This window comes from Sinosporangium siamense, from assembly GCF_016863435.1.
GTDB classification, from domain to species: domain Bacteria; phylum Actinomycetota; class Actinomycetes; order Streptosporangiales; family Streptosporangiaceae; genus Sinosporangium; species Sinosporangium siamense.
Genome location: NZ_BOOW01000040.1, coordinates 1 through 115,343 on the forward strand (window position 1 = coordinate 1; position 115,343 = coordinate 115,343).

Annotated in this window: 40 protein-coding genes (1 of these 40 running past the window's edge); 23 read left to right on the forward strand and 17 right to left on the reverse strand. The window is 73.0% G+C overall.

The features are described from left to right. Positions 1–65 precede the first annotated feature (65 nt). The gene (locus Ssi02_RS29905) at positions 66–986 is read right to left on the reverse strand and encodes a TAXI family TRAP transporter solute-binding subunit (protein ID WP_204030950.1); all 921 of its coding nucleotides are present in this window, start codon (positions 984–986) and stop codon (positions 66–68) included. Between the two features lie 137 nt (positions 987–1,123). Between Ssi02_RS29905 and Ssi02_RS29910 the strand changes: the two genes are divergently transcribed. Next, positions 1,124–2,140: a DUF4037 domain-containing protein gene (locus tag Ssi02_RS29910; RefSeq protein WP_239130032.1), complete on the forward strand. Its 1,017-nt coding sequence runs from the start codon at positions 1,124–1,126 to the stop codon at positions 2,138–2,140. Positions 2,141–2,474: 334 nt separating this feature from the next. Here Ssi02_RS29910 and Ssi02_RS29915 read toward each other — a convergent pair whose 3' ends face one another. Then, entirely contained in the window at positions 2,475–3,506 is a 1,032-nt protein-coding gene (locus Ssi02_RS29915) for a tyrosine-type recombinase/integrase (protein WP_204030952.1), read from the reverse strand. Between the two features lie 305 nt (positions 3,507–3,811). Then, positions 3,812–4,747, reverse strand: coding sequence for an AraC family transcriptional regulator (locus tag Ssi02_RS29920; protein ID WP_204030953.1), 936 nt, complete (start codon positions 4,745–4,747; stop codon positions 3,812–3,814). A gap of 81 nt (positions 4,748–4,828) precedes the next feature. On the opposite strand from Ssi02_RS29920, the gene Ssi02_RS29925 reads away from it, so the two are divergent. Continuing rightward, positions 4,829–5,620 (forward strand): SDR family oxidoreductase, encoded by a 792-nt coding sequence (locus tag Ssi02_RS29925; RefSeq protein WP_204030954.1) that lies wholly within the window; start codon positions 4,829–4,831, stop codon positions 5,618–5,620. 613 nt (positions 5,621–6,233) lie between these two features. On the opposite strand, the gene Ssi02_RS29930 is transcribed toward Ssi02_RS29925, so the two are convergent. The 4 genes from Ssi02_RS29930 to Ssi02_RS29945 form a co-directional block, all read right to left on the reverse strand. Then, entirely contained in the window at positions 6,234–7,307 is a 1,074-nt protein-coding gene (locus tag Ssi02_RS29930) for a DNA alkylation repair protein (protein ID WP_204030955.1), read from the reverse strand. A 214-nt stretch (positions 7,308–7,521) separates the two neighbouring features. Beyond that, complete coding sequence (locus Ssi02_RS29935) at positions 7,522–8,463, reverse strand: sugar kinase (RefSeq protein ID WP_204030956.1); 942 nt, start codon at positions 8,461–8,463, stop codon at positions 7,522–7,524. A gap of 84 nt (positions 8,464–8,547) precedes the next feature. Continuing rightward, entirely contained in the window at positions 8,548–8,775 is a 228-nt protein-coding gene (locus Ssi02_RS29940) for a hypothetical protein (protein ID WP_204030957.1), read from the reverse strand. 64 nt (positions 8,776–8,839) lie between these two features. Continuing rightward, positions 8,840–9,631: an IclR family transcriptional regulator gene (locus tag Ssi02_RS29945; protein WP_204030958.1), complete on the reverse strand. Its 792-nt coding sequence runs from the start codon at positions 9,629–9,631 to the stop codon at positions 8,840–8,842. 395 nt (positions 9,632–10,026) lie between these two features. On the opposite strand from Ssi02_RS29945, the gene Ssi02_RS29950 reads away from it, so the two are divergent. From Ssi02_RS29950 to Ssi02_RS29975, 6 genes are read left to right on the forward strand one after another with little or no spacing between them, the layout of a single operon-like run. Continuing rightward, a complete protein-coding gene (locus tag Ssi02_RS29950; protein ID WP_204030959.1) occupies positions 10,027–11,553 on the forward strand; it encodes an ABC transporter substrate-binding protein in 1,527 nt (508 codons plus the stop codon). After that, positions 11,546–12,433 (forward strand): ABC transporter ATP-binding protein, encoded by an 888-nt coding sequence (locus Ssi02_RS29955; RefSeq protein WP_204030960.1) that lies wholly within the window; start codon positions 11,546–11,548, stop codon positions 12,431–12,433. Before Ssi02_RS29950 ends, Ssi02_RS29955 begins: the two co-directional genes overlap by 8 nt. Then, on the forward strand, positions 12,430–13,476 hold the full coding sequence (locus tag Ssi02_RS29960; protein WP_204030961.1) for an oligopeptide/dipeptide ABC transporter ATP-binding protein: 1,047 nt from the start codon (positions 12,430–12,432) through the stop codon (positions 13,474–13,476). The genes Ssi02_RS29955 and Ssi02_RS29960 overlap by 4 nt, the downstream gene beginning before the upstream one ends. Before the next feature lie 8 nt (positions 13,477–13,484). After that, positions 13,485–14,432, forward strand: coding sequence for an ABC transporter permease (locus Ssi02_RS29965; RefSeq protein WP_204030962.1), 948 nt, complete (start codon positions 13,485–13,487; stop codon positions 14,430–14,432). Between the two features lie 14 nt (positions 14,433–14,446). Continuing rightward, positions 14,447–15,325: an ABC transporter permease gene (locus Ssi02_RS29970; RefSeq protein WP_204030963.1), complete on the forward strand. Its 879-nt coding sequence runs from the start codon at positions 14,447–14,449 to the stop codon at positions 15,323–15,325. A 37-nt stretch (positions 15,326–15,362) separates the two neighbouring features. Beyond that, positions 15,363–16,715, forward strand: a complete 1,353-nt coding sequence (locus Ssi02_RS29975) for a serine hydrolase domain-containing protein (protein ID WP_204030964.1) — start codon at positions 15,363–15,365, stop codon at positions 16,713–16,715. 9 nt (positions 16,716–16,724) lie between these two features. Here Ssi02_RS29975 and Ssi02_RS29980 read toward each other — a convergent pair whose 3' ends face one another. Then, on the reverse strand, positions 16,725–17,813 hold the full coding sequence (locus Ssi02_RS29980) for an NAD(P)H-dependent flavin oxidoreductase (RefSeq protein ID WP_204030965.1): 1,089 nt from the start codon (positions 17,811–17,813) through the stop codon (positions 16,725–16,727). Between the two features lie 195 nt (positions 17,814–18,008). On the opposite strand from Ssi02_RS29980, the gene Ssi02_RS29985 reads away from it, so the two are divergent. From Ssi02_RS29985 to Ssi02_RS29995, 3 genes are all read left to right on the forward strand, one after another. Next, positions 18,009–18,485, forward strand: a complete 477-nt coding sequence (locus Ssi02_RS29985) for an SDR family oxidoreductase (RefSeq protein ID WP_204030966.1) — start codon at positions 18,009–18,011, stop codon at positions 18,483–18,485. Positions 18,486–18,738: 253 nt separating this feature from the next. After that, positions 18,739–20,277 (forward strand): ABC transporter substrate-binding protein, encoded by a 1,539-nt coding sequence (locus tag Ssi02_RS29990; protein ID WP_204030967.1) that lies wholly within the window; start codon positions 18,739–18,741, stop codon positions 20,275–20,277. A gap of 65 nt (positions 20,278–20,342) precedes the next feature. Beyond that, positions 20,343–21,665, forward strand: a complete 1,323-nt coding sequence (locus Ssi02_RS29995; RefSeq protein WP_204030968.1) for an amidohydrolase family protein — start codon at positions 20,343–20,345, stop codon at positions 21,663–21,665. A 104-nt stretch (positions 21,666–21,769) separates the two neighbouring features. Here Ssi02_RS29995 and Ssi02_RS30000 read toward each other — a convergent pair whose 3' ends face one another. The 5 genes from Ssi02_RS30000 to Ssi02_RS30020 all read right to left on the reverse strand — a co-directional run bounded on the left by Ssi02_RS30000 (position 21,770) and on the right by Ssi02_RS30020 (position 27,579). Further along, entirely contained in the window at positions 21,770–22,594 is an 825-nt protein-coding gene (locus tag Ssi02_RS30000; RefSeq protein ID WP_204030969.1) for an SDR family oxidoreductase, read from the reverse strand. Positions 22,595–22,755: 161 nt separating this feature from the next. Beyond that, entirely contained in the window at positions 22,756–23,163 is a 408-nt protein-coding gene (locus Ssi02_RS30005; RefSeq protein WP_204030970.1) for a RidA family protein, read from the reverse strand. 10 nt (positions 23,164–23,173) lie between these two features. Continuing rightward, on the reverse strand, positions 23,174–24,430 hold the full coding sequence (locus tag Ssi02_RS30010) for a sugar kinase (RefSeq protein WP_204030971.1): 1,257 nt from the start codon (positions 24,428–24,430) through the stop codon (positions 23,174–23,176). Between the two features lie 281 nt (positions 24,431–24,711). Beyond that, the gene (locus Ssi02_RS30015; RefSeq protein WP_204030972.1) at positions 24,712–26,313 is read right to left on the reverse strand and encodes an N-acyl-D-amino-acid deacylase family protein; all 1,602 of its coding nucleotides are present in this window, start codon (positions 26,311–26,313) and stop codon (positions 24,712–24,714) included. Next, positions 26,314–27,579 (reverse strand): type III PLP-dependent enzyme domain-containing protein, encoded by a 1,266-nt coding sequence (locus Ssi02_RS30020; RefSeq protein WP_204030973.1) that lies wholly within the window; start codon positions 27,577–27,579, stop codon positions 26,314–26,316. 145 nt (positions 27,580–27,724) lie between these two features. Between Ssi02_RS30020 and Ssi02_RS30025 the strand changes: the two genes are divergently transcribed. Then, positions 27,725–28,483, forward strand: a complete 759-nt coding sequence (locus tag Ssi02_RS30025; RefSeq protein WP_204030974.1) for an IclR family transcriptional regulator — start codon at positions 27,725–27,727, stop codon at positions 28,481–28,483. A 1,136-nt stretch (positions 28,484–29,619) separates the two neighbouring features. On the opposite strand, the gene Ssi02_RS30030 is transcribed toward Ssi02_RS30025, so the two are convergent. Beyond that, the gene (locus Ssi02_RS30030; RefSeq protein ID WP_204030975.1) at positions 29,620–30,381 is read right to left on the reverse strand and encodes an alpha/beta fold hydrolase; all 762 of its coding nucleotides are present in this window, start codon (positions 30,379–30,381) and stop codon (positions 29,620–29,622) included. Between the two features lie 181 nt (positions 30,382–30,562). Between Ssi02_RS30030 and Ssi02_RS30035 the strand changes: the two genes are divergently transcribed. Beyond that, entirely contained in the window at positions 30,563–34,780 is a 4,218-nt protein-coding gene (locus Ssi02_RS30035; RefSeq protein ID WP_204030976.1) for a WD40 repeat domain-containing protein, read from the forward strand. Positions 34,781–34,801: 21 nt separating this feature from the next. Here Ssi02_RS30035 and Ssi02_RS30040 read toward each other — a convergent pair whose 3' ends face one another. After that, positions 34,802–35,377, reverse strand: a complete 576-nt coding sequence (locus tag Ssi02_RS30040) for a helix-turn-helix domain-containing protein (RefSeq protein WP_239130034.1) — start codon at positions 35,375–35,377, stop codon at positions 34,802–34,804. Between the two features lie 68 nt (positions 35,378–35,445). Here Ssi02_RS30040 and Ssi02_RS30045 point away from each other — a divergent pair, with 68 nt between their 5' ends. The 8 genes from Ssi02_RS30045 (at position 35,446) to Ssi02_RS30190 (ending at position 94,930) form a co-directional block, all read left to right on the forward strand. Further along, positions 35,446–36,162, forward strand: coding sequence for an AzlC family ABC transporter permease (locus Ssi02_RS30045; protein WP_239130037.1), 717 nt, complete (start codon positions 35,446–35,448; stop codon positions 36,160–36,162). Then, positions 36,162–36,470, forward strand: coding sequence for an AzlD domain-containing protein (locus Ssi02_RS30050; protein WP_204030977.1), 309 nt, complete (start codon positions 36,162–36,164; stop codon positions 36,468–36,470). The genes Ssi02_RS30045 and Ssi02_RS30050 overlap by 1 nt, the downstream gene beginning before the upstream one ends. Before the next feature lie 120 nt (positions 36,471–36,590). Next, entirely contained in the window at positions 36,591–37,628 is a 1,038-nt protein-coding gene (locus tag Ssi02_RS30055; protein WP_204030978.1) for a GDP-mannose 4,6-dehydratase, read from the forward strand. A 200-nt stretch (positions 37,629–37,828) separates the two neighbouring features. Continuing rightward, a complete protein-coding gene (locus Ssi02_RS38965; protein WP_239130042.1) occupies positions 37,829–67,072 on the forward strand; it encodes a type I polyketide synthase in 29,244 nt (9,747 codons plus the stop codon). A 3-nt stretch (positions 67,073–67,075) separates the two neighbouring features. Continuing rightward, complete coding sequence (locus Ssi02_RS30140) at positions 67,076–76,657, forward strand: type I polyketide synthase (protein ID WP_204030979.1); 9,582 nt, start codon at positions 67,076–67,078, stop codon at positions 76,655–76,657. 16 nt (positions 76,658–76,673) lie between these two features. Next, positions 76,674–93,092 carry a type I polyketide synthase gene (locus tag Ssi02_RS38970; protein WP_239130055.1) on the forward strand — a complete coding sequence of 5,473 codons (16,419 nt, stop codon included), beginning with the start codon at positions 76,674–76,676 and terminating at the stop codon, positions 93,090–93,092. A 162-nt stretch (positions 93,093–93,254) separates the two neighbouring features. After that, positions 93,255–94,163: an ABC transporter ATP-binding protein gene (locus Ssi02_RS30185; protein ID WP_204030980.1), complete on the forward strand. Its 909-nt coding sequence runs from the start codon at positions 93,255–93,257 to the stop codon at positions 94,161–94,163. Then, positions 94,160–94,930, forward strand: a complete 771-nt coding sequence (locus tag Ssi02_RS30190) for an ABC transporter permease (protein WP_239130058.1) — start codon at positions 94,160–94,162, stop codon at positions 94,928–94,930. The genes Ssi02_RS30185 and Ssi02_RS30190 overlap by 4 nt, the downstream gene beginning before the upstream one ends. Positions 94,931–95,013: 83 nt before the next feature. Here the strand turns inward: Ssi02_RS30190 and Ssi02_RS30195 are convergent, their stop codons facing one another. Then, positions 95,014–95,661: a response regulator gene (locus tag Ssi02_RS30195; protein WP_204030981.1), complete on the reverse strand. Its 648-nt coding sequence runs from the start codon at positions 95,659–95,661 to the stop codon at positions 95,014–95,016. 5 nt (positions 95,662–95,666) lie between these two features. Then, complete coding sequence (locus Ssi02_RS30200; protein ID WP_204030982.1) at positions 95,667–97,058, reverse strand: sensor histidine kinase; 1,392 nt, start codon at positions 97,056–97,058, stop codon at positions 95,667–95,669. 527 nt (positions 97,059–97,585) lie between these two features. Here Ssi02_RS30200 and Ssi02_RS38975 point away from each other — a divergent pair. Both Ssi02_RS38975 and Ssi02_RS38980 read left to right on the forward strand, forming a co-directional pair. After that, positions 97,586–113,854: a type I polyketide synthase gene (locus tag Ssi02_RS38975; protein ID WP_239130064.1), complete on the forward strand. Its 16,269-nt coding sequence runs from the start codon at positions 97,586–97,588 to the stop codon at positions 113,852–113,854. Positions 113,855–113,909: 55 nt separating this feature from the next. Continuing rightward, on the forward strand, positions 113,910–115,343 hold part of the coding region annotated (locus tag Ssi02_RS38980) for an SDR family NAD(P)-dependent oxidoreductase (protein ID WP_307825829.1) (this coding region is incomplete at its 3' end). 9,882 nt of the annotated region lie beyond the right edge of the window; 1,434 of 11,316 annotated nt are visible.

Genomic DNA, 115,343 nt, shown 5'->3' on the forward strand with positions numbered 1-115,343 from the left:
CGCCGGGCCTGCCGTTGGCCGCCGGGACGACACACCGGCCTGGCGGTGCGCTCGCCGCGTCGGCGTCAGCCGTACGCCGAGCGGTAATACTGCGCGGCGCCCTCGTGGAGGGGCACGGCGCCCGTGCCGATGGCGTAGCGCACGTCGAGGGTGCCCCCCGGGGCGTGCGGCGCCTCCAGGCGGTCGCGGCTGTCGAACAGGACCTCGGTGATCGCGCGGGCCACCCGCCCGGGAAGCCGCGGCGGGCAGACGAGGTAGCTCGGCGTGCCGACGGTGGGCACGGGAGCACGAGTGCCGTATTCCCCCGCGGGCACGGTCGCGTGCTCGTAGACCGGCCCGTGCACCCGGCGCAGAGCCGGCACCAGCGTGCCGAGCGGCACCAGCCGGATCGGGGCCCGGGCGGCATAGTCCGCCAGCGCCGGGGTGGAGACGCCCCCCGACCAGAAGAACGCCTCGATCCTCTCCTTGTCGAGCGCGTCGATCGACTCCGCGAGGTCCAGCCATCGCAAATGGGCGGGGCCTGGCAGCCCGGCCGCGCTGAGCACACGCGCGGCGGAGACCGCGGTGCCCGACCCCTTGGCGCCGATGGAGACCGCCTTCCCAGTGAGCTGCGCGGGCGCGGTGAGGGACGAGTAGGCGGGCACGACGAGATGCACATAGTTGAGGTAGACACGGGCGAGTGCGGTCACGGGGCGCCCCGCCTCGACGGCGTCGGCGGCGCTGTCGGCGAGCGCGAACCCGAGGTCGGCCCGCCCGTCGGCGAGCATGGAGAGGTTGACGACGCTGCCCGCCGTCGGCAGCACGCGTACGGCGAAGCCGCTGCGGCGTAGCTCCGCGGCGAAACGGGAGCCGAACTGGGCGTAAGGGCCGCCCGCCGGCCCCGTGGCGACGCGCAACTCGCTGATGTCGCCGGTGGCGCCGGCCGAGCAGCCGGGCAGGAGAGCCGCGGGGAGCAGCAGAAAGCCTCGGCGGCACAGGTGCGGCATCCGCCCACGGTAGCCCCGGTGGACCGCCCTCGCCACAGGCGTTTCACGCCGTGGCACGTGTGGTCGCGGGCCGGCCGGAAAACAGGGTGAATCTTGGCGATGCGCTAAGGCACAGTGGCGGAATGATGTCCGATTTCATGCCGGGGATTGAGCTGTCGCGTGCCTTCTACGGGGAGGTAGTGCGACCTTTGCTGACGGGGACGCGGCACAGCGCGGCGTTGATCGGGCCGGGCTCCGAGGTGTTGTCGTTCGACACGTCGCGGTCGATGGACCACGACTGGGGGCCGAGAGTGCTGGTCTTCACCGAACCGGAACGGGTGGGGGAGGCGAGGGCGGCGGTTGCGGCGGGGGTGCCCGAGCGCTTCCACGGATTCCCGACCCTGATCGGGGAGCGGCACGGCGTGGTGGTGTCCGACCCGGAGACGTGGACGACGGACCGGCTGGGCTTCGACCCGCGTAGCGGGATGGGGGTGCTCGACTGGCTGGCGACGCCGTGGCAGGCGCTCGCGGAGATCACCGGCGGCGAAGTCTTCCACGACGGCCTCGGCGCCCTGGAGGAGGTACGGCGGGCCGTGGCGTGGTATCCGGAGCCCGTCTGGCGTTATGTGCTGGCCTGCCAGTGGCGGCGCATCGCCGTCGAGGAGAGTTTCCCCGGGCGGTGCGCCGAGGTGGGGGACGATCTGGGCGCCACCGTGGAGACGGCGCGGCTGGTGCGCGAGATGGCGCGGCTGGCCATGCTGATGCGGCGCCGCTACCCGCCCTACGCCAAGTGGCTGGGCAGCGCCCTGGCCCGGCTGCCCGGCTCGGCGGAGCTCGGCGACGCGCTGGCGGCGGCACTCGCGGCCAGGGACTGGCCATCGCGGGAGCGGCACATGTCGCGGGCCTACGAGCTGCTGGCGCTGCTGCACAACCGGCTCTCGCTGACCGGGCCTCTGGATGCGGAGGTGCGGCCCTTCCACGACCGGCCGTTCAAGGTGATAGGCGCCGACCGGTTCGCCGCGGCCCTGGCGGAGGGCATCGGGGAGACCGAGGTGGCGGCGCTGCCGAGGGTGGGATCGGTGGACCAGTTCGCCGAGGGAGAGGTGATCATGAATCCCGGGATGGCGCGAACGGTGGCCCGCGCCGTACTCCGGCTGGATTCCAGGGGCGGGTGAGCACCTGCCCGCGGTGGTCCGGTTGGACCTTCGGGGTGGGTGAGGACCTGCCCACAGCGCTCCGGCTGGACCCCCGGGGCGGGTGACCATTTGCCCGCGGCCATGGACGAGGCCGCCCGCCGGATCGCCGCCGGCGGTCCGGCCCTCGTTGCGGTCCCGGTCGTCGACGACGACGTGCCGCCGGGTGTGCTCCGCGAGCAGGCGCCCTGAACGGCAGCGGCTCGGCGCCGCCCCGGTCTTGTGCTCTTTCCGAGCGGCGGAGCTCAGGTGGTGTCGCGGCGCCGCCCTGTTTTGGCGCCGTCCCGGTCTCATGCTCTTTTTGAACGGCGGAGGCTCAGGTGGTGTCGTGGCGCCGCTCCTTGAGCAGCGGGTGGGTGCGCATCGCCACCTCCAGCTCGCCCGGCAACTCATCGCGATAACGCCCCAAAGTGGCGAGGTCGCTGTGGCCCAGCACCCGGCGCACCGCGTCCATGTCGACGGCGTCGGCCAGCAGATGCGTGGCCGTGGTGTGGCGCAGGCCGTGCGGGGTCACCGAGCGGCGGTGCGTCGGGTCGACGTGGCGCTGCACCCGGTCGATCACCGCCTGCACGTCGCCCCGGGCCAGCCGCCTGCCCCGCCACGACAACAACAGCGCCTTGTCGGCCGAGGCGGGACGCCCCGTGGTGAGATAGACGTCGAGCGCCCGCGCCACGTCGGCGGGCAGCGGCACGTCACGGGTGCGGCCGCCCTTGCCGAAGATGCGCCAGTAACGCACCCCGTCGTTGACGTAGAAGTCCTCGACGTTGGCTCTGACCAGCTCCGACACCCGGGGGCCCATCGTCGACAGCAGCATCACGATCAGCGCGTCGCGGGCCTCCGTGCGCTGATCGCGCCGCTTGGCCGGCCGGGCCTCCGCCTCGGGCGTGTCACTCAGCTCCTTGGCGGCGCCGATGAGCCCGCGCGCCTGCTCCTTGGTCAGCGCCCGCCGCTCGGCGCGCAGCCCGCCGCGCTCCTTCGACATGACGGTCGACACCGTCATCGGGTTGATCTGCACCCAGCCGGCCAGCGTCGCGTGCTTGAACAACGCCGAGATCGACCGGCGGAACCGCGCCTGCGACGACGCGCTCTGCCCACCCGGCCCCGGCGAGGCCCGCCGCCCGTCGGGCAGCCGCGCGAAGGCCAGCAGCAGCGCGTCGACATCCTCACCCGTCAGGTCGTCGAGCACGCGGTCCTCACCCGCGAGCCGCACCAGGGTCGCGCAGTCACGGGCGTAGAGCTCGGCGGTCGCGGGCGACAACGCACCCGTCGACGTCTTGGCCCGCACCAGCTCCACATAGCGGTCGGCGGCCTGGGCGACGGTGAGACGGTTGAGATCGGCGGGCCGCATGGTGGTGTGGAGGATCCTTCCGCTCGTCGTCGATGCACGGTGCGACGACCGTACCGCCCCCCACCGACAATCCATCCCACCGGTCGCCGCCTCGGCGGGCGACCGGCCGCCGCCTGCACCTTCCCCGGCCTCGCCCACCTAGGGATATCGAGCCAGGCTTGGGCGGAAGCGTGGCGGTCAGGTCGCCAGGCCGGTCCCCGGGCGGGCAACCGGCCATCGCCGCACCTCGCCCTCACAGGGGAGGGGCCGCCGCTCTACCTTCCCCGACCTCGCCCAGAGCCGGGCTTTGGCGGGAGCGTGGGTGCTCAGGTCGCCAGGCCGGCGCGGACGCTGCCGGGGCTCACGCCCCGCACGCGCTTGAAGGCCGCGCTGAAGCCGAACGCGTCCGCATAACCCACCCGCCGGGCCGCGGCGGCCACCGTCATGCCCGACTTCGAGAGCAGGTCGGCGGCCAGTGTCATCCGCCACTCCGTGATGTAGGCCAGCGGCGGCCGGCCCGCCATCGCGGTGAAGCGGCGGGCGAACGCCGCGCGTGACATGCCGACCGCGCCCGCCAGAGCGCCGACCGTCCACGGCCGGGCGGGGTCTTCGTGTATGAGCCGCAGCGCCTTGCCCACCGCGGGGTCGGCGAGCGCGCTGTACCACCCCGGGGTGACGGTGCCCGGCAGCGCGAACCACACCCGCACCGCCTGCACCAGCAGCAACTCCAGCAGCCGGTCCAGCACGACCTGCACCCCGGGCTCCTCGCCGGCGATCTCCTGCTGGAGCAGCTCCAACGTCCGCGCGATGCGTGGATCGCCCGCCGGGACCACCGCGACAGGGGGCAGAGCCGACAGCAGCCACTCACAGACTTTGGTGTTGAGGGGGAACGAGCCCACGATGAGGAGCGACTCCCCGTCGGCTCTGCCGTACGTCCGGGGTGCCATCGGCTCCAACAGCATCGGATCGCCGGACGGCCCCTCACATGTCCCGTCCGGGTGCACACGCACCTGGGGCGGGGTCGTGGGGGAGTCGGCGACCATGTACGGCGAAGGCCCCTTGGCCAGAGCCACATCGCCGGGCGTGAGCCGCACCGGCGCATCCCGCTCGGGCTTCGCCCACGCCTCGCCCCGCATCATCACAGCCATGGCGAGCGGTGGCGGCTGCGCGTATTCCAACGCCCAGGGCGGCGAGATGATCGACTGACAGAACATCGCACCTCGTGCCTGCACCCCACCGAGGAGGTCGGCCAATACATCCATGCCCGGAGTGTAGACGATCGCCTATGTTATTCAGCGGATCGCCTATGGGAAGGTCTCACCATCTGCTGCTGAGATGGACCCATGACCGAATCACCGATCCTCGTGCTCGGCGCCACCGGCAAGACCGGCCGCCGCGTCGTCACCCGCCTCCGCGACCTCGGCCTGCCCGTGAAGGCGGCCTCCCGCTCCGGCGAAACCCGCTTCGACTGGGACGACCCCACCACCTGGGACGCCGCCCTCGACGGAGTGTCGAAGCTCTACCTCGTGCCGCCGCCCTTGAGCGCCGACCCCACCCAGGAGATCACCGCGCTGCTGCAGAAGTTCTCCGGGCACGTCGTGGTCCTGTCGGCCCGCGGCGCCGGTTTCCACCCCGCCGAGGACGTGGTGCGGAAACTGGCCGCCGAGTGGACCGTCCTGCGCCCGACGTGGTTCTTCCAGAACTTCAACGAGGACCTCTTCGCCCCCGCCGTCGAAGCCGGCGAACTCGCGCTGCCCGCCGGCGACGGGAGCGAACCGTTCATCGACGCCGACGACATCGCCGACGTCGCGGTCGCCGCCCTCACCCAGGACGGACACGCCGGGCAGACCTACGACCTCTCCGGCCCCGAATCCCTCACCTGGGCCGAAGCCGCCGCCCACATCGAGCGCGCCCTGGGCCGCCCCTTCGCCTACCGCGCCTGCCCTCCCGAGGAGTTCCACGCTTCCCTCACAGCGGCAGGCGTGCCGGAGGACCTCACCGAACTCCTGGTCCAGTCGATGCTGGAGATCGCCGGCGGGGAGAGTGCCTACCTGAGCGACGGCGTCCAGCGCGCCCTCGGCCGCCCCCCTCGCTCCTTCACCGACTTCGTCACCGCCACCTGGCCCTCGGCCTAACCGGGACACTCCCACCACACCCGGTCGTGCCAACCGCGCCTCCCGAAGCCCATGACCGCCGTACGGCGAAGCACGAGGCGACCGAAACCCCCGGCCCGGGTCGTGAACCCATCTGGCCGGAAGCGCTTCCGTCGCATGGCGAAGCAAGGGACCCTAACCCCTACCCCCCGGGTCCGGCCCGGGGTCTCGGCCTCGCCGGGCGCTTCGGCCCGGATTCCCCGCGTTGGGCTGGCGGCGGGTCCCGCGTCTCACCCGGGATCGGTCGCTCGCTCCAGGTTGTCAGCCGCGCGGTCACCCTGAGGTGTATGGCATGCCCGTTACCTCTCCTCGCGGGCTCTGCCGTACGGCGAGGCATGGGGACCGAACACCCGGCCGACCGGGTCCGGCCTGGGTCTTGGCCCCGCCGGGCGGTTTGGCCCGGATTGCCCGCGTGGGGGTGTGGCCGACGGCGGGTCCCGGGTCTCACCTGGGATCCTCCGCTCGCTCCAGGTTGTCAGCCGCCCGGTCGCGCTGAGATGTATGGCACCGCCCGCTACCTCTCCTCGCAGGTTCTGCCGTACTTCACAGGTTCGAAGCCCTCGGCGGCGGTGGGGGAGGCTGGGCCCTTGCCTTCTCACTCTTGGGGTGGTGTGAGGGTGAAGGACTCCGTGGCGCGGACGGTGCCGTTGACGATGACCTCCAGGGTGCGGGTGCCGGGGGGTTCGTTGCGGGTGGTGACGGGCTTGAAGGAGTGGGACTTGGCCACGACGAAGGTTTGGCCGGGGGTGTTCGCCAGGCGTTCGCCGAGGTAGAAGACCCGGCGGGAGCCTTCCCTGTGCACGGCGTAACGCAGCACCAGCGGGCCTGGCGCCTCTGCTTCCACCGTGACGGTGAAGCGTAGGTGATCGCCCACGGCCACCTGGGGATCGACGGTGAGTTCCTTGACGGAGCCGCTGCCGGGCATGGCGCCCAGCAGGGTGAGTGCGCCGGGGTGGCCTGTGCGCAGGAGGCCTCGGGCGGCGTGGCGGACGACCTTCTCGACGTGTGAGCCGCCGGACTCCTGCCAGCGGGCGAGGATGCCGACGGCCACGTTGGGGTGGTCTTTGGCCAGGTCGTTGACGTGGTTGGCGACCGAGCGGCGGACATAGTCGCTCGGATCGTCGCGCAGCCGGTCGAGGATGGGCAGTGTGGGGCCGGGCTCCATCAGCCACCGCACGCGTGAGCCCCAGGGGAGACGTGGGCGTGAACCCTCGGAGGCGAGGCGGCGCAGGTGCTCGTCGGGTGACTCGGCCCAGCCGCGCATGACGGCGAGCGCCTCCTCGCGGTGCCGGTCGAGGTAGGGCCGCACCGCGAACTCACCCGTCGAGTGCGGGGTCAGCACACCCAAGGTCTCCATCGCCTCGTCGAGATGGCCGAGCCCGTGCGCGGCCACGAACTCGGTCGCGGGCCAGCCGCTCCACAGGTCGAGCGCGACGTGGCGGGTCGCCTCGCGCAGCACCGCGGCGGCCTGCGGGAACGGCAGAGCCAACCTCTCGTGCAACGCGGCGGAGACGTGCCGGACCCGATCCTTCAGCTCCAGACCGTCGAGCCCGCCGGTCGCCGCCCGCACAAAGGTGTCCCGCGCGAACGGCGCCCACGCCGCCGCCACACCGTCGGCGAGCGTCGCCACGGACCCGTGGTTGATCATTTCCTTCAGAGGTGTGGCCACGCGCCGTAGCCTCTCAAACGCCACCGACATTTCCGGGGGACCTTGGGCGATGGGACGTCACCGCTATCCGGGGCCGCCTCCTCGCCGGGGGGCGGAGGAGGCGAGGCACCCACGTCTGGAGGGGTGGCCAAGGCGAGGGCTTGCGTTCTGGTTCGCGGTACGGGGGAGCGACTTTGCCGTAGCCACGATCCGGGGACCGTGCTCAACGGGTGGTTCAGCGGACAACGTCGCCGCGCCGTTCGAAGGCGTGGAGTTCCGCGCGGGTGGGCAGTCCCTCCCAGTCGCCCGAGACGGTGACGGCGAAGGCCCCGGCTCTGGTGGCGGTCGACAGTCCGGCGCGCGCGTCGGCGCCGTGCACGAGGTCGCTCAGATAGCCCGCCGCGAAAGCGTCGCCGGCGCCGACGGGATCGACCACCGTCACGGTCTCGGCGTCCCGCCGGTAGAGTTCGCCGTCGACGACGGACACGCTCCCTGCGGCCCCGAGTTTCACCATGACCTGGCGGGGACCGAGTGACGACAACACGCGTGCGCAGTCGGCCGGGGTGTCGGCGTTGACGAGGAGCTGTGCCTCATCGTGGGTGGCGAACAGCACGTCGGCCTGTTTGACGAGCGGGCCGAGGGCCGCCTTGGCGGTGCGCGGGTCCCACAGTGCGCTGCGGTAGTTCAGGTCGAGTGAGACGACGACGCGGTTGGCGCGGGCGATCTCGACTGCCGCCGTCACCGCCGCGGCGGGGTCGGCGCCGAGTGCGGGGGTGATGCCGGTGACGTGCAGCACCTTCGCCTCGCGGATCAGGGTCTCGTCGACGTCGCCTGGGCACAGGCGTGAACCGGCGCTGGCGGACCGGAGGTAGGTGACGCGCACCTGGCCGGCGGCTCCGACGGTCTTGAACATCAAGCCGGTGGGCGCGGTGTCGCGCACGCATGAGACGGCGACACCCTCGGCGCGTAGTTCACGCAGGATGAGGTCGCCGATCTCGTCGTCGCCGACGCGGCCGATCCAGTGTGTGCGCAGGCCAAGCCTTGCGGCGCCGATGGCGAGGTTGGTCTCGGCGCCTCCGAAGCCAAGACGCAGCAGCGGCCTGCGCAGCAGGGGACCTGGCTCGGTCGGTGTGAGCAGCCCCATCGCCTCGCCGAGGGTCACGAGATCGATTGTCATCGGGACGCCCGTCCCGCCGCAGCGTATTCGAGCACCCGCACGGTCTCTCCGGTACGGGACACCGGCAGGGGCGGTGTCACCCACCTAGCCGGCGTCGGCCGGGTCGGTATCGCACACCGGGTTGGCGTCGGCCAGGTTGGTGAGGCATGCCGGGTCGGTGTCGCACACGAAGCCGGTGTCGCACACGAAGCCGGTGTCGCACACGAAGCCGGCGTCGCACACGAAGCCGGCGTCGCACACGAAGCAGGCTTCGGCCAGGTCGGTGTCACACAACAACAGGTCGGGGTCGCACACCAAGTCGGCGCCTGCCAAGCCGACGCCGGCCGGGTAGGCGCCGGTCTGTCCGGCGTGTGGTTGAGGGGGTGGATCCGTACAGTCACCGTTTTGCTCCGAGGCGACGTGAGATGTCGTTGGCGGCCGCGATGACGAGGGGCCCGAACTCGGCGACCTTCTCCGGGGTCACCCGTTCCACGGGCCCGGAGACGCTGATCCCGCTGGAACTCGCCCCCGACACATCGAAGATCGGCGCAGCCACGCAGCGGATGCCTTCCTCGTTCTCGATGTCGTCGATGGAGTAGCCCCGCTGCCGGATCGCGGCGAGTTCCGCGCGCAGCCCTTCGGCCGTGGTGATCGTCTGCCGTGTCCGGGCCGGCAGGCCGTGCAAGACGACCATCTGCACGGTATCGGCCGGTGCGTGGGCCAGCATCGCCTTGCCCAGGCTCGTGCTGTGGGCCGGCTGCTGGTTGCCGATCCGGGAGAACATGCGGATGGGATGGGGGCTGTCGACCTTGTCCACGTAAACGATGCTGGGGAAGTCGGCGATCGCGAGGTGGACGGTCTCGCTGGTCTGCGTGGCGAGCCTCTGCAGGACGTCGCGCATCGTGCGGTGCAGGTCGACACCCGCGAGGTAGACCTGGCCGAGGTGCGCGTTGCGCCATCCCAGACGGTAATGCCCGGAGGGGAGCTGTTCGACGAAGCGCATCTCGACGAGCGGCTGGAGTAACCGCAGCAAGGTGCTCTTGTTCATCGACAGCTTCGCGGACAACTCCACGAGGGAGAAGCCGACCCCGTCGGTGTCGAGGCCGAGTTGCAGCAGGATGGACAGGGCCCGGCGCAGGGACGCCGAGTTGTTGCGGGGACCTTGGGCCCGGCTCGGATCCCGGGTCATCGCGGGGGCTCCCCTCGCCTCGGCGGACGGCCACCGCGGGCGCCGGCGCGGCGCCCATGGCGAAGCACGAAATCACCTTGGGCGATCACATCGCCGAATGATCGTGGATCTTCATATTCAACGCGGGCTTCGACATCGGACCGGGGCGATACTCGACGGGCGGTTGGACTGCACGCGACCACGGGTCGCCACCCTCTCTTCACAGCTTGATCACCAGGCATTTTGCTACCGCACTTCTTGACGTGACTATGCCCTACGTATAACGATGATGCAATGCAAGTCAATGATTTGCAATGCAACACAATTCAGCGTCTCTACAGTCCCCCTCTTTGGTCATCCGACGTCATCGAAGCGCGGCCGGAGGAACGCTGAATCGACCTTGAGAGAAGGTTCAGATGAAGAAGCATCATGGCCGCGCGTTAGCGCTACGCGCTGCTGTGGTGGCTTGCACGACAGCGGTGGCCGCGGCGGGGTGCTCCCAGCCCCAAAGCAGCACCGCTGACGCCGGAGTCACTGTGGCGGAAACGACGGCACCCACCACCCTCGACCCTCAGGGCTCGGCCTACTTCGCAGACAGGTTCGCCTGGCAGTTGGCCTATGAGTGCCTGCTCAGCACCACCGCCGACGGCAAGGTGGAACCCGCGCTCGCTTCAGGGTATGAGCGGTCGGCGGACGGCCTGACCTACACGTTCAACCTCAAGCCCAACGTGAAGTTCCACAACGGCGAGGCATTGACAGCCGACGACGTCGTCTATACCTTCACCCGTCTAAAGGACAGTCCCGACGGCATCGACGAGGCGATGTTCCCGACGCTCGTGGAAACCACGGCTAAGGGTCCCAGTGTCGTGGAGTTCCAGCTCAAAAGCCCGGACGCCGGCTTTATCAACAACATGGCAAACCCCCTTGTGTGGGGCTGCGCCGTGATGAACAAAAAGGCGGCCACGTCCAGCAATCCGGCAATCGCCATGGTCGGCACAGGACCGTGGAAACAGGATTCCTACCGCGCCAACAGCGAACTCAAGCTCGCGCGGAACGGCGATTACTGGGGAACCAAGACCAAATCCGAACGCCTCAATATCCTTTACGTTCCCAACATCTCAACGCAGGTGAGCAACCTGCAGGCGGAGAAAGTCGATCTGATCTTCCCCGACGTGGCCGGATCGAAGGCGCTGTCGGGCTCGGACAAGGTCACGGTCGACAAGGCCGCGACCGACTCCACGATCTTCATGCAGATCAACAACCTCCAGAAGCCGTTCGACAACCAGAAGGTCCGGCAGGCTCTGGCCCTGGCGATCGACCGGGACAGCCTCGCCCAGCAGGCCTACAGCGGCGCGGCCCGGGCCAGCGTCTACATCCCGCCGGGCACCGCCTGGGCCCCCGCCCCGGCCGACCTGCCCAACTCAACGCAGGACATCGCAAAGGCCAAACAACTTCTCAGCGAGGCCGGATATCCCGACGGCTTCAGCACGTCGCTGATGTATCTCAGCGGCTACGACGGCGGCACCAACGACCTGGTGGCCGCCATTCAGGACCAGCTTGCCAAGGTCGGCATCAAGGTCGAACTGGAGCCGCTTGAGGTCGGCGCCTGGGGCGAGAAGCTCACCACCGCCAAATATGCCCTGAGCTGGAACGCGCAGTCGTACTACTCCAATCCCTTCCAATACGTGCAGCCGGCCGAAGGCCGCCAAGGGCCCGTTCCCGGCTCCCTGCAGAAGCTGCTCGACGCGTCGCTGAAGGCCGAATCCCAGGAGGCCTACCAGCAAGCCCTCATCGCGATCGAAAAGGAGGAGGCGGAGCTGGTCTACCCCACCATCACTCTGCTCGCGACGGACATGTTCGTCGCCTATGAAAAAGGACTGAGCGGGGTGAAAGTACCACCGAGCCAGAGCCGTACCTTCCTCAGCCAGGTCGGCCATGGCTGACGCACTACCTGTGGACCGTCCCCAGGCGGGGGCGGTCCACGCCGTCCCCGACCCGGGCGCCCCCTTGCTCGTCGTCGACGGACTCTCGGTCCACTACGGCTCCCCGGACACCTCCGCGCCCGCGGTCGAAGACGTGTCGTTCACGATCTCGCGCGGCGACCGGGTGGGGCTCGTCGGCGAGTCCGGATCGGGAAAGTCGACCCTCGCATCGGCGATCCTGCGCATCCTCCCGCCCGCCGCGACCGTCAAATGCGGCCGCATCGAACTCGACGGCGAGAACCTGCTCGCCCTCAAACCCGCGGCGCTGCGCGCCATCCGCAGCACCCGCATCGCCCGCGTCCCCCAGGATCCCCTGGGCAGCCTCAACCCCGTCTTCACCGTCGGCCGCCAGCTCTCCGACGTCATCGCCGCACACCACAAGGTCACCCGCCACGAGCGCACGACCCTCGTCGAGCAGGCGCTGCGTCAGGTGGGCATCGGCGACGCCCCCGTCAAGCGGCGCAGCTACCCGCACGAGCTCTCCGGCGGCATGCGCCAGCGCGTGATGATCGCCATGGCCCTGCTCAACCACCCCGACCTGCTCATCGCCGACGAACCCACGACGGCACTCGACGTGACCGTGCAGGCCCAGGTCATCGAGCTGCTGCGAGAGCGCGTCGCCAAATCCGCGATGACCCTGCTGGTCATCTCGCACGAGCTCGGCGTGATCTCCGAGCTCTGCACCAAGGTCATGGTCATGTACGGCGGACGCATCGTCGAGCAGGGACCCGCGGCCGAGGTGCTGACCAGGCCCACCCACCCCTACACCCGGTCACTCCTCGACGCCGCGCGCGGAAAGGTGTCCTCCTACACCCCAGACCCCGCCGAGGTGGTGACATGACCGACGACAAGACACCCGTGCCCCCGCCGGCCGGCGAACCCGGCCTCGTCCTCGACGTCCGGGACGCCGTGAAGCACTACGCCGTCCGCCGCACGACGCTGCGGGGGCCTCGCCGTACCGTCCACGCGGTTGACGGCGTCAGCGTCCGGCTCGGCTCCGGGCGCACCCTGGGCATCGTGGGCGAGTCGGGCTGCGGCAAGTCGACGCTCGGGCGGCTGATCACCGGTCTGGAGAAGCCGACCAGCGGCACCATCACGGTGGGCGCCGAAGGGATTCCCATCGCCGCCGCGCACGGCACTGGAACGGTCCAGGCGGTGTTCCAGGATCCGGCGAGCGCGCTGGACCCCCGGATGACCGTGCGCGAGAGCATCGGCGAGGCGCTGGGCAGGGCCGGCAAGGACGAACGCGAGAGGCGCACCGGTGAGGCGCTCGCCGCCGTCGGGCTCACACCCGAATTCGGCGCGCGATACCCCCACCAACTGTCGGGCGGCCAGCAGCAGCGTGTGTGCATCGCCCGCGCCATCGTCGACAGGCCCGACCTGATCCTGCTCGACGAGGCGGTGAGCTCGCTCGACGCGTCGCTCCAGGCACAGGTCCTCGACCTGCTCCAGCGGCTGCAACGGGACACCGGCACGGCTTACGTCTTCATCTCGCACGACCTGCGCGCCGTGCGCCAGGTCAGCCATTCGGTGGCCGTGATGTATCTCGGCCAGGTCGTCGAGCAGGCACCGGCCGAGGAGTTCGACCGAGGCCTGCTGCATCCCTACTCGGTCGCGCTGCGCTCGACCGAGCCCCGGATCCTCGACGAGGGAACCGACCACGTCGAGCGCATCGTGCTCACGGGCGAACCGCCGAGCGCGGTCGCCCCGCCCGCCGGGTGCCGTTTCGCTCCGCGTTGCCCCATCGTCGATGACCACTGCCGGAGTGTCGCGCCCGTCCTCACCGAGGCGACGTCCGGCCACCTTGTGCGCTGCCACAAGCCGGGCGAACTCACGCTGTCCGGCGTCGTGCGCGTCGATCCGGGCACTCCGGCGGAAGTCTAGGAGAGGCTGTGCTCCTTTATCTGTCAAGGAAGCTGGCGGGAGCCCTCGCGGTCCTGCTCCTTCTCTCGGCGCTGATCTTCTTCGCGGGGCGCGGGCTGGTGCCCGGCAACCTGGCCACCGTACTCGCCGGCCCCAAGGCGTCCCCCGAGACGATCAAGGCCATCGAGCGCGACCTCGGCCTGGACCAGCCGATCTACCAGCAGTATCTCGACTGGTTGTCCGGGGTGCTCCGCGGCGACCTCGGCACCTCGCCGTTCTCAGGTCAGCCCAACCTCGACGTGATCGCCCAGCAGGTGCCTGTCTCCCTCGAACTCAGCCTGATGGGGCTGTTCTTCGCCGTGCTGATCGGCATCCCGATCGGCGTCATCGCCGCCAACCGCGCGGGAAGCGGCACCGACTGGGGCATCCGGCTTCCGCTGCTGATCGTGTTCGCCTTCCCGGCCTTCGTGTCGGGGTCGGCGGCGCTGTATCTGGCGACGCACTACCTGACGAACCTCTACTCGCCGAGCTACATCCCGTTCTCCGACAGCGCCATGGCCAACCTGCAGACGATGCTGCTGCCCGCTCTCGCGGTGGGCATCCCGACCGCGCCGCTGGTGAGCCAGATGACGAGATCCTCGATGATCGAGGTGCTGTCGCAGCCGTACATCGCCACGGCACGCACCAACGGCATCGCCGAGTGGCGCATCACCTATCTGTACGCGCTGCGTGCCGCGCTGCCGCCGGTGCTCACGCTGATCGGTTTCATCTTCGGCCTGCTCGTCGGCGGCCTGTTCATCGTGGAGCAGATCTTCAGCCTGCCGGGTCTTGGCCGCGGTGTGCTGAGCTCCATCTCGAACCGGGACTTCTCCCAGGTCACCGCTCAGGCGATCGTGATGGCGGGGGCGTTCATCCTCGGAAACCTGCTCGTCGACCTGGCGCTGCCGTTCGTCGACCGACGCATCCTCCGCAAGTAGCCCCAGGAGTCAATGTGTCCACCGTTACCCGCAGGCGGCGCCCCTCCCGCGACGTCCGCCCTCGCCGCCGGCCTGTGCAAGGGGTGGTCGCCAAGATCGCGATCTTCCTCATCCTGTTCTACGCCGTGCTCGCGGTCCTCGGCCCGCACATCACGCCCTTCCCGCCCGACCAGGTCGGAGTGGGGCCGCGCCTGTCGCCGCCGTCGGCCGACCACTGGTTCGGCACGGACGCGCTCGGGCGGGACCAGCTCTCCCGCGTCGTCGCGGCGGCACAACCCGCGTTGTTGTCGGCGGTGTACGCGGTGACGTTCGCCCTCGTGATCGGCACCGTCATCGGGATCGCCGCGGGCTTCCTCGGCGGCCTGTGGGACGGCACCCTGTCCCGCGTCGTCGACCTGCTCTTCGCGATCCCCGAGTATCTCCTGGCCATCCTCGTCATCACCGTCATGGGCAGCGGCCTCGTCAACGCCTCCCTGGCGATCGGGCTTGTCTGCATTCCCCGGTTCGCGCGCATCGCGAGGGCGTCCACCATCGCGATCATGGAGCGCAACTACATCGACGCCGCCCGGCTGTGCGGACGCGGGCGGATCTGGATCATGCGCCGCCACATTCTCCCCAACATCGCCTCACCGCTCGTCATCATGACCGCGATCAACCTGTCGACCGCCGAGGGCGCCTACGCGGCGCTGAGCTTCCTCGGCTTCGGCGTGCGGCCGCCCGCCGCCGACTACGGCAGCATGATCTCCTCCTCCCAGCAATATCTGCTGACCGATCCGTGGCTGGTGGTGTTCCCCTCCATCGCGTTCGTCGTGCTCGTGCTCGCCTTCAACCTGCTCGGCGACGTGATGCGCGACCGGCTGGACCCCCGCAGCCGCACCTCCGCCGGCGCGTAAGCCGCCCCCTCAACCGACACCCAGGAGACCCACCGTCGTGTCCGACCACGCCACCACCCTGAACACCCACATCGCCCCCATACTGAAGCGGCGGGGCGTGCCCGGGATCGCCGTCGCCGTCACGCACCGCGGAGAGACGACGTTCCTGGAGTTCGGCGTCACCAACCTCGAACACCCCCTGCCGGTGGACCGCGACACGATCTTCCAGGTCGGCTCGATCTCCAAGACGATGCTCGGCCTGGTCGTCGGGCGGCTCGTGGAGCAGGGGCGGGTGGCCCTGGACGCCCCGGTCGCTCCGTACTTCCCCGGCGGCACCGGCATCGACGAGCGGATCACGCTCCGCCACGTCATCACCCACACCTCCGGCATCGACGCGCAGAACATGATCGCGGACGCGCCGCGCCTCCTCAGCGATCACGCCGACGACTCCGTTCAGGCGTCCCTGCGGCATTTCGTACGGCGGAGCCTGCTGTTCGCCCCCGGCACCGACTACTCCTACAGCGGCCCCGGCATCATGGTCGCCGCGGCGGTGGTGGAGAAGGTGACCGGGCGGCACTACGCGGACGTGCTTCAGGACGAGGTGCTCGACCCGGCAGGGATGACGAACACCTTCACCACGGCGGACCAGGTCATCACCCGGCGGGTCGCCGCCCCGCACGGCCGCGACGGGAACGGGCGCCCGGTGCTGCTGACCGACCGGGGATGGCAGCGCCACTGGCAGCTGCCCGGCTGGGACGTGCCCGGCGGGGGAGTGCTCAGCACGGTGCGCGACCTGATGAAATATGCCGCCTATGTGCGGTCGCCCGCCGCTCCGCCGGGGCTGTTCGACGTGCACGCGTCCCGTGGTCCGATCGGGCGCGACATCGGGCTGGCCTGGTGGCTCGAAGACGTCGCGGGCAGGCCGGCGATGCTGCACGACGGCCTGACGATCGGATATGCCACCCGGCTTGTCCTGATCCCCTCGGAGGACCTCGCCTTCGCCGTGCTCACGAACTCCCTGGAGGGCGGCCCCGCGGTCAAGGAGATCGAGCGTGTCATCGCCAAAACCCTGCTCGGCGATGTGCCCGGCCGCGCCACAGGACCGGTCGGCGACGAGTTGAGCGCGGCGCTGCTCGGGACCTACGACTGCGGCTTCTACGGCACCGTGACCATCGCCCCCGGCGCCCGGGCGGGCGAACTGCGCATGATCGCCAACCCCGCGCCGGTCGGCTCCGACCAGTTCGTCATCGAGCTCTTCTCCGCGGAACGCCTCGTGCGCTGCGGCGAGGACTCGTTGATCATGCTGGAGCCGGACGGCGAGGAGAGCTCACGCGTGCCCTTCGTCAGAGAGGCCGACGGGACGGTCTCCGCGCTGCGGGTCGGAGAGCGGATCGCCGGTCGCGTCGGCTGAGCCGTAAACTCATCGGCCGAGCCGGGGGGCGAGGATCGCGGTGGTCTCCTCCAGCAGGGCGTCCACATAGCTCTTGGCGTCGCAAGGCCTGGTCAGGGCCGCGGACTGGCCCGACCACAGGTTGACGTGGTCGGGCAGGCCGCGGTCGGTCGAGGCGCGGCGGATGGGAAGCATCAGGGCGTTCTGCACAGGGTAGGGCGGGACCTGGTCCTCGAACGCGGCCATTTCCCGCACGAACCTGTTGGGGATGGCGCGGGCGAGACGGCCGGAGAACAGGCGGGTGAGGACGGTGACGCGGGCGTCGGGGCCCCGCAGGGCCGCCTTGTGCACCTCGCTCGCGCCAGACTCGGCCGTGGCCAGGAAACCGGTGCCGATCTGCACACCGTCGGCCCCCAGGGTGAGGGCGGCGGCCACACCTCTGCCGTCGGCGATGCCGCCCGCGGCGATGACGGGGACGGACACGGCGTCCGCCACCTGCGGCACGAGCGAGAAGGTGCCGACCAGCGACTCGCCGGCGGGGCGGAGGAACGAGCCGCGGTGGCCGCCCGCGTCGCTGCCCGAGGCCACGACCGCGGAGAGGCCCGCCTCCTGGAGAGCGACGGCCTCGTCGACCGTCGTGGCGGTGCCGATCGTCACGATGCCGAGCCTCCTCGCCCGCTCCAGGACGTCGCGGGGCGGGACGCCCATGATGAAACTGACGGCGGGTGGAGCGGCGTCCAGCAGGGCCTCGATCTGCGCGCGGAAGTCCTGACCGTAAGGGCCGCCGAGGGCGGGGGCGTCGAGGCCGAGCTCCTCAAGGCAGGGGCGGAGCCGATCGACGTCGGCCTTCCTGGCGCGCAGGTCGCGCTCACCCGGCTGGGGCACCCACAGGTTGACCGCGAAGGCACGCGAGGTGGCCGCCTTGAGATCGGCGACCAGCCCGGTGATCGCGTCGGGTCCCAGATGATATGCGCCGAACGAGCCGAGGCCCCCGGCGTCGGCCACCGCCGCGGCCAGGGCCACCGACGAATAGCCACCGCCGAAGGGGCCCTGCACGATCGGATGGTCGAGCCCCAGCAGGGCCTCAAGACGCCCGCCGGACCAAGGGAAAGCGCTCACAGCACCACCTTTCTTATCGGCATTCCTCAAGCATGAGGTCCCCGCCTTGAGAACGGGGGAAGAAACGCGGAATATCGCCGCCCGTGTCGTTCACGCGATGTTGCGGTACGCCGCCCCGGGGAAACGCGTTGACCCGAACCTTGCTTGAGGTTGCACGATGTGATGCCAAGTGACGTGAACGAACAGGGGAGAGCCATGAGTGAGCGACGCAAAATCCTCGTGATCGGGGCCAGTGGCAATGTGAGCCGGCACGTGGTCGACGGGCTCGTGGCGGCCGGGGCCGAGGTGCGTGCGCTGACCAGGTCGACCTCGGCCGCCGCGTTCGAGCCGCCTGCCGGGGTGGAGGTCGTGCACGGGGATTTGCGCGAGCCCGAGACGCTGCGTCCGGCGTTGGATGGAGTGCAGGCCGTCTTCCTGCTCTGGCCGTATACGACGGCCGAGGGGGCGCAGGCCGCGGTGGACGTGATCGCCGCCCCGGGGCGGCATATCGTCTATCTGTCCGCGATGGCCGTGAGCGAGGATCGATCCCCCCCAGGAGAGCGGCCTGTGGGGGCAGGTGGAGCACGCCATCCCCGGGCATCCCGCCCGCACCTTCGAGGAATGGGCATGCGACCACGCCGGCGATTTCTCCCCCGGTACGGCGGAAGTCGGGGCGGCGAGGCCCTGACCTGAGAGGCGTCCCCCTCAGCCTGGCAAGAGCCCCCGAGAGGCCGGGGAACCGTTGACAACTGGCATAGCCAATCATAGGTTTCCCTTGTCGCAATCGATTGTGATCAGGCCTGTACCAGCGGCGATTCCCCTCCACCCCGTGTCGTCGGGGCGGGGGTCGCCTATGGCGCAGTCGTACGGTGAGGTCCGCGTCGCTCCCCTGCCAGGAGAATCGCCGCGGCCTCGCCGCCCCCCGGTACGGACGATTGAGGCATACATGAGGCGTAACCTTCTCCGGCCCATGACCGCGCTCTGCCTTGCGGTGAGCCTGACGGCAGCCTGCGGCGGCGCCCGCAACGACACCGGGACCGGCCCGGTGAGCGGCGGCAAGACCACGACGGACGGCCCCTCCGGGACCCTGAGGATCGGCAGCAGTCAGAAACTCGACGACTGGGAGCCCTTGACCAAGGCGAACGAGACCTACCTTTCCCTGGTGTACGAGGGGCTGATCTCCCTCGCCGCCGACGGGGTCACGCTTCAGCCCAGGCTGGCGACGGAGTGGAGCCAGGACGCGTCGAAAGTCGAGTTCACCCTGCGGGAGGGCGTGGTCTTCCACGACGGCACGCCGTTCGACGCCGACGCCGTGGTGACGAACCTTGAGCGGGTGCGGGACACGCCGAGCCAGTGGCAGGCGGTGATGAGCGCGGCGGAGAAGATCACCGCGGTGGACAAGACCCGCATCCGCATCGACCTCAAGAGGCCGTCGCCCGACTTCCTGCCGAACATCGCCAGGCGCGGAGCCTTGATGGTGTCGCCGAAGGCGCTGAAGGAGGGGACGTGGAAGACGCAGCCGAGCGGCACCGGAGCGTGGACCTTCCAGGCCAAGGAGTCGGTGCCCGGCTTCAAGACGGTCGTCACGTATTTCGATAAGTACTACGCCCCGCAAGAGGTCGGCCCGCGCCGGATCGAGATGTCGTTCATCGCCGAGGCCGACTCGGTCTACAACTCCCTCCGGGCCGGCCAGCTCGACATCGGGTGGACCACCGCCACGCTGGCCAAGCGGGCGGAGACCGAGGGCTTCAAAACGAGCAGCTACCCCTCGGTGATGTGGCACCTGCTGATGATGGACACACGTGGAACGTTCCAGAACCGGAAGCTCCGCCAGGCCATCTGCCACGCGCTCAACCCTCAGGACTTCATCGACACCCTGCTGGGCGGCGTCAGCGACATCCACACCCAGCGCCTCCGGGACGGGCAGACGGGCTACAACCCCGAGGTGAAGGGCTATCCGCACGACCTGGCCAAGGCCAAGGCGCTCATGGCCGAAATCGGCAACCCGAAGGTCGAGTTCGCCTTCCCCGCCTACGACTCCCAGCGCCAGGTGGCCGACCTTTTCCGCAGCCAGATGGCGGCCATCGGCGTCGACGTCAAAGTCGAGATCATGCCGTTCGCCACCTTCTTCAGCGTCTTCCGCAACGGCAAATATCCCGCCGCCATCTTGTCGGACTCCCCGGACACCGGCCCGCACGACTATTACCGCTATCGCTACGTCAAGGGCGGCGTCAGCAACCCCTACAACGTCACCCACCCCTCGCTCGACGCGATCGTCGAGCGGGCGCTCGCGGCGTCCGGCCCCGAGGCCGAAAACGCCGAGTGGCAGAAGTTCATCAAAGAGGTCGACGACCAGGCTCTCGACTGCGGCTTCTTCGACTTCACCGGCTTTTGGGCCTACAACCCGAAGAAGGTCGACAACATCGTCAACATCGTGGGGAACGTCGCGACCTTCCGCTACAAGGAGGCCCGCGTGACCGGCTGAGCGGATAGCGGCTCAGCGAATCCCGGCTTTCGCCGTACGAAATCATTCTGCTGTGGAGGGACGCATTGTCCGACCGACGCATTCTTATAAAGAACGGCTTTATCATCAGCCTCGACCCCGGGATCGGCGACCTGCCGCGCGGGGACGTGCTGATTCACGGTGACCGCATCGAACGTGTCGCGCCGCTGATCGAGGACGACGGGGCCGAGGTGGTCGACGCCGAGGGCACGATCGTCATCCCAGGCCTGATCGACACACATCTGCACATGTGGCAGCAGCCGATGCGCGGCCTCGGCGCCGACCTGTGGGGCATGAACGACTACATCTCCCGGGTATATCCCCTTCGCGAGCGTTTCCGGGCGCAGGACATGTTCGCCTCGACCTACACCTGTGCGATCGAGGCGCTGGGCAACGGCACGACGACCGCGCTGGACTTCTGCCACAACGTCCTCACCGAGGACCACGCCGAGGAGGCGCTGCGCGCCCACCGCCTGACCGGGCAGCGGGTGGTGTTCGGCTATGGCATGGTCGGATATGCGGACCGGATCGAACGCGAGCGCGACGACCGGCTCGCACACGTGAGCCGGCTCCACGCCGAACTGGGCGACGATCCGACGGCTCTGGTGAGAATGGGCCTCGCCCCTGGCACCCTGAACTTCTCCACCGTCAAGGGCATGCAAATCGAGGTGGAACACGGGCGCGGGCTGGGCCTGCCCATGACGATCCACCAGAACGACGCCGGGGAACTCTACAAAATCCACGACGCCGGTCTTCTGGGACCCGACCTGCTTCCCGCGCATTCCAACAACGCGTCCGACCACGAACTCGCCCTGCTGGCCCGCTGCGGATGCAGCATTTCCTTCACCACCGAGGGGGAGTTCAGCGGCGGCAGGAACATGAGCGTCGTCGGCAGGGCCGACCGGGCCGGAGTCTCACCCACTCTCGGCGTCGACGGCCCGTCGTTCGTCGCGGTAGACATGTTGTCGCAGCTGCGTTTCACCTTCCGCATCATGCATGCCGTCGAGGCCCAGCACGAACGCGCCGAAGGGCGCTGGCCCCTGGCGCATTCCCCCGGAATCCCGTTCGTGACGGCGCGCCGCGTGCTCGAATACGCGACGGTCAACGCCGCCAAGGCACTCGGCATGGAGCGCCACATCGGCTCCCTCACCCCCGGCAAGCAGGCCGACCTTGTGCTGCTGCGCATCGACCCGTACGGCATAGCCGCCGGTGACCCCGCCAACCACGTCGTCCTGCACAGCGGGGTGGGCGACATCGACGCGGTCATGGTGGCCGGGCGGTTCCGCAAGAGGGACGGCAGGATGGTCGACGTGGACGTCGAGCGCCTCCGCGCCCTGTCGGGGGAGATACGCTCCCGCCTCACCAGCTGATCTCCCCATGCGTCGAGACGGGGCCCCGCACCCACGCGGGGCGTCGCACGGCTGCTCAAGCCGGGTGCCGGACGTCCAGTGGGGCGTCCGGCACCCGTCGCCCGTCAGCTCTGGAAGGCGGCGGCGTTTTCACGCACCCACTGCGCGAAGGTCCGCGCCGGCCGCCCGGTGACCTCCTCCACGGTGGGGAGTACGGTGTAGCCCAGCTCGGGGGTGTTCGTGCGCATGGTCAGGAAGAACTCGACGTCCTCGTCGGAATAGCCGATCTGACGCCACTCGGCGACGACCTCCTCCTGGGTGCGCTCGATGAAGCGCACCTCGCGGCCGAGCGCCTCGGCGATCGTGCTCACCTTGGTGCGGGTGGTGAGCACCTCCGGGCCGGTCAGCACATATTCCCGCCCCGCGTGCCCCTCGTGCGTCAGCACGGCAGCGGCGACGGAGGCGATGTCGGCGTCGTGGATCATCGCGCTCTTCGCGTCCGGGAACGCGTCACGCACGACGCCTTCCTTCGTGATGGACTCCGCCCACTCCAGGGCGTTCGACATGAACTCCACCGGGCCGAGGTGGGTCCACTCCAGCCCGCCGGCCTCCACGGCGTGCTCCAGCGGGCTCTTGGTGATGTCCCCCTTGAGCACCGTCATCTTGCGCACGCCCGACGCGACCGCCAGCTCCACGATGTCGGCGCCGTTGGTGAGGGGTGAGAAGTCCGCGCCGTTGAAGCTGATCAGGTGCGCGGCCGTGACCCCTTCGAAGGCCGCGCGCAGACTGCCGGTCACGGACAGATCCCCGGCGACCACTTCCGCCCCCTCCGGCAGGCCGGCCTTGGCGGGGTCGCGGGTGAGCGCCCGGACCCGATGCCCGGCCGCCAGCAACTCCTCGACGAGCGGCCGGCCCACGTTGCCCGTCGCACCGGTCACGAGAATGGTCATAACTGTCTCCCTTCGTGAGTACGCCGAGAGACTAGAAGCCATTGCGGCCCTTTTCTGTCCGCATTCGGCGGGCGGAGAGGTCAAATCTCACAGCACCGAAGGGACCTGAAAGACAGTGCGGCATGCCGTACCGGCCCCGTGTGCACGGCATGCCGCGAAGTTCAGAGCACGACCGCCTGGGCGTCGATCTCCACCAGCATCGGCTCCTGCGGGAGCTCCACGAAGATGGTGGTGCGGCACGGCTTGACGCCGCCGGGCGGGATGTTCTCCTCGATGAACTCGGCGTAGACCTCGTTCATGAGGGGGAAGTGGGCCCGCGTCGTGAGGTAGACGCGGAACATCACCACGTCCTCGATGGTCGCGCCGCCCGCCTCGACGATGGCCTTCACGTTCTCCAGGGTGCGGCGGGTCTGCGCCTTGACGTCGCCGTGGTGGAGGTATTCGCCGGTTGCCGGGTCCTGCGGGCCCTGGCCGGAGACCTGCAGGATGGGGCCCTTGCGCACGCCCTGGGAGAACATCCAGGCCGGTGCGGGGGCACCGTCGGTGCGGATCTCGATCTTGTCGCTCATCTTTGTTGTCCTAGCGGTCGCGTTGGGTCGATCGGACGGGTGTGTCGCGAAGGGCGGGGGAGTGGATGCCGTCGGGGGTGACGCGGGTGGCGGCCCAGTCGCGGGGCGAGGCGGCGAGGAGGGCGCCGATCACGTGCGGGGGCGCCATGGTGCCCTGGTCGCCGTGGGCGGTGAGGGCCGCCGCGGCGGAGAGGTGGCCGAGGCGGAGGCGGGCGCGGTGGTCGAGGCCGCGCAGGGTGCCGGCGAGATATCCGGCGGCGAACGCGTCACCCGCCCCGGTCGCCTCGACGACGTCGACGGTGAGAGCGGGCTCGCCCACGGCGGTGCCGTCGCGGAGCAGGGCGGTGACCTGGCGGCCGGAGTCCTTCACGACGAGGGTCGCGGGCGAGGGGAACATGCGGCGCAGCCCGGTGGGAGTGGAGACGCCGAAGGCGGCGTGGGCCTCGTCGGCGCCGACGAGCAGCACGTCGGCGGCGTCGAGGAGGCCGGGCAGGACGCCGGGGTCGCGGTCGTGCCAGAGGGCGGGCCGCCAGTTGAGGTCGAAGCTGATGATCTGCTCGGTCCTGCGGGCGGTGAGGAGACCGCGCACGAGCGCGAGGCACGTGTCGGACAACGCCGGGGTGATGCCCGACAGGTGGAGCAGCCGCGCCTCGGCCAGCATGGGCCCGGCGGCGGGGTCGTCGAGGAGTTCGGGGCCGAGGGCGCTGGCGGCGGACCCGGCGCGGTAGTAGTGCGCCCGGGTCTGGCCGGCGGCCAGTGGCGGGTGTGTGCCGCCGGGGAGCGTCAAGGGCGGGAGGAGCGGGGCCGAGGCGGGCATCCGCGTGCCGTCGATGTCGAAGGCGCCGGCTGCGGTGGCTTCCGCCGTACCGGCCCGCGAGGCCGCTCCCCGCGGTGGGACCGCTCCCGCTTGGGTGACGGCTCCAGGGCCGACGGGGGCGAGGTCCGGGTCGCGGCCGATCTCCTTGAGATAGAGCCCGGTGGGACGGCGCGGGTCGACGGCGACCGCGGAGACGTCGACGCCGCGCGAGCCGAGCTCGGCGACGAGCCGGCGGCCGAAGGCGTCGTCGCCGACGCGGCTGATCCAGGCGCTCGGGATGCCGAGGGCGGAGAGGGCGCCGGCGACGTTGGACTCGGCGCCGCCGACGGTCACGGTGAAGGACTCGACGGCATCGAGGGGACCGGGGCGGTCGGGCAGGAGGGCCGCCATGGATTCGCCGACACAGACGGCCTGTGGGGTGGGGTGCTCCTGCGCCGCCTGTCGTGCCATCGGAGGGTTTGCTCCTCGGGATCGGTTGTCTGGACCCCTTGCTCGGTCGGGCGCGCGGGGTTGCCTGAGAGGTTCCGACAAGGATGCTAGAACCGGACAGGCAATATCGCAACATGCGTTGCGTTATGTGCAACGCAGTCCGGGTGGACGAGTTGAGCGCTGCGGGGGTCAGGTCCGCAGCGTTCGAGCCCGTCCACCCGGTGGTGGGTACGGCTGACGCCCGCCTGGCGCGGCCCGCGCCCGCAGAGCGTGCCGTCAGAGGCCGCCGTCAGCCTGTGCCGTCAGGGGGTGCCCCTCCTGGCCGTTCCCGCCGGTGTGCCGCGCAGGGCGCCGCCGGGCAGCGCGCCGGTGTGCCGCCCCTCGGCGACGACCGCCACCCCCGCCACGAAGACGTAGGGGATGCCCTCCGCCTGCTGCCGGGGCTCCTCGTAGGTGGCGGTGTCCCGCACGGTGTCCGGGTCGAACAACACGAGGTCGGCGTGGTAGCCCTCCTTCACGAGGCCACGCCGGTCGAGCTTGAGCCGCCGGGCCGCCCGCCCGGTGAGGTGGGCGACGCACTCGGCGAGCGAGAGCACGCCGAGCTCGCGCACGTAGTGCCCGAGGAAGCGGGGGAAGGTGCCCCAGGCCCGCGGATGCGGGCGGGCGCCGACCAGCAGGCCGTCGCTGCCGCCGGTGTGGGCGGGGTGGCGCATGATGGCGCGGACGTTCTCCTCGTGGCCGACGTGCATCAGGATGCCGGTGGCGAGCCGGTCGGCCAGCAGCAGGTCGAAGAAGACCTCCGTGCCGGTGCGGCCCTGCGCGGCGGCCAGGTCGGCGACGGTGGCGCCGACCGCGTAAGCCAGGTCCGGGTTGGCGACGCCGGAGATCTGGATGGTCCGCCAGTCGGTGACGACGCCGTGGCAGCCGTCGCTGCCGTGCACCTCCAGGTCGAGCCGGATGCGCTCGCGCTCGGCCGGGTCGGCCAGGCGCGCGAGGGTGTGCTCGGGGCCGCCGGCCGACGCCCAGCTCGGCAGCAGCGCGGAGAGGGTGGTGGAGCCAGGCAGGTAGGGGTAGGTGTCGAGGCTGATGTCGCAGCCGCCCTCGATGGCCTTGTCGAGGAGGTCGAGCAGCTCTCCGGCGCGGCCCTCGTTGACGCCGAAGTTCATCGTGGCGTGCGCGAGGTGCAGCGGGCAGCCGGACTCGCGGGACAACGCCACCATCTCGGCGTAGGCCTCAAGCGCGCCCGCGCCGTACGACCGGTGATGGGGGGAGAAGTAGCCGCCGTGCTCGCCGACGACGCGGCACAGCTCGGTGAGCTCGCCGGTCGGGGCGTACATCCCCGGGGTGTAGGTCAGGCCGGCCGACATGCCGACGGCGCCCTCGGCCATGGCGGTCGCGATGAGCTGCTTCTGCCGGTCGAGCTCGGCGGGCGTGGCGGGCCGGTCGTCCCAGCCCATGGCGAGCATGCGCACGTTGCTGTGGGGGATGAGATAGCAGGCGTTGACCGCGATGCCCCGGTCGAGGCGGTCGAGATATTCGCCGACCGAGCGCCAGTCCCAGTCGAAGCCCGCGGGGTCGCCGTTCCAACCGGCGATGTGCCGCCGGAGCTGTTCCAGGGTGGTGTCGTCGACCGGCGCGTACGACAGGCCGTCCTGGCCGAGCACTTCGAGGGTGACGCCCTGGCTGACCTTGGCGAGATGGTCGGGCTCGGTCAGCAGGAGCAGGTCGGAGTGGGCGTGCATGTCGATGAAGCCGGGGGCGAGCACCAGCCCGGCGGCGTCCAGGGTGGGGCCGCCACCGAGACCTGAGCCGATCTCGGTGACGGTGCCGTTGGCGACGCGGACGTCGGCGGTGTAGAGAGGGCCTCCCGTGCCGTCGGCGATCGTGGCGTCTTTGATGATCATTTAGAAGTACGTCCTCACCAGATCCACAACCCGGTCGTCCTCCACGACCGGGATCAAGGTCCATTTATCCAGAGCCGTGCACGGATGGGACAGACCGAACCGGACAACGTCTCCGATGGCGAGGGTGGACTCCGGGGTGAGGCTGAGGAAGGTGTGCTGGTCGTTGAGGGCGGTGACCGCGGCCCCGCGCAGGAGCTCCGCCCCCTTGCCCCGCACGGAGTGGGGCTCGGGCAGCCCCTCGTCGAACGGCAGATCGCGCTTGCCGGCGTCGAGGAGGACCAGGGACGGGTCGGGGCGGGAGATGACGCGGGCCCAGCCGTGCATCGCCGGTTGGAACGGTGTGTTCCCGACGCCCCGGGAGAAGGGCGAGATGGTGCGGTAGAAGCCGTCGTCGTGGATGACGTAGGCGCCCGACCGGAGCACCACGCGGGCCGGCAGCCCGCCGAGCACGGCGGCGACCCGGTCGAAGTAGGCGCTGCCCCCGGCGGTGAGCACGGGTTCCTTGACCTCGAATTCGAGCTCGGAGGCCAGGCGGGCGTGCAGGTCGGCGAGATCGCCGAGGAACGCGTCGACCGTCGCGAGGCTCGCCGGGGAGGCGTCGTGGGCCAGCGCCCCCTCATATCCGGCGGTGCCGGCGAGCCGCAACGACGGCGCGGCCCGCACGGCGGCGGCCACGGCGGCTGCCTGCCGGGCGTCGCGCGCGCCCGTGCGCCCGCCAGGGGCGCCCAGCTCGACGCACACGTCGACCGGCCGCCGCACCCCGGCGCCGCGCAGCACCCGGTCCATAAGCTCGACGGAATCCACCGAGTCGACCCAGGTCAGGAACGAGAAGCCGGGGTCGCCGTCGAGCTCCGCACCGATCCAGGCCAGGCCCGCCGGGTCGAGTAGGCTGCTCGCGAGCATGACTCTGGACACGCCGAACGCCCGCGCCACCCGCACCTGCGGCAGGTTTGCGAGGGAGATGCCCCACGCTCCCGCCTCAAGCTGCCGCCGCCACAGCGCGGGCGCCATCGTGGTCTTGCCGTGCGGCGCGAGCGTGAGGCCGGCCTCCGCAGTCCAGCGCGCCATCAGGGTGATGTTGTGGGTGAGCGCGGCGGCGTCGAGCGTCAGCAGCGGGGTGCCGAAACGGTCCAGCGTGGGGTCGGTGGCGAGGAACTCCTCGACCGTCGGCGGCTTGCCGGTGCCGGTGTCCCAGGGGGTGGCTTTGAATCTCCAATCGAGCCGCTCATCGCGCAAGGTGTGAACGGCGTCGTCGTCGATGCCCATCCGACCTCCATGATTGCATCTTATGCAACCCGCGTTGTATGTTGTGTTTGAGTGTTCTAGCATCGGCGGCGGACGGCAGTCAACGCCTGCCGGACCTCCCCCACCCCCGCGCGGCGCGACGCCGCGGGCATGCGAAAGAGTCGCGATGAGTCAGAGTCTGGGCCGAGGCCTTGCGATTCTCGGTGAGCTGGCCGAGGGCGGCCGATCACTCGACGACCTGGCCGGCCGGCTCGGGGTGCACAAGACGACCGTGCTGCGGCTCCTGCGGGCGCTGGAGGACAAACGCTTCGTCTATCGCGATCCCGGCCACCGCTACCACCTCGGCTCGGCGCTGTTCGCCCTGTCCAGCCGGGCCCTGGAGCAGCGCGGCGTGCGCGGCACCGCCGCCCCCCACCTCGGCAGGCTCAGCGACTCGACCGGCCAGACCGTGCACCTCGGCGCCTATGAGGACGGCGAGGCGGTCTACATCGACAAATACGACTCGCGGCACCCCGTGCGCATGTATTCGCGGATCGGGCTGCGCATGCCGCTCCACTGCACCGCGATCGGCAAGGTGCTCCTCGCCGACCTCCCCGAGCGGGAGCGCAGACGGGTGGCGGGCTCCATCGAATACACCAAGTTCACCGCCAACACCATCGGCGGGCCTGAGGAGTTCCTCGCCGTGCTCGCCCGCGTCGCCGACCAGGGCTACGCCGTCGACCACGCCGAGCACGAGACCTTCATCAACTGCGTCGCCGCCCCCGTCCGCGACGCCAGCGGATCCGTGGTCGCCGCGGCGTCGATCTCCGTGCCCGACGTGGTCCTGCCGTACGAACAGGTCATCGCCCTCCTCCCCGACCTGATCGCCACCTCCCGCGCCATCTCCGCCGACTGCGGCTGGGACCCGGCCCGCACCACCCCCTGACACCCGGTACGGCGGAAGCCGGGTCGAACCGGTCATTTGGCCTTGGACACGCACTCCTTCGGGTAGACGGAGGCCGGGACGTAGATCAGCTTTTCCACCGTCCGAGTGACCCACCGCTGGCGTCGAGAGCGCACCGTGGATCTTTCGCTGCACCGGACGCACGCCCGAACGCTCAGGTTCCCCGTTCACAGCAGATGGCCCCGTTATGTAGTTCTTTTATTTCAGCCTTCGTGCTCTGGCGTTGCCACCGCGCTGCCGTCAACCAACTCAAAAGGTTCTGCCGGAAGTATCTCCGGCAGAACCTTCTTCGTTCATCGCGCGATTGCCGATCTCCTCCATGCGCGAATTAGCCTGACTCCACACACCTCGACAACGCGCAAATCATTTCTCTGAACGACATTCTCGTGGCATTTGCGACGAAGCCACCACTCCGATCGCCGCTTGAGCAAGCCGGCCCGTAGATCAGGGGACCCCGCTACTTCTTCGAGACCATTGAAATCCCGCCCATCGCAAGGGAGAAAACCCGGGCCAGCGCCTTCCGCACGTCCGGGTCCCGATCAAGCCGCTCCAACGATGCGTACCTCGCTGGATCAAGATCGATCGTGGCAACTCCGCCAGCACTTCCGTCGTCTGCGGCAGAGAACAGGAGAAGGCATCGGTAGGCCCGTACAGCTCCTCCCCTCTCTTCGCGCATCAGTGATTGAAGAACAACGTTTCCTTCCTTAACCTGGCTGCGGAGTGCATCCACCGAGGACCATCGGGTTGCCCAGCCTCGCCCCTCCGCCTCCGATTGGATCGCTATCAGCGTATCGAAGCTGATCTGACACACACGGAAGTCAGAGTCGGTCGAACGGATCAGAGGCATCAGGCACTACTTCCCGTCATAAACCTTGAACGCGGATTGATGTATTCGGGTCGGCAGGTGCGGGAGCACGGCCTTGGTCAGCAGGTAGGTGCCGCCCGCGGTGACCACCCTGCGAGATCAGCAAACCGGACATCAGCTCTTTCCGTAGGCTGTTTCTCCCTTTCAATCCCGCTCCAGGTCTGGCTTTTTTCCAATACTGACACTGTGAGGGAGTAAGCGGGGACTGTAAAGCCCGTTCCGCCGGAGAACGGGCTCCACGGGTCTCACATAATCATTGTGCCGCCCTGCGGATGGGCATGAAGGTCGGAGTGGGCTCGCGGGTGAGGAAGTCGGTCACCAGGTGGGTGACAAGTTCCGGCTTTTCAAACATGAGCAGGTGGGTCGTGCGCGGCACGATCGCGAGTTCCCCTGCCGGAAGGCCGCGATAGAGCGCCACGGAGTGCTCCAGGTGCACGATGTCGTCGTCGCCGGACATCACCAGGGTGCGGGCCGTGACCTTGGCCAGGTCCACCTCCGTCAAGCCGGGGTCGCCCTGTGCCATTGCGACGATCTTGGACACGATCACGGGGAAGTGGTCGCGCCCGTCGGGGGAGACCTCCGCATAGCCGTCGACGACGGGCTGCGGCATCTCCCCTTCCTCGGTGGGGGCGATGATCCAGCCGTCCCGGTGGAAGGCCCCGCTGATGAGAACCAGGCTGCGCACCAGGTCGGGACGGTTGCGGGCCACGTGCAGCGCGACCGTGGCGCCGGCGCTGTAGCCCGCGAGGTGGGCGGGCCCGCCTACGGCCTTCTCCAGGAAGGCCGTCATGTCGGCCGCCATGATCTCGCCGGTGAAGGGGCCCTCGACATCGGGGCTGTGACCGTGCCCCCGGCGCTCGGGGGTGTACACGCGGAAGTGCGCAGAGAGCCGGTCGAGGGAGCCGTGGAAGTCGCGCGAGTCGCTGAAGCCGCCGTGCATGAGGACGAGAGGGTCGCCCTGGCCGCGCTCCTCGAACCAGATGCGCGCGTCCCCGGCGGCGATGTAGTCGCCCATGGTGATGGTCCCTTCTGTGGTGCCTTGCCGTACAAACCTTTCATCAGGGGATACGATCCGGCGCGCCGAAACTCATCGCGGCCGGCCGGAAGAGCTTGCCCGAAAGCCCAAAACTCACTCTGCGTGATGTCATAGTGACGCTGTGGACCTACGGCCGATAGACGGTGCGACAGCGGCGGCGATGCGCGACGGAGTCCGCGGCAAGGTGGGATCCCTGGCCCGCGCGGGCGGGGTGACCGCGCGCCGGTGGACGCCGCCCGCGCTGCTGGCCACGCTGTCGGCGGCGGCGTTCGCCCCCGCCTTGGCCTCCGGGCTGGGCGCGGCGGCGCTGGCGTCCGCCGCCGTCGCGACGTTCGCCTCGATCGGCGCCAACGTGCTGACCGACGTCATCCGCAAGGGCATTGCGAGGATCCCGCCAGGGGAGGTCCCGTCGTCGCTCGAACCGGCGCTGGAGGAGTGGATCGGGCAGGAGCTTGAGACCGGAGGCCCGCGGGCGGACACACTCCGCGCGGAGATCGCCGAGATCTTCCGCGACGTCGGCGCGGTGGGCGAGGCGGTGAAGACCGCCGTCCTGTCGGGCGACCGGGACCTGCAGGAGCGGCTGACCATCGACCTCGGCATGCTGGGCGAGCGCTTCACCGAGTTCGGGTTCGTGCTGGAGGTCGTGCGGGCCGAGCTTCGCTCCCTGCTGTCCGAGGTCGGCAACCTGGCCGACCTGCACTACGACCTGCTGTCCGACGTGCGGCAACTCCTCGAGCTCGCCAAGGTCGTGGAGCGCGGCACCGGGCACGGGCCCGTCTCGATCGCCCGGCTTGACGGGCCTCCCTATCGGGGGCTCATGCCGTATGGGCAGGACGACGCCGGCGTCTTCTACGGCCGCGAGCGCGCGACCGTCGCGCTGCTGGCCGCCGTGTCCCAGCGGCAGGTCGGCAACGGCCTGCTCGTGGTGACGGGCGCCTCGGGCGCGGGCAAGTCGTCGCTGCTGCGCGCCGGGCTGATGCCGGCGGTCGCCGGGGGAGCGTTGTCGCCGGAGGCCGCCGCCTGGCCCCGCCGGGTGCTGGAGCAGACCGCCGGCACCCCGCTGGAACGCCTGGCCGGCCTGCTGGCCGCCATGGCGGGCACCGCCGTCGACGGTGTGCTCGACACCCTCCGTGAGCGGCCGGAACGCGCCCACCTGCTGGTCCGCCAGTCCGTAGAGGCCGACGCCCGCCGGCGCGGTCTGAGCGACGAGCGGGCCGCGCGCTGCCGCCTGCTGCTCGTCGTCGACCACTTCGAGGAGGTCCTCACCGCGAGCGGCGAAACCGCGAGCGGCGACCGGGAGGCGTTCGTCGCCGCGCTGCACGCCGCCACCGTCCCGCGCGAGCCCGGCCAGGCGCCCGCGGCGCTCGTGGTGGTGGCGGTGCGCGGCGACTTCCTCGACCGCTTCGCCGCCCACCCGCCGCTGGCCGCCGCCCTCCACCGCGGGCAGTTCATCGTGGGCACGATGGCCGAGTCGGACCTCCACAGCGCTGTCACAGGGCCCGCCCAGGCCGCCGGGCTGGAGATCGAGCCGGGCCTCACCGAGCTGATCCTGCGCGACCTGCGCTCACCCGGCGGCGAGCCCGGGGCCGGGGTGCTGCCGCTGCTGTCGCAGGCCATGTTGTCCACCTGGCAGCACCGCGAGGGCACACGGCTGACGCGGCGGAGCTACGCCCTCGCAGGCGGGATCGCCGAGGCGGTCGACACCGGAGCGGAGGAGGCCTACGCCTCCCTCGGGGAGGCCGAGCGGGCGGCGGCGCGGCTGCTGTTCGACCGGCTCACCCTCGCCTCACCGCAGCGCGGCGGCGAGGCCCGCCGCACCGTCACCATCGAGGCGCTGTACGGCGAGAGCCCAGACGGCGAACGTGCCGCCATGCGCCGGGCCGTCGAGGTCTTCGCCGAGCGGCGGCTCCTCGTGGTCGACGACGACTCCGTGCGCATCGGCCACGACGTGCTCCTCACCGCCTGGGGGCGGCTGCGCGGCTGGCTGGAGGAGCAGCGGGCCGGGCGCGCCCTGCTCGGGGAGCTGATCGCGGAGGCCGAGAGGTGGGACGACAACGACAGGGCCGCGGGCTTCCTGTGCCGCGGCGAACGCCTGGCGACGCTGATGGAGGCGGTCCCGGCCTGGGAGGCCGACCCCGACTGGCTCCGGCTTCTGCTCGGACTGCCCGAGGACTATCTGCTCGCCTGCCTCGCGGCCGAGGCCCGCACCTCCCGGATGCGGTGGCGCATGAGGGCCGGCTTAGCCGTACTCCTCGTGGTCGCCGTCGTCACGGCGGTCCTCGCCTTCTCCTCCCAGCAGGACGCCCTCCACGCCGAACGCGAGGCCGACCGGCGGCGGGATGACGCGGTGTCGGGGGAGCTCGCCGCCCGCAGCCAGCTCCTCACGAACGATCCGGTCGGCGCGGCGCTCACGGCGGCGGCCGGCTGGCGCGTCAAGGAGTCCGCCGAGACCAGGCACAGCCTGCTCGTCGCCTGGAGCAACCCGGCCCGCGCGGTTGTGCCGAGCGGCGACGTCAACTCGGTGGCCTTCCACCCCGACGGCACGGCGTTCGCCACCGGCGGCGCCGACGGGACGGCCCGGCTGTGGGACGCGCGGACCAGGCACCCGATCGGCACGCCGATGAGCGGCCACGCGGGGCCGGTCGACGCGGTGGCGTACAGCCCCGACGGCACCCTGCTCGCCACGGGCAGCCACGACGGCAGGGCGATGCTGTGGGACACGCGGACCCGCCGCGCCGTGAGCGACCCCCTCGCGGCGCACACCGACAGGATCGAGTCCCTCGCGTTCAGCCCCGACGGGCGGGTGCTGGCCACGGCGGGCGACGACCGGAACGTGTGGCTCTGGGATGTTCGGACCCGCCGCGCCCTCGGCCGCCTTCCCCGCCACACCGAGGAGGTCGAGGCGGTGGTGTTCAGCCCCGACGGCTCGCGGATCGCCACCGGCGACGCCGGCGGCGAGGTGCGGCTGTGGCACGCGGGCACGCGCCACCTCGCCGGTGCGCCCGTCGCCGCCCACACCGGCGAGATCGAGTCGCTGGCCTTCCACCCGAGGGGCACCGTGCTCGTCTCCGCGGGCCGCGACGGCGCCGCCCGGCTGTGGGACACGCGGACCCGCCGCCCTCTCGGCGCGCGCCTGCACGCGCACGACTCGGTCGTGGAGTCGGTGGCGTTCAGCCCGGACGGCGCGAAACTCGCCACCGGAGGCGCCGACAACATCGTGCTCCTGTGGGACCTGCGCACACGCGAACCCGTCGGCGCGCCGCTGACCGGCCACCACGGCGACGTCGAGGCGCTGGCCTTCAGCCCGGACGGCGCGGCACTCGTCAGCGGCGGCACCGACGGCACGACACGCGTGTGGGACGTCCGCACCCGCCGCCCTCTCGGCGCCTCCCTGCCCGGCCACGCCGCCGGGACCGACTCCGTCGCCTTCCACCCCGGCGGCCAGCTCATGGCCACCGGCGGATACGACGGGACGGTGCGGTTGTGGGACGTGCGGACCCGCCGCCCCGTCGGCGGCCCGCTGACCGGACCCACCGGCCGGGTCGACTCGCTGGCCTTCAGCCCGAAGGGCGACTTGCTCGCCACCGGGGGCGTGGACGGCGTCGTGCGGCTGTGGAACGTCAAGACCCGCCGCCCCGTCGGCAAACCCATGATCGGCCACTCCCGCTCGATCGACTCGCTGGCCTTCAACCCGCACGGCAGCCTCCTCGCCACCGGCGGCGAGGACCACGCCGTCCGGTTGTGGAACGTCCGGACCGGTGCCCCCATCGGCGGCCCCCTCACCGGCCACACCGACCAGGTCGAGTCGGTCGCGTTCGACCGGGAGGGCGCGACGCTCGCCTCGGGCGGCTCCGACGGCACCGTCCGGCTCTGGAACGTCGCCACCCTCACCCTCGTCGGCGCCCCCATCAACGCTCACAACGACGCCGTCGAGGCCGTCGCGTTCCACCCCGGCGGCGCCCTGCTCGCCACGGGCGGCGACGACGGCACGGCCCGCCTGTGGGAGGTCGCGACGCGCCGCGCCAGGGGCGCGCCCCTGTCCGGTCACACCGGCGACGTCGAGGCCCTGGTGTTCAGCCCCGACGGCACGACCCTCGCCACCGGGAGCGACGACGAGACGGTGGGGCTGTGGGACGTCGAGACGCAGCGGCCCCTCGGGGCTCGCCTGGTGGGTCACGACGGGGACATCGGCGCTCTGGCCTTCCATCCGCAGGGGGCGATCCTCGCCTCCGGCGGCACCGACGGCACGGTGATGTTGTGGGACACGGCTGTCCCTGACGACCTTTACCAGGCCGTCTGCTCGATCCCCGGGCGTTCGCTCACACGTGAGGAGTGGCGGCGGCTGGTCGCGGAGGTGGACTACCGGCAGGTGTGCTGAGCGGCTGGACGTCCAGACGGCTCAGATGTGTTCGGAGATGAGCACCGCGAAGGTGTCGGGCTCCAGGGCCTTGAACATGTGCGGCTCGTCGCCCGGATAGGTCACGTAGTCGCCCGGCCGCAGTTCGACCGGTGCGTCGGGCGGGCCGATCAGAGCGCGGCCCGCGCCGAGCACCACGTGCTCGGTGGTGCCGGGTCCGTGCGGCTCCGACAGCCGGGGCTCACCCGGCTGGAAGGAGATCCGGTAGATGTCCTGGCGGGCGTTGGGCCGGCTGCCCGCCAGTAGGGTGGCGGCGTAGTCGGCCTTCTCCGAGTAGGTGGCGATGCCCTCGCCGACCCGGATCACATGCACCTTGGGCCGGGGCGGGTCGACCAGGCGGCTGAACGGCACGCCGAGGGCGACCGCGAGCGCCCACAGGGTCTCCACGCTCGGGTTGCCGGTGCCGGACTCCAGGTTGGACAGGGTGGACTTGGAGAGGCCGGCCTTCTTGGCGAGTTCGGAGAGGGACATGCCGGTGCGGCCGCGTTCGCGGCGGATCGCGGTCGCGATCATCCTGATCGGGTCGAGGGTGTTCTCCTCGGTCGCGCCGTTCCCCATGGCGTTCGCTCCGTAAGTCCGATTTGACGAAACAATCCGATGTGTCCACTCTAATGGACATGCGTTCGATGTGGCGAACACTTGATCGTGGCACTCTGCGGGATATCGCCCTAGTCTGCCTTGCCAACTCCCTCGTGGCCGTCTCCTTCGGCGCGATCGCCGTGACCGGCGGGCTCCCCGCGTGGGTGCCGATCGTCATGTCGATCGTGGTCTTCGCCGGCGGCGCCCAGTTCGCGGCGCTCGGCATCGCCATGGCCGGGGGCGGCGCGGTCGCCGCCGTCGCCGCCGGGCTGCTGCTCAACGCCCGGCTTCTGCCGTTCGGCTTCGCCGTCGCCGACATCCTCAAGGGGCGGTGGTGGAGCCGCCTGATCGGCGCCCATCTGACCACAGACGAGTCCGTGGCCTTCGCCCTGCGCCACCGCGAGCCCGCCCTGCGCCGTGCCTCCTTCTGGATCTGCGCGGTCGCGATGTTCGTCAGCTGGAACATCGCCGTCGCACTCGGCACCTTCGCCGGCGGATTCGTCGGCGACACCGCCGCCTTCGGGCTCGACGCCGCCTTCCCCGCCGTGCTCCTCGCCCTCGCCCTGCCCGCGCTCAACGACCGCGGCACCCGCGAGGCCGCCCTGATCGGCGCGGTCGTCGCCGTCGCCGCCACACCCCTGCTGCCCGCCGGGCTGCCGGTGCTGCTCGCCCTCATCGGCCTCGTCGCCGCCGTCCGCCGCCCCGCTCTGCTCGAAGCCGAGACCGCTGAGGGAGCCGTGGGCGCCGGGAGAAAAGTGATCTGATGTCTCTCCTCGCCATCGCCGTCCTCGCCGCGGGAACCCTCGCCTTCCGCCTGGCCGGCCCCCTGCTCCAAGACCGGGTGACCATTCCCGAGCCGCTGCGCAGACTGCTGTCGATCGCCGCGGTGGTCCTGCTCATCGCGCTCGCCTGCACCGCCGCCCTCACCCAGGGGTACGGCTTCGCCGGCTGGGCCCGGCCCGCCGGTGTGCTGGTCGGGGCCGTGCTCGCGCTGCGGCGCGTGCCACTGCCCGCCGTGGTGATCGCGGCCGCAGGGACCACGGCGGTGCTCCGCCTGCTCGGCGTCGAGTGAGCCGGAAGCACTGAGCGGAAGTCTCGAAAATTCCTTAGCCCGTTGCTGGTTGCCTGGCTGTGCCGGGCTGTGCCGTACACCGCCCGGACGGGGCTGTGCTCTAACGGGAAGGTGAGACGGATGTCCAAGCGAGCGTTGATCACCGGGGTGACCGGTCAGGACGGCTCCTATCTGGCGGAGTATCTGATCGGCCTCGGCTATCGGGTCTGGGGCCTGGCCCGGGGACAGGCCAACCCGCGGAAGGACCGCGTGAGCCGGTTGATCCCCGACTTGGAGTTCGTCGACGGCGATCTCATGGACCAGGGGAGTCTGGTGTCGGCCGTGGACGCCGTACAACCCGACGAGGTCTACAACCTCGGTGCCGTCTCGTTTGTCCCGATGTCGTGGCAGCAGCCGGAGCTCGTCACCGAGGTCAACGGCACCGGGGTCTTGCGGGTGCTGGAGGCCATCCGCATGGTCAGCGGGCTGAACAGGCCGGTGGGCGGGGGCAACGGGGCCGGGCGCATACGGTTCTACCAGGCGTCGTCGTCGGAGATGTTCGGCATGGTCGCCGAGTCCCCGCAGACCGAGACGACCTCCTTCCACCCGCGCAGTCCTTATGGTGTGGCCAAGACCTACGGGCACTACATCACGTGCAACTATCGCGAGTCCTACGGGATGTACGGCGTGTCGGGCATCCTGTTCAACCACGAGTCGCCCCGCCGGGGGGCCGAGTTCGTGACGCGGAAGATCTCCCTGGCCGCCGCGCAGATCAAACTCGGCCTGCAGGACCGCCTCAACCTCGGCAACCTCGACGCCGTCCGCGACTGGGGCTTCGCCGGGGACTACGTCCGCGCCATGCACCTGATGCTCCAGCAGGACGAGCCCGGCGACTACGTCGTGGGCACCGGCGTCATGCACTCCGTCCGCGACGTGGCCCGCGTCGCGTTCGAGTGCGCCGGTCTTCACTGGGAGGACCACGTCTCGGTCGACCCCGGCCTCGTCCGCCCGGCGGAGGTCGAGACGCTTTGCGCCGACGCCGGCAACGCCCGCAGGGACCTCGGGTGGGAGCCCAAGGTGGGCTTCGAGGAGCTGATCCAGATGATGGTGGAGTCCGACCTCGCCCAGGCCCGCCTGGTGCGCGACTACGGCCCCGTCCTGTCAGGGGCCCGCTGGTAGCCCGCCCCGCCGGTACGGCGCAGCCCGCTTCACCGCCTCCGGCACGGCCGGGCGGCGGGGCGCCGCCGTTCACTAGGAATTTCCCGGACCGGCCGCCTGGACACTGAGCGCTGGTGTGCGGGAAGGCGTCGTCCACCGCGCATGTGGCATGCGCTGAATCCCCTGCGTTCGTCGGTCTCCCAGATGGGTGTGAGTTTGATATGGGCAACGAGCAGAAGCTCCGCGATTACCTCAAACGGGCGAGCGCCGACCTGCAACGCTCAAAGCAGCGCGTACGCGAACTGGAGGCGGTGCTCGACGAGCCGATCGCCGTCGTGGGGGTGGGGTGCCGTTTCCCCGGAGGTGTGGAGAGCCCCGAGGACCTGTGGGACATGCTGGCCGAAGGGCGGGACGGCATCACCGCCCAGCCCGCCGAGCGGGGATGGGAGTTGCCCGGCGAGGACGGACCGGCCGAGGTCCACGGCGGTTTTCTGCGGGGAGCGGCGGAGTTCGACGCGGACTTCTTCGGGATCTCGCCGCGTGAGGCGTTGTCGATGGACCCGCAGCAGCGGGTGCTGCTGGAGACGGCGTGGGAGGCCCTCGAACGCGCCGGTGTCGACCCGGCGTCGGTGCGGGGCACCAGGACCGGGATCTTCGTCGGCGCGATGCCGCAGGAATATCGGGTCGGGCCCGACGACGACGCCGACGGGTTCGTCCTGACGGGCAACGCGACCAGCGTGGTCTCCGGGCGGCTGGCCTACTGCTTCGGCACCGTCGGGCCCGCCGTGACCGTCGACACGGCGTGCTCTTCCTCCCTCGTGGCGCTCCACCTCGCCGCCCAGTCGCTCCGGGCCGGCGAATGCACCCGGGCGCTCGCCGCCGGGGTCACCGTCATGTCCAGCCCCACCACTTTTGTGGAGTTCGCCCGCCAGGGTGGGCTCGCGAACGACGGCAGGTGCCGCTCCTTCGCCGACGCCGCCGACGGCACCGGTTGGGGTGAGGGCGTCGGCGTTCTCGTGCTCGAACGGCTCAGCGACGCCCGCCGCCTCGGCCACCACGTCCACGCCGTCATCCGCGGCTCCGCCGTCAACCAGGACGGCGCCTCCAACGGACTCACCGCCCCCAACGGGCCCTCCCAGCGGCGCGTCATCGAACAGGCCCTCCTCAACGCCCGCCTCACCCCCGCCCAGATCGACGCCGTCGAGGCCCATGGCACCGGCACCACCCTCGGCGACCCCGTCGAGGCGCAGGCGCTCCTCGCGACCTACGGCAGGGACCGCACCCGCCCGCTGTGGCTCGGGTCGGTCAAGTCCAACCTCGGCCACACCCAGGCCGCCGCCGGGATCGCGGGCGTCATCAAGATGATCCTCGCCCTGCGGCACGACCTCCTGCCGCGGACCCTCCACGTCGACACCCCCACCACCCACGTCGACTGGACGGCGGGAGCCGTACACCTCCTCACCGAACCCGTGCCCTGGCCCTCCCGGCTCCCCGGCGAACCCCGCCGTGCCGGCGTCTCCTCCTTCGGCCTCAGTGGCACCAACGCCCACACCATCCTCGAAGAGGCGCCCCCGCTCCCTGACGAGCCGGGGGAAGGAACATCAGGGGGTGGCACCGGGGTCGTGCCGTGGTTGTTGTCGGCGCGGTCGGACGGGGCGCTGCGGGCGCAGGCGGCGCGGATCTCGGCGTTCCTGCGGGAACACCCGGAGGTGGAGCCGTCGGACGTCGCCTTCTCCCTCGCCACCACCAGGGCGCACCTCGACTGCCGCGCGGCGGTCGCGGCGCCCGCCGGGGAGGCAGGCGAGTGGCTCGCGCGGGTGGCCGGGGAAGGCGGTGTCCGCCGGGGGCGGGGGGCGAAGGTCGCGTTCCTGTTCTCCGGGCAGGGCGCGCAGCGGCTGCTGGCGGGGAAGGAACTCTACGCGCGGTTTCCGGTGTTCGCGGCGGCGTTCGACGAGGTCGCCGGGCACCTCGACGCGGGGCTCGACCTGCCGTTGCGCGAGGTGATGTGGGCGGACGAGGGCACGGCCGAGGGGGAGCTGCTCCACCAGACCGGATACGCTCAGCCCGCCTTGTTCGCCCTCGAAGTAGCGCTTTTCCGGCTGATCACCTCGTGGGGCATCAAACCCACTGTCCTCGTGGGGCACTCCGTCGGTGAGATCGCCGCCGCCCACGCCGCGGGGGTGTTCGACCTCGCCGACGCCGCCGCCCTCGTGACGGCGCGGGCGCGGCTCATGCAGGCCCTTCCGCCGGGCGGGGCCATGGCCGCCCTGCACGCCGCCGAGCACGAGGTGCCCGAGACCGACGGGGTGTCGGTGGCGGCGGTCAACGGGCCGGAATCCGTGGTGATCTCCGGTGCGGAGGCCGCCGTCGAGCGGGTGCGGGCGCACTTCGAAGGACTCGGCCGCAAGACGCAGCGGCTGCGGGTGTCGCACGCCTTCCACTCGCCGCTGATGGATCCGATGCTCGCGGAGTTCGGCGCGGCGGTGGCGGGGCTCTCGCCGCGCCCGCAGGAGATCCCCGTCGTCTCGACGTTGACCGGCACGCTCGCCTCCGCCGAGCAGCTCACGTCTCCCGGCCACTGGGTGGATCAGGTCCGGCACGCCGTGCGGTTCGCCGACGCCGTCGACCGGTCGCTCGGCCAGGGGGTGACGAGCTTCCTGGAGCTGGGGCCGGGCGGGGTGCTCTGCGCACTGGTCCAGGAGCGGCTCGACGAGCCGGCCTTCGCCGTACTCCGGCCGGGTGCAGGTGAGGTCGAGGCGCTGACGGAGGCGGTGGCGGGGCTGCACCTGCACGGGGTCCCCGTCCACTGGCACGAATACTTCGCCGGGACCGGCGCACGCCATGTCGACCTGCCGACCTATCCGTTCCAGCGCCGCCGGTTCTGGCCGAGGAGCGCGCTGTCGGGCGCCGGGGACGTGCGGGCGGCGGGGCTGGGGGCGGCGCGGCATCCGCTGCTGGCGGCGGCGGTGTCGCTCGCGGACGCCGGCGGGGCGCTGCTGGCGGGGCGGTTGTCGTTGTCGAGCCACCCGTGGCTCGCCGAGCACGCCGTGAACGGCCAGGTGCTGCTGCCTGGGGCGGCGTTCCTTGAGCTGGCGGTGCGCGCGGGCGACGAAGTCGGGTGCGGCCTGGTCGAGGAGCTCACGCTGGCGGCCCCGCTGGTGCTGCCCGAGCGGGGCGGCGTGCAGGTGCAGGTGTGGGTGGGCGGCCCCGACGAGGCGGGCCGCCGCGCCCTCGGCATTCACTCCCGGCCCGAGGGCGCCGAGGAACACGCGTGGATCCGGCACGCGACCGGTGTGCTGGCGGCGGGGGAGCCGGCGCCGGAGTTCGACGAGGAGTGGCCGCCGTCCGGAGCGCAGGCCCTCGACGTCGACGGGTTGTACGCGCGGCTGGAGGACGCGGGATTCGGCTACGGGCCGGGGTTCCGCGGGTTGCGCGCCGCCTGGCGGCGCGGGGACGAGGTATGGGCGGAGGTGGCCCTGCCGGGGGAGCCGGGCGCGTTCGGCATCCACCCGGCGCTGCTCGACGCGGCGCTGCACGCCGCCGCGTTCCTGGAGGTCGGCGGGCTGCCCTTCGCCTGGCAGGACGCGGCCCTGCACGCCACGGGCGCCACCGAGCTGCGGGTACGGCTGAGCCGGCTCGGCGACGACTCCGTGTCCGTGGCCGCCGCCGACGCGCGGGGCGGGCCGGTGGTGTCGGCCGGTTCGCTGGTGCTGCGGGCCGCGCCGTACGGCACCGCCCCGGTGGCGCGTGACGCGCTCTTCGAGCTGCGCTGGCCGAGGCAGGCCGGGAGCGGGAACGTCGAGCCGTGTCCGGTGGCGGTGCTGGGAGAGGACCCCGTGGCCGGGGAGTTGGCCGCCGCGGGCTTCGCCGTACGCACGGTGACGGAGTTGCCGGCGCCGTCCGCTGGGGAGATCGTCCTGGTGCCTATCACCGGCGGCGGGGACGTGGTGCCCGACGCCCACCGGCTGACGGCGGAGGCGCTGCGCCTGTCGCAGGAGTGGCTCGGTCACGAGCCGCCCGAGGGGGCGCGCCTGGTGTTCGTCACGCGAGGGGCGGTCGCGGCGGCCGAAGGTGAGGGCGTCGCCGACCCGGCGGCGGCAGCGGTGTGGGGCTTGGTGCGTTCGGCTCAGGCGGAGCACCCGGGGCGGTTCGTTCTGCTGGATCTCGACCCGGGGCGGCCGGGTGCCGTGCCTGCTCAGGTGTTCGCGGGGGAGCCGCAAGTGGCGGTGCGGGACGGCGCGGCGCTCGTCGCGCGTCTCGCCCGGGCGGCGCGGCCGGCTCACCGGGGCGTCACCTGGCCGGCTGAGGGCACCGTACTCGTCGCCGGCGGGACCGGCGGGCTGGGCGCGCTCGTGGCCCGGCACCTGGTCGCCGCGTGCGGTGTGCGGCGCCTGCTGCTGGTGAGCCGGCGCGGCCCGGCGGCGGAGGGCTCCGCCGCGCTCGCCGGAGAGCTGCGGGCGGCAGGGGCCGAGGTGGCGGTGGAGGCGTGCGACGTCGCCGACCTCGCGGCTGTCGAGCGGCTGGTCGCCGGGCACCCGGTGGCGGCGGTCGTGCACGCCGCGGGTGTGCTCGACGACGGCGTGATCGAGTCGCTGACGCCCGAGCGGGTGGCCGCGGTGCTGCGTGCGAAGGCCGACACGCTGTGGAACCTCCACCTGGCCACCTGTGGCCTGGACCTCGCCGCCTTCGTCGTCTTCTCCTCCCTGTCGGGCACGGCGGGAGCCCCCGGCCAGGGCAACTACGCCGCCGCGAACGCCTTCGCCGACGCCTTCGCCCACATGCGCCGCGCGGCGGGCCTGCCCGCGCTCTCGCTCGGGTGGGGCGCGTGGGCGACGGCAGGCATGACGGGCGGGCTCACCCGGGACGACCTCGACCGCCTGGCCCGCATGGGCATGCCCGCGCTGTCCGAGCGGGACGGCCTCGCGTTGTTCGACGCCGCGCTCGCCGCGGACACGGCGGCCTTGCTGCCGGTCCGGCTCGACCTGCCGGTGCTGCGCGCCCTCGGCGAGGTGCCGCCCCTGCTTCGCGGCCTCGTCAAAGGCCCGGTCCGCCGTACGGCACAAGCCGGCCCCGAGGCCGCGGGACTGGCACGCAACCTGGCGCCCCTATCCGGGGAGGAACGCCTCCGTGTCGTCTTGGACCTGGTCCGCGGCCAGGTGGCGGGGGTGCTGCGGCACTCCCGCACCGCCGACGTCGACCCGAACCGCCCCTTCCAGGATCTCGGCTTCGACTCCCTGACCGCCGTCGAGCTGCGCAACCGGCTGCGTGCCGCGACCGGGCTGCGCCTCCCGGCGACCGCCGTCTTCGACCACCCGACGGTCGCCGCGCTCGCGGACCACCTGCTCGGCGAGCTCATGGGAGCGCGACCCGCCGCCCCCGAGGCCAGCGCGCGGGCCGCCGACGGCGACCCCATCGTGATCATCGGGATGAGCTGCCGCTATCCCGGCGGCGTTGCCTCGCCCGACGACCTGTGGCGGCTCGTCGCCGGCGGCGTCGATGCGGTCTCCGGGCTTCCCGCCGACCGCGGCTGGGACCTCGACACGCTCTACGATCCCGACCCCGACCACCTCGGCACCACCTACACGCGGTCCGGCGGCTTCCTCCACGACGCGGCGGAGTTCGACCCGGGCTTCTTCGGCATGAGCCCGCGTGAGGCGCTCGCGACCGACGCCCAGCAGCGGCTCCTGCTGGAGACCTCCTGGGAGGCGCTCGAACGCGCCGGAATCGATCCGGTGACGCTGCGCGGCAGCAGGACGGGGGTCTTCGCCGGGGTCATGTACAACGACTACGCGGCGCTGCTGTCGGACGGCAGGTTCGAGGGATATCAGGGGAGCGGCACCTCGCCCAGCATCGCCTCGGGCCGCGTCGCCTACGCGCTCGGCCTCACCGGACCGGCCGTCACCGTCGACACGGCGTGCTCGTCGTCGCTGGTCGCGATGCACTGGGCGATGCAGGCGCTGCGGGCGGGGGAGTGCACACTTGCCCTCGCCGGCGGTGTCACGGTCATGTCGACACCGACCTCGCTCATCGAGTTCTCCCGGCAGCGGGGCCTGGCTCCCGACGGCAGGTGCAAGGCCTATTCCGACTCCGCCGACGGCGTCGGCTGGTCCGAGGGCGTCGGGATGCTCGTCCTGTCCCGCCTGTCGGACGCGCGGCGGCTCGGCCATCCCGTGCTGGCGGTCGTGCGGGGCAGCGCCGTCAACCAGGACGGCGCCTCCAACGGGCTCACCGCCCCCAACGGACCCTCCCAGCAGCGCGTCATCGGTCAAGCGCTGGCCTCGGCCGGGCTGACCCCCGCCGACGTCGATGTCGTCGAAGGCCACGGCACGGGGACACGGCTGGGCGACCCGATCGAGGCTCAGGCGCTGCTCGCGACCTACGGCCAGGATCGTGAGCGGCCGCTGCTGCTGGGGTCGGTCAAGTCGAACCTCGGTCACACGCAGGCCGCCGCCGGTGTCGCCGGGGTCATCAAGATGGTGATGGCCATGCGGCACGGTGTCGTACCCCGCACCTTGCACGCCGGACAACCCTCGTCGCATGTCGACTGGGAGGCCGGGGCGGTGGAGCTGGCCACGCGCGACACCGCCTGGCCCGTTTTCGATGGGCGGCCCCGGCGTTGCGGGGTGTCGTCCTTCGGCATCAGCGGCACTAACGCCCACGTGATCCTCGAACAGGGTGTTCCGGCAGGGGAGGTGCCGGGCTCGGCAACTGCGGGAGACGTCGTCGCCTGGCCGATCTCTGCCAGGACCGGTGCGGCCCTGCGCGACCAGGCCGCCCGCCTGCTCGCCTTCACCGACGTGAGCCCTGAGCCGGACCTTGTAGACGTCGGCCTGGCCCTCGCCGGCAGCCGGTCGAGCTTCGAGCGGCGCGCCGTCGCCGTGGGCGACCGCGACGACCTGCGCCGCGCCCTGTCCGCCCTGGCGAACGGCGTGTCCGACCCGGCGCTCACCGAGGGCGAGTACGGCACAGCCGGCAAACTGGCCTTCCTCTTCCCCGGCCAAGGCGCCCAGCGCCCCGGCATGGGACGAGACCTCTACGGGCGCTTCCCGGTGTTCGCCCAGGCGCTGGACGAGGCGGCCCGACTCCTCGACACCGGCCTCGACGTCCCCCTGCGGCAGGTGATGTTCGCCGCCGAGGGCACCCCTGACGCCGAGCTGCTCGGCCAGACCCGCTACGCCCAGCCGGCACTGTTCGCCCTGGAAGTGGCGCTGTTCCGGCTCGTCGAGTCGTGGTGCGGCACCCGCCCCGACCTCCTCGCCGGCCACTCCATCGGAGAGGTCGCCGCAGCGCATCTCGCGGGCGTCCTTTCCCTGAACGACGCCGCGACCCTCATCACCGCCCGAGCCAACCTCATGCAGGCCCTCCCCCCGGGTGGGGCCATGGCCTCGATCCAGGCCGGCGAGGAGGAGGTGGCCGCCGTCCTGGCCGAGCAGACCGGGCATGGTGCGCCTGTCGTGGCCCTCGCGGCGGTCAACGGGCCGGCTTCGGCCGTGGTCTCGGGTGACGCCGCCGCCGTCGAGCGGGTCGCCGCGCACTTCCGGGCGCTCGGGCGCAAGGTCAAGCAGCTCAAGGTCTCGCACGCCTTCCACTCGCCGCTCATGGACCCGATGCTGGCGGACTTCCGTCAGGTCGTCGCCGGGCTGACCTTCACACCCGCCGACGTCACGATCGTCTCCACGGTGACCGGCCGCCCCGCGGCACCGGACGAGCTGTGTTCCCCCGACTACTGGGTGGAGCAGGCCCGGCGCGAGGTCCGGTTCCGCGATGCTCTCCACGCCTGCCGGGAGGCGGGCGCGGGCACGTTCCTGGAGCTGGGGCCGGGCGGGGTGTTGTCCGCGCTCACGCAGGAGGCCCTTGGCGATGAGGTGGACGCCGTTCCGCTGATGAGAGACGGCCGCCCCGAGATCCCGGCCGTCCTCACGGCAGCGGCACGCCTCCACGTGCGTGGCCTCGCCGTACGCTGGCCCGCCCTTTCGCCTCGCGAGGCCGGTCGCCACGTCGACCTGCCCACCTATGCCTTCCAGCACGAACGCTACTGGCCAGACGCCACCCTCACCGGCAGGGCCGCGGCCTCCGCCGACCCGGGCGACGCCGAGTTGTGGAACGCCGTCCAGCGCACCGACACCGAAGGGCTGGCCGCGCTGCTCGGCCTCCCCGACGAGCATCACGCCGGGCTCGCCGCCCTCCTGCCCGCCCTGTCGGGCTGGCGCACGAGGCGGCGGCAGAGGACGCTGCTCGACTCGGCCCGCTACCGCGTGACGTGGAAACCGGTCCGGCAGGCCGAGCCGCGCACCCCCGACGGGACCTGGCTCGTGGTCACCCCGCCGGGCGGCGCCGCCGGCGAGATCCTGGACGAGCTGCGCGAACACATGCACCTCCTCACCGTGACGGCGGACGAGACCTGCCTCGACCGCGCCGAGTTCGCCGCGCGCCTCGCGGAGCACAACGAGGAGGCCACGGGCGTGATCTCCCTGCTGGCGCTCGCCGACCACGGCTGCGCGGGCACCGGGGACGCGGCGACGCGCCTGCCCCTGGGCTTCGCGCTCGGCGTGGCCTTCGCCCACGCCATCGGCGACCTCGGCTGGGAGATCCCCTGCTGGACGGTGACCCGCGGAGCGGTCGCGATCGACCGGCACGACCCGCTCACCGATCCGGTGCGTGCCGCCACCTGGGGCCTCGGGCGTGTGGCCGCCCTCGAACGCCCCGGCGTACGGCACGGCCTGGTCGACCTCCCGCCCACACTCGACGCGACCTCGGCCGCGCACCTGGCGAGCATCCTGGCGACCCGGGCCGGTGAGGACCAGCTCGCCCTGCGCCGGGGAGGGGTGTACGGCAGACGCCTCGTGCGCCACGCCACCCCCGGCGAGCCGCCGGCCTTCACCACCTCCGGCACCGTGCTCGTGACCGGCGGCACGGGAGCGCTGGGGGCCGAGGTGGCGCGCATGCTGGCCCGCTGCGGGGCCGAGCACCTGATCCTGACAAGCCGCCGCGGAAATCAGGCGCCAGGCGCCGCCGAGCTGACCGCCGAGCTCGCCGGACTCGGCAGCCGCGTCACCATAGCCGCCTGCGACGTCGCCGACCGGGACGCCGTGGCCGCGCTGCTGGCGGCGGTGCCGGACGACGTGCCGCTGCGCGGCGTCGTGCACGCGGCGGGTGTCGCGCAGGCGGCGCCGCTCGCCGAGACACCCCCCGAGGCCGTGGCCGACGTGGCGGCGGCCAAGATGTACGGCGCAGCCCACCTCCACGACCTGCTCGGCGACCGCGACCTGGACTTCTTCCTGCTGTTCTCGTCGGTCGCGGGCGTGTGGGGGAGCGCCGGGCAGAGTGCCTACGCAGCCGCCAACGCCTATCTCGACGCCCTCGCGGAACACCGCCGCGCCGCCGGCCTCACCGCGACGTCGATCGCGTGGGGCCCGTGGGCGGAGGCCGGCATGGCCACGCACGACGCCGTCGCGGAGAGCCTGCGCCGCCAAGGGCTGCGTTTCCTCGACGCCGGCACCGCCCTCACCGAGGTGGGCCACGCCGTGATGCGCCGGGACGCGGCGGTGGCGGTCGCCGACGTCGACTGGGAGCGCTACCTGCCGATTTTCACCGCGTCGAGGTCGAGTGTCCTGTTCGACGAGCTGCCTGAGGCGCGGCAGGCGGAAAGCACGGGACCGGCCGCCGAGAGCGACCTCGCCCGGAGGCTCACGGGACTGAGCGGCAAGGAGCGCCTCCGCCTCCTCATCGACGTGGTGCGCCGCGAGGCCGCCGCCGTGCTGGGCCACCCGTCGCCGGAGGGTGTGCAGGAGAAACGGGCGTTCCGGGAGGCCGGGTTCGACTCGCTGACCGCCGTGGAACTGCGTCGGCGCCTCGCCACCCTCACGGGGCTCGCCCTGCCGGGCACCCTGGTGTTCGACCACCCCACCCCCGTCGCCCTCGCGGAGTTCCTCCTCGGCGGCCTGCTCGGCACCGCCGCGGTCGCCGCGCCGGTCACCTCCTCGGGACGGCACGACGAGCCGATCGCCGTCATCGGCATGGGCTGCCGCTTCCCCGGCGGTGTCCGCACGCCCGAGCAGTTCTGGGAGCTGCTCTCGCGCGGCGGCGACGCCGTCTCCGACTTCCCCGCCGACCGAGGCTGGGACGCGGCGGCACTCTACGACGCCGACCCGGACGCGCCGGGCCGCACCTACTCCACGCAGGGCGGTTTCCTGCACGACGCGGGCGAGTTCGACGCCGGTTTCTTCGGCATCTCGCCGCGTGAGGCCCTGTCGATGGACCCGCAGCAGCGGCTGCTGCTGGAGACCACGTGGGAGGCGCTGGAGTCGGCCGGGATCGATCCGAGCTCGATCCACGGCAGCAGCACCGGCACGTTCATCGGCTCCACCTACCAGGAGTACGGCATCGGCATGGACGACCCGTCCGCCGGACACGCCGTGACCGGCACCAGCCCGAGCGTGTTGTCGGGCCGGCTCGCCTACGTCTTCGGCCTGGTCGGGCCGGCCGTCACCGTCGACACCGCCTGCTCGTCGTCCCTGGTCGCGCTCCACCTGGCCTGCCAGTCGCTCCGCGACGGCGAAAGCTCACTCGCCCTCGCCGGCGGCGCGACCGTCATGACCAACCCGGCGCCTTTCATCGCGTTCAGCCGGCAGCGGGCGCTCGCCCTGGACGGCCGGTGCAAGGCGTTCTCCGCCGACGCCGACGGCATGACTCTCGCCGAGGGCGTCGGCGTGCTCGTCCTCGCCCGGCTCTCCGACGCCCTGCGCGAAGGCCACGAGGTCCTCGCCGTGATCAGCGGCTCCGCCGTCAACCAGGACGGCGCGTCCAACGGCCTCACCGCCCCCAACGGACCCTCCCAGCAGCGCGTCATCCGCCAGGCCCTCGCCAACGCCCGCCTCACCCCCGCCGACGTCCAGGCCGTCGAGGCCCACGGCACCGGCACCGCCCTCGGCGACCCCATCGAGGCCCAGGCTCTCCAGGCGGTGTACGGCGAAGCCCGCCAACCCGGCCGCCCCCTCCTCCTCGGCTCGGTGAAGTCCAACATCGGCCACACCCAGTCGGCGGCCGGTGTGGCGGGGGTCATCAAGATGGTGCTGGCCCTCCGCCACGGCACCCTCCCCGCCACGCTCCACGCCGGTGACCCGTCCACCCACGTCGACTGGACACCCGGCACACTTTCCCTCCTCCACACCCCTGCCGCCTGGCCACGCGGCGAACAGCCTCGCCGGTGCGCGGTCTCCTCCTTCGGCATCAGCGGCACCAACGCCCACGCCATCCTCGAAGAGGCCCCGCCCCCCAACGGGGCCGTCACCATGGGCACGCCGGCGAGGCCCGCGTCCGGGCTTGCCGGGACAGACGTGGCCGCAGGTGAACCCGCTCGCTCCGCACCTGCCGGAGGCGTCGTCCCCTGGGTGTTGTCCGCCCGCACCCCCGCCGCCCTCCGCGCCCAGGCCGCCCGGCTCGCCGAGCACCTCGACCGAGTCGGCCAGGCCGGACGCCTCGACCGATTCGGCGCCGCCGCCGATCCCGCCACGCTTGTGGATGCCGCAACCTGTACCGCCGCCGATCCCGCCACGCTTGTGGCAACCAGTACCGCCGCCGATCCCACCGCTCCCGAAGCCGCTGCCGCTGTAGCGATCCCTGCCGATGAGGACGCCGTCGCCGTAGCCGTCGATGTCGGCCACTCGCTCATCACCACCCGGGCTCTGCTCGACCACCGTGCCGTCGTCCTCGGCACGCCAGAAACCCTGCCGGCCGCCCTGACGGCCCTCGCGGGGGGCGAGACCCCGCCGAACCTGGCCCTCGGCACCGCCGTCGCCGGCGGCACGGTCGTGTTCGTCTTCCCAGGCCAGGGCTCCCAGTGGGAGGGAATGGGCGCCGCGCTGCTGGACGAGTCACCCCTCTTCGCCGAGCGCATGCACGAGTGCGCCGCCGCCCTGTCCGCCTACACCGACTGGTCCCTGATCGACGTCCTCAGAAGGGCCGAGGGGGCCCCCACCCTGGACCGGGTCGACGTCGTGCAGCCCGCGTCGTTCGCCGTGATGGTCTCCCTCGCCCACCTGTGGCAGTCGTACGGCGTGCGCCCCGACGCCGTCGTCGGCCACTCCCAGGGCGAGATCGCCGCCGCGTGCGTGGCGGGCGCGTTGTCCCTCGACGACGCCGCCCGTGTCGTGGCCCTGCGCAGCCAGGCCATCGGCCGGGTGCTGGCGGGCGCGGGCGGCCTGGTGTCTGTGCCGCTGTCGCCGGCCGGCCTGGAACGGCACCTCGACGCCGGCCTCACCGTGGCCGCCGTCAACGGGCCGAACGCCGTCGTCGTCGCAGGCCCGCCCGACCGGCTCGACGCGCTCGTCGAGAGCCTGGCCGCAGACGGCGTCCGCGCCAAACGCATCCCGGTCGACTACGCCTCCCACTCCCCGCAGGTGGAACTCCTCGAAGCGGACCTGCTCACCGCCCTCGCCCCCGTGCGCCCGGTGGCCGCCTCCGTGCCGTTCTACTCGACGGTGACCGGCGACTGGCTCGACACCACCACCATGGACGCCGCCTACTGGTATCGCAACCTGCGAGAGCCCGTACGCTTCGCCCCGGCCATCGGCGACCTGCTGACCGCGGGCCATCGCATGTTCGTCGAGGTCAGCTCCCATCCCGTGCTCACCATGGCCGTGCAGGCGACCGCGGAGCACGCCGGGGAGCAGGCGTTCGCCGTGGGCACCCTGCGCCGCGACCTGGGCGGCGCCGAGAGGCTCACGATGTCCCTCGCCGAGGCGTTCGTCCTCGGCGCGCCGGTCGACTGGCGGCACACCTTCACCGGCACCGGCGCCCGGCGTGTGCCCCTGCCCACCTATGCCTTCCAGCGCGAACACCTGTGGGCGATCCCCGCCCCCCGCCCCACCGGCCACACCGACCCGGCCGACGGCGAGTTCTGGAACGCCGTCGAACGTGAGGACGCCGAAACCCTTGCCGCCCACCTGGAGGTGGACCACACCTCCCTGGCCCCCCTGCTCCCCGCCCTCGCCGGCTGGCGCCGCCGCCGCCACGACGACGTCACCGCGGGCTCCTGGTGCTATCGCGCCACGTGGAAACGCCTGAGCGGCCTGCCTGCCCCCTCCCTGTCCGGCACCTGGCTCCTCGTCACACCCCCCGGGTACGGCGAAGCCGAGGCAGCCGACGTCACGGAGGCACTGACGGCCCACGGCGCCCGGGTCCTGCCGCTCCGGCTGGACGACACGTGCGTGACCCGCGAGGCCATGGCCGCACACCTGACCCAGGCGCGGGCACACGGACCGGCCACCGCAGGTGCCGACGACACGAGTCACACGAATGACACCGAGCTCCCGAACGGAAACGGCCAAGTCGACGGAAGCACCGGCCCTGCCGAGCTCGACCGGGTCGGGAGAAACCTCAGTGCGGCCGACCGTGCCGGTCAGGCCGATAGCGGCGAAGCCGACGACAGCGGTCAGGCAGAAGGAACGACCGGTGCCACCGAGGTCGACCGGGTCGGCGGGAACCCCAGTGCGGTCGGTCAGGCCGATCGCGGCGAAGCCGATAGCAGCGGTCAGGTCCAAGGAACGACCGGCCCCGCCGGGGTGGTGCCCGGCCTCGTTCAAACGATCGCCGACATCGACCTCGCCGGAGTCGTGTCGCTGGCCGGCTTGGACGAGGAGCCGAGCGCCGCCTATCCGGCTTTGCCGTACGGGCTCGCCGCGACCGTGGCTCTCATTCAGGCGCTTGGGGACCTCGGCGTCGACTCGCCCCTCTGGTGCCTGACCAGGGGCGCGGTCTCCACCGGCCGGTCCGATCGGCTCACCTCGCCCGTGCAGGCGCAGCTCCACGGCCTCGGGTGGACCGCCGCTCTGGAGCATCCTCGCAGGTGGGGAGGGATCGTCGACCTGCCGGAGACCTTGGACCGGCGTGGCGGCGAGCGGCTGGCCGCCGTTCTCACCGACGCCGGCGGTGAGGATCAACTGGCCGTCCGCGCCTCCGGCGTACTCGCCCGGAGGGTGGTTCCGGCGGGGCCGGCGAAGGCTCCCAGCCGGCCGTGGCGGCCGCGCGGCACCACGCTGATCACCGGTGGTTCTGGCACGCTCGCCCCGCACGTGGCCCGCTGGCTGGTCGAGCAGGGGGCCCGGCACCTCGTCCTCGTCGGCCGCCGCGGCGGAGACGTGCCCGGCGCCGCCGAACTGCTGGACGAGCTGTCCGGCCTCGGCTGCCGGGCCGAGTTCGCGGCCTGCGACGTGACCGACCGCGACGCGGTAGCCGCCCTCCTCAACGGCCTGCGGGCCGGCGGCCACACCGTGCGCACGGTCGTGCACACGGCGGCCGTCATAGAGCTGGCCTCGCTCGACGAGACGACCCCCGAGGCGTTCGCCACCGTGATGGACGCCAAGGTCGCCGGAGCCCGCCACCTCGACGAACTCCTCGACGACGACGAGGTCGACGCCTTCATCCTGTTCTCGTCCATCGCCGGGTTGTGGGGCAGCGGCAGGCACGCCGCCTACGTCGCCGCCAACGCCTACCTCAACGCCCTGGCCGAGCGGCGCCGCGACCGGGGCGCCGCCGCGACGTCGATCTCGTGGGGCATCTGGGCCGACGACATGAAACTCGGCCGGGTCGATCCGGGGCAGATCCGCAGCAGCGGCCTGATGTTCATGGAGCCGCGACTGGCCCTCGCCGGACTGCGACTGGCTGTCGACCGGGACGAGGCCGTGGTCGCCGTTACCCAGATGGACTGGGAGAGGTACTACCCGGTCTTCACCTCGGTACGGCGGACGGCCCTGTTCGACGACATCCCCGAGATCCGGGCCTTGACCGAGCAGGCCACCCGCCCCGCCGCAGGCGACGGCTTCGCTGCGAGGATGTCGGCCCTGACCGCCGCCGACCGGCGACGGGCCCTGCTCGACCTCGTCCGCACCCACGCGGCCACGACGCTCGGCCACTCGTCGGCGGACGCGCTTTCGGAGCAGCGTGCCTTCCGCGAGGCCGGCTTCGACTCGCTCACCGCCGTCGACCTGCGCAACCGGCTGTCGGCCGCCACCGGGCTCACGCTGCCGAGCACGATGGTGTTCGACTATCCGAACCCGCTCGCGCTGGCGGCGTTCCTCGACTCCCGGATCGCCGGCACCCGCTCCGAGCCCGCACCTCCCGCCGCCTTCGCCGCGGCGGCCTCCGACGAGCCGATCGCCGTCATCGGCATGAGCTGCCGCTACCCCGGCGGGGTGGAATCCCCCGAAGACCTCTGGGACCTGGTAGCCGCCGGGCGCGACGCCGTCACCGAGTTCCCCGCCGACCGCGGCTGGGACGCCGACGGACTCTACGATCCCGACCCCGACCGGCCCGGCCGCACCTACTCCACCCGGGGCGGCTTCCTCCGCGACGCCGCCGACTTCGACGCCGGCTTCTTCGGCATCTCGCCCCGCGAGGCCCTGTCGATGGACCCGCAGCAGCGGCTTCTCCTCGAAACCGCGTGGGAGACCCTGGAGCGGGCCGGGATCGACCCGGCCACGCTGCGCGGCAGCCGCACCGGAACCTTCATCGGCGCCAGCTACCAGGACTACACCTCGGCCTCCTCCGGCGGCGACGGCGCCGAAGGGCACCTGATCACCGGCACCATCCCGAGCGTGCTCTCCGGCCGGGTGTCCTACACCTTCGGCTTCGAAGGGCCCGCCGTCACTCTCGACACCGCCTGCTCGTCGTCGCTCGTGGCCCTCCACCTCGCCTGCCAGTCGCTGCGCGACGGGGAAAGCACCCTGGCGCTCGCCGGCGGCGTGAGCGTCATGGCCACGCCTAATGCGTTCATCGGCTTCAGCAGGCAGCGGGCCATGGCGGCCGATGGCCGCTGCAAGGCGTATGCCGACGCCGCCGACGGCATGAGCCTCGCCGAAGGCGTCGGTCTCGTCCTCGTCGAACGCCTCAGCGACGCCCTCCGCCACGGCCACCGCGTCCTCGCCGTCATCCGCGGCAGCGCCGTCAACCAGGACGGCGCCTCCAACGGGCTCACCGCCCCCAACGGACCCTCCCAGCAGCGCGTCATCCGCCAGGCCCTCGCCAACGCCCGCCTCACCCCCGCCGACGTCGACGCCGTCGAAGGCCACGGCACCGGGACGAAGCTGGGCGACCCCATCGAGGCCCAAGCCCTCCTCGCGACCTACGGCACCGAACGCGAACGGCCCCTGCTGCTCGGCTCCGTCAAGTCCAACATCGGCCACACCCAGATGGCCTCCGGCGTCGCCGGCGTGATCAAAATGGTCATGGCCATGCGCCACGGCACCCTGCCCCCCACCCTCCACGTCGACCGGCCCTCCACCCACGTCGACTGGAGCTCCGGCTCGATCGACCTCCTCACCGAACCCCGCCCCTGGCCCGACACCGGCCACCCCCGCCGCTCCGCCGTATCGTCCTTCGGCATCAGCGGCACAAATGCCCACGTCATCCTGGAACAGGCCGCTCCTGCCCATCCCGGCGCGCTGCCGCCCGGGGGCTCGCCGGACCAGGCCGCTGAGGCATCTCGCGACGTCTCCGACGCCTCGCACTCCGGAGTGGCACCTCTCGTGCTGTCGGCACGCACCTCCACCGCCCTGCGCGCCCAGGCCGGTCGCGTCCTCACCCGGCTCTCGGCGGACCCGGCCCCGGCGTTCCCCGACCTCGCCTACTCCCTGGCCACCACCAGATCGGCCCTGGAACACCGAGCCGCCGTCATGGCTCTCGGCGACCCCGGCGAGCTGACTAGCGCCCTCACCGCCCTCCGCGACGGACAACCGCACGCCGCACTTGTCGCAGGCCGTGCCGTATCCGGCGGGACCGCGTTCGTCTTCTCCGGCCAGGGCAGCCAGCGCCCCGGCATGGGAAGAGACCTCCACGCCCGCCACCCCGTGTTCGCCGAGGCCCTCGACGCCGCCCTGGCCTGCTTCGACGCCGAACTCGACCTGCCCCTCCGCGACGTCATGTTCGGTACGGCGGAAGCCCGCGAAACGCTTGACGACACCGCTTACACGCAACCGGCCCTGTTCGCGATGGAGGTCGCCCTCTACCGGCTGGCCGAGTCCTGGGGGCTCCGCCCCGACCACCTGATCGGCCACTCCATCGGCGAACTGGCCGCCGCCCACGTGGCCGGGGTGATGTCCCTGGAGGACGCGTGCACGCTGGTCGCCGCCCGCGGCCGCCTCATGGCGGCGCTCCCCGCGGGGGGCACGATGGCGGCCCTTGCGGTCACCGAGGCGGAGGTGCTCCCGCTGCTGGCCGGCCGCGAGGAGGAGGTGTCACTGGCGGCCGTCAACGGCCCGGCGTCCGTGGTCATCGCGGGTGTGGCAGGCGCGGTGGCGGAGATCGCCGCCCACTTCCAGTCCGAAGGCCGCCGGACCAGGCGGCTCCGCGTCAGCCACGCCTTCCACTCACCCCTGATGGAGCCGATGCTCCACGACTTCGCCGAGGTGGCCAGGCGGGTGACCTACCACCCGCCCGCCGTCCCGATCGTCTCCACCGTCACCGGTGACCACGCCTCGGCGGCCGAGTTGTGCTCGGCGGACTACTGGGTCGAACAGGTCCGCCGCACCGTGCGCTTCGCCGACGCCGTCACCCGCCTTGCGGAGGAAGGCACAACCGCGTTCGTGGAGATCGGCCCCGGCGCGACCCTGGCGGGCGCGGTCGAGGAACTCGCCCCCGGCTCCGGCACAGCGCTGCTGCGCAGGCGGGAGAACGGCTCCCCATCGGACGAGAACGCCGCCCTCGTCGAAGCTCTCGGACGGCTGCACACCCGCGGCGTGCGGGTGGACTGGCAAGCGGTGTTCGCCGGCTCGGGCGCCCAGGTCGTGGACCTGCCGACCTATCCCTTCCAGCGCGAGCGCTTCTGGCCCGAGGCCGCCGTCCCCGCCCCGTCGCCCGCCGACCCGGTCGACGCCGAGTTCTGGGCCGCCGTGGAACGCGAGGACCTCACGACCCTCGGCACCGACCTCCACGTGAGCGGCGAAGCCCTCGCGACCCTGGTCCCCGCCCTGTCGGCCTGGCGCCGCCGTCGCCGCGACGAGTCGGCCGTCGCCGGCTGGCGCTACAAGGCCGTGTGGAAGCCTCAGCCCGCTTCTCCGGCCCGCGCCACGGGAACCTGGCTGGTGCTCACCCGCATCGGCGAGACCTTCACGGACTTCGGCGTCGAGGTCGTCCGCGTCGACGTGCCCGCCGACGCCGACCGCGCCACCCTCGCCGCTCTCCTGCGTCAGGCGGTTGTCGCCGAGACGGACCCCGCCGGGGTGTTGTCCTTGCTGGCACTGCACGACGACGGACAAACACATGGCCCCGCGGCAGAACGAGCGGCGGCATTCGCGCCGGCCGGGCTGCACGACACCGCAGTGGCTTTCCAAGCACTGGGTGAGGCGGGAATCGAAGCGCCGCTGTGGTGTGTGACCAGCGGAGCCGTGTCGGTCGGGCACTCCGATGCGCTCACCGCCCCGGTACAGAGCGCCGTCTGGGGCTTCGGCCGAACGGTGGCGCTGGAGCACCCGGAGCGCTGGGGCGGCCTCGTGGACGTGCCGCAGGTCCTGGACCGGGCCGCCACCGACCGCCTGTCGGCGGTGCTGGCCGGGGGCGAGGACCAGGTGGCAGTGCGTTCGTCGGGAACATATGCCAGACGGCTGGTCCGGGCGGCGGTGCGGACATCCCCCACCGCGCCCGCCCTGAACGGAAGCAGCGACACTCAGCACGCCGGGAACGGACACCCCACCACCCCCCACACCGGGAACGGGAGCGGCGCCGTCGCGGATGCTGCGAACGCGCGCGGTGTTGCGCCGCATGCCGGCAAGGGGAACAACGCCGCCCCGCGCCCCGCAGACGGGTATGCCGGCAACGGGAACGGCGCGGCCCGGCCCCGCCGGTTCGCCGGCACCGTGCTGGTCACCGGAGGCACGGGGGGTCTGGGCGGGCAGGTCGCCCGCCGCCTGGCCGAGCTCGGCACCGGCCACCTGCTGCTCGTCAGCCGGCGAGGTGCCGATGCCCCGGGCGCCGACGACCTTCGCCGGGAGCTCAGCGACCTCGGAACAAAGGTCACCCTGGCCGCCTGCGACATAGCGGACAGGACAGCCCTGGCGGAGCTTCTCGACCGGTTCCCGGTCACTGCCGTGTTCCACACGGCAGGGGTGGTCGAGGACACCGTGGCAGACAACCTGACCCCTGAGCACTTCGCAACCGTGCTCCGGCCGAAGCTGACCGCGACCCTCAACCTGCACGAACTGACCGGGAACCTGTCGGCCTTCGTGCTCTTCTCCTCGACCGCGGGCACGCTCGGCGCGGCGGGACAGGCGAACTACGCCGCCGCCAACGCCTTCCTCGACGCCTTCGCCGAACACCGCCGCGCACTCGGCCTGCCCGCGACGTCGATCGCGTGGGGACCGTGGAAGGGGTCCGGCATGGCGGCCGACCGGGGCCTCGACGGGATGCTGCGCCGGGGCGGCTTCACCCCGATGCCGCCCCGGCTCGCACTTGACGCGCTCGTGCAGGCCGTCGAGGCGGACGACACGGCGGTGACCGTGGCCGACGTCGACTGGGAACGCTTCGCTGCCCTCCGGCCGAGCCCTCTCGTGGCCGACCTGGCCCGCCCGGCGACCCGGCAGGCGACGCCGGGCACCTCACCGGGCCAGGAGGAGGGCGATCTCCGGCAGGCTCTCGCCGTACTCCCCGGGGCGGCGCGCTCCCGCCACCTCCTGGATCTCCTTCGCGCCCAGGTGGCCGCAGTGCTGGGGCACTCCGGCGCGGACCGGATCGAGGCGGACCAGGCCTTCACCGACCTCGGCTTCGACTCTCTCACCACCGTCCACCTGCGCAACGCCCTCGCCGCCGCGACGGGCCTGCGCCTGCCCGCCACCCTCGTCTACGACCACCCGACACCGCGCGCCCTCGCCGGCCACCTGCTCGCCGAACTGCTGGGCGACCTGCCGGCGCCCGCCGCCGCGGCGGCGCCGGCCCCGCTCGACGACGACCCCATCGCGATCGTCGGCATCGGCTGCCGGTTCCCCGGGGGAGTGGAGTCTCCGGACGACCTGTGGCGGCTGCTCGCCAATGGCGAGGACGCCGTCACCGCGTTCCCGGCCGACCGGGGATGGGATCTGGCGGCGCTCGGCGGCGGCGGGTCGGCGACGCTGCGGGGCGGGTTCCTCACCGGCGCGGGCATGTTCGACGCGCCGTTCTTCGGGATCTCGCCGCGCGAGGCGCTCGCGATGGACCCGCAGCAGCGGCTCCTGCTGGAGACCACATGGGAGGCCCTGGAACGGGCGGGAATCGACCCACACGACCTGCGCGGCTCCGCCACGGGTGTGTTCATCGGCACCAACGGCCAGGACTACATCTCGGTCCTGCGCGGCGGCACGGCGGACGTGCGCGGCCACGTCGCCACCGGCACCACCGCCAGCGTCATGTCGGGCCGCCTCTCCTACACCCTCGGCCTGGAAGGCCCCGCAGTCACCGTCGACACGGCCTGCTCCTCCTCACTGGTGGCCCTCCACCTGGCGGTCAGGGCCCTGCGCGGCGGCGAATGCGGGCTGGTGCTCGCGGGCGGGGTCTCGGTGATGTCGAGCCCGGACGCGTTCGTCGAGTTCAGCGCCCAGGGCGGGCTGGCCCCTGACGGGCGCTGCAAGGCGTTCGGCGACGGCGCCGACGGCACCGCCTGGTCCGAGGGCGCCGGTGTGCTTGTCCTCGAACGCCTGTCGGACGCCCGCCGCAACGGCCGCACCGTCCTGGCCGTGGTGCGCGGCACCGCCGTCAACCAGGACGGCGCCTCCAACGGCCTGACCGCTCCGAACGGCGGCGCCCAGCAGCGCGTCATCCGCGCCGCCCTGGCCGACGCGCGCCTCACCCCCGCCGACATCGACGCCGTCGAGGCCCACGGCACCGGCACCACCCTCGGCGACCCGATCGAGGCCAACGCCCTGATCGCCGCGTACGGCGACCGCGACCGCCCGCTGCTGCTCGGCGCCGTCAAGTCGAACCTCGGCCACACCCAGGCCGCCGCCGGCGCCGCCGGCGTGATCAAAATGGTGCTCGCGATGCGCCACGGCGTCGTCCCGCGCACCCTCCACGTGGACGAACCCTCCTCCCACGTCGACTGGGCCGCAGGGCCCCTCACTCTCCTGCGGCGTGAGCACCCTTGGCCCGGCACCGACCGGCCGCGCCGGGCGGGCGTCTCGGCGTTCGGCGTGAGCGGCACCAACGCCCACGTGATCGTCGAGGACGCGCCCCCGGTGGAGGACGACACTGCGGAGCCCGCGCGGGCGGCCGGTGCCGTGCCGTGGGTGTTGTCCGGCAAGTCGGAGGCGGCGCTGGACGACCAGATCGAGCGGATCCGCGCATTGCGCGGCCACTCGGCGGCGGACATCGGCCTGTCCCTGGCCGGCCGGTCCCGCTTCGCCCACCGCGCGGTGCTGCTGGCGGGCCCGGGCGACGCCGCGGCCGAGGTGGCGCGTGGCACCGCCGCCGAACGGACGACCGCCTTCCTGTTCTCTGGACAGGGGTCGCAGGGGCTCGGGATGGGGCGGGAGCTGTATGAACGGTTCCCCGCCTTCGCCGAGGCGTTCGACGCGGCGTGCGCCTGCCTGGACCAGCATCTGGACCGGGAGCTCCGCGGCGTCGTCTGGGGAACGGACGAGCACCTGCTCGACCGGACGGTCTACGCGCAGGCCGGATTGTTCGCCGTCGAGATCGCCCTGTTCCGGCTGCTGGAGTCGTGGGAGGTGCGGCCCGACCTGCTGGCCGGGCACTCGATCGGCGAGGTGGCGGCGGCGCACGCGGCCGGGGTGTTCACCCTTGAGGACGCGTGCGCGCTGGTGGCGGCACGCGGCCGGTTGATGCAGGCGCTGCCCGAAGGCGGGGCGATGGCCGCGCTGGGGGCGACGGAAGCCGAGGTGACGGCCGCCTTGGACGGACCAGGGATCTCGATCGCCGCCGTCAACGGCCCGTCGTCCGTCGTGGTCTCGGGTGAAGAGAGCGCCGTCGCGTCGATCCAGGCCCACTTCCAGGCGCTCGGCCGCAAGACGACGCGGCTGCGGGTGTCGCACGCCTTCCACTCCCCGCTGATGGAGCCCATGCTGGCGGAGTTCCGCGAGGTGGCGGCCGGTCTCTCCTACACCGCACCCCGGGTGCCGCTGGTCTCCAACGTGACCGGCGGGATGGCGACGGCCGAGCTGGTCGGCGACCCCGGATACTGGGTGCGCCACGTGCGGGACACCGTACTCTTCGCCGCCGGTCTGAGAGCACTGCGTGACGCCGGTGCGTCGGCCTTCCTGGAGCTCGGTCCCGACGGCACCCTGAGCGCCCTCGCCGAGCACAACCTCGACGACCGCGATGCCGGCTGTGTGGTCGCGCCGGTCCTCCGCAAGGACCGCTCCGAGGAGAGCTCGCTCCTCACCGGCCTCGCACGCATCCACACCGCCGGGGTGCACGTCGACTGGGCCAGGTGTTTCGACGGCACCGCAGCCCGCCGCGCGGAGCTGCCCACCTACCCGTTCCAGCGCGCTCTTTACTGGCCGGAACCCGCCCCCGCCGGCCGCCCCGCCGAGGACGCCGACTTCTGGGCGGCGGTCGAGCGCGAGGACCTGGACGCCCTGGCGCTGGACCTCGACGGCGAGACCCAGGCGCGCGTGCTCCCCGCCCTGACGGCTTGGCGGCGCAGGCGCGAGGAGCGGTCCGCCGTGGACGGCCTGCGCTACCGCGTGGTCTGGAAACCGCTGCCCACGCCGCCCGCGCCCGCCGTACCCGGCACGTGGCTGGTGGTCGCGCCCTCGGCGGACGACCTGACCGCCGCACTCGGCCCGGACACGGTGCACGTCGACGCCGCCGACCGTCTCACGCTGCTCGAACGCCTGACCGCGGCACCGCCCGTGGCGGGTGTCGTCTCCCCGGCGTCCGACCTGAACTGGCCGGTCACTCTGCTCGCCCTGCTCGCCGAAGCCGGGATCGACGCTCCACTGTGGTGCGTCACGAGAGGGGCTGTCTCGGTGGCCGCCGCCGATCCCCTCGCGGACCCGGCACACGCCGCCGTCTGGGGGCTCGGCCGGGTGCTGGCCCTGGAACACCCGGCCCGCTGGGGCGGCCTGATCGACCTCCCGCAGGTGCTCGACGAACGCGGGGCGGGCCGGCTGAGGGCGATCCTGTCCTCGGCTTCTGAGGACCAGGTGGCACTGCGCCCCTCAGGCGCCTATTCCAGACGGCTGAACCCGGCACCCGCCACGCCCACGACACCCCCGTGGAAACCCACCGGCACCGTCGCGCTCTTCGGCGAAGCCCCCAGCCCCCACCTGCTGGAATGGCTCGCCGAGCAAGGTGCCGCCCATATCCTCCTGCTGAGTACGGCGGAGCCGGACCACCCGGCCCTCACCTCGCTCAGCGCCCGCCTCGGCGACCTCGGCACCCGTGTCACGATCACGGACGATCTGGCGCAGGTGCCGGACCCCCTGACCGCGCTGATCCACACCGGCTTCGCCCCCCGCCCCGACGAGGACGCCGGCAGCTACGTGTCCCGCGTGCGAGCGGGTGCCGAGGAGATGGAAGCCGCACTCGCCGAGCGCCCGGACGAGGTGGCGTTCATCGTGTTCACCTCGTTCGCCGGGGTTTGGGGCATACGCGGCCAGGAGGCCGGGGCGGCGGCGAGCGCCTACCTGGACGCCTTCGCCGGCCACCTCCGAGCCGGCGGCGTGAACGCCGCCGCCGTGGCGTGGGGCGCCTGGGCGGGGGAAACATCGGCATCGCTCACCCAGCACCTCCGCCTCAACGGGCTCCCCCCGCTGGACCCTAAACGGGCGCTGTCGGCGCTCACGCACCTCGGCGCCGACTCGGTGACGGTCGTCGACGTGGCGTGGGACCGCTTCCTGCCCGCCTTCACTCAGGACCGGCCGAGCACCTTCTTCGCCGACCTCCTCGCGGGCCGCGAGGCCGCCCGGCCGGGTAAGGCGCCAAGTGCGGGGATCCGCGCCGTACTCCTCGGCCTTCCCGCGGCGGACCGGCGCGAAAGGCTGCTGGACGTCGTGCGGGCCGAGGTGGCCGCCGTGCTGGGCTACGGCGACGCGGCCTCCGTGCCGCAGGGCCACGCGTTCAAGGACCTCGGGTTCGACTCGCTGACCGCCGTCGACCTGCGCAACCGGCTCAACACCGCCACGGGCCTGCGGTTGCCCGCCACCCTCGTCTTCGACTACCCGACCCCCACCGCCCTCACCGACCACCTGCACACCGAGCTGCTCGGCGAGCCGGACGAGCGCGCCGCCGCCCCGCGAGCCGAAGCCGGGAAGACCCGCGACCCCATCGTGATCGTCGGCATGGGATGCCGCTACCCCGGCGGTGTGCGGTCACCGGAAGAGCTCTGGGACCTGCTCCTCGCCGAGACCGACGCCGTCGGCCCCTTCCCCGCCGACCGGGGCTGGGACCTCGACCGGCTAGCCCGCGGCGACCGGCGGGGCCGGGGCCGCAGCGTCACCCGCGACGGCGGGTTCCTCTACGACGTCGCCGACTTCGACGCCGCCTTCTTCGGCGTCTCGCCCCGCGAGGCCGCCGTCATCGACCCGCAGCAGCGCATCCTGCTGGAGACGGCGTGGGAGGCGCTGGAGCGGGCCGGAGTGGATCCGGCAGGGCTGCGCGGCGGCGACACGGGTGTGTTCGTGGGCGGCGGAAGCGGCGACTACCGGCCGTCCCTGGACCAGGTCGGCCACGTCGAGACAGCCCAGTCCGCCAGCCTCCTGTCGGGCCGCCTGTCCTACACGCTGGGGTTGCAGGGCCCGTCCGTCACGGTCGACACGGCCTGCTCGTCGTCGCTGGTGGCGCTGCACCTGGCGGCGCAGGCGCTGCGCGCCGGGGAGTGCACGATGGCGCTCGCGGGCGGGGTGACGGTGATGTCGACGCCGGTCGGGTTCGTCGAGTTCGGCGAGATGGGCGCCCTGTCGCCGGACGGCCGCTGCCGGGCGTTCTCCGACTCGGCGAACGGCACCGGCTGGTCGGAGGGCGTGGGCATCCTCGTCCTCGAACGCCTGTCGGACGCCCGCCGCCACGGCCACACCGTGCTGGCGGTGCTGCGCGGCTCGGCGATCAACCAGGACGGCGCCTCCAACGGCATCACCGCCCCCAACGGCCCGTCGCAGCGGCGCGTCATCCGCCGGGCCCTCGCCGACGCGGGCCTGTCGCCCGCCGACGTCGACGCCGTCGAGGCGCACGGCACCGGCACCACCCTGGGCGACCCGATCGAGGCGCAGGCCCTGCTCGCGACCTACGGCGGCGAACGCCGCCACCCGCTGCTGCTCGGTGCGCTCAAATCGAACCTCGGCCACACCCAGGCGGCGTCCGGCGTCGCCGGCGTCATCAAGACGGTGATGGCGCTGCGCCACGGCACGCTGCCGAAGACCCTGCACGTGGACGCGCCGTCGTCACACGTCGACTGGTCGGCGGGCGCGGTCGAACTGCTCACGCAGACCCGCCCCTGGCCGCACACCGGCCACCCCCGCCGCGCGGGCGTGTCGTCCTTCGGCGCGAGCGGCACCAACGCCCACGTGATCCTCGAACAACCCGCGGAAGCCGGACGACCGGCAGGACACGTCCGCAATGAGGGGCGGCCCGGCATCGCCGCAATCCTCGAACAACCCGCGGAAGCCGAACCCGGCACCGCCGGACGACCGGCAGGACCCGCTCGAAACGCGGGCCGGCCCGGCGACGCCGCACCGGCATCACGTGAGACCGCGTCCGCCGATGGTGGGGGAGCCGGTCCCAGTGCTCACCCAGGGACCAAGGTAACGCCGACCGCACCCACCCCGATCGCGGATGCGGGTGGTCCTCTCCCGCTGCCGATCTCCGCCGCGTCGCCCCGGGCGCTGCGCGCCCAGGCCGGGAGGCTGCTCCGGCACCTTGAGGCGCACCCCGACCTGGCGCTGTCCGACCTCGCCTACTCCCTGGCGGTCACCAGGTCGGCGTTCGAGCACAGGGCGACAGTCGTGGCCGCCGACCGCGCCCGCCTGGCCGAGGCGCTGGCGGCGCTCGCCGACGGCGGGGCCACGCCGTACACCGCTGTGGGGCGGGCGGGCCAGGGGCGCAAGACGGCCTTCCTCTTCTCGGGGCAGGGCGCGCAGCGGCCCGGGATGGGCCGGGAGCTCTACGACAGGTTCCCGGTGTTCGCGGGCGCCCTGGACGAGGTTCTCGCCCACCTCGACACCGCCCTTCCCCGCCCGCTCCGCGGCGTGCTGTTCGCCGAGCCCGGTACGGCGGAAGCCGAGACATTGCACAACACCGGCATGGCCCAACCGGCGCTGTTCGCGGTCGAGGTCGCGCTGTTCCGGCTGCTGGAGTCGTGGGGCGTGCGGCCGGACCTGCTCGCCGGGCACTCGGTGGGGGAGATCGCCGCGGCCCACGTGGCGGGGGTGTTCTCGCTCGCCGACGCCTGCGTGCTCGTGGCGGCCAGAGCGACCCTGATGGCGGCGCTTCCGCCGGGAGGGGCGATGGTGTCGCTGCGGGCCGGCGAGGACGAGGTGGCGGCCCGCCTCGTCGAGGGTGTGTCGATCGCCGCTGTCAACGGCCCGGCGTCGGTGGTCGTGGCGGGCGACGAGGCCGCGGTGCTCCGGGTCGCCGGCGGCTTCCCCGGCCGCAAGACTAAGCGTTTGCGGGTGAGCCATGCGTTTCACTCCGTGCACATGGACGCCATGCTCGCCGACTTCGCACGGGTCGCCGCAGGCATCGCCTATGCCGCGCCCACCGTGCCGCTCGTGTCGTGCGTCACGGGTGAGCAGGCCATCGCGGAGTTGTTGTGCACCCCGGACTACTGGGTGCGGCACGTGCGGGAGACCGTGCGCTTCGGCGAGGCCCTGCGGACACTGGCGGCGCGTGGCGCGTCGCGGTTCCTGGAGGTCGGGCCGGGCGGGGCGCTGTCGGCTCTCGTCGCCGACAACGTCGAGGGGGCTCCCGCCGTACCGGTCCTGCGGAACACGGGGGACGAGGTGGCGTCGGTGCTGACGGCGCTGGCCAGGTTGCAGGTGGACGGAGTGGATCCGGACTGGCCCGCGGTGGTGGGGGAGGGGCGCCGGGTCGCGTTGCCGACGTACGCGTTCCAGCGTGAGCGTTTCTGGCAGCAGGCGGAGCAGCGGCGGGCCGAGGACGACGGGTTCTGGTCGGCGGCCGGGCGAGAGGACTTCGATTCGCTCGCGGAGACCCTCGACGTCGACGGCGACGCGCTGGCCAAGGTGCTTCCCGCGCTGCGCGACTGGCGCCGCGAGCACGACGAGCAGGCCACGGTGGACGGCTGGCGGCAGCACGTCGCGTGGCGGCCCGTACGGCTTGATACCGCCGAGGTGCTCCCCGGCCGGTGGCTGGTGGTGGTCCCACCGGGGACCGCCACAGATCCGTGGACGGCACACCTGCTCGGGGCACTGGGGTCCGCCGCCACGTGTGTCGAGGTGGACGCCCGGCAGGGCCGCGCCGCGGTCGCCCGGGTGCTGCGCCCGTATGCCGGGGCGATCAGCGGAGTGATCGCCCTCGGCCGGACGGCGGAAGGGGCGTGCCCAGATCCCGCGAACCCGATCGTTCCCGGCCGGACGGCGGAGGCGGTGCGCCGGGACTCCGAGAGCCCGGTCGCCCTCGGCCGGACGGCCGAAGCGCGGCACCCGCATGCCGGAGACCTCGCCGGAGCGGCGCGTCGGCGCCCCGAGACCCCCACCGCAGTGACGCACCCGCGCCCCGGAGACCCCTGCCGCCGTGTGACCGACACCGCCGTCCTGGTGCAGGCGCTCGGCGACGCCGGAGTGGACGCGCCCCTGTGGTGTGTGACGCGGGGCGCCGTAGCCGTGTCCCCCGGCGAGCGGCTGCCCGCTCTGCCGGACGCGGGCGTCTCGGGCCTCGGCCGGGTCGCCGCGCTGGAATACCCGGGCCGCTGGGGTGGTCTGATCGACCTGCCCGACGTGCTCGACCGCCGTACGGTGACCCGCCTCCTCGGCCTCCTGGCCGGCCCGGCCGGGGAGGACCAGGTGGCCGTGCGCCCCGCCGCCGTCTACGGCAGGCGGCTCGTGCCCGCGCCGCCGCGCCGCACCCCGGTGCCGATCTGGGAGCCGGACGGCACCGTGCTGATCACCGGCGGCACGGGTGCGCTCGGCGCCCACGTCGCCCGCACACTCGCCGCCGAGGGCGCCGCGCACCTGCTGCTGGTGAGCCGCCGGGGCGCCGAGGGGCCGGGCGCGGAGGAGCTTCGCACCGAGTTGACCCGTCTCGGGGCGGCGGTCACGTTCGCCGCGTGCGACGCCGCCGACCGGGACGCGCTGGCCGAGGTCGTCGCGGCGATCCCCGCCCACCTGCCGCTCACCGCCGTCGTCCACGCGGCGGGAGTGCTCGACGACGGTGTGCTCGACGGTCTCACCCCGGACCGTTTCGAGGCGGTGTTCCGCGCGAAGGTTACCTCCGCGCTGCACCTGGACGAGCTGACCCGCGACCTGGACCTCGCGGTGTTCGCGCTGTTCTCGTCCGCGTCGGCGACCGTGGGCAACCCAGGCCAGGCCAACTACGCCGCCGCCAACGCAGTCCTCGACGCCCTCGCCGAACACCGCCGCGCCCGCGGCCTCGCCGCTACCTCCATCGCGTGGGGCGCGTGGGGAGGCGGCGGCATGGCCGCCGCCGACCGCGCCGCCGGTGCGGCGCAGCGCACGGGCATCCGGCCGCTCGACCCGGACCTCGCGGTCAAGGCGCTCCGCCAGGCCGTCGCGGACCCCGCGCCGACCACCGTGATCGCCGACGTCGACCCGGCCAGGTTCGTCCGCGCCTTCACGGCGGTACGGCAGAGCCGCCTGCTGGCCGAACTCCCCGTCCCGGCAAACGGCTCCGCCCCCGCGCCGGTCACGGATCTGCGCGCCGAACTGGCGGGCCTGGCCGCCGATCGCCGCCCCGCCGCCGTGCTCGCCCTGGTGCGCGGCAGGGCCGCCGACGTGCTCGGCCACACCGATCACGACATCGTCGGCCCCGACAAGACGTTCCGCGACCTCGGCTTCGACTCGCTCGGCGCCGTCGAGCTGCGCAACCAGCTCAACGCGGCGACCGGACTCACCCTGGCCTCGACGCTCGTCTTCGACCACCCCACCCCAGGCGACCTGGCGGCCCATATCCTCGGGCTGCTCACGCCGCACGCCGCCGAGGGCACGCCGCCAACCGGCGATCCCGACCTGGCCCGGCTTCAGGCCGCCCTGGCGGCGGTGCCCGTGGCCAGGCTCCGCCGTACCGGGCTGCTGGAGCAACTGCTGCGGCTCGCCGAGGAGGGCGAGGCCGAGCCGCAGGCGGAGGACTCCATCGACGCGATGGACCTCGACGACCTGGTGCGCGCCGCCCTGGGCGACGACCCTGCGCCGGGGAACGGCGCGGCACTGGGGAACAGCGCGCCGGGTAACGGCGCGGCAGTACGGAACGACGCAGCACAGGGGAACGGCGCTGCACCGGGGAACGGCGCGGCACTACAGAACGACGCTGCACGACAGAACGACCACGACCACACGCGGGACCGGCGGAGCTGAATCATGACCACCCCGAACGACAAGGTTGTCGAAGCCCTCAGGTCCTCACTCAAGGAGGCCGAACGCCTGCGGCGGGAGAACCGCCGCCTGCTCGACGCCGCAGAGGAGCCCATCGCGATCGTCGGCATGGGCTGCCGCTACCCGGGCGGCGTGGAAACCCCCGGCGACCTGTGGCGCCTGGTCGCCGACGGCGCCGACGCCACCTCGCCGCTGCCGGACGACCGCGGCTGGGACCTGACCGCGCTGCACGGCGCGGGCGTCGACGCGCGGGGCACCCGCGTGACGCTGCGCGGCGGCTTCCTCGACGGGCTCGCCGACTTCGACGCCGACTTCTTCCACATTTCGCCGCGCGAGGCCGTCACGATGGACCCCCAGCAGCGGCTGCTGCTGGAGACCTCGTGGGAGGCGCTCGAACGCGCCGGGCTCGACCCGGCGGCCCTGCGCGGCAGCGCCACCGGCGTCTTCATCGGCACCAACGGCCAGGACTACGCCTATCTGCTGGTCAGGTCGCTGTCCGACGCCACCGGCGACATCGGCACCGGCATCGCCGCCAGTGCCGCCTCCGGTCGCATTTCCTACGCGCTGGGCCTGGAGGGGCCCGCCGTGACCGTCGACACGGCGTGCTCGTCGTCCCTCGTCGCGCTGCACTGGGCGGTGCAGTCGCTGCGGTCCGGCGAATGCGCGCTGGCGCTCGCCGGGGGCGTCAACGTCCTGGCGACGCCCGGTTCGCTGCTGGAGTTCAGCAGGCAGGGCGGGCTCGCGGCCGACGGCAGGTGCAAGGCGTTCGCCGACGCGGCCGACGGCACCGGCTGGTCGGAGGGCGTCGGCGTGCTGGTGCTGGAGCGGCTGTCGGACGCCCGCCGCCACGGGCACCCCGTGCTCGCCGTCGTGCGCGGCTCGGCCGTGAACCAGGACGGTGCGAGCAACGGCTTCACCGCCCCCAGCGGCCCCGCCCAGCAAAGGGTGGTCCGCCGCGCCCTCGGCAACGCGGGCCTCACCCCCGCCGACATCGACGCCGTCGAGGCCCACGGCACCGGCACGCCGCTGGGCGACCCGATCGAGGCGCACGCCCTCATGGCGGTGTACGGGGGGCGGCGGGAGCGCTCCCTCCTGGTCGGCTCGGTGAAGTCCAACATCGGCCACACGCAGGCCGCCGCCGGGGTGGCCGGTGTGATCAAGATGGTGCAGGCGATCCGGCACGGCCTGCTGCCCCGCACCTTGCACGTGGACACCCCCTCGACCCGCATCGACTGGTCGGCGGGCGACGTGCGCCCGCTCAGCGAACCGGTGGACTGGCCGGAGACGGGCCGCCCCCGCCGGGCGGGCGTGTCGTCATTCGGGATCAGCGGCACCAACGCCCACGTGATCATCGAACAGGCCCCGTCTCAAGAGGACTCGGCTTCCGTGCCGTCGGTCCCGCCGGGTGTGGTCCCGTGGGTCGTGTCCGCCGCCTCGGAGCCGGCCCTGCACGCGCAGGTGGCACGGCTGTCCCGGGTGGAGGCGCCACCGCTCGACGTGGGCGCCGCGCTGGCCGCCCGGACGAGCTTCCCGCATCGGACCGTGCTCCTGGCCGGCGACAGCGGGATCGTGGAAGTCGCGAGGGGAGAGGCCGCCGACCGGTCGCTCGCGGTGCTGTTCACCGGGCAGGGCGCACAGCGGCTCGGCATGGGGCGCGAGCTCGCGGCGCGGTTCCCGGTGTTCGCCCGCGCCTTCGACGAGGTGTGCGCCGGACTCGACGAGCACCTCGACCGCGCGGTGCGGGACGTCGTCTGGGGTGGCGACGCCGAACTGCTGGACCGCACGGTTTACGCGCAGGCGGGGTTGTTCGCGGTCGAGGTGGCGCTGTTCCGGCTCGTCGAGTCGCTCGGCGTACGGCCCCGCCTGGTCGGCGGGCACTCGATCGGCGAGGTGGCGGCGGCGCACGTGGCCGGGGTGTTCTCGCTGCCTGACGCGTGCGCGCTGGTCGCGGCCCGGGGCCGGCTGATGCAGGCGCTTCCTGCGGGCGGCGCGATGGCGGCGGTCGAGGCGGCAGAGGACGAGGTGCGGCCGTTCCTCGGCGAGGTGTCGCTCGCGGCGGTCAACGGGCCGTCGTCGGCGGTGCTGTCCGGCGCGGAGGGCGCGGTCGAGCGGGTCGCGACGCGCTTTTCGGCCCTCGGCCGCAAGGTGACGCGGCTGCGGGTGTCGCACGCGTTCCACTCGGCGCTGATGGAGCCGATGCTGGAGGAGTTTCGGCAGGTCGTCACCGGGTTGCCGGCCGACGCGCCGCGGCTTGACCTGGTGTCGAACGTGACCGGCGGCCTTGTCCCGGCCGAGACGGTGTGCGATCCCGAATACTGGGTGCGCCACGTGCGGGACACCGTACGCTTCGCCGACGGCGTGACGGCGCTGCGCCGGGCCGGGGCGTCGGCGTTCCTGGAGCTCGGCCCCGACGGCGTGCTGGCGGCGCTCACCCAGACCGTGCTGGACGGCGAGCCCGTTCCCGTCGTGCCCGCTCTGCGTAAGGGGCGGGGCGAGGAGCGCACCCTGATCGGCGCGCTGGCCGGCCTGCACGTCAACGGTGTGCCGGTCGAGTGGGCCAGGGTGTTCGACGGCTGCGGGGCGCGGTGGGCGGAGCTGCCGACCTACGCCTTCCAGCGGCGGCGCTACTGGCCCGAGACGGCCCGCGCCGCCGACGCGGAAGGCCGCCCCCGGCTGCTGCGGTGGGAGTGGACCCCGATCGAGGGCGGGCACACCGCCGAGCCGGTGGACCACGTGACCCTGGAGGATCTACCGCCAGACGATGTCCCGCCGCTGGTCGTGATGCCTGTGCGCGGCGCGGCGTTGCCGGGCTCGGCACATGAGCTGTGCGGGCGGGTCCTTCGCGTGATGCAGGACTGGCTGTCGCAGGAGAGGTTCGCCCGGTCGCGGCTGGTGTTCGTCACACGCGGCGCCGTCGCGGCACGCGCGGGCGAGGCGGTCGAGGATCTCGCCGCCGCCGCGGTGTGGGGGCTGGTGGGGTCGGCGCAGTCGGAGAACCCCGGCCGGTTCCTGCTCGTGGACGCCGACGCGGAGCCTTCCCTCGCCGAGGCGCTGGCCACGGGCGAGCAGCGGGTGGTGCTCCGGGACGGTACGGCACTGCGAGGCGCGTTGGCCCCGTCAGCGGTGGGCGACGCGGAGACCTCGCCGTGGGGCCCGGCGGGCACGGTGCTGGTGACCGGCGGCACGGGCGGGCTGGGGCGCGAGGTGGCTCGGCACCTGGTGGTGCGGCACGGGGTGCGGAGCCTGGTGCTGCTGAGCCGCCGGGGGATGTCGGCCCCTGGAGCCGCGGAGGTGGTGGCGGAGTTGTCGGCCGCCGGTGCGCGGGTGGTGGTGGAGGCGTGTGACGCCGCGGACCGGGAGGCCCTGGCGGCGGTCCTGGGCCGGATTCCGGGTGAGTCTCCGCTGGTGGGTGTGGTGCATGCGGCGGGTGTTCTGGACGACGGGGTGGTGACCTCGTTGTCGGCCGAGCGGGTGTCCGGTGTGTTGCGGGCCAAGGTGGACGCGGCCTGGAATCTCCATGAACTCACCTCGCATCTGGATTTGTCGGCCTTCGTGCTGTTCTCGTCGGTGGCCGGTGTGATGGGCGGCGCCGGGCAGGCCGCTTATGCGGCGGGCAACGTGTTCCTCGACGCCCTGGCGCACCACCGCACGGCACTTGGCCTGACGGCGAGGTCGGTGGCCTGGGGTGCATGGGTGCCGACCGGCGGCATGACCGCGACGTTGTCCGAGGGCGACCTGCGCCGCATCCGCTCCGCCGGTGTCGAGCCGCTGACGGCCGAGGAAGGGCTCAGCCTCTTCGACACGGCTGTCGCGGGCGACCAGCCGTACATCGTCGCCCTCGGCAGAACGGCCCTGAGCCACCGCGCCGCCCCCCCGTCCTTCCGGACGGCACCTTCCGTTCCGGACCTCACACTCCGCCTCCGCGAACTCGACGAGGCGGGACGCGGACGCCTCCTCCTCGACCTCGTGCGCACCGAGGCCGCCGCGGTCCTCGGCCATCCCGAGGCCGCCGCCGTAGCCCCCGGCAGGGGATTTCGCGACCTGGGCTTCGACTCCCTCACCGCGCTGGAGCTGCGCAACCGCCTGACGTCGGCCACCGGGCTGCGCCTGCCCGCCACCCTGGTGTTCGACCACCCCACCCCCACCGCCCTCGCCGGCCACCTGCGCGCCGAACTCCTGAACGAGCACGACGACCCCGGCCCCGTCGCCACGGTCGCCGCACAGGCGGGGGACCCCATAGCCGTGGTCGGCATGGCCTGCCGCATGCCCGGCGGCATCTCGACCCCCGAAGAGCTGTGGAGCCTGCTCGCCGAAGGCCGGGAGGGCATCTCCGACTTCCCCGCCGACCGCGGCTGGGACCTCGACGCCCTCTTCGGCGGATCCGGCCCGGAGAGCCGCGGCTCTAGCGCGGCGCGGCGCGGCGGCTTCCTGACCGGCCTCGGCGACTTCGACGCGGGCTTCTTCGGCATCTCGCCTCGCGAGGCCCTGGCGATGGACCCGCAGCAGCGGCTCCTGCTGGAGACCTCGTGGGAGGCGCTGGAACGCGCGGGCATCGACCCGGCGTCACTCAAAGGCAGCCGCACCGGCGTCTTCGTCGGCACCACCGGTCAGGACTACGCCTCGCTCGTCTTCAACTCACGCGACGACGTCGAAGGCCACGCGAGCACCGGCCTCGCCAACAGCGTGATCTCCGGCCGCGTCTCCTACGCCTTAGGCCTGGAGGGGCCCGCCGTCACCCTCGACACAGCCTGCTCGTCCTCTCTGGTGGCGATGCACCTCGCGGCCAGGTCGCTGCGCGAAGGGGAGAGCTCCCTGGCGCTCGTGGGCGGCGTGACCGTCCTGTCGACGCCCATGAGCTTCCTCGGCTTCACCCGGCAGGGCGGGCTCGCGGCCGACGGCAGGTGCAAGGCGTTCGCCGACGCGGCCGACGGCACCGGCTGGTCGGAGGGTGCCGGTGTGCTGGTGCTGGAGCGGCTGTCGGACGCCCGCCGCCACGGCCACGAGGTCCTGGCCGTCCTGCGCGGCTCGGCCGTCAACCAGGACGGCGCCTCCAACGGACTCACCGCCCCCAACGGCCCCTCCCAGCAGCGGGTGATCCGCCAGGCGCTCGCCGACGCCGGACTCGGTCCCGCCGACGTCGACGCCGTGGAGGGCCACGGCACCGGCACACCGCTCGGCGACCCGATCGAGGCGCAGGCCCTGCTCGCCACCTACGGGCGCGGGCGCGACGCCGGCCGCCCCCTGTGGCTGGGCTCGGTCAAGTCGAACCTCGGCCACACCCAGGCCGCCGCCGGCGTCGCCGGCGTCATCAAGATGATCCTGGCCATGCGCCACGGCGTCCTGCCGCGCACACTCCACGTCGACGAGCCGAACACCCACGTCGACTGGTCGGCGGGCGCGGTCGCCGTGCTGACCCGCCAGGTGTCGTGGCCGGAAGCGGACCGGCCGCGCCGGGCCGGGGTGTCGTCGTTCGGCATCAGCGGCACCAACGCCCACGTGGTGCTGGAGCAGGCGCCGCCGCCGGCCGAGACAGCAAGTACGGCGGAGCCTCCGTCGCCACTCGTGCCGTGGATCGTGACGGGTAAGGACGAGGACGCGCTGCGGGCCGGGATCGACCTGGTCGGCGGGCTTGACGGGGTGTCGCCGTGGGATGTGGGCGTGACGCTGGCCGGGCGGTCGAGGTTCGAGCACCGGGCCGTGCTGCTGGTGGACGGCGGCGACGTTACGGAGGCGGCTCGCGGGGAGGCGGCCGAGCGGTCCCTGGCGGTGCTTTTCTCGGGGCAGGGGGCGCAGCGGCTCGGGATGGGGCGGGAACTGCATGCCCGGTTCCCGGTGTTCGCGGACGCCTTCGACGCGGTGTGCGAGGAACTGGACGCGCGGCTGGACCTGCCGCTGCGGGAGGTTATGTGGGGTGAGGACGCCGGCCTGCTGGACCAGACCGTTTATGCGCAGGCGGGGCTGTTCGCGGTCGAGGTGGCGCTGTTCCGGCTGGTGGAGTCGTGGGGTGTGCGGCCGGACTTCGTGGCGGGGCACTCGATCGGCGAGGTGGCCGCAGCCCATGTGGCCGGGGTGTTCACCCTCGCGGACGCCTGTGCGCTGGTGGCGGCGCGCGGCCGGTTGATGCAGGCCCTCCCTGCGGGCGGGGCCATGCTCGCGGTGCGCGCCGACGAGGCCGAGGTGACGGCCTGTCTTCACGGTCTCGCGGAACGGACGGGCGCGGCTGCCCTCCCTTCCGGCGGAGCCGTGTCGGTCGCCGCGGTCAACGGGCCGTCGTCGACGGTGGTCTCCGGCACGGAGGAGGCCGTCGCGGCGGTCGAGACCCACTTCCACGCTCAAGGCCGCAGGACGACGAGGCTGCGGGTGTCGCACGCCTTCCACTCGCCGCTGATGGACCCCATGCTGGAGGACTTCCGCCGGGTCGCCGCGGGCCTGTCGTTCGCGAAGCCCACGCTGCCGCTGGTGTCGAATGTGACCGGCGGCGTTGCCCCGGCCGAGCTGGTGTGCGACCCCGATTACTGGGTGAGGCACGTGCGGGACACCGTACGCTTCGCCGAAGGCGTGTGCACGCTGGCCGAGGCCGGTGTGACCGCCTTCCTGGAGGCGGGGCCCGACGGACGGCTGGCTGCGCTGGTCCAGGAAACCCTGGACGACTGCGTGGCCGCCCCCGCCCTCCGCGCCGGCCGGCCAGAGGAACACGCCCTCCTCGGCGGTCTCGCCCGCCTGCACACCGCCGGCGTGGACGTCGACTGGCCCGCGTTCTTCGACGGCTCAGGCGCCCGCCGGATCGAGCTGCCCACCTACCCGTTCCAACGCCGGCGCTACTGGCCCGTCCCCGCCCACCACACGGGCGACGTGCGCGGCGCCGGGCTCACCCCGACCGCCCACCCGCTGCTCGGCGCGGCCGTCTCGCCCGCCGGAACGAACGAGGTGCTGCTGACCGGCCGCCTCTCCGTGAAGGCGCAGCCCTGGCTGGGCGACCACACTTTGGGCGGAGCGGCGGTGTTCCCCGGCACGGCCTTCACGGAGCTGGCCCTGCGAGCCGGGGACGAGGCCGGATGCGACCACCTCCGCGATCTCACCCTCACCGCACCGCTGGTGCTGCCCGCAGGGCGCGGCGTCGCGGTGCAGGTCAAGGTGGGTGAGCCGGACGAGGGCGGTCACCGTACGGTGACCTGTTACGCGCGGCCGGACGACGACCCGGACGCCCCGTGGACCCGCCACGCCGAAGGCACCCTGACCGGCCGGGCCGAGCCCGTTTCCGCGGAGTGCGACCTGTCGGTGTGGCCGCCCGCGGACGCCGTCGCCGTCGATCTGGAGGGCTTCTACGAGTTCGGGGAGTACGGCCCGGCCTTCCACACCGTTCGTTCGATGTGGCGGTTGGGCGGTGAGGTATTCGTCGAGGCCGTAATGCCCGACCGCGACGCCGCGGCCTACGGGCTGCACCCGGCGCTGCTGGAGGCCGCCGTTCAGGCCGCCGGGTTCACCGGGGTGGGAGACGGCGAACGCCTGGTGCCCTCCGTGTGGAGTGCGGTTTCCCTGCACGCGGCCGGGGCCGCCGAGGTGCGCCTCCGCGTGGCGAGGCTCGACGACAGATCGATCTCCGTCGCGGTGGCGGACGCCGCGGGCGGCCCGGTGATGTCGGTGGGATCGCTCACCCTCGCCTCACCGCCCGCCGCGCTCGCCCCCGGCGGTGGGGTGGACGCGGGCTCGCTGCTGTGGGTGCGCTGGGTCCCGGCGTCGCCGGGGCAGGTCAACGGCCACCCCCTGCGGGCGGTGGCGGTGGGGGCCGACGACTTGCGGCTGGGGACTGCGGTCGGGTCGCTCGCCGAGGTGGCCGAGGACGTGCCGCCCGTGGTGGTGTTCTCCGTCCGGGGAGAGGACGGGGGGCTTCCGGGCTCAGTCCACGGCGTGTGTGCCCGGGTGCTGGGAGCGCTGCGGGAGTGGCTGGCCGACGAGCGTTACGCCGCGTCGCGACTGGTGTTCACGACGTGCCGTGCGGTGGCCGGCGCCGAAGGGGAGTCCGTGGAGGATCTGGCCGCCGCGGCGGCGTGGGGCCTCGTGCGGTCGGCCCAGTTGGAGAACCCGGGCCGGTTCGTGCTGGTGGACGTGGACGGCGGATCACCGCCTCACCTGGGTGAGGTGCTGGCGGCGGGAGAGCCGCAGATGGTGGTGCGAGACGGAAAGGTCCTGGTGGGCAGGCTCGCCAGGCTGGCCGCCAACCCGGACGCGGCGGCTCCGGTCTGGGGCCGCGGCACTGTGCTGGTGACCGGTGGCACCGGCGGGCTGGGACGCGAGGTGGCCCGGCACCTGGTGGTGCGGCACGGGGTGCGGAGCCTGGTGCTGCTGAGCCGCCGGGGCCTGTCGGCGCCCGGTGCGGCGGAGGCGGTGGCGGAGTTGTCGGCCGCCGGTGCGCGGGTGGTGGTGGAGGCGTGCGACGCCGCCGACCGGGACGCCCTGGCGGCGGTCCTGGGCCGGATACCGGGAGAGTCTCCGCTGGTGGGTGTGGTGCACGCGGCAGGTGTGCTGGACGACGGCATCGTGACCTCGTTGTCCGCCGAGCGGGTGTCCGCCGTGTTGCGGGCCAAGGTGGACGCGGCCTGGAACCTCCACGAACTCACCTCGCATCTGGATTTGTCGGCCTTCGTGCTGTTCTCCTCCATGGCCGGTGTCATGGGCGGCGCCGGGCAGGCCGCCTACGCCGCCGGCAACGTCTTCCTCGACGCCCTGGCCCACCACAGGGCCGCCCGCGGACTGCCGGCCAGGTCCATGGCGTGGGGTGCGTGGGAGCCGGTCGGCGGCATGACCGCGACGTTGTCGGAGGCCGACATGCGGCGCATCCGGTCGTCGGGTGTCGTGCCGCTGACCGTCGATCAGGGCCTCGCGCTCTTCGACGCCGCCGCGAACGCCGAACCGCCCCACGTGGTGCCGATCGGCCGCGCCGCGGCGGCGGCCCGGACGGCGGGGGAGGTGCCGCCCCTGCTCCGCGGCCTGGTGAAGCAGGCCCGCAGGACCGCCGCGTCGGCGGGAGCGGCCTCGGCGGCGAAACTCACCGCCAGGCTCCGGGAGCTGCCGTCCGCCGACCGCGGCAAGCAGGTGCTCGACCTCGTGCGCGCCGAGACCGCGACCGTCCTCGGACACCCGGCGAGCGCACCCGTGCACGTGACCAAGGAGTTCCGCGACCTCGGCTTCGACTCCCTCACCGCGCTGGAGCTGCGCAACAGGCTCGCCCAGGCCACCGGCCTGCGGCTGCCCGCCACCTTGATCTTCGACCACCCCACCCCGGCGGCCCTCGCCGGGCACCTGCTCACCGCACTCCTCGGCGAGGACGGACCACCGGCGGGAACCGCGTTCCTGACCGAACTCGACCGCCTCGACGCCGCGCTCACAGCCGAGGACCCGGACCACCACACCAGGGTCGCGATAGCCCGGCGCCTCCGCCACCTGCTGGAGAAGTGCACAGACGGCGATGCTCCGGCGAGCGACGTCACCGAGCAGATCAAACTCGCCGGCACCGACGAGATTTTCGCCTTCATCGACAACGAGCTCGGCCGTATGAGCGACCGCTGAACAGGAAAGGTCCACCATGTCGAACGACAGCAAGCTCGTTGACTATTTGAAGTGGGTCACCGCCGACCTGCACCAGACGCGCCAGCGCCTGCTGGAGGTGGAATCGGAGAAACACGCGCCGATCGCCATCGTGGGCATGTCGTGCCGCCTGCCGGGCGGTGTGCGCTCCCCCGAGGATTTGTGGCGGATGCTGACGGAGGAGCGGGACGGCATCACCACCTTCCCCGCCGACCGGGGCTGGGACCTCGGCTCCCTCGCCCAGGGCTCCGTGACCACCCAGGGCGGCTTTGTGGACGCCGGCGACTTCGACGCCGGCTTCTTCGGCATCTCGCCGCGCGAGGCGCTGGCGATGGACCCGCAGCAGCGGCTCCTGCTGGAGACCTCGTGGGAGGCGTTCGAGCGGGCCGGGCTGGACCCGGCATCGCTGCGCGGCAGCCGCACCGGTGTCTTCGTCGGCATGGCGGGTGTCGACTACGCCGGCGTGGTGATGAACTCGCGGGAGGACACCGAGGGCCACGCGACCACCGGCCTCGCCGCGAGCGTCCTGTCGGGCCGGATCTCCTACGCCTTCGGCCTGGAGGGCCCCGCCGTCACCCTGGACACCGCCTGCTCGTCGTCCCTGGTCGCACTCCACATGGCCGCGCACGCCCTGCGCGCCGGCGAGTGCTCGCTGGCGCTGGCCGCCGGGGTCACCGTACTCTCCACCCCGATGAGCTTCGCCGGCTTCGGCCGCCAGGGCGGGCTCGCCGCCGACGGCAGGTGCAAGGCGTTCGCCGACGCGGCCGACGGCACCGGCTGGTCGGAGGGCGTCGGCGTGCTGGTGCTGGAACGGCTGTCGGACGCCCGCCGCCACGGCCACAAGGTGCTGGCGGTGGTGCGGGGTTCTGCGGTGAACCAGGACGGCGCCTCCAACGGCATCACGGCGCCCAACGGCCCCTCCCAGCAGCGCGTGATCACGCAGGCGCTCGCCTCGGCCGGTCTGTCGCCCGCCGACGTGGACGCGGTCGAGGGGCACGGCACCGGCACGCCGCTCGGCGACCCGATCGAGGCACAGGCGCTACTCGCGACGTACGGCGAAGCCCGCCCGGAGGGCCGGCCTCTCCTGCTCGGGTCGCTCAAGTCGAACATCGGCCACGCCCAGGCCGCGGCGGGTGTCGCCGGAGTGATCAAGACCGTGCTGGCGCTGCGGCACGGCCTGCTGCCGAAGACCCTGCACGTGGACGCCCCCTCCTCACACGTGGACTGGTCGGCCGGCGGGGTGGAGCTGCTGACCGAGGCGCGCCCGTGGCCGGAGGTGGACCGGCCGCGGCGGGCCGGGGTTTCGTCGTTCGGCATCAGCGGCACCAACGCCCACGTGATCGTCGAAGGTGTCCCGGCCGAGGAGGAATGCAGCGCGGAGGCGGCCCCTGGGGTCGTGCCCTGGGTGGTGTCGGCCAAGTCCGAGGCCGCGCTGCGGGACCGGATCGAGCAGGTCACCGGACAGGACGAGCTGTCGCGGCAGGACGTGGGCGTGACGCTGGCCGGGTGGTCGAGGCTTGAGCATCGTGCCCTCCTGCTGGCGGACGCGGGCTGTGTGACGGAGGTCGCCCGGGGCACGGCAGCCGAGCGGTCGTCTGCCGTGTTGTTCTCGGGGCAGGGGTCGCAGCGGCTTGGGATGGGGCGGGAGCTGCATGCCCGGTTCCCGGTGTTCGCGGATGCCTTCGACGCGGTGTGCGGGGAGCTGGACCTGCCCTTGCGCGAGGTCGTGTGGGGTGAGGACGCCGGTCTGCTGGACCAGACCGCTTATGCGCAGGCGGGGCTGTTCGCGGTCGAGGTGGCGCTGTTCCGGCTGGTGGAGTCGTGGGGTGTGCGGCCGGACTTCGTGGCCGGGCACTCGATCGGCGAGGTGGCCGCCGCCCATGTGGCCGGGGTGTTCTCTCTGGCCGACGCGTGTGCGCTGGTGGCGGCACGTGGGCGGCTGATGCAGGCGCTTCCGGCAGGTGGGGCGATGGTCGCGGTGCAGGCGACCGAGGCCGAGGTGCTGCCCCTTTTGAGCGGTGGGGTGTCGGTCGCGGCGGTCAACGGGCCTTCGTCCGTGGTGGTCTCCGGCGACGAGCACGCCGTCGAGCGGGTGCGCGCCCACTTCGAGGAACTGGGCCGGAAGACGACCCGGCTGCGCGTGTCACACGCCTTCCACTCGCCGCTGATGGAACCGATGCTGGAGGACTTCCGCCAGGTCGTCGCGGGGTTGTCGTTCGGCGAACCGGTCATCCCGCTGGTGTCGAACGTCACCGGCGGCCTGGCCGACGCCGACCTGGTGTGCACGCCGGATTACTGGGTGAGGCACGTGCGGGACACCGTACGCTTCGGAGACGGCGTGCGGGTGTTGTGCGACGCGGGTGTGTCGGCCTTCCTGGAGCTTGGCCCCGACGGTGTGCTGGCCGCGCTCGCCCGGCAGGCGGCGGACGAGGCCGAGCCGGTGGCCGCCGCCGTCCTGCGCCCCGGCAGGCCGGAGGCGGCCACGCTGCTCACGGGGCTCGGGCGGGTGCACGTGGCGGGAGTGCCGGTCGACTGGGCGAAGGTGTTCGACGGCACGGGCGCCCGGCGGGTGGACCTGCCGGCCTACCCCTTCCAGCACGAACACTATTGGCCCAGGGCGGCCACCCGCCTCGGCGACGTCGGCGGCGCCGGGCTGGCCCCCGCCGAGCATCCCCTCCTGGGGGCGGTGATCGCCCTCGCCGACTCCGAGGGCATGCTCCTCACCGGCCGCCTCTCCCCACGGGAGCGGCCCTGGTCGGCCGGCCACGGTGCGGGCGGCGCGGTGGTCTTTCCCGGCGAGGCCCTTCTGGAGCTGGTGACACGCGCCGCCGACCAGGTGGGATGCGGCCGTGTCGAGTCGCTCACCCTGGCCGCGCCGCTGGTGCTGCCGGACGACGGCGCGGTGGTGGTGCAATTGTCCGTCGGTGCCCAGGACGGAGGCGGCGTGCGGACCGTGCGCTGCTTCTCACGCCCCGACGACGGCCCGGAAAGCCCCTGGTCCGAGCACGCGACGGGCACCCTGATCGCCGGTGACCCGCCCGCCGTCCCCGAGAAGAGCCCCGAATGGCCGCCGCGCGGAGCCGTGGTGATGGACATCGGAGAGGACGAGACCGCCTTCGACGGCCTGCGGTCGGCGTGGCGGCGCGGTGACGAGGTCTTCGTCGAGGCGGCGCTGTCCGGCGAGGCGGCACGTTATGCGGAACACTTCGGACTGCACCCGGCCCTGCTGGGCGCGGTGCTCCAGCCATTGGGGGTGTACGGCGGAGCGGACGGTTCACCTGACGGCTTGGCACCGGTGTCGTGGGGCGGAGTGACGCTGCACGCGGTCGGCGCGACGGCGGTCCGCGCCCGCGCCGTCCGGACCGGTGAGAACACCCTGCCGGGGGACACTGTGCCGGGGGACACTGTGTTGCGGGACGCTGCGTCGCTCACCGTGTCGCTATCGGTGTTCGACTGCGAGGGCGGCCCGGTGCTGTCGGCGGAGTCCGTCGTACTCAGCCCGCGGCGCCCCGCCGATCTCCCCGACTCCCCGCCCCGGCGTGACGGCACATTGCTGCGCCTCGAATGGCTGCCCGCCACCGACGCCCCGGCCGCCGAGCCGGTGCGCGGCGTGGCACTGGGATCGGAAGACCTCGGCCTCGGAGCCTGCGCCGCCTCCCTCGCCGACCTCGGACCGGAGGTCCCACCGCTCGTCGCGGCCCCCGTGTACGGCATCGGCCCGCGAGGCCCCGTCGCCTCGGCTCACGAATTGTGCGGGCGGACGCTGACCCTCATCCAGGAGTGGCTGGCGGAGGAGAGGTACGCCGGGTCGCGCCTGGTGGTGGTGACCCGCGGTGCGATGTCCACGACAGCCGGAGAGGACGTGCCGGACCTGGCCGCGGCGGCGGTGTGGGGCCTGGTGGCGTCGGCCCAGTCGGAGAACCCCGGCCGGTTCGTGCTGGTGGACGCCGAACCCGGGGCGAGGATCCCGTGGGCCGAGGTGCTGACGGCGGGCGAACCCCAGGTGGCCGTGCGGGACGGCAGGGTGCTGGTGGCCAGGCTGGCGGGCTTGCCAAGCGACTCGGACACAGCCCGGAATGGGGATGGCGCGCGATCAAAGCATGATCGCCCGGCAGTCGAGCAAGGATCTCTGACGGTCGCCGGGGTCGGCACGGAGGTGGGGCCCGGGGCGTCCGGGCCGCCGACGGCGAACGACGAAAGGGCAGAGACAGGCGGAGCCGGCACGCTGTCGACGGCGGAGGCGCCGGGAGTGCTGGCGGCGAAGGGCGAATGTGCGGAGACGGGCGGGGTCGGCACGGTGTCGGCGGCCGGGGCGCCGGGAGTGCTCACACCGAAGGGCGAATGTGCGGAGACGGGCGGGGTCGGCACGGTGCCGACGGCGGAGGTGCCGGGAGTGCCTACGGCGACTTGGCCCGAGGACGGCACGGTGCTGGTGACCGGCGGCACGGGCGGGCTGGGGCGCGAGGTGGCCCGGCACCTGGTGGTGCGGCACGGTGTGCGGAGCCTGGTGCTGCTGAGCCGGCGGGGCCTGTCGGCTCCGGGCTCGGCGGAGGTGGTGGCGGAGTTGTCGGCCGCCGGTGCGCGGGTGGTGGTGGAGGCGTGTGACGCCGCGGACCGGGAGGCCCTGGCGGCGGTCCTGGGCCGGATTCCGGGTGAGTCTCCGCTGGTGGGTGTGGTGCATGCGGCGGGTGTTCTGGACGACGGGGTGGTGACCTCGTTGTCGGCCGAGCGGGTGTCCGGTGTGTTGCGGGCCAAGGTGGACGCGGCCTGGAACCTGCATGAACTCACCTCGCATCTGGATTTGTCGGCCTTCGTGCTGTTCTCGTCGGTGGCCGGTGTGATGGGCGGCGCCGGCCAGGCCGCCTACGCCGCCGGCAACGTCTTCCTCGACGCCCTCGCCCGCCACCGCGCCGCGCACGGCCTGGTGGCCCGGTCGGTAGCGTGGGGTGCGTGGGTGCCGACGGGCGGCATGACCGCGACGTTGTCCGAGGACGACCTGCGCCGCATCCGCACCTCGGGCATCACCCCGCTCACCGTGGAGCAGGGGCTGGCCCTGTTCGACGCCGCCCCGGACAGCGGCGAGCCGTTCGTGGTCGCCCTCGGTGCTCTCGACGGCACCGGCGCCCGGCACGAGGTGCCGCCGCTGTTCAGGAAACTGGTTCGGCCGGGCAGGCGCCGCGCCGCCGCGAGCTCCGGCTCCGCCGCGGCCTCCGCGCTCACCGCCCGGCTCGACGGGCTGCGCGAGTCCGAACGCACCCGCCTCCTGCTCGACATGGTCAGGAGCGAGGCCGCCGCCGTACTCGGACACGTGTCCTCGGCGGCGGTGGGGCAGGACCGCGAGTTCCACGACCTCGGCTTCGACTCTCTCACCGCGCTCGAACTGCGCAACCGGCTGACCGCCGCCACCGGCCTGCGCCTGCCCGCCACGCTGATCTTCGACCACCCCACGCCCGCCGTCCTCACCGCGCACCTGCTCGCGGAACTCCTGGGCGGACACAGCGACACCGACACCCCCGCCGCCGTCCCGGCGTCACCGGCCGACGACCCCGTGGTGATCGTCGGCATGGCCTGCCGTCTGCCAGGCCGGGTGAACTCGCCCGAAGACCTGTGGCGACTGGTCCTCGACGGCGGAGAGGGCATCACCGACTTCCCCACCGACCGCGGATGGGACCTCGACGCGCTCCTGTCCGGCCCCCGGGGAGCCCGGGGCCGCAGCGCCACCGCGAAAGGCGGCTTCCTTCACGGCGTCGCCGAGTTCGATGCCGCGTTCTTCGGCATCTCGCCCCGCGAGGCGCTCGCGATGGACCCCCAGCAGCGGCTGCTCCTGGAAACCAGCTGGGAGGCCGTCGAACGGGCCGCGATCGATCCGACGTCGCTGCGCGGCAGCCGTACCGGCGTGTTCGTGGGCACCGGCGGTCAGGACTACATCACCCTCGTCATGAACTCCAGCGACGACGTCGAGGGCCACGCGAGCACCGGCCTGGCCGCCAGCGTGGTCTCCGGGCGCGTCTCCTACACCCTCGGCCTGACCGGACCGGCCGTCACCATCGACACCGCCTGCTCGTCGTCCCTGGTGGCGATGCACCTGGCCGCCCAGTCGCTGCGGGCCGGGGAGTGTTCCCTCGCCTTGGCCGGCGGCGTCACCGTGATGTCGTCGTCGCTGGGTTTCCCCGGATTCACCCGCCAGGGCGGCCTGGCTCCCGACGGCAGGTGCAAGTCCTTCGCCGACGCAGCGGACGGCACCGGCTGGTCGGAGGGGGTGGGCGTGGTCGTGCTCGAACGGCTGTCGGACGCCCGTCGCCACGGCCACACGGTGCTGGCGGTCGTGCGCGGCTCTGCCGTCAACCAGGACGGCGCCTCCAACGGCCTCACCGCCCCCAGCGGGCCGGCCCAGCAGCGCGTCATCCGCCAGGCCCTGGCCAACGCCGGCCTGAGCCCGTCCGAGGTCGACGCGGTCGAGGCCCACGGCACCGGCACCACCCTCGGCGACCCCATCGAGGCCCAGGCACTCCTCGCGACGTACGGCAGAGGCCGGGCCGGCGGGCGTCCTCTCCTGCTGGGCTCGCTCAAGTCGAACATCGGTCACACTCAGGCGGCGGCGGGCGTCGCCGGAGTGATCAAGACCGTCATGGCGCTCGGGCACGGCCTGCTGCCGCGAACCCTGCACGTTGACGAGCCGTCCACCCACGTCGACTGGTCGGCGGGCGCCGTCGAACTCCTCACCGAGGCCACCGCGTGGCCCGAGGCCGACCGGCCGCGCCGCGCCGCCGTCTCCTCCTTCGGCATCAGCGGCACCAACGCCCACATGATCATCGAACAGGCTCCGCCGGAGGAGGCCGTGGCGGAGGAGCCGGTGATCTCTCCGACGGTGGTCCCGTGGGTCGTGTCGGGCAAATCGGAGGCCGCCCTGCGCGACCAGATGACGCGGCTCCGCACCCTGACGGCCCTGGGCGATCAGGTGGCCCAGGGCCGCATGCTGGCCGGTGACACCCCTTCGGAGGGCGGTGTGGTGTCGGTCCCGGGCTCCGACGGGTCGGCGGAGGTGGCTCCGGGCGGTGAGCGGGACTGCGGCATGGCCTGGGACACCCGCTCGGATGCCGGGGACCACCCCGAGGCGGAGCCGGGTGCTCGGGACGGAGTGGTTAAGCGGTCGGCGATGCGTGGCAGAGAGGGGAGGATCGGGGCCTCGCCGTTGGACGTGGGACGGTCGCTGGCGGGGCGGTCGGTGTTCGCGCATCGGGTGGTGTTGCTGGCCGGGGCGGATGGCGCCGTGGAGGTGGCCAGGGGCGAGGCGGGCGAGCGGTCGGTCGCGCTGCTGTTCTCCGGGCAGGGCGGGCAGCGGCTCGGGATGGGGCGGGAGCTGCACGCGCGCTTCCCGGTGTTCGCCGCCGCCTTCGACGCCACCTGCGAACGGCTCGACCGCCACCTCGCCCCGCCCCTCCGCAGCGTGATGTGGGGAGACGACGAGCAGGCTCTCCACGAGATGGACTACTCGTGCGTGGCGCTGTTCGCGTTGCAGGTGGCGCTGTATCGGCTCGTGGAGTCGTGGGGCGTGCGGCCCGATGTCGTGGCCGGGCATTCGGCGGGCGAGGTGGCGGCGGCGCATGTGGCGGGGGTGTTCTCCCTGGATGACGCCTGCACGCTGGCCGCCGCCAGAGGCCGCCTGATGACGGCTCTGCCCGACACCGGGACCATGCTGGCGGTCCAGGCCACCGAAGCCGAGATGCGCGCCCACCTCGACCACGTCGACCCGGATGGCGTCGCGGTGGCGATCGGGGTCGTCAACGGGCCGTCGTCGCTCGTGGTGTCGGGCGAGGCGGAGGCCGTGGAGAGGGTCGGTGCCCACTTCTCGGCGCAGGGCCGCAAGACGACGCGGCTGCGCCCGACCCGCGCCTCCCACTCGCCGCTGATGGACCCGATGCTTGACGAGCTCCGCGAGATCGCCGCCGGTCTGTCGTACGGCGAACCCACCCTCACCCTGGTCTCCAATGTGACGGGGGAGGTGGCTCCGGCCGACCTCGTGTGCACGCCCGACTATTGGGCGAAGCATGTGCGGGCCACCGTACGCTTCGCCGACGGTCTGCGGGCGGCGAGCGAGGCGGGGGCGAACGCGTTCCTGGAGCTCGGCCCCGACGGGGTGCTCGCGGCGCTCGCCCAGCACGCGCTGGGGGAGGGACACGTCGCGGCGTCCGTGCTGCGCAGGGACCGCTCCGAGGAGACGTCCCTGCTCACCGGGCTCGCGCAGGTGCATGTGGCGGGAGTGCCGGTCGACTGGGAGAAGGTGTTCGACGGCACCGGTGCCGGGCGGATCGACCTGCCGACCTATCCTTTCCAGCGCGAACGCTACTGGCCGCAGCCCGGCACTTCCGCGGCCGGTCCGCCGGACGCGACCGACAGCCGCTTCTGGGCCGCCGTCGAGGAGGGCGACCTCGGATTCCTCGCCCGGGATCTGCGGGTGGACGCCGAAGCCCTCGGCGCGGTGCTGCCCGCCCTGTCGTCGTGGCGGCGGCAGCTCGCCGACCAGTCGATGCTCGACGCTCTGCGGTACCACGAGTCGTGGAAACCGCTGTCGTCCGTCACTCCCGCTAGGCCGGACGGACCCTGGCTGGTGGTGCTTCCCGAGCGCGGCGCCGACGAGGAGTGGACGGCGGCGGTCCTGCGGGCCCTCCGCCCCGGCGCCGTGTGTGTGAACGTCACCTCTATCGAGCGCGGCCACCTGGCCGAGGCGCTGCGCGAGCCCGCTGCGGCCGGGGTGAGGTTCGCAGGTGTGTTGTCCCTTCTGGCGCTGAGCGAGAGCGCCCACCCCGGCTCCACCCGCGACGCCGGTCGTGAGGTGGCCGTAGACGCCGCTGAGGCCGACGCGAGGCGTGCCGCTGACACACCCGGCATGCCCCACGCCCCCTCACCCGGCACCCCCGATCCGGCGGGTGTCCAGGTGGCCGCGGCCACTGCCGTACTGCTCCAAGCCCTGCGTGACGCGAGGATCGGGGCGCCGGTGTGGTGCGTGACGCGGGAGGCCGTGGCCGTCGCCCCGACCGAGCCGGGGCCGGAGCCGTCGCAGGCCGGGGTGTGGGGGGTCGGCCGGGTGGCCGCGCTGGAGCGTCCCGAGCAGTGGGGCGGGCTCGTCGACCTGCCGGCGGAACTGGACGAGGAGGTGCTGCGGCGCTTCGCCGGAGCGCTGGGGACCCCCTCCGGGGAGGACCAGCTCGCGGTGCGCTCCTCGGCGGTCTACGGGCGACGGCTCGTGCAGGCCCCCGCGGGCGCGACCGACGCCGGGTGGCGGCCCCGGGGCACCGTACTGATCACGGGCGGCACCGGCGGCCGGGCCGCTCACCTGGCCCGCTGGCTGGCCGGAGCGGGGGCCGAGCACCTGCTGCTGGTGAGCCGCCGCGGCCCGCGGGCTCCCGGGGCGGACGAGCTCGCTGCCGAGCTGCGCCGCATGGGGGCGCGGGTCAGCGTCGTGGCCTGCGACGCCGCCGATCGTGAGGGGCTCGCCGCCGTGCTGGCCGGGGTGCCCGAGCACCTGCCGCTGACCGCTGTCGTGCACGCCGCCGACCAGGTCGACGACGGCTTGCTGGACGACCTCAACCCAGGCCGCTTCGCCGCCGTCTACCGTGCGAAGGTCCTGCCCGCGCTGCACCTCGACGATCTCACCCGCGGCCTCGACCTGTCGGCCTTCGTGCTCTTCTCGTCGGTGGCGGGTGCCGTGGGCGGCGCCGGCCGGGCCAACACCGGCGCGGCCTGCGCCGTACTCGACGCGCTGGCCCGCCGCCGCCGCGCCCGCGGCGAGGTGGCGACCTCCGTGGCGTGGGGCCTGTGGGTGGGTGACGAGGGGCTTCCCGACCAGCCGGGCTTCGACCTGCCGCGCCGCATCGTGATGCCCGCGATCCATCCCGATCTCGCGGTGGCGGCGGTACGGCAGGCCGTGACGGCCCCGGCCGGCACCCTTGTGCTGCTCGACGTGGCGCAGCCGCAGCTCCTCGACACCCTGGTCGGCCTGCGCGGCAACCCGCTGCTGAAGGAGATCCCCGCCGCCCGGCAGGTGATCGCGCAGGCGGAGGCGGCGCGCGAGGAGTTCGTGTCGGCGGCGTCGGGCCTCGGCGGCCACCTGCGGGCGCTGCCGGAGGCGGAACGCCTCGCATATGTGTGCGAGCTGGTGTGCACCCACGTGGCCGCCGTGCTGGGCTACGCGGACAGGGCGGCGATCCCGCCGGAGAAGAAGTTCCGCGACCTCGGCTTCGACTCCCTCACCGCCATCGAGCTGCCCAACCGGCTGAACCTCGCGACCGGCCTGCGGCTCTCCGCCACCACCGTCTTCGACTATCCGACCGCGGCCGTCCTCGCCGAGCACATCGTCGCCCAGCTCCTGGACGACCTGCCTCGCGGTGAAGTTCCAGCCCCCGGGAACGGCGCCGCCGACGACCCGATCGTCATCGTCGGCATGGCCTGCCGCCTCCCCGGTGGCGTACGGTCGCCCGAGGATCTGTGGCGGCTCGTGGCGAACGGCGGCGACGGCATCTCGCCGTTCCCCGCCGACCGTGGGTGGGACATGAAGACCCTCCTCACCGGCGACCGCTACGGGCGCGGCAGGAGCGCCACCTTCGAAGGCGGTTTCATCTCCGACATCGCCGGTTTCGACGCGGGCTTCTTCGGCATCTCGCCGCGTGAGGCGCTCGCGATGGACCCGCAGCAGCGGCTCCTGCTGGAGACCTCGTGGGAGGCGTTCGAACGCGTCGGCATCGACCCCGAGGCGCTTCACGGCACGCGGACCGGTGTCTTCGTCGGCACGAGCGCCCTCGACTACTCCTCCGTCGTGGCCGAGTCGCGCGAGGACGTCGGCGGCCACGTGGGCACGGGCCTCGCCACCAGCGTGATTTCCGGCCGCATCTCCTACACCTTCGGCCTCACCGGCCCCGCCGTCACGCTCGACACCGCCTGCTCGTCGTCCCTGGTCGCCCTGCACCTGGCCGTGCAGGCCCTGCGCAACGGCGAATGCTCCCTGGCCCTCGCCGGCGGCGTGACCCTGATGGCGACCCCGGCGGGCTTCGCCGACTTCACCGTCCAGGGCGGGCTCGCCCCGGACGGCCGCTGCAAGGCCTATTCCGACGCCGCCGACGGCACAAGCTGGTCCGAAGGCGTCGTCGCCCTCGTGCTGTCGCGTTTGTCGGACGCCCGCCGCGACGGTCACCCGGTGCTGGCGGTGGTGCGGGGCTCGGCGGTGAACCAGGACGGCGCCTCCAACGGCATCACGGCCCCCAACGGGCCCTCCCAGCAGCGCGTGATCACGCAGGCGCTCGCCTCGGCGGGGTTGTCGCCCGCCGACGTGGACGTGGTCGAGGGGCACGGCACGGGCACGCCGCTCGGCGACCCGATCGAGGCCCAGGCCCTCCTCGCGACGTACGGCAGAGGCCGGGTGGACGGACATCCTCTCCTGCTGGGCTCGCTCAAGTCGAACATCGGCCACACCCAGGCGGCGGCCGGCATCGCGGGCGTCATGAAGATGGTTCTCGCCATGCGGCACGGCCTGCTGCCGAAGACGCTGCATCTCGACGAGCCCTCCTCCCACGTCGACTGGTCGGCGGGGGAGGTGGACCTTCTCACCGAGGCCCGCCCGTGGCCGGAGGTGGACCGGCCGTGGCGGGCCGGGGTGTCGTCGTTCGGCATCAGCGGCACCAACGCCCACGTGATCATCGAAGCGGCCGGCCAGGAGGTGGAGGAGGGCACCGCGGAGGTGCCCGGCGTCGTGCCCTGGGTGGTGTCGGCCAAGTCCGACGCGGCACTGCGCTCACAGGTCGAACGGCTCAGCCTCCTCAACGGGGCACCCGCGCACGACGTGGGCCTGGCTTTGACGGGCAGGTCGGCGTTCGAGCATCGGGCCTTGCTGCTGGCCGGACCGGACGGGATCGCCGAGGTCGCCCGGGGGGAGGCGGGTGAGCGATCGCTCGCGGTGCTGTTTTCGGGTCAGGGGTCGCAGCGGCTCGGGATGGGGCGGGAGCTGCATGCCCGGTTCCCGGTTTTCGCGGATGCCTTCGACGCGGTGTGCGGGGAGCTGGACCTGCCCTTGCACGAGGTCGTGTGGGGTGAGGACGCCGATCTGCTCGATCAGACCGTTTATGCGCAGGCCGGGCTCTTCGCCGTCGAGGTGGCGCTGTTCCGCCTGATCGAGTCGTGGGGCGTGCGGCCGGACTTCGTGGCAGGCCACTCGATCGGCGAGGTGGCCGCCGCCCATGTGGCCGGGGTGTTCACCCTCGCGGACGCCTGTGCGCTGGTGGCGGCGCGCGGGCGGCTGATGCAGGCGCTTCCGGCGGGCGGGGCGATGGTCGCGGTGCAGGCCAGCGAGGCCGAGGTGCTGCCCCATTTGAGCGGGGAGGTCTCGATCGCCGCGGTCAACGGGCCGTCGTCGACGGTTGTCTCCGGCGACGAGCACGCCGTCGAGCGGGTGCGGGCGCACTTCGAGGAGCGTGGCGTGAAGACCACCCGGCTGCGGGTGTCTCACGCCTTCCACTCGCCACTGATGGAGCCGATGCTGGAAAAGTTCCGCCGGGTCGTCGCCGGCCTGACCTTCTCCGCCCCCGCCCTTCCCCTCGTGTCGAACGTGACCGGCGCGGTCGCCGAGCCCGGCCTCGTCCGCACCCCCGGCTACTGGGTGCGCCACGTCCGGGACACCGTACGCTTCGCCGACGGCCTGCGCGCCCTGAGCGACGCCGGGGCGAACGCCTACCTGGAGGTGGGCCCCGACGGTGTGCTGGCCGCGCTCGCCCAGCACAACCTGGAGGGCGGCGACCACGTGGCCGCGCCGCTGCTGCGCAAGGCCCGGCCCGAGGAGGCCGCTCTGCTCACCGGCCTCGCGCACATGCACGTCGCCGGGGTGCCGGTCGACTGGGCGAAGGTCTTCGACGGCACCGGAGCCCGCCGCGCCGACGTCCCCACCTACCCTTTCCAGCACGAACGCTACTGGCCCCGCCCGGCCGCCCTGACCGGCGACGTGAGCTCCGCCGGGCTCGTCTCCGCCGACCATCCGCTGCTCGGCGCGGCGGTGCCGCTCGCCGGGTCGGACGCCGTGCTTTTCACCAGCTGCGTCTCGCTGCGGGTGCACTCGTGGCTGCTCGACCACCGCGTGGACGGGCAGGTCTCACTCCCACCCGCCGGGCTGCTCGAACTCGCCGTCCGAGCCGGTGACCAGGTCGGATGCGGCAGGGTCGCGGAGCTGACGCAGGAAGGCGCGCTCGTGTTCGGCGAGGACGACGACCCCGTCGTCCAGGTCTGGGTCGGTCCTGGCGACGAGGCGGGGCACCGTACGGTGCGGTGTTACGCGCGGCCCGCCGGCTCCGCGCCCGACGACCCGTGGACGTGCCTGGCGACGGGCACCCTCGCCCCCCAGGACGGCGAGGCGGGCGCACCGCAATGGGAGAGCCCCACCTGGCCGCCGCCCGGCGGGCTTGACGTCGATCTCACGGGCTTCCACGAGGCGATCGGCCACGGGCCCGCCTTCCACGGGCTGCGGTCGGCCTGGAGTCGACGTGACGAGCTCTTCGCCGAAGTGGAGCTGCTCGCCGGGGTCGCCGAGGACGCGAGATACTTCGGCCTGCACCCCGCCCTGCTGGAGGCCGCGCTGCACGCGAGCGCCCTCGCCGGGATCGGAGACGAGGACACGATGGCTGTGCCGTACTCGTGGCGCGGAGTGACGCTCCACGCGGGTGGAGCAGCGGCGTTGCGCGTGCGGATCACGCGCACCGGCGACGACACGGTGGCCCTGTCGGCCGTCGACGTCGAGGGTGCGCCCGTACTGACGGCCGACGAGGTCACGCTGCGTGTCCCCGACCGCGAGGCGGTGAGGGAGACCCGGCGTGACCCGCTGTTCCACGTGGAGTGGACGGCGCCGCCGGAGACTCGTGCCGACCGGCCGCTCACGGCGGTCGCGCTCGGCGCGGACGAGTTCGGCCTGGGCGGGTCCGTCTGGTCGCTCGCCGAGCTGGCGGCAGGGCCGGGCGACGTGCCCGACCTGGTGGTGCTCAGTCTGTTCCCGGCGGACGGGCCGGAGGAGGGCGCGGATGTGCCGAGGGCGGTGCACGAGACGGCGGCCAGGGTGCTCGACCTCGTGCAGGAGTGGCTCGCGGGCGATCGTTTCGCGGCCTCCCGCCTGGTGCTCGTGACCAGGGGCGCCGTCCGGGCCGAGGACGGCGACGCCGTCCACGACCTCGCCGGGGGCGCGGCCTGGGGGCTTTTGCGGTCTGCGCATTCGGAGCACCCCGACCGGTTCGCCCTGCTGGACGTGCGGGGCAAGGAGGACGTCGCGGCGGTGCTGCCGGAGCTTCCCGGTCTGCTGGCGACCGGGGAGGCCCAGTTCGTCGTACGGCACGGCACGCCGAGAGTCGGCCGCCTGGCCGTGCTGCCGCAGCTCCCCGAGGACGCCGTCGACGGCTCCCGCGAGTGGGACCCAGAGGGGACGGTGCTCATCACCGGTGGCACGGGGGCGCTGGGACGGCACCTGGCGCGGCGGCTCGCCGTACGGGGCTTCCGGCACCTGCTGCTCACCAGCCGCCGGGGACCGGACGCGCCGGGCGCCGCCGAACTGGTCGCCGAGCTGGGCGGCCTCGGTGCACGTGCCACTGTCGCGGCCTGCGACGTCGCCGACCGCGACGCCCTCTCCGCCCTGCTGGCGGCGGTCCCCGCCGGGCACCCGCTGACCGCCGTGGTGCACACCGCCGGTGTGCTCGACGACGGCGTCGTGACCGCCCTCACCCCGGAGCGGCTGTCGGCGGTGTTCCGGCCGAAGGTCGACGCGGCCTGGCACCTGCACGACCTCACCCGCGATCAAAATCTGGCGGCCTTCATCACCTATTCGTCCGTCGCCGGTGTGATGGGCAGCCCGGGTCAGGGCAACTACGCCGCCGCCAACTCCTTCCTGGACGCGGTGATCGAGCACCGCCGCGCGCTGGGACTGGCCGGCATGTCGCTCGCCTGGGGCCCGTGGGCCGACGACGGCATGGCGGGCGGGCTGAGCGCCACCGACATGCGCCGCATGCAGTCGGGCGGCATGCCGCCGCTCTCCGTCGACCAGGGGCTTCGCCTCTTCGAGGCCGCGGTGCGCACCGGCATGCCGCTCGTCGTCCCGCTCGGGCTGGCCGGCGGAACCATGCGGCCCCCGCCGGGGGAGATCCCGCCGCTGTTCCGCGGGCTGATCAAGTCGGCGCGGCGCACCGCGGCCAACGCCGCCGCGGACGCCGACACCTTCACCCGGCGGCTGCTCGACATGAACGAGCGTGACCGGGGCTCTTATGTCGTCGAGGTGGTGTGCGCGGAGGCCGCCCTGGTCCTCGGTCACCCCTCGCCCTCGTCGATCGAACCGGGACGCGACTTCTACGAGCTGGGCTTCGACTCGCTCACCTCCGTGGAGCTGCGCAACCGGTTGTCGGCCGCCACCGGCCTGCGGCTGCCCGCCACCGTCGTCTTCGACAGCGGCACCCCCGCCGAGCTGGCCCGCTGGCTCCGCTCCGAGCTCGCCACCCAGCCCGGCGACGCGGCGGGCGGCGGACAGGTCGCGGTGCTGTCGGGCGAGCCGGAGATCGACTCGCTGGAGCGGATGTTCCTCGACGCGCTCGCCGACGGGAAGATCGCGGAATGCCAGCGGGTGATCAGCACCGTCGCGGCGCTGCGCCCCACCTTCGAGGCGGCGGCCGAACTCGAGGACCTGCCGTGGGCGACCACCCTCGCCGAGGGGCCGAGCCGGCCGAAGCTCATCTGCGTCAGCGCGCCGACCGCGAACGCCGGCATCCACCAGTACGCGCGGCTCGCCGCCCACTTCCGCGGCAGCCGTGAGGTGTGCGCGCTGCCGCTCGTCGGCTTCTCGGCGGGGGAGCGGCTGCCCGCCACCTCCGAGGTCGCCGTCCGCGTGATCGCCGAGAGCGCCCTGCGCGCGAGCGACGGCCACCCGTTCGTCCTGGTCGGCCACTCCTCCGGCGGCTCCTTCGCCTACGCCGCGGCCGGGATGCTTGAGCACACGTGGGGGATCAGGCCCGCGGGAGTGATCATGCTGGACACCCTGAGCTTCCAGCACAAGGCCGAGGAGGGCGTCGACTACTCCGGCATGATGCGGATGAACTTCGCCCAGCCCGACGTCTCACCCGTGCGCCTGACCAACTCGCGGCTGTCGGCCATGGGCCGGTGGATGGTACTGCTGAGCCGGCTGGAGGTCCAGCACACCACGGCCCCTGTCCTGCTGGTCCGGTGCGGCAAACCGTTCCTCGGCGTCGACTCCGAACTCCTGGAGCAGGGACAGCGCGACCCCCGCGAGTCCAAGCCCCTCGTGGCGGGCGCCGAGGTGCGTTTCGTGGAGGCCGACCACCTGTCGCTGGTCAGGGAGGACTCCGAACTGACCGCCGCGCTCATGGAGGACTGGCTGCGTGCCTCGGGCTGACGCTGCGGGCCTCGGGCTGACGCTGCGGGCCTCGGCTGACGCCGCGGGCCTCCGGTTGACGCGGTCCGTGTGATCGGCGGCCGGGCGGGTGTCAACTTCAGTCGGCGAAGCAGGCGACTTTCGGGGACTGACCGCCCGGCCGCCCGTCTCTAGCGTTGCCGTGTGATCGAAGTGGAGAACCTCAGCAAGAGATACGGCGACAAGGTCGCGGTCGACGGGCTGTCCTTCGCCGTGAAGCCGGGCCAGGTGACCGGGTTCCTCGGCCCGAACGGGGCAGGGAAGTCGACCACGATGCGGATGATCATGGGGCTCGACCGCCCGGGCGGCGGCCGGGCCACGATCGGCGGGCGGAGCTACCGCGACCTGCGTGAGCCGCTGCGCCGCGTCGGCGCGCTGCTGGACGCCGCCGGGCTGCACAAGCGGCGCAGCGCCTACAACCACCTGCTCTGGCTCGCGCAGACCAACCGCATCCCCAAGACGCGGGTACGGGAGGTCCTGCGTCTCGTCGGCCTGGAGGACGCGGCCAGGCAGCGGGCCGGCGGGTTCTCGCTCGGGATGGCGGGCCGGCTCGGCATCGCGGCGGCCCTCCTCGGCGACCCGCCGGTGCTGCTGCTCGACGAGCCGGTCAACGGGCTCGACCCGGAGGGCGTGTTGTGGATCCGGACCCTGCTCAACGACCTGGCGGCCGAGGGCAGGACGGTGCTCGTCTCCAGCCACCTGATGAGCGAGACCGCCCTGACGGCGCAGCACCTCATCGTGATCGGCCGCGGCAGGCTGATCGCCGACACCTCCGTGCGGGAGTTCGTCCGGTCCGCCGCCCCCTCACACGTGCGGGTGCGCACCCCGGAGCCCGAACGGCTGCGCGACGTGCTCGCCGCCGCCGGGTTCCCCGTGAAGCAGGCGTCAGACGGCGCGCTTGAGGTCTACGAGGCCGAGGCCGACAAGGTGGGGGAACTGGCCGCCGCACACGGGGTGCCGGTCTACGAGTCGGCCGTGCGGACGGCCTCTTTGGAGGAGGCGTTCATGCGGCTCACAGGGGAAGACGTCGAGTATCGAGGGGGCGGGCGATGAGTGTGGCCACCGTACGGGGTGTCGTCGTCTCGGAGTGGACCAAGGTGTGGTCGGTGCCGTCGACCCTCTGGACATTGCTGCTGACCGTCGCCGTCAGTGTGGGATTCGGCAGGTTCGTCGCGGGCGCCCTGAGCGGACCGGATGTGCAGGGGCCGGCCGATCCGCTCTTCGCCGCCTTCTACAGTCTCACCTTCGGGCAGCTCGCGATCGTGGTGTTCGGAGCGCTGGTCGTCGGCGGGGAGTACAGCGCGGGCACGATCCGGGCGTCGCTGTCGGCGGTGCCGCGCCGCGGGCTGTTCTACACCGGCAAGCTGCTGGCGGCCACGGGGATCGCCGTTGTGGTCTCGGTGGTGACCGTGTTCGTGACGTTCTTCGTCACGCAGAGCGCTCTTGGCGTGAACGGGGTCACCTTGAGCGACGAGGGGGTGCCGGCCGCCGTCGCGGGGGCGTGTCTGTATCTCACCTTGATCACCCTGTTCGCGACGGGGGTCGCGGCGATGCTCCGCAACCCCACTCTTACACTGGGGATCCTGCTGCCGATCTTCTTCCTCGGCGCCCAGGGGGTTGGGAACGTTCCTGGATTGAAGTCCTTCGCTCAGTATCTTCCGGACCAGGCGGGCTCGCTCATCATGCATCTGGCCGGGCCGCAGGACGACCCCCGCTGGGCCCGCGACTACGGCCCGTGGACGGGCGTCGGCATCCTCGCCCTCTGGGCGATCGCCGCCCTCGTCGGCGGCTATCTGGTGATGCGCCGCCGCGACGCCTGATCGGGCCGGTCCAGTGGTCTGGCCGGTCCGGTGCGGTGGGCAGGTGCACCCCGCCACGGGGGTGCCGGGCCGCGGTCCGGCGGTCAGCCGAGGCGGGCGTCGCGGACGAGCAGGGCGGCCTGGACGCGGTTCGCGCAGCCGAGCTTGGTGAGGATCCGGCTCACGTAGGTCTTGACGCTGGTCTCGCTCATGTGGAGCCTGCGGCCGATCTCCGCGTTGGCCAGGCCCTCGGCCACCAGCCCGAGCACGTCCGACTCACGGGGCGTGAGCCTGGCCAGGCGCTGCTCGGCCTCCTGCCTGCGTTTGGCGGCCGGGGGGCTGACCATGCCCAGCACGACCCGGGTCACCGCCGGGGACAGGAAGGCCTCACCGGCGTGCGCCGCCCGGACCGCCCGGATCAGCTCGTCCGGCGTGCAGTTCTTGAGCACGAAGCCGGCGACACCGCCCTCCAGCGCCCGTGCCACGTTGGCCTCCTGCCCGAAGGCGGTCAACATCACGACACGGGTGCCCGGGGCGTGCCGCCGAAGCTCGTCGAGGGCGCTCAAGCCGTCCATCACCGGCATGCCGATGTCGAGCAGCGCCACATCGACACGGCGGGCCAGCGCCAAGTCGACGGCGGCCCTGCCGTTGTCGGCCTCGGCGACCACCTCGATGCCGGGGGCCGACTCCAGCACCGTCCTGATGCCGGTGGTGATGAGCGGTTCGTCGTCGGCCAGCAGCACACGGATCATCCGCGTCAGCCTCCAGAGAAGTCGGCGGGACCGGTCGCCAGCACCAGAATTATCGCGGCCAGCCCGATCAGCCCGGTCCACAACCGCCTGCGCCCGGCGGGCATCTCGGGCCCCGGCTCCTCGTCCCCGTCCTCCGAGATCGGCAGCATGGCCACCACCCGGAACTCCCCTCCCGAGGACGCCACGTGCAAGGCCCCGCCCGCGAGCAGCACCCGCTCGTCCAACCCCGTCAGGCCATATCCGGTACGGCTAGCGCACACGCCGGCGTCGGACGACCCGGCTTCGCATTCGCCGGCGTCGGACGGCACCGCTTCGCGTCCGCCGGTGTCGTCTCCGTGAGCGAGGGGTCGCCTGGGCGAGCCGGTCGCCTCCCGTACACGGGCTCGGGTGTGGGCACGGTCGGGGGCGTCGGATGACCCGGCTTCGCCGTACACGCCGGGGATGGGAGGCAGCGGGTTGCCGACCGTCACCAGGAGGGTGTCGCCCTCGGCTCGCAACGACACCGTGACCGTGAGTCCGGGGGCGTGTTTGGCGGCGTTGGTCAGGCCCTCCTCGACCACCCGGTAGGCCGCGTCGGCCGCGGCGGGGGTGAGGGGCCGGGGTGTGTCCTCGTGCAGCACCGTCACCGGGGTCCCGGCGGCGCGGAACCTCGCCACCAGCGCGTCGACGTCGCCGAGTGAGCGTGCCTCCGGGTCGCTCCGGCCGCGCAGGCCGCCGACGAGGTCGTGGAGTTCGTCCGCCGCCTGGCGGGCGGTGGCGGCGAGGTCGCCGATGGCCTTGCGGTGCCGCGGCGGGAGGCCCGTCACCTCCAGCGCCGCCGCCTGGATCGAGATCAGGCTCAGCTGGTGCCCCAGCGAGTCGTGCACGTCCCTGGCGATGCGCAGCCGCTCCTGGAGCCGCTCCCGGTCGACGAGCAGGCCACGCTCCCGCCGGAGCTGCCGCCGCTGCGCGTCGCGCGCCGCCTTCAGCCCCATGTGTTCGGCGACGTAGCGCCCCAGCAGCACGGGCAGCCCCGCGAAGATCACGTATTCGAAGACCACGATGCCCGGCAGGGGCGAGAGGAAGAGCACCTCCACCCCCAGACAGGCGAGCGTGGCGGCGACGGCGACGGCGGCGCCCGGCCGTGTGACGACCTGCCGTCCGACCTGGTAGCCGGTCCACATCAGCAGGGCCTGCCCGCCGCCGGGCAGGCCAAGGGGCAGCGCCACCGTGAAGGCCGCCAGAGGCAGCCGCGGCGCCAAAGCCGCCGCCACCACGATGACCACGAGCCGGCCCGCCGTCAGCCAGGTGAAGTGATCGCCTTCGCGCAGCAGCGGCACGACCACGTCGATGTAGGCGACGGCGAGAGCCACGGCGACGGACTTCGCGTCCGGCGGCCTGGCCAGGGCAGATCTCACCTTTCGCACACCTGGTCCCGCGAGCCGACGCTTCTCATGGCCTCGACTGTACTCGCCACGCCGAAACCCGCAGGCTGCCCGGACGACGCCCCGTTCACGGTCCTGCAGCTGTGCCTCAGGTGAGGAGCCACTCAGCACGGCCGCCTCAGCTTGGCTGGAGCGGGCGCTGACGACGCCGCCCGGGACGACGTTGGCTTGTCGCCCGGCCTCCGCGCCCGGGCCGAGGGGCCGCTGGGCGCGGCCGGCGCGGCGGGGCCGGAGCCGTTGCGGAGCGCGCCGCCGGTGTGGGGTGAGGAGCCGCGGGCGCCGTCGGCTCGGGTGGAGCGCACATGCGATCTCCGGCCCTTCCACGAGTGAGTGCAATGAGGCCAGCCGACCCGCCGGGGGAGGGGGCGCCGGTTCCTAGGGGAATCCGCAGTCTCGGATGACCACACTGAGCGGGGAAACAGGTCGGACCAGGACATCGACGTCTGAGGAGTCCACCGGCATCCATGGCATAGCACCCGAGCCCGGAGGTTGGCGTCCTCATGTCGAACGAGGAGAAGCTTCGCGACTACCTGAAGCGGGCCATCGCCGATCTTCATGAGACACGTGAGCAGCTTCGTGAGGTGAGCGAGCGGACCCGCGAGCCGATCGCGATCGTCGGCATGGCGTGCCGCTATCCCGGCGGAGTAGGGTCGCCCCAGGATCTCTGGGACCTCGTCGCGGCCGGGGTGGACGCCGTCGCGGCCTTCCCCGCCGACCGGGGGTGGGCCTGCGACCACCGCGCGCCCGGCTTCCCGCGCGAGAGCGGGTTCCTTTACGACGCCGGGGAGTTCGACGCCGGGTTCTTCGGTGTCTCGCCGCGTGAGGCGCTCGCGATGGATCCGCAGCAGCGGCTGCTGCTGGAGACCGCGTGGGAGGCCGTGGAGCGTGCGGGCATCCCCCCGGCGTCGCTGCACGGCACTCAGACCGGCGTGTTCGTCGGCGCGGGACACGGCGGTTACGACGCGGCCTGCCATCGGCACGAGGCGGACGCCGCCGGCGGCGGGCTCGCCGGGCACGTGCTGACGGGCAACACGGTGAGTGTCGCGTCCGGCCGGATCTCCTATGTGCTCGGGCTGGAGGGCCCGGCGGTGACGGTCGACACGGCCTGCTCGTCGTCGCTGGTGGCGCTGCACCTGGCCGTGCAGTCGCTGCGCCGCGGCGAATGTTCGCTGGCGCTCGCGGGCGGCGCGACGGTGATGTCGTCTCCGCAGATGTTCGTGGAGTTCGCCCGCCAGGGCGGTCTGGCGCTGGACGGCCGGTGCAAGCCGTTCGCCGCCGCGGCCGACGGCACCGCGTGGAGCGAAGGCGTCGGCCTGCTGCTGGTGGAACGCCTGTCGGACGCCGTCGCCCGCGGCCACCGCGTCCTCGCCGTGGTGCGCGGCAGCGCGATCAACCAGGACGGCGCCAGCAATGGCCTCACCGCGCCCAACGGACCCTCCCAGCAGCGCGTCATCCGCAGTGCCCTCGCCGACGCCGGCGTTCCCGCCGCCGAGGTCGACGTCGTCGAGGCCCACGGCACCGGCACCAGGCTCGGCGACCCCATCGAGGCCCAGGCGCTCCTCGCCGTCTACGGTCAGGGCCGTACCCGCCCGGTCCTCCTGGGCTCGATCAAGTCGAACCTCGGCCACACCCAGTCGGCGGCCGGCGTCGCCGGGATCATCAAGATGGTCCTGGCCATGCAGTACGGCACAGCCCCCCAGAGCCTGCACATCGACCGGCCGACGCCCCACGTCGACTGGACGGCGGGCACGGCGGAACTCCTCACCGAGCAGGTCCCGTGGCCGAGCAACGAATGGCCCAGGCGAGCCGCCGTCTCCTCGTTCGGCGTCAGCGGCACCAACGCCCACGTGATCGTCGAGGCGTACGGCGAGCAGACCCGGACGGCCCCGCCCTCCGTGTCGTCCACACCGGCCGCGGTGCCCGCGCCTTCCGCGACCGCGCCTTCCACAACCACGCCTTCCATGGTCGCGGAGCCCGCCCAGGAACCGTCCGCGTTCTCCATGCCGCCCGCCCAGATGCCGTGGTTGTTGTCGGCCAAGTCCGAGGCCGCCCTCCGTGCCCAGGCCGCCCGCCTGGCGGCCCACGTCAGGGCCCACCCCGGGCTCTCCCCCCTCGACGTCGCCCACTCCCTGGCGACCACACGCACCCTCCTCGATCACCGGGTCGCCGTGGTCGCCGCCGGCAGGGACGGCTTCCTCGCCGCCCTGGACGACCTCCCCGCCCCGGAGACGGTGTCCGCGGGGCCTGTGGCGTACCTGTTTCCCGGGCAGGGATCGCAGCGGCTCGGCATGGGAGCCGAGCTGCACCGGCGGTTTCCGGTGTTCGCGACGGCCTTCGACGCGGCCTGCGCGGCGCTGGACCGGCATCTCCCGCACCCCATCCGTGAGGTGATGTGGGGCGACGACCCCGAGGCGCTCAACCGGACCGTCAACGCTCAGGCCGCGCTGTTCGTGCTCGGTGTCGGCCTGTTCCGGCTGTTCGAGTCGTGGGGGGTGCGGCCGGAGCTGCTCGCCGGGCACTCGATCGGCGAGATCACCGCCGCCCACCTGGCTGGAGTGCTCGGCCTCGACGACGCGTGCACCCTGGTGGCGGCGCGGGGGCGGCTGATGCAGGCACTCCCCGAAGGGGGTGCCATGGCCGCCCTCCAGGCCGGGGAGGCCGAGGTGCGTGCCCGCCTCCACGCCCCCGGCAGGGTGGCGATCGCCGCGGTGAACGGGCCGCTGGCCGTGGTGATATCCGGCGTGCGGGAGGACGTGGAGGAGATCCGGGCGGCCTTCGCCGCCGAAGGCCGTCACACGGCTCGGCTGCGGGTGTCGCACGCCTTCCACTCGCCGTTGATGGAGCCGATGCTGGCGGAGTTCCGCGAGGTCGTGGCGGGGTTGTCGTTCCGCCCGCCGGCCGTGCCCGTGGTGTCCGCCTTGACCGGGACGGTCGCCGGCGACGAGCAGATGTGCTCCCCGGACTACTGGACGCGGCACGTGCGCGAGCCCGTGCGGTTCGCCGACGCGGTGGCCTGCCTGGCCGAACGGGGTGCCACCCGGTTCCTCGAACTCGGCCCCGACGGCGTCCTGTCCGCCATGGCGGCGGAGTCGCTCCCGGCCGGCACCGGGCCGGTGTGCGCGCTCCGCAAGGACCGGCCGGAGGAGCTCGCCGCCGTCGAGGCGGTCGCGCGGCTCGCCGTGCGCGGGGTCGCGGTGGACTGGGCGGCGTTCTACGGCGAGGCCGCACGGGTGGAACTGCCGACCTACGCGTTCCAGCGCACACGTTTCTGGCCGGCGCCCGGGACCACCGCGCCTGAGCCGGCCTCGGTCGCGGAAGGCGGCTGGTGGGAGGCGGTCGAGCGGGGCGACGCGCGGGCCGCCGCCGCGACACTCGGCATCGAGGACGACGACGCTCGCGCGTCACTCGGCGGCCTGCTCCCCGCGCTCGCCTCGTGGCGCGGCAGGCAGCGGGCCCACTCCACCGTCGATAGATGGACCTACCGCACCACGTGGGCCGCGCTGCCGGGCACCGGAGAGGCGGTCCCGTCCGGCCGCTGGCTGGCGGTCCTGCCCGAACGCGCGGCCCGCGACACCGCGGTGGCCGGTCTCCTGGACGAACTGGCCGAGCGGGGCATGCACATCGAACGCCTGGTCCTGCCAGAAGACCTGGGAGCCGATCTCGTACGGCAAGCCGTCGACGGCCGGCCCCTCAGCGGCACCCTGTCGTTCCTCGCGTGGGACGACAGGCCCCACCCGGCCTATAGCGCCGTGCCTCGTGGGCTGCTCCTCACCGCCGAACTCCTTCAGGCCGTGGAGGCGGGTGGCCGGCTCTGGTGCGCGACCAGGGGAGCGGTCGCCGTGGCACCCGGTGAGGGGGCTTGTGCCGTACAAGCGCAGGTGTGGGGACTTGGGCGTGTCGCCGCTTTGGAGCACCCGCAGACGTGGGGCGGCCTGATAGACCTCCCCGCAGAGCCCGACCGCCGGACCGCCGCCCTCGTCGCCGGCCTGCTGGCGGCCGGCGACGAGGACCAGGTGGCCGTGCGGGGCGGGCAGGTGTTCGCCCGGCGCCTCACCCGGACCACACTGGAATCGGACCGGGAGTGGACCGCGCCTCCCGGCACGGTGCTCGTGACGGGAGGCACAGGAGCCCTTGGCGCCCACGTCGCCAGATGGCTGGCCGCGGCGGGAGCCGAACACCTTCTTCTCGTGAGCCGCAGCGGTGGAGCGGCCGACCTGGCGGCCGAACTCACCTCCCAGGGCACCCGAGTCACCGTCGCCGCCTGCGACACCGCCGACCGCGACGCCCTCGCCCGCCTCCTCGCCGACGTCCCCTTGACCGGCGTGGTGCACGCGGCCGGAGTGCTCGACGACGGTGTGCTCGCGTCGCTCACGGCCGATCGATACGAAACCGTGCTGCGTGCCAAGGCGGCCTCGGCCGCCAACCTCCACGAGCTGACCCGCGACCGGGACCTGTCGATGTTCGTGCTGTTCTCCTCCGTCTCCGGGGTCCTCGGCAACCCCGGGCAGGCCAACTACGCCGCGGCGAACGCCTCCCTCGACGCCCTCGCCGAACACCGCCACGCCCAAGGGCTTCCCGCGACCTCGATCGCCTTCGGCGCATGGGCGGGCGCGGGCATGGCGGCCGGTGCCCCCACGTCCCGCCGGGACGGGGTCGTGCCCATGCCCGCCGCCCTGGCCGTCGCCGCCGTGGAGCGGGCCGTGGCACACGGCGAGCCCTGCGTCACCGTCGCCGACCTCGACTGGGACACGCTCGTTCCCGCCATGACCGCAGTACGGCACAGCCCGCTGATAGCCGAGATCCCCGAGGCCCGCGGCATCCACGCGGCGCCTACGGCGACCTCCCTGCGGGACCGCCTCCTCGGCCTGCCCGCCGCAGAACGGGAACGCACGCTCCTGGAAGCCGTGCGCGCCGAGGCCGCCAAGGTGCTCGGCCACGCCTCGACGGCGGCGGTCGGCGCCAACCGGGCCTTCCGTGACCTCGGCTTCGACTCGCTCACCGCCGTCGAACTGCGCAACCGCCTGGGCGCCGCCACCGGCCTGGCCCTGCCCGCCACGCTGCTGTTCGACCACCCGACGACCGCCGCCGTGGCCGCCCACCTGCACGCCGAGCTGCTCGGGGACCCGGCTGGCGAGGCTTCGCCGTACCCGGCCGGGACGGGCACGGCGGTTTCGCAGGACGAGCCCGTCGCGATCGTGGCTATGGCGTGCCGGTTTCCCGGCGGGGTGAACTCTCCGGAGGCGCTGTGGGAGCTTCTCGCCCGGGGCGGGGACACCCTCTCGCCGTTCCCCGCCGACCGGGGCTGGGACCTCGACCGGCTCTACGACCCCGACCCCGATCGCCACGGCACGAGCTACGTCAGGGTGGGCGGGTTCGTCGACGACGCGGCGGGGTTCGACGCGGCCTTCTTCGGCATCTCGCCGCGTGAGGCGCTGGCGATGGATCCGCAGCAGCGGCTGCTGCTGGAGTCCGCGTGGGAGACCCTCGAACGGGCCGGCATCGCGCCGCACACCCTGCGCGGCACCTCCACCGGCGTGTTCGTGGGCTCCAACTGCCAGGACTACCAGACGATCCTCGGCGGGGTGGGAGACGAGGTCGCCGGACACGTCATGACCGGGAATGCCGCCAGTGTGGTGTCGGGCCGGCTGGCCTACACGTTCGGGTTCGAGGGACCGGCGGTGACCGTCGACACCGCCTGCTCGTCGTCGCTTGTGGCGCTCCACCTGGCCGTGCAGTCGCTCCGCCGGGGCGAGTGCACGCTGGCGCTGGCCGGGGGCGTCACGGTGATGGCGACGCCGCAGGTGTTCGTGGAGTTCTCCCGCCAGCGCGGGCTGGCCCCCGACGGGCGGTGCAAGCCCTTCGCGGCGGCTGCCGACGGCACCGGGTGGGCCGAGGGGGTGGGGCTGCTCCTGGTGGAACGCCTGTCCGACGCCCGCCGCCACGGCCACACCGTGCTGGCCGTGGTGCGGGGGAGCGCGGTCAACCAGGACGGCGCCTCCAACGGGCTCACCGCCCCGAACGGCCCCTCGCAGCGGCGGGTCATCCGGCAGGCCCTCGCCGACGCCGGGCTCACACCCGCCGACATCGACGCCGTCGAGGCCCACGGCACCGGCACCACACTCGGCGACCCGATCGAGGCCCAGGCGCTGCTCGCGGTGTACGGCGGGGAGCGGGATCGGCCTTTGCTGCTCGGGTCGGTCAAGTCCAACCTCGGGCACACCCAGGCCGCCGCCGGGGTCGCGGGCGTCATGAAGACCGTGCTCGCGATGCGCGCGGGCACGCTGCCGAAGAGCCTGCACATCGACGCCCCTACCCCCCATGTCGACTGGTCGGCCGGTTCGGTCCGGCTCCTCACCGAGCACACCCCGTGGCCCGTCACCGGCCGTGCCGGCCGTGCCGGGGTCTCGTCGTTCGGTGTCAGCGGCACCAACGCCCACGTGATCCTGGAGTCGGCCGAAGCGGCGGAAACGGCGGCGGGAGGCCCGGCCTTCGAGGGCCCCTACGTGTTGTCGGCCAAGAGCGACGGCGCGCTGCGGCGGCAGGCGGGACGGCTGGCCGCGCATCTCAGGGAGACCGCCCTCCCGCCGCTCGACGTGGCCTTCACCCTGGCCACGGCCCGCACGGCACTGGAATACAGGGCCGCGGTAGTGGCCGAGAACCAGGAGGAACTGCTCGCCGGGCTCGACGCCCTCGCCGAGGGGCGGGCACATCCCGCCGCGCGAGAGGCGGTCCGCGAGGGTGACGGGGGAGCGGTGTTCGTCTTCCCAGGCCAGGGGTCGCAGTGGGCGGGCATGGCCCTGGGGCTCCTCGACTCCTGCCCGGTCTTCGCCACCCGTCTGGAGGAGTGCGCCGCCGCGCTCTCGCCGTACATCGACTGGTCGCTCCTCGACGTGCTGCGCGGCCTGCCGGGGACGCCGCCGCCTGAGCGGATCGACGTGGTGCAGCCGGTGCTGTTCGCCGTGATGGTGTCGCTCGCCGAGGTGTGGCGGGCGCACGGGGTGGAGCCCGCCGCCGTCGTGGGCCACTCGCAGGGCGAGATCGCCGCCGCCTGCGTCGCGGGAGCGTTGTCCCTTGACGACGCGGCCCGTGTGGTCGCGCTGCGCAGCCGCGCCCTGACCGCTCTGGCCGGGCTCGGCGGCATGGTGTCCGTCGCGCTGCCGGCGGACGAGGCGGCGGGCCTCCTGCGGCGGTGGGAGGACCGGGTCTCGCTGGCCGCGGTCAACGGGCCGGGATCGGTGGTGGTCTCGGGTGAGCAGGAGGCGCTCGACGAACTGATCGCCCTGTGCGAGCGGGACGGGGTGCGGACCAAGCGGATCCCGGTCGACTACGCCTCGCATTCACCTCAGGTGCAGCTCATCGAGGACGAACTGCTCACCCTCCTCGCTCCCATCACCCCACGTCCGGCAGCCGTCCCCTTCTACTCGACCGTGGACGGCGCCGCGATCGACACCGCCGTGCTCGACGCCGCCTACTGGTATCGCAACCTGCGGCACACCGTTCTCCTCGAAGACGCCACCCGCACGCTGCTCGACGCCGGCCACCGGGTATTCATCGAGGTCAGCCCGCACCCGGTGGCGATACCCGGCGTGCGGGAGACGGTCGAGGCACGCGGGGTCACGGCGGCCGCGCTCGGCACACTCCGCCGCGGGGAGGGTCGGATGAGCAGGTTCCTCCTGTCGCTCGCCGAAGCCCGCAACCACGGCGCCCACGTCGACTGGGATCGTTTCTTCGCCGGCACCCACGCCCGCCGTGCCGATCTCCCGACCTATCCGTTCGAGCACCGCCCCTACTGGCCGCAGGTCTCCACCGCCGCCGACGTCACCTCCGCGGGGCTGTGCGCTCTGGACCACCCGCTGCTTTCGGCCTCCGTACGGCAGGCACGCGGCGACGGCCTCGTGGCAACCGCGAGGTGGTCTCTGCGCACACACCCGTGGCTGGCCGACCACGCCGTCTCCGGCGTCGTGGTCGTCCCCGGGGCGTCCCTGGTGGAGGCGGTGATCCGGGTCGGCGACGAGTTCGGGTGCGGCAGGGTGGAGGAGCTGACGCTGCACGCGCCGGTCCTCCTGCCCGCCCGCGGCACGCTCCAGGTGCAGATCGAGGTCGCCGCCCCGGACGAGTCGGGGCTGCGCGAGGTGACCCTGCACACCCGCCCCGACGAGCCGGGCTCCGGCTGGACTCACCACGCCTCGGGCCTGCTCGGCGCTTCCGCCCCGGAGGCCGCCGAAGAGGCCGCCTGCTTCGCCACCTGGCCGCCACGCGGGGCCGTGCCCGTGCCGCTCGACGGCTTCTACCCCGGCCTGCGCGACCACGGCTACGACTACGGCCCCCTGTTCCAGGGGGTGCGGGCCGCCTGGGCGCTCGACGGGCACGTCTACGCCGACGTGGCCCTCCCCGAGGAGGCCCGGCGCGACGCGACCCGCTTCGGCCTCCACCCCGCTCTGCTGGACAGCGCCCTCCACACCGCGGCTCTCGGCCCCCTCGGCACGGAACACGGCAGGACCGGCCTGCCGTTCGCCTGGTCGGGCGTCTCCCTGCACGCCACAGGCGCCGTCGAGCTCCGGGTACGGCTGTCGCCCGCGGGGCCCGGCACTGTGTCCGTGGCCCTGGCCGACCGGAGCGGCGGGCTGGTGGCCACGATCGACTCCCTGGCCGTGCGCCCCGTCACCACCGCCGACCTCACCCCGTCGGCCCGGATCGTGAAGGAAGCCCTGTTCGAGGTCACCTGGACCGCGATCCCCGCATCGCCCCCCGGCGTCCGGTCGGGCTGCTGGGCTCTGTGGGGCGCCACCCCGGCTCAAGCGGCCGGCCTGGCCGAGGACAGCGACATCACCGTCGAGACCTGGGACGAGCTGTCCCTCAAGGCGGATCTCCCCGACGTCGTGCTCGTGGCGGCCGGACAGCCCGAGCAGGGGGTCGTCAAGGACACACACGCGACCCTGGACCGCTTCAGCACCCTCCTCACCACCTGGCTGACCGACGACCGCCTCGAACACACCACACTGGTCGTCGTCACCCGCGGGGCCGTCCCCGCGACTCCCGGCGACGACGTCGCCGACCTGCCCGGCGCCGCTCTGTGGGGGCTTCTCCGTACCGCGCAGACGGAGCACCCCGGGCGTGTCGTGCTGGTCGACGTCGACGCCTCCGGCGCCTCCTGGCAGGCGCTTCCCGGTGCCGTGGCGCAGGGCGAACCGCAGCTCGCGCTGCGCCGCGGCACCGCCTACGCCCCGCGGCTCGCCCGCGCGGACACCACCCCCGAGCCACCGCGCGGGGACACGCCGTGGCGGCTGCACATCACCGAACGCGGCACCGTCGACAACCTGGAGTTCGCCCCCTGCCCGGAGGCGGCGCGGCGGCTCGCCCCCGGCGAGGTGCGGCTCTCCGTGCGCGCGGCGGGACTCAACTTCCGGGACGTACTCAACGCGCTCGACATGTACCCCGGCGGCGCCGAGTTCCTCGGCACCGAGGCGGCAGGCGTGGTCGCGGAGGTCGGCCCGGGTGTGACCGGGCTCGCGACGGGCGACAGGGTGATGGGCATCGCTGTAGGCGCGATCGGCCCGCTGGCCGTCACCGACCACCGCCTGCTCGTGCACATGCCGAAGGGCTGGACGTTCGCCCAGGCCGCGGCGACCCCGGTCGCCTTCCTCACCGCCTACTACGCCCTGCGCGACCTGGCGAACCTCACCCAGGGCGAGCGGCTCCTGGTGCACGCGGCCTCCGGCGGCGTCGGCATGGCCGCGACACGGCTCGCCCGCCTGTGGGGCGCCGAGGTGTACGGCACAGCCGGCGAGGCCAAACAGCTCACCCTGCGCGAACATGGCTGGCCGGCGGACAGGCTGGCCTCCTCGCGCACCCTCGACTTCGAGGAGCGCTTCCGCGGGGAGGGCATCGACGTCGTGCTGAACTCCCTGGCCGGGGACTTCGTCGACGCCTCCCTGCGCCTGCTGCGCCCCGGCGGGCGACTGATCGAGATGGGCAAGACCGACGTGCGGGACGCCCCCGGCGTCGCCGCCGCCCATCCGGGCGTCGGCTACCGGGCCTTCGACCTCGCCGAGGCCACCCCCGAACGCATCCAGCAGATGCTCACCGACCTCGTCCACCTGTTCGACCGGGGCGACCTGGCCCCGCTGCCCGTCACCACCTGGGACGCGCGGGACGCGAAGGCGGCCTTCCGCCACCTCGCGCAGGCCCTCCACATCGGCAAGGTCGCCCTCACCGTGCCCCGCCCGTGGGACCCCGCGGGCACAGTCCTGATCACCGGCGGCACGGGCACCCTCGGCGCCGCCCTCGCCCGCCACCTGGTGACCGAGCACGGCGTACGCCACCTGCTGCTCACCGGCCGCCGCGGACCGGACACACCCGGGGCCGACGAACTGCGCGCCGACCTGGCCGCGCTCGGCGCCCACGTGACGGTCGCCGCCTGCGACGTGGCCGACAGGGAGGCGATCGCCGAGCTGCTGGCCACCGTACCGGCCGCGCATCCGCTGACGGCCGTGGTGCACGCGGCCGGGGTGCTCGACGACGGCGTGATCACCTCGCTCAGCTCCGAGCGCCTCTCCGCCGTCGTACGGCCGAAGGCCGACGCCGCCTGGCACCTGCACGAACTGACCGAGGACCTGGACCTCGCGGACCTGGTGTTCTACTCCTCGGCGGCGGCCACCTTCGGCTCCGCCGGACAGGGGAACTACGCCGCGGCCAACTCCTTCCTCGACGGCCTGGCCCACCATCGCGGGGTGCGCGGCCTGCCCGCGACGTCCCTCGCGTGGGGGTTGTGGGGCGAGACGAGCGGCATGACGGGCCACCTCGACGAGACGGGCCTTGAGCGCCGGCGCCAGGCCGGGTCGCTGCCGCTCAGCACGGAGGACGGGCTGGCGCTGTTCGACGCGGCGGTGTTCGGCCCGGTGGGCTCGGGCCCGGTGGGCTCGGGCCTGGTCGGCTCCGGCTTGGTCCGCTCGGGCCTGGTGGGCTCCGGGTTGGTCGGCTCGGGCAGGGGCGAGTCCGGCATGGTCGGCTCCGGTCCGGCTGCGTCTGGTACGGCCGAGCCCGGTGTGGCTGTGTCCGGGACGGCTGCGTACGTCGCGTCGCCCGTGGTCCGGCGGGCAGTGCTTGTGCCGACGCGGCTTGACCTTGGCGCGCTTCGCACCCACCAGCCGGTTGCCCCCCTGCTGCGCGGCCTGCTTCACACGGCCCCGTCCCGCCGGGCCGCCGACCGGACCGCCGACGCGGACGGCGCCCGCACGCGCCTCGCCGCGCTGCCCGCCGGCGAACGCGCCGGGGCGCTGCTTGACCTCGTGGCGGCCGGTGCCGCCGCAGTGCTCGGCTACGCGGCCGGTGACCACGTCCACCCCGAGCGGGCCTTCCGCGACCTCGGGTTCGACTCCCTCACCGCCGTCGAGCTCCGCAACCGGCTGTCCGGCGCGCTGGGGGAGCGGCTGCCCGCCACGCTCGTTTTCGACCACCCCACCCCGGCCCGGCTCGCCGCCCACCTGGACGGACTCCTCTTCCAGTCCGCCACCCCGGAACGGCACACACCCGCCCCAACCCCCGCCGACCGCGAACCCATCGCGATTGTCGGCATGGCGTGCCGCTTCCCCGGCGGCGTCACCACCCCCGGCGAACTGTGGACCCTGCTGTCCGACGGCGTAGACGCCGTCTCGGGCTTCCCCGCCGACCGCGGCTGGGACCTCAACCGCCTCTACGACGCCGTCCCGCCGCACCCCGATGCCTCCCGCACCCTGGAAGGCGGCTTCCTGTACGGCGCGGCCGAGTTCGACGCCGACTTCTTCGGCATCTCACCGCACGAGGCGCTGGCGATGGACCCGCAGCAGCGGATCCTGCTGGAGACGGCGTGGGAGGCGCTGGAGCGCGCTGGCATGGACCCGGCCTCGCTGCGCGGCAGCCGTATCGGGGTGTTCGCCGGCCTGTCGTCCGCCGACTACGTCTCCCGAGGGGTGGAGGTGCCGGACGAACTCGCCCCCTACATCGGCAACGGCAACGCCGCCAGCGTGCTCTCCGGCAGGGTCGCCTACACCCTCGGCCTTGAGGGCCCTGCCGTCACCGTCGACACGGCCTGCTCGTCGTCGCTGGTGGCGCTGCACCTGGCGGTGCAGGCGCTACGCCAGGGCGAATGCTCGATGGCGCTCGCCGGAGGCGTGACCGTCATGTCCTCCCCGATGATCATCGTCGACTTCTCCCGGCAGAGGGGCCTCGCCGGCGACGGCCGCTGCAAAGCCTTCGCTGACGCCGCCGACGGCGCGGGCTTCTCCGAAGGCGCCGGGCTCATCGTCGTGGAACGCCTGTCCGACGCGCTCCGCCACGGCCACCGCGTCCTCGCCGTGATCCGCGGCTCGGCCGTCAACCAGGACGGCGCAAGCAACGGCCTCAGCGCCCCCAACGGACCCTCCCAGCAGCGAGTGATCCGGCAGGCCCTGGAGAACGCCGGACTGTCCGCGCCGGAGATCGACGCGGTCGAGGCCCACGGCACCGGCACCCGCCTCGGCGACCCCATCGAAGCCGGGGCCCTGCTCGCCACCTACGGCCAGGACCGGGAACACCCGCTGCTGCTGGGCTCGGTGAAGTCCAACCTCGGGCACACGCAGGCCGCCGCCGGGGTCGCCGGCGTGATGAAGACCGTGCTGGCCATGCAGCACGGCACGCTCCCGAAGAGCCTCCACATCGACGCCCCCACCTCCCACGTGGACTGGTCCGCCGGCTCGATCGACCTGCTCACCGAAGCCACCCCGTGGCCCGGCACCGGCCGCCCCCGGCGGGCCGCCGTCTCCTCCTTCGGCGTGAGCGGCACGAACGCCCACGTCATCCTCGAACAGGCACCCGAGGTCCCCGACAGGCGACCCGAGGCCCAGGCACCCGAACTCCCCAGCCACCGACCCGAGATCCTCGATCAGGCACCTGAGGTCCCCGACCGGCAATCCGAGTTCCTCGATCAAGCACCCGAGGCCCCCGACAGGAGATCCGAGGTCCAGGCAGCCGGAATCTCCGACCGCCGATCCGAGTTCCTTGACCAGGCACCCGAGGTCCCCGACCGGCAATCCGAGTTCCTCGATCAAGCATTTGGGGAAGAGACCGGCGGACCGTCTGAGCCGTCGCCGCGAGCGGTGCCCTGGCTTCTGTCCGCGCGCACCGCGCCGGCGCTGCGGGCCCAGGCCAGGGCACTGCTCGCCCACCTCGAAACGCCGTCGGGCGCCGGCGCATCGCCGCTCGACCTCGCTCACACCCTCGCCACCCGGCGGGCCGCCCTCGACCACCGCGCCGCCGTAATCGGCCGCGACCACACCGACCTGCGCGCCGGACTGCACGCCCTCGCCGACGGCACCCCCGCCCCCGGCGTCACCCTCGGCCGCTACGTCGGCGGACGCCTCCGCAGGCCTGTGCTGGTCTTCCCAGGCCAGGGCTCCCAGTGGGCGGGCATGGGCACCGAGCTCCTCGCCGATTCCCCGGAGTTCGCCGCCGGATTCGCCCGGTGTGAGCGGGCGCTCCAGCCGTACATCGACTGGTCGCCGCGTGACGTACTGCACGGCGCGGAAGGGGCACCCGGCCTCGAACGGGTCGACGTCGCACAGCCCGTGCTGTGGGCGGTGATGGTCGCCCTCGCCGATCTGTGGCAGGCCCACGGCGTGCGCCCGGCCGCCGTGCTCGGCCACTCCCAGGGGGAGATCGCGGCGGCCTGCGTCTCCGGCGCGTTGTCGGTGGATGACGCAGCCAAGGTCGTGGCCCTGCGCAGCCAGGCCATCGCCGAGCGGCTGTCCGGCCTCGGCGGCATGGTGTCGGTGACGGCGTCCCGAGAGGCGGTGCTCACCCGGCTCGCCCGGTGGGGCGACTCCATCTCCATCGCCGCCGTCAACGGCCCCGCGTCCGTGGTCGTCGCCGGCGAACCCCCGGCGCTGGACGAACTCCTCGCCACCTGCGCCAAGGACGGGGTGCGGGCCAAACGTATCCCCGTGGACTACGCCTCCCACTCGGCTCAGGTCCGGCTGCTGCACGACACGCTGCTCGCCGAACTGACCGGGCTGGAGACCCGCCCGTGCCGCATCCCGTTCTTCTCGACCGTCCGCGGCGAGTGGCTGGGCGATACTCGGCTCGACGCGGGCTACTGGTACGAGAACCTCCGCCGCACCGTGCGCATGGAAGACTCGCTGCGCACGCTGCTCGACGCGGGCCACGACCTGTTCATCGAGGTCAGCCCCCATCCCGTGCTCACCGCCGGCATCGAGGACACCATCGCCGACGCCGAGGCCGAAGCGGTCACCGCCAGTTCGATCCGGCGCGGCGAGGGCGGCCTGCCACGCTTCCTCACCTCCCTGGCCGAGGTGCACACTCACGGCGGCCACGTCGACTGGCGGGAAGTCGTGGCAGGCGGCCTGCCCGTGGACCTGCCGACCTACGCTTTCCAGCGGCGGCGCTACTGGCTAGAGGGCACACAAACACCGTCCGACAGCCTCTACCAGGTCGAATGGCACACAATCAACCTCCCAGCCGTGAACGCCGCAACGTTCCCGCTCGCCGAACTCACGCGGCACGACGACCATGTCTTGGAGCCGCTGCCGGAGGCGGCGTCCCCGGAAGGTTCCGAGCCCACGTGGAACGGAGCCCTCCTCCCCGAGCCTCCGCCGGAGGCGGCGACACCGGGTGCCGTCGTCGTCCTGCGCCTCACCGATCCGCCCCCCGGTGACCCGGCCACCGCCGCCGGCATCGCTGTACGGCACGTGCTCGCCCTTACCCGGACCTGGCTCGACGACCCGCGCTTCACCCGGACCCGCCTCGCCGTCGTCACCCGCCGCGCAGTCGCCGCCGGCCCCTATGAGGAGGTCCGCTCCCTGGCCGACGCCGCCGTGTGGGGCCTGATCCGGTCCGCCCAGTCCGAGCACCCCGGCCGTCTCCTGCTGGTCGACGTGGACGACGACACCACCTCCGAGGCCTCACTCACCGCGGCCCTGTCCGTCGAGGACGAACCTCAGCTGGCCATCCGCGGCGGTCACGCCCTGGTCCCCCGCCTGACCCGCGTGGAACAGCGGCCGAACCGCCCCATCTGGCGCTGGACCCACGACACCACGCCCACTCCACAACCCTCCGCCAACGGCACGCCGGCACGGCGGAGCCCTGATGGGGAGTCCGGTGCCAGTGTGATTGCCGCGTCGGTGGGGCGGGGCTTTGACGCTGCGTCTGGTTCCGTCGGCGGTTTGGTGTCCGGTGCCGGTGACGGCGTGACCGGCACTCATTCTGCGGGGCAGAGTCACAGCGCCGGGCCCGACCCCGAGCCCGGTGGCGGCGCGCAGTCGGCGGGGCGAAGCCCCGACCCCGAGTCCGGTGCCGGTGTGATCGCCGCGTCGGTGGGGCGGGGCTTCGACGCCGCGTCTGGTTCCGTCGGCGGTTTGGTGTCCGGGGTTGAGTCCGGTGCGGGTGACGGCGTGAGCGGCACCCGCTCTGCGGGGCAGAGCCCTGACACAGTGCTCGGCTCGGCAGCCGCTGGAACCGTGCTCATCACCGGGGGCACCGGCACGCTCGGGGGGCTCGTCGCGCGTCACCTTGTCGCTCGCCACGGGGTGCGTCGGCTCCTGCTCGCCGGGCGGCGGGGGGCGGATGCGCCCGGGGTCGCGGAGCTTGTGGCGGAGCTTGCCGCGATGGGGGCCGAGGCTGAGGTGGTCGCCTGTGACGCCGCCGATCGTGAGCGGCTTGCCGGGGTGCTGGGCGGCATCCCGGCCGGGCACCCGCTGACCGCCGTGGTGCACGCCGCGGGGGTGCTTGGCGACGGCTTGCTGGCCACGCTGACCGGTGAGCAGGTGGAGCGGGTTCTCCGGCCCAAGGTGCGTGCCGCGTGGAACCTGCACGAGTTGACGCGCGGCATGAATCTGACGGCGTTCGTGCTCTTCTCCTCCTTCGCCGGGGTGGCCGGTGGCCTGGGGCAGGCGAACTACGCCGCCGCCAACGCCTTCCTCGATGCCCTCGCCCACTATCGCCGGGCGAACGGGCTGCCCGCCGTTTCCCTGGCGTGGGGACACTGGGTGGAACGCAGCGGCATGACCGGTGCCCTCGGCCAGGGCGACCTCGACCGCCTCGCCCGCGCGGGGATGCCGCCCATGGGGACCGGCGAGGCGCTGCGCCTGCTCGACCGCGCCGCCGGCATCGACAACCCGCTGCTCGTGCCGGTCCGGCTCGACCTGCGCGCGGTCACCGAGGTCCCGCCACTTCTGCGTGGCCTCGCCGTACGGAACGCCGTCCCCGCGCCGAGGCGTGAGGAGCGCGACCTCGCCGCCGAGCTCGCGGGGCTGAGCCCGGCGAAGGCGGAGAACGTGCTGCTCGACCTGGTCGCGGGCCATGTGGCCGCCGTACTCGGCCTCGGGGCAGCGGCGGCTGTCGAGAGGGACCGGGGTTTCCTCGACCTCGGCATGACCTCCCTAACCGCCGTCGAGCTGCGCAACCGCCTCGCCGCCGAGACAGGGCTGCGCCTTCCCGCCACCGCCGTCTTCGACCATCCCACACCCCGGGAACTGGCCCGCCACCTCCGCACCCACCTCGACGCGGAGCCCGTCGTCCCCGTCTTCAGCCGGCTCGAAGAGCTGGAGGCGGCGGTCGCCGGCCACACCCTGGACCGCGACGGCAGGGCCAGGCTCCTCAGCCGCCTCAAGACGCTCCAGTGGAAGCTCGACCCGCTCGACGGCGACGAGACCCCGAACGGCGACGCGCACGACGACCTCGGGGCGACGACCGACGACGAGATGTTCGACCTGATCGACAAGGAACTCGGGCTCACGTAAGCCCACGCACACAGCTCCCTGTACCACCTTTCCTGAACTGCGAGGTTGCCACCCGATGGCCGGTTCGTCCGAAGCCAAGCTCCGCGACTACCTGAAGAAGGTCACCGCCGACCTGCGGCGCACCAGGCAGCGTTTGGAGACAGTGGAGGCGCGGGACGGCGAACCCATCGCCATCGTCGGCATGGCCTGCCGCCTCCCCGGCGGCGTGCGCTCGCCCGAGGACCTGTGGCGGCTCGTCGCGGGCGGCGGCGACGCCATCGGCGACCTTCCGGCCGACCGCGGATGGGATCTCGCCGATCTCTACGACCCTGTGCCCGGCACCCCCGGCAAAAGCTATGTACGGCACGGCGGCTTCCTCGACGGCGTCGCGCACTTCGACGCCGACCTCTTCGGCATCGCCCCCCGCGAGGCCCTCGCCATGGACCCCCAGCAGCGGCTCCTGCTGGAGTCGGCGTGGGAGGCGGTCGAGGCCGCCCGCATCGATCCCGCCTCCTTGCGCGGCAGTCTCACCGGTGTCTTCATCGGCGGCGCCGACACCGACTACGGCTCGCTGGCCAGGCTGACCGGCGACACCGAGGGCCACCTGCTGACCGGCGGCGCCGTCAGCGTGTTGTCCGGCCGCATCGCCTACACTTTCGGCCTGGAGGGCCCCGCCGTCACGGTCGACACCGCCTGCTCGTCGTCGCTGGTCGCCCTCCACCTCGCGGTCCGGGCCCTGCGTGCGGGCGAGTGCGGCATGGCCCTCGCCGGCGGCGTCGCCGTCATGCCCACCACCCGGCTGTTCGTCGAGTTCTCCCGCCAGCGGGGCCTCGCGCCCGACGGCCGCTGCAAACCCTTCGCCGACGCCGCCGACGGCACCTCGTGGGCCGAAGGCGCCGGTGTGCTCCTCGTCGAACGCCTCTCCGACGCCGAACGCCACGGCCACCGCGTCCTCGCCCTCATCCGCGGCACCGCCGTCAACCAGGACGGCGCCAGCAGCCGGCTCACCGCCCCCAACGGCCCCTCCCAGCAGCGTGTCATCCGCGCCGCCCTCGCCAACGCCCACCTGCCCGCCGCCCACGTCGACGCCGTCGAGGCCCACGGCACCGGCACCACCCTCGGCGACCCCATCGAGGCGGGTGCGCTTCTGGCCGCCTACGGGCAGGAGCGGGAGCATCCGCTGCTCCTCGGCGGCGTCAAATCCAACATCGGCCACGCCCAGGCCGCCGCCGGTGTGGCGGGCCTCATCAAGACCGTGATGGCGCTCCGTCACGGCGTCGTGCCGCCGACCCTGCACGTCGACCACCCCACGACCCACGTCGACTGGTCGGCCGGCGCCGTACGCCTCGCCACCGAGACCACCCCCTGGCCCGGCACGGGCCGCCCGCGCCGGGCCGGTGTCTCGGCGTTCGGGATCAGCGGCACCAACGCCCACGTGGTGCTGGAGCAGGCGCCGGCGAGTGAGGCCGGGCCGGAGGGGGATGCGGCAGGCGTTCCCGTGCTCACGCCG

Bases quoted from the DNA above. Each gene is read 5' to 3' on its own strand.
- Ssi02_RS30015 (WP_204030972.1), bottom strand. From the start codon at position 26,313: ATGATCATCAAAGACGCCACGATCGCCGACGGCACGGGAGGCCCTCTC.
- Ssi02_RS30195 (WP_204030981.1), bottom strand. From the start codon at position 95,661: ATGATCCGTGTGCTGCTGGCCGACGACGAACCGCTCATCACCACCGGC.
- Ssi02_RS30005 (WP_204030970.1), bottom strand. From the start codon at position 23,163: ATGAGCGACAAGATCGAGATCCGCACCGACGGTGCCCCCGCACCGGCC.
- Ssi02_RS29915 (WP_204030952.1), bottom strand. From the start codon at position 3,506: ATGCGGCCCGCCGATCTCAACCGTCTCACCGTCGCCCAGGCCGCCGAC.
- Ssi02_RS30140 (WP_204030979.1), top strand. From the start codon at position 67,076: ATGACCACCCCGAACGACAAGGTTGTCGAAGCCCTCAGGTCCTCACTC.
- Ssi02_RS30020 (WP_204030973.1), bottom strand. From the start codon at position 27,579: ATGGGCATCGACGACGACGCCGTTCACACCTTGCGCGATGAGCGGCTC.
- Ssi02_RS29955 (WP_204030960.1), top strand. From the start codon at position 11,546: ATGGCTGACGCACTACCTGTGGACCGTCCCCAGGCGGGGGCGGTCCAC.
- Ssi02_RS29985 (WP_204030966.1), top strand. From the start codon at position 18,009: ATGAGTGAGCGACGCAAAATCCTCGTGATCGGGGCCAGTGGCAATGTG.
- Ssi02_RS29960 (WP_204030961.1), top strand. From the start codon at position 12,430: ATGACCGACGACAAGACACCCGTGCCCCCGCCGGCCGGCGAACCCGGC.
- Ssi02_RS38975 (WP_239130064.1), top strand. From the start codon at position 97,586: ATGTCGAACGAGGAGAAGCTTCGCGACTACCTGAAGCGGGCCATCGCC.
- Ssi02_RS30000 (WP_204030969.1), bottom strand. From the start codon at position 22,594: ATGACCATTCTCGTGACCGGTGCGACGGGCAACGTGGGCCGGCCGCTC.
- Ssi02_RS30025 (WP_204030974.1), top strand. From the start codon at position 27,725: ATGAGTCAGAGTCTGGGCCGAGGCCTTGCGATTCTCGGTGAGCTGGCC.
- Ssi02_RS30055 (WP_204030978.1), top strand. From the start codon at position 36,591: ATGTCCAAGCGAGCGTTGATCACCGGGGTGACCGGTCAGGACGGCTCC.
- Ssi02_RS29925 (WP_204030954.1), top strand. From the start codon at position 4,829: ATGACCGAATCACCGATCCTCGTGCTCGGCGCCACCGGCAAGACCGGC.
- Ssi02_RS30045 (WP_239130037.1), top strand. From the start codon at position 35,446: ATGTGGCGAACACTTGATCGTGGCACTCTGCGGGATATCGCCCTAGTC.
- Ssi02_RS38970 (WP_239130055.1), top strand. From the start codon at position 76,674: ATGTCGAACGACAGCAAGCTCGTTGACTATTTGAAGTGGGTCACCGCC.
- Ssi02_RS29920 (WP_204030953.1), bottom strand. From the start codon at position 4,747: ATGGATGTATTGGCCGACCTCCTCGGTGGGGTGCAGGCACGAGGTGCG.
- Ssi02_RS38965 (WP_239130042.1), top strand. From the start codon at position 37,829: ATGGGCAACGAGCAGAAGCTCCGCGATTACCTCAAACGGGCGAGCGCC.
- Ssi02_RS29950 (WP_204030959.1), top strand. From the start codon at position 10,027: ATGAAGAAGCATCATGGCCGCGCGTTAGCGCTACGCGCTGCTGTGGTG.
- Ssi02_RS29990 (WP_204030967.1), top strand. From the start codon at position 18,739: ATGAGGCGTAACCTTCTCCGGCCCATGACCGCGCTCTGCCTTGCGGTG.
- Ssi02_RS29935 (WP_204030956.1), bottom strand. From the start codon at position 8,463: ATGACAATCGATCTCGTGACCCTCGGCGAGGCGATGGGGCTGCTCACA.
- Ssi02_RS30040 (WP_239130034.1), bottom strand. From the start codon at position 35,377: ATGGGGAACGGCGCGACCGAGGAGAACACCCTCGACCCGATCAGGATG.
- Ssi02_RS30030 (WP_204030975.1), bottom strand. From the start codon at position 30,381: ATGGGCGACTACATCGCCGCCGGGGACGCGCGCATCTGGTTCGAGGAG.
- Ssi02_RS29910 (WP_239130032.1), top strand. From the start codon at position 1,124: ATGCCGGGGATTGAGCTGTCGCGTGCCTTCTACGGGGAGGTAGTGCGA.
- Ssi02_RS29905 (WP_204030950.1), bottom strand. From the start codon at position 986: ATGCCGCACCTGTGCCGCCGAGGCTTTCTGCTGCTCCCCGCGGCTCTC.
- Ssi02_RS29945 (WP_204030958.1), bottom strand. From the start codon at position 9,631: ATGACCCGGGATCCGAGCCGGGCCCAAGGTCCCCGCAACAACTCGGCG.
- Ssi02_RS30010 (WP_204030971.1), bottom strand. From the start codon at position 24,430: ATGGCACGACAGGCGGCGCAGGAGCACCCCACCCCACAGGCCGTCTGT.
- Ssi02_RS30050 (WP_204030977.1), top strand. From the start codon at position 36,162: ATGTCTCTCCTCGCCATCGCCGTCCTCGCCGCGGGAACCCTCGCCTTC.
- Ssi02_RS30190 (WP_239130058.1), top strand. From the start codon at position 94,160: ATGAGTGTGGCCACCGTACGGGGTGTCGTCGTCTCGGAGTGGACCAAG.
- Ssi02_RS30035 (WP_204030976.1), top strand. From the start codon at position 30,563: ATGCGCGACGGAGTCCGCGGCAAGGTGGGATCCCTGGCCCGCGCGGGC.